Below are 114,102 nucleotides of genomic sequence, written 5' to 3'. Positions count from 1 at the left end.
GGCCGCTCGCGGTCGCGACCGATCCGCCGATATTGGGCACGCCCATGGGGATGGGCACGAAGGTCGGCAGGGCCAGCGGGCCACTGTCGCGCGAGGTGCCGAACAGTCGGCTCCACACCAGCTTCCCTGTTTTCAGGTCGACCGCGTTGATGCGGCCATAGGGGGGCTGCTGGCACGGAATGGCGAGCGGCGAGAGGAACGGCGCGATATGGGCGGCATAGGCGACGCCCATCTGGGCGACGGGGCCGCCGACATCGCTCATATGGGCGGCGGTCATCGGCCTGATGCCCTGCCGGTCCGCAACGGCGCGAGGGATCAGGCGGTTATAATTGCCGACCTGATTGTTGTTGACGATCATCAGGCCGCGCCCGGGATCGACCGATACGCCTCCCCAGTCGATGCCGCCCAGATAGCCGGGCCAGGTGAGGGTTGGATGTTCGGTCGACAGCGGGGTCATGTCCCCGTCGAAACGGGCCTGGCGGAAGCGGATGCGGCACATCGCCTGGTCGATCGGCGTCAGGCCCCACATTCCCTTTTCCGTAGGGCGCGGACCGCCGAAACTGGGCATGCCAACCGAATAGGGCTGGGTTTTGGAAAGGCGTTCGCCCGGAACGGCGCCCTGCGGGACGGGGCGTTCCTCCACCGGCAGAATGGGCTTGCCAGTCGCCCGGTCGAGGAAGAAAATTTCTCCACGCTTGGTCGGCTGGAGCAGGCCGCGCACGCCGCCGGGCAGGTCGACCAGCGTGGGCTGGGCGGGCACGTCATAGTCCCACAGGTCATGATGGGTCGTCTGGAAGGACCAGCGCACCGACCCGTTCTCCGCATCGAGCGCCAGCACGGCGCTGGAATAGCGATCGTCGTTCGCGGTCCGATGTCCGCCGAAATAATCCGGCGTAGCGTTTCCTGTCGGCACATAGACGAGGCCCAGCCTGTCGTCCGAACTCATCGGCGCCCAGCTATTGGGGGTGCCCGGCGTAAAGACGCCGCCGGGCGGCGGCAGGCCGTGATCGTCGGGCCGACCGATGTCGAAGGCCCAGGAAAATTTACCCGTGACGGCATCGAACGCCCGGATCACGCCGGAAGGCTCCCTGATTTTCTGACCGTCCATCACCCAGCCGCCCAGAACCAGGCGGCCGCGAACGAGGGTGGGGGGCGAGGTCACGAAATAATAGCCCTTGTCGACCGTGCCCAGTCCCGCTTTCAGATCGACCTGGCCGCTCTTACCGAAGCTGGGGCATAGCCCGCCGGAGGCGGCGTCGAGCGCGATCAGCCGCGCGTCGAGCGTCGCGGTGTAGATGCGTTCAGCGCAATAGCCATGGGCTTGCGGGACGCGGTAATAGGTGACGCCGCGGCAGACGAGACCATAGACGCCGGCGAGATCGGTCTTGGGTTGGTGCCGCCATAATTGCCGGCCCGTTTCGGGATCGAGCGCGATCACATCATTATTGCCCGCGCACAGGAAAAGGCGGTTGCCCACCTTCAGGGGGTTGACCTGAAAGGCAGTGCCCTGCTTGCCGTCTGTCAGCTTGCCGGTGTGGTAGGTCCATGCCCTTTCGAGATTGCCGACATTCGCGGGCGTGATCTGGGCCAATGGCGAGTAGCGCGACCCGCCCCGGTCGTTGCCATAGGCGACCCAGTCGCCGTCGGCCGGGCTTGCCGGTCCCGCTCCCCAGCGCGCGCTGGCAGCTGGGGACGAACGATCCGCCCAGAAAGCGCTGCCGATCCCACCCATGAAGAGCAGGAGAAGAGCCGGCCACAGGACGCGGCCGCCGGGCAGGGGGCGGCCAAGACCGACATGCTGCCGATAAAAGGGCGTGAGCATGTACAGGCCCATGGCGACGGGCATGGCCAAGCGAGGCGCCAGCGCCCAGCCGTCCAGTCCGACTTCCCAGAGCGACCAACCCAGATTGGCGACGAGAAAGGCCCAATAGAGGGTGATCGAGAGCGGCGAACGGCGCCAGCCGAGAAACGCGGTGACCGTCATGACGAGGCCGGACACGCAATACCAGATCGACCCGCCGAGCAGCGCGAGCTGGCCGCCCAGCCAGAGCAGCGACAGACCTGCGAGTAGCAGAAGCAGAACGAACAGCATGTTCAGAAAGCGGCGCATCGAGCTCCCCCTCGAAATCCGGAAAGGCGTGGCAGGAATTCAGGCGGGCAATTGGGCCGCCAGCCAGTCCGGCACATTCATCCGATAGCATTTCTGTTCGTAGAGGCGGCTGATCTTCCAGCCCTGCGCGGTGCGGACGAAGTCGTGATGATACCAAAGGCCGAAGACTAAAGTATCGGTCGTTTCGCCATTGCTGACCGTCATCGGATTGTAGCAGGCGGTTTTGGTCTGCGCCCGGTCGCCCGCGATTTGATATTGGGTGGTTGACACAGCATGTTGAAAGGCGAGAATTGGCGTCAGACTTGCCGAGAGAAATGCCTTGATGTCCGCAAGGCTTCCGACGACGCCCACCATTTCGGAATAGTCGATCACCGCGTCATCGGTAAAATAGCGGTCCAGCGTGTCCCAGTCGCGCGTATCCACCGCATAGCAATAGCCTACGATCAGGTCCTGAATTTCGAACCGGTCCGACATCTCCTGCAGGGTCAGTGTCATGGCCTCTCCTCCGTCTCACGTCATTCTATAGAATCGCTGCTTGCACAGGGGAGGAGGTTCGCCGCCTTCCATTAGGTAGGTGCCGAGTGCGGTGGCTAAGGGGAAGAAACCACAGCCCTCGGGATCGATCCCGCGGACCGTTTTTTGATCAAGGAGACTATTATGGGCCTCGCCCCCTTCACGGAAGCCGATTTCGTCCTGTCCAAGGAGAAGCGGGCAGACATCACAGCCGGGCTGACCGAGCGGCAGGCGTTCATGGTCAATCACTGGATGGACCTGCATGAGGTCATCAATCGCGGCGATTGGGATGGAATGGACGCATTTTTCAATACCGACACGATGACCTACGACAACCCGAACCGACCCGACCTTGGCACCTATCATGTGTGGAAGACCTCGCCGCAGGGTCTCTACAAGACCTTCCCGCCCAGCATCTATCGCACGCTGAAGGCGTGGGGACGCGGCGAGGACGAGATCTGCGTGCTGTGCCATCATCATGGCAAGCATACCGGCGGCCCCTATATGGGCGTCCAGCCCACCGGGAACGACCTCAACGTCCTGTGGTTCTCGTGGCTGCGTTTCCGGGGCGACAAGATCGATCACATCTATTCGATCTCCGACGTGCTGACGATGCTGAAGGATCTGGAAGTCATCGACGTTCCCCAGCCCGTCGACCCCTATAAGTGATCGACAGGCCGAACCGGCGCGGCGAGGGCGCGCCGGTTCGGCAAAGGAGGACGTCGGTGTTTGGCATGCAAGGATGAGCAAGGGCATGAAGCGCTCGGTCGAACTGAAGATCGATGTCAGCGAGGCGGCAGCCCTGGGCATGACCGCCCATGTGGCGATCACGGTTCATCTTCCGGATATGACGGCACTGGCCAATCCCACGACCGTCTGCTTCGCTTTCCCCGGCGGTGGCTATTGCCGGCGCTATTACAGCTTCGACATGCCGGATGGATCGGGCGGCGGGGAGGCGGGTTTCCATTGCGATCGCGGGTGGATTTTCATCGCCTGCGATCATCTGGGATTTGGCGAGTCCACTATCCCGGAAGGCAATGCCCTCAATCTCGATAATGTGGCGGCGGCCAATGACGCGATGGTGCGCCAGGTCATGGCCCGGCTGGAAGCGGGCACGCTCGTCGATGGACTGGACCCGATCGTCGACGCCACATGCCTTGGCATCGGCCAGTCGATGGGCGGATGCTTCACGGTTGTCGCGCAGGGCAATCACCAGACATTCCACGGCATCGGCGTGCTGGGCTATAGCGGCGTCCATACTGTCGTGCCGACCCGGCCGGGCCAGCCGCCGGCCTCGTGGCCGTGGATTTCGCGCCGTTCATCGCTCGATGCGCCGCATGTCCTGAACGCGGCCGCGCTGGCGCAAGCGCCGGGCGTGAAGCTGGGCGACGCCGAAGCGCTCCAGGCGGCGGCAAGGGCAGGCGAGCATCCCTTCCAATGGTCCTTCCATCATAATGATGAGCCTGCGGACATCGTCACGCTCGACATGATGGCGTCCGCCGGGCTGGTCGATCCGTTGCCCGAATGGCGTTCGGCGACCACGCCGCCTTGTGGCGTCTACATGGTCGCGCCGGGCGCGGTGGCGCTCGAAGCAGCGGTCGTACGCGTCCCCGTGCTGATCGCGATGGGCGAGCGCGACGTTGTCCCCGATCCCTTGGGCGAACCCCGGGCCTATAAGAGCGCGGAAGACATCCAGCTCTTCATATGCCCCCAAATGGCGCACATGCATAATTTCGCACCGACCCGCGTCCGCTTCTGGGAGCGCATTCACAATTGGGGCGATGGCGTCGCGGCGCAGCGGCGGCTGGGTTGAGCGCGGCCGCCGATATCAGAGGCTGAAGCCGCCATCGACGATCAGGGTCTGGCCAGTGATATATTGCGCCTTGGCCGAAGCCAGGAAGGCTACGGCCTCGGCAATATCCTCGCCGCTGCCGAAGCGTTGCAGGGCAATGCGTTTGCGCTGCGTTTCCCAGATTTCCGGCGAATAGAGCGACGTGAGGAACTCTGCGCCAAGCCCGGCGTCGATGATTCCCGGAGCGACCATGTTCGCCCTGATGCCGTAGCGGCCTTCCTCCTTGGCGATGGCGCGGCCCAGCGCTTCCATTCCGGCCTTGGGCACGGAGGACAGGGCGTCGCCGGGGGGAAGCAGTAGTTTGCGACCGACACGACGGTGACGAAATTGCCAAAGCCCTGGGCGCGGAAATAGGGCAGGGTGGCGGACACGATACGGGTGAAGCCGACCAGTTCGATCTCGATGACTTCACGCCATTGCTCCTCGCTGATCTGGCTGACGAAGGGCTGGGCTATGTCGACCCCGCTGGCGAAGACCATCGTGCCGATGGCGCCGAATTGCTCGACCGTTTCGCGGATGCCGGTCTCTATCGAGGCGCGATCGGAAAGATCGCAGGCGACGGACAGCGTCTCGCAAGAACCGTTTGGCAGGGACGCTGCGACCGCCGACGCCTTTTCACGGCTGGACCGATAGCCGATGGCGAGTTGATCCCATTCGGTCGACAGGCGTCGGCAGATCGCGCTGCCAAGGCCGCCGGTTCCGCCGACGACGAAGGCCGCGCCTTTCGTCATAGCGGCAGATGAAGTGCGAGGTGGTGGAGCAGGCGATCGGCAAAGGCGTCGTTGCGGTCGCCGGTGAACATATGGCCGACGCCGTGGGCGATCTCGACCTCCAGTTGCGGGGCGAGCGAACGAAATTGCCGGACGCTTTCATCCGACACGATCTCGCTCAGCTCTGCTTTCACAAGCACGAGAGGCGATTGCGCGCGGCGCGCTGCGGCGATGAGCGCTTCCCCTTCCGACGGGGGATGCAGAAATTCCGGCGCTGTCGTGCGGGGATCCCAGTGCCAGAACAGCCGCCCATCCGTTTTGCGCATCGATTTGGCCAGGCCCGACACGTCAGGCAGGCGTGGCTGGCCCAAGTGGGCTTGGAGCGCGTCGGCCGCTTCCTCCAGCGACGCGAAACCGCTGTCGCTGGCGCGGAAAAAGTCGCGGATGTCATCAACGCCGTCATCGACCATATAGGGCGCGACGTCGGCGAGCATGATGAGGCGCACCAGATCGGCATGGCGAGACCCACCGACCAGCGCGGATTGGCCACCGCGCGAGGCCCCCACCAGCGCGATCGGCCTGTCGAAGGCCTGGATGATGGACTCGACATCGCGGCCATAGGCTTCCAGCAGATAGTCGCCGTCGGCGGCCCATCCGCTTTCGCCATGGCCGCGCAGATCGAAGGTCAGGCCGTAATAGCCGGCCCGCGCCACCCGCTTGGCAGACCCGGCCCAGGAACGGCGGCTCTGGCCGCCGCCATGGAAGAAGCATACGGGTGGCGCGGCAGGGTCGCCATAGGCGTCCGCAACCATCTCCAGCCCGTCACCTGGCACGCCTATCCGCGTGGGAACAATCATACCGGGCTCCTGTATTACTCAGCGGCGACCGGCGGAACGATTTCCGCGAATGACGGATGCTCACCGGGGCCCTTATAGGCGAATTTGCCGGGTGCATGGTGCCACTTGCCGTCGTTGCGGCTCTCATAGGGCGAAGCGACCTCGATCAGCGCGCCGTGTGTACTCTTGTGGCCGACCCAGCTCCATTTCTGCCATGTCATGTCCGGATCGTTGAAGGTCTGACCGCCGCCGGGTAGGTGCAGCCCTTCGGCCCGCAACTTTTCCATTGCGCCCGGCACATCGTCGGTCGCATAGCAGAGGTGATGGACATGCTCGCCGACCTTTTCGAGGCGATCGCCCATGGGGGTGCCAGGGGCTGGTTGAATGAACTGGATTTCCGTGCCGCCATTGTTGACGAACGTCGCCCACCTCATGCCGGCGTCGTCGCCGCTGGAAAATTCGTCATATTTGACTAGGCGCTCTTCCAGCGACGCAGGATCGAGCACGCGCAGGATCTTGGTCCAATCCTCAATCGCCTTGTCCAGATCGCGCACAACCATGCACACATGAGCAAAAGGTCCGCTAGGCATTGATATTCTCCTCTGATCTATTTAAATTTCCACCAATGCAGTGCCGGAATTGACCGTGCCGCGGCCATCGACATCCAGCGAGAATTCGCAGGTCACGATATTGCCTTCGATCATGGTGATCCTGCCCGTCACCACCGCACGGTCCCCGCCATAGACATTGTCCAGAAAGCGCGAATCCATCGATTTGATCCGTCCGCCGGGAAAGGCGCGCATGAGCATGTTCATCATATATGCAACGTTGACTGGGCCCTGGTTGATGACCCGGTCGCCCAGCCCTTTCGCCTTCACCACCTCGACATCGAGATGGATGGGATTGGGGTCAGCCAGGAAAACCGCCCACTGCTTCATAGCTTCCGGGCTGACGCTCTCGATCGTGAAAGGCGGCAGCGCGTCTCCGACGGCATGGCTCATGCGGCGAACTCCTTGCGGGGCAATACCCACACATTGTCTGTTTCCAGCACCTGCATTCCGTCGAGCAGGTGCAGGCGCAGACGGTAGGTCAGCACGTCCATGACGCCCAGCTTACGACTGCGTTTGCGGACCAGGCTGAGTATCTCGCCCGTTACCTTGTAGCTTTCGCCGACTCTCAGCGGTGCGTCCAACCGTACGCCGCTGCTGCCCATCATCGGGCCATCCTCGACATCGAATTCACATGCTTCGCAGACGCCCGCCACCGTCTTGCCCATCGCGACCTGGGTGGCGATATAATAGTAGATGGGATGAGCGCTGCCGTCGGCGGCTGGTTCGACGCCGGTCGACCGGCACAGCGCGGCATTCTCTTCCGTCGTGATGGTAAAGACCTTGTCGCCGTCCAGCGAGGTGCCGGCGGCTGCGGGGGCAGGGGGAAGATCGTCAAGATCGCTCATGGTCGGTCCTTAGAAAGAACGCGGTAGGCCGAGGCTCTCGGCAATCGTGTTGCGCACCATTTCATTGCTGATCGGCGTCATCCGCAGGATGCGATGGTCGCGCCAGTAACGCTGCATGTCGGTTTCCGCCGAATAGCCCATGCCGCCCAATATCTGGATGCCAAGGTCTGCGGCTTTCACGGCATTTTCCGTGGCGACCATCTTGAGCATGTTGGCCTCGGTTCCGCACTTCATGCCGTTGCTCTGCATCCAGGCGACATTGTAAAGCAATAGCTCGGTCAGCTTCTGCCACGTCGCGATATCTGCGACATAATGCTGCAAAATCTGGAAGCGGCCGATAATGCCGCCGAACGCCTTGCGCTGCTGCATATATTCCAGCGCATCTTCCAGCACACCGTCGATCGCGCCCAGACATTGCGCGCCGACCATGATCCGCTCATTATTGAGTGTGGGCAACATCGCATACCAGGCCTGTCCAGGCTCACCCAGCACGTCTTCGTCGGGAACGAAGACATCCTCATAGTGAACCTCGCACGATCCCATGGCGCGCATGCCCAGCTTGGGCAGGAGCGAGGCGGTGATGCCGGGCGATTTGGCGTCGACGAAGAACATGGTGAGGCCATGATGCTTCTTTTCGGCATTTTTATCGGTGCGGGCAAGGACGAGCAGCCTGTCGGCGGCTTTGGCCCCCGTGGTCCACATCTTGGCGCCGTTCAGCTTCCAGCCGCCGTCGACCTTTTCGGCATGGGTCTTCATCGCGCCCAGAACGTCGGTGCCGCCGTCGGGTTCGGTCATCGACAGCGAGACGCGCAGCTTGCCCTGCGCCATGGGGCGCAGCCAGCGATTCTTCTGCTCCTCCGTGCCGACCGCGCCGATCGTCTTCGCCCCGCCGAAGGAGGTGAGGCCCCAAACCCACAGCAGGCCGCCGGCCGTCCGCGCGAATTCGCGGGCGAAGATCATTTGCATCATGACGTCGCCGCCCAGGCCGTCATATTCCTCGGGAATCCCGATGCCGAAAAATCCCTGCTCGGCGATCTTGTCCCACAGCGCATAGGGATAATTTTCTTCGTCGGCTTCCAGCGCGCGCATCCAGTCCTTGGGCGCTTCCGCATCGACCCAGCGGCGGACAATGTCCCTGAACGCCTGCTGTTCCTCGGTGAGTGAAAAATCCATCGTCGTTCCCGTTAGTGGTACTGCGATTAAGCGCCGGGCAGACGCATTGCGAACCTATCCAACTATAGGGCAGGCCGTCGGCAGAAGCTGAACAATTGGTCCACCATCATCCTCAACTGGTCGGGGATAGGCGCGTTTTCGATTGGATCACCTTCGCCGCCGATGGTGTTGATGGCGATGCCCAGTGGCGTCGGCCAGCCTCGCAGCGCATGGGTAATGACCCGCAGTTGCTGGAGCGTGGCGACCGCGGCCTGCCAGCCGGCCGCTGTTGCCACGCAGCCCACGGGAAGACCATCGAAATAGCAACGCTCGTCCCGGCTCATATCCTCGACATAATCGAGCGCATTCTTCACAAAGCCGGAGATCGCACCATGATAGCCTGGTGAGCCGATGATCACGGCATCCGCCGACCGCAGGATGTCGACATAGTGTCGTGCCGCATCCGGACGATCCGGATTTTCGGGCGCATAAGACGGGAAGTCGATGTCCGCTCCTGCAAGCAGCGTCGTGCGTGCGCCGCGTTCCTCCGCGATGGCGAGCGCCTTGCGAAGCGCCCGCTCGGTGGAGGAATAGGCGCGCATTGTGCCGCCAACGGCGACGAAATGAAGTTGGGTCATATCAGATCGACAATCCTCCCTCGACAGGGATGACCGATCCGGTGACATAGGCGCCCGCCCGCGAGGCGAGATAGATGGCTGCGCCCGCCAGATCCTCTGGCGTACCGACGCGGCCGCGGGGCACCATCGATTCCACCATCGTGCGCATCTCGCTGGAGGTAATGACGGTCATCTCCGATTCGAAGAATCCGGGTGCGATGACGTTGACGGTGATGTTGTCGCGGCCCAGCCGCTTGGCGAGGCCTTTCGCCATCCAGTGGATGGCGCTCTTCGAAGCCTGATAGGCGTAATTTTCCTTGGGGCCGACCTTGAGCGCGCCGACCGACCCGATGTTGATGATCGATGCAGGGCGCTCCGCCGTGCCGCCTGCGCGAAGCAGGGGCAGGAATTTTCGAAGCGTGAAGAAAGGAGCCTTCAGGTTCAGGTCGATCACCGGATCCCATTCATCCTCGCCATAATCGTCGATGGGCGCGTCGGCCATGGTCCCGGCGTTGTTCACCAGGACATGCACGGCCTGTTCTTGGGTGGACACCGCCGCGACCAGAGCCTCGATCCCAGCAAGTGTCGAAAGATCTGCGACCAGGCCGGTACAGCGGCCGCCAGTCGTAGCAGAAATTTCCGCCGCGGCCGCCGTCACCTTGGCCTGCGTCCGGGCACAGATATAGACTGTGGCGCCCGCCGCAGCCAGGCCGGTCGCGATATGGCGGCCGATGCCGGTCGACCCGCCGGTAACGACGGCGACGCGGTCCTGTACCGAGAACAGCTCGGCGGCATTCATGCCGGAGCTCCCGCGCCGGAAATCTTCAGAATGAGGTCGGTCGTTCCCTCCGGATCGCCCACCAGCAGGGCGTGATCGCCCGGATGGTCATGGATGGTCCAGCCCAGTTCGCGCGCCCGGTCGTGCATCGCCGTCATCACCGTGACGGCCGCCGCGATATAGTCGACGGGCCGGTCGATCGCCTCGGCGCCAACGGGAATGACGCAGGCGGTCGCCTTCATCGGCTGGTCCGACAAATTGTCGAGCAGCCATTTCTCCCGCGCCGGGTCCATGAGATGGGGATGCTCCTTGGCCGCCGCCCGCTGCATTTCATGCACGCCCGATCCTACCGGGCCTTCGCCTGCTTCGAGCATCGCATCCAGCGCGGCGAGCTGGTCTTCCGGGACATAGCCCATGAGGGATCCGATCCGTTCCCCCGACCGGGGCACGATGGCGTCAAGATAGATTATGGATGCGATGCGGTCGCCCACCTCCGCGATCACGCCGGGCGCGACCGTGCCCGCATAGCTGTGCGCGACCAGCACGACGTCGCGCAGATCCTCATATTTGAAGACATTCACGATATCGCGCACATGAGTCGCATTGCCCACATCGCGGCCGATCAGATGCTCGCGCTCGCCAAAGCCGGTGAAGGTCGGCGTGTAGACCTTGTGGCCCCGGCCTCCAGAATTTCACGGACATATTTCCATGTCCAGCCGCCCATGCCGCCGCCGTGAAGAAGTACGAATGTGGTCATGACGATCAGGCCTCCGCCGGTTCAGTGTTCTGGATGAATTCGGGGAATGGATCGGGTCCCCACAGGAACATGCTGTCCTCTGGCGCATGGTTGGCGGCCGGCCAGTCGACGTCATGCGGGATGAAGTCAATATCGGCCGAATATTCGCTGAAACTGCCCCAAGGATCGCGCACATAATAGAAATAATTGGCGCCCAATACATGCTGGCCCACGCCCCAGTTGGGGCCATAGCCGGCCCGGGCCATGGTCGCGCCGCCCAGGCCCACTTCCATCACCGACCCGACGTCCCAGCTATTGTGATGCATGCCCCGCCGATCGGACAGGACGAGGGCCAGCAGGTGATGATCGCTGCCATGGGGGCCGTGCAGGAAGGCGACGGCCGGCTCGCTCTTGTCGGACAGGCGCAGGCCGAGCGTCTTCTCATAGAAGTCGATCGCGGCATTCACGTCGGTCGCGAAGATGGCGAAATGCGAAAGGCGGCGGGGGTGAACCTTGGGCGCTTTGCTGTTAGGGATCGCGCCGGATTGGCCCGGCGCCGCGCTGACGAAAGTGAAATGGCTCTTTTCCGATGGCGTCGCCTTGTCTGCGACGCGGACGTTGATCGGCAGGCCATCGAAGCCTGCGAACCAGATGCCGTCGGCTTCCGCGCCTTCGGGCGGATCGATCCGTGTGACGCCGCAGCCGTCGAGATGAGCGGCAAAGGCGTCCGCTTCGTCCGGATAGATGCCGAAGCTCAGATAGCGCAGCCGCTTGGCGTCGCCGCCCTGGCTCAGCACGGCCCAGCGATGCGGATTGCCGAACGCATATAATTCCAGCGTGTCATCCCGCTCGCGGACGTCAAGTCCGAAGAGCGTGTAGAATGTCCGCGCGGCTTCCAGATCGGGCACTTCGACCGCGAAATGATCGATGGAATGGACGCCCAAACTATTGGCGCGGCGTCCCGACGGGCTGTTCTGGTTCATCCTTCGCTCCTTGGCTGGCCGGGCGCCGACAGGACGGCGCCGGCCTTTCGATCATGCTGCCTTGATGGGGTTCACCAACAGGCCGATCTTTTCGATTTCCACTTCGCACACATCGCCATCCTTCATGAACAGCGGAGGCTTGCGGGCAAGGCCGATGCCCGACGGGGTTCCCATGACCAGAACGTCGCCCGCTTCCAGCGTGAAGCAGGTGGACAGGAGGGCGACCGTGTCGACGACATCGAACACCATGTCGGATGTGTTCGCGCTCTGCACCACCTGGCCGTTGAGGCGGGTTTCGATCTTGAGCCCGGCGCCGCCCGCAGGCAGCTCGTCGGCCGTTACCAGCCAGGGACCGAAGGCGCCGGTATCGTCGAAATTCTTGCCGACCGTCCACTGCGGCGTCTTGAGCTGATAGTCGCGGATCGAACCGTCGTTGAACACCGAATAGGCGACGATATGCGACAGCGCGTCGTCCTTGCTGATATCCTTGCCGCCCTTGCCGACGACCGCGACCATTTCCGCCTCATAATCGAGTTGATCGGAACAGGGCGGTTTGATGATCGGTGCGCCATGGCCGATCAGGCTCGAATTGAAACGGCCGAATACCGTCGGGAATTCGGGCACGGTGAATCCGCCTTCGGCCGCGTGATCCTTGTAGTTGAGACCCAGGCAAAGGATCTTGGGCGCCTTGACGAGGGGCGGCAGGAAAGTGAGGTCTTCAACCTGAACTTCCTCGCCCTCTGCGCTGACTTTCGCGCCGGCATCCGTCAGGGCGCTGCCGCCGCTGGCGATCAGCGCATCCAGATCATAGAGTGCAGCGTCGCCGAACAGCGCCTTGACGCCCGCGCCCGTGTCCACTGCCAGACCGACCGCGCCGTTCTGTGTCACCTTGGCCAACCGCATATGCAAACCTCCTGAGAATCTGTCCAACCCACCGAACCGCAGGCATGGAATTGAATGAAATATATTTCAAGATATAAAATACATCCTGTCGAATTGCCATGGGTGACGAAGCTGATATAGCTCTTGCGATGACCAAAAAGCTGAGCCTGACCGAACGCGCCTACCGGCAATTGCGCGACGATCTCCTGACCTGTCGGCTGGTGCCCGGCGCCAAAATCAACATCAAGGATATCACCGAAACGCAGGGCTTCAGTCTCGGGGCGGTGCGCGAAGCCCTGTCGCGGCTCACGTCCGAGGGCTTTGTGACGCAGGACGATGCGCGGGGATTTCGGGTGACGCCGATATCGATCGGCGATCTGACGGATCTGGTCAGGGTCCGCAGCGATATTGAGGGGCAATGCCTCCGGCGCGCCATCGAGAAGGGAAGCCTGGACTGGGAAGCCTCGATCGTCAGCGCAGCCCATAGGTTGAGCAAGACCCCGACCCGCGACCCGCGAGAGGCGGCCCGTCTGAACGAGGATTATGCCGACGCCCATGCGGCCTTCCACCACGCCCTGGTCGCCGCGTGCGACAGTCCATGGTTGCTCAAGATGCGCGACTGGCTCTATGCCCAGTCGGAACGCTATCGCTATCTCACCGTGCCTTTGGCCCATGGCGACCGGGATTTGGTTCATGAACATGCGCAGATCGTCGACGCGGCGCTCGCGCGGGACGCCGACCGCGCCGAGGCGCTGCTGACGGACCATTTGATGGCGACGGCGCGGCTGCTGATCGACCCGCAGAATGCGCGGGGCGGGACCGATATCGAATGGGCGGCTGGCGCGGATCGGGCCCTCTGATCCCATATCAGCTCTGCCGGCTCTGACCGGTGCCACCGCCGCTGGCGGGCATCAGCATGTTGCTCATACCGCCATCAACCAGCAGGTCGACACCGCTGATGTGGCTTGCATGAGGGCCGATCAGAAACAGGATCGCCTGCGCGACATCCTCGGCCACGCCGAGTTTGCGCAGGGGAATATTGGCTTCCCGCTGGTCGCGCCGCGACGGATCTTCATATCCCGCAGCGGTCATCGGCGTGTAGGTGGGGCCGGGCGACACCGTATTGCATCGGATACCGTCCGGACCCCATTCGATGCTGAGCTGGCGTATCATCATCAGCAAGGCGGCCTTGCTGGAGGAATAAAAGCCAAGCGCGGGCGTAGGCTGGGTGGCCGACATGGACGCGGTCGCGACGAAGGCGCCCTTGCTCTCTTTCAGGTGAGGATGGGCCGCCTTGCCCAACAGCCAGGACGAGCGGGTGTTGATGGCGAAGATGCGATCGAAATCGCTGATCGGCAGTTCAACCAGCGCGCCGCCCATGATGATGCCGGCATTGCTGATGACGGCGTCGATCCCATCCATATGCGCGAGCGCCGCCGCGACAATCCGGTCGCCGCAATCCGGTTCGGCCAGATCAACCACGCAGGTCGCGGCGGCGGGGCCGACCGCATCGGCCACCACCTGCAGATTGGCGGCATCGCGATCCGCGAGCAGCATCCGGTGTTCACCCGGAATCATCGACCCGGCCGCCAGCAGTTCGGCGCATGCTCTGCCGATGCCGCTTGCAGCACCCGTGATGATCACCCGCATGTCACTCTCCCTACACTTTCATGGCGTCGATGCGCCGTGTTTCAGTCCTTCAGGCCCAGTTCGTCCATCAACGCGCCGCGCAGCTTGAACTTCTGGATTTTCGATGCCGACATCGGCCATTCGTCGATGAATCGGATATGCCGCGGAACCTTGAAGGAAGCGAGGCGCTGCCGGGTATAGGCGATGAGTTCCTCCGCCTCGACCTCCACATCGCCTTCGCGTTCGATGTAGGCCGCGGGGATTTCCGCCAGCCGCTCGTCAGGCAGCCCGACGACCTGCGCGAGACGAACCGCCGGATGGGTGGCCAGCACCGCTTCGACCTCGGCCGCCGCGACATTTTCCCCGCCCACTTTCAGCATATCCTTGAACCGGCCGTGGAACATGACGTGGCCATGTTCGTCGATCGAGCCGATATCGGCGCTATGATACCAGCCATCGGCATCGAGCGCCTCTGCGGTCTTCTGCGGGTCCTTGTAATAGCCGTCGAACAGATTGTAGCCGCGAATGAGGATTTCGCCGCGTTCGTCCACGCCCTTTTCCTCGCCGGTTTCGGGATCGACGATCTTCATCTCTATGCCCGCAAGGGGGAAACCGAGTTTCTTGAAGCCCATTTCCGGGTCCATCGCATAGCCGCCCGTGGTGACGATGCCGGTTGCCTCGGTCATGCCCATGGTGCCCACTTGGAGCATGTTTGGGGCTTTCTCCCGATAGGCCTGGCCTACGCGATCAGGCATGAAGGCGAAGCAGCTATTTTGCAGGCGCACCGACGACATGTCGGTCTTGGCCCAGTCGGGATGGGTGATCATGGCCTGATGGAAAGTGACGAAGGGCAGGAACATCATCGTCACCCGTTCATCCTCGATCTGCCGCAGACTCTCCCCGGCATCGAAATGCGGCTGGCCGATGAAGGTGCCGCCCACGTCGATCGCGCCCAGCATGCAGAGCATCGCAGCGATATGGAATAAAGGCAGCGGCGACCAGGCGCGCTCGTCGGGCTGGAAGGACCAGCGATAGCGAGCGAGATTCGATGCCTCCCGAGTGACGGCCTCATGGCTGAGCAGGCACCCCTTCGGGTTGGCCGACGTCCCTGACGTATACAGGATCATCGCGGTGTCGCGGACTCTGACGGTCAGACGGGATGCATGTACCTCTGCTTCCTCCACTTCCTGCACCGCCGCATCGAAGGTTGCCTGATCGACGAAACCGGGGACCGAACGGCCACCCAGCATCACGATCCGCTTGAGCAGCGGCGCGCCCGCAAGCGTGAGTGAGGAGGAGTCGGCGGCATCGGGCAGGTCGGGGAAAGCCTCAACCAGCCGCCGACCGAAATCGATATGCTCGCTGATCATATCATTGGTGATGATCGCCGCCAGATCGGCATTGTGCGCGACATAGGCCATCTCGGGCGCCTTGTACCGTGCGTTCATCAGCACTGACACGGCGCCGCACATCGCGTTGGCGAACAGGGTTTCGACAAATTCGATGCTGGACGGCAACAGGATGCCGACATGGTCGCCGCGCCGGATGCCCAGCGCCTTCAGGCCGCGTGCGCGCTTCAGGACGCTCTGCACGACATCACCATATGTCTTGCGTTCTCCCGGAAATACCAATGCTTCCTTGTCGGATGCCTTGTCCCACCCTTTGAGAAGCAGATCGCCCAGAGTGGTTGCAGAAATACGGAATGGGGCGCAATCTTCGCCTTGTGTGACCACGGATGTCCGCTCCTAAAATGCCGGTCAGCTATCGATGATGATCAGATTGCAGCCATCGCCTCTGCCTGCGCCTTTCGTTGGATAGGTGCAGCTTTGCCTTCCGGGTCCAAGAGCAAGGGCAGAGATTTTGTATCACTGTGCGGGAATTCACGATGGAAGCCTATGTCTACGATCATGTCCGGACGCCGCGCGGGAAGGGCCGCCCCGATGGCGCGCTGCACGAGATCACCTCTGTCGAAATGGCGACGCAGCTGTTGAAGGCGCTCCAGAGCCGCAATGATCTCGACACTGGACTGCTCGACGATGTGATCATCGGCATGGCCCAGCCCGTCGGTGAACAGGGCGGCGTGCTGGCGCGCGCGGCGGTGTTGCAGGCCGGCTATGCCCAGACGGTCGCGGGCCAGCAAATCCATCGCTTCTGCGCCACCGGCCTGGACGCCGTCAGCCTGATCGCGGCGCAGGTTCATTCGGGCATGATCCAGGCCGGCATCGGCGGTGGCGTCGAGTCGATGAGCCGCACGGTCATGGGGTATGACTCGGGCGCGTGGACGTCGGATCCGTCGGTCGCCTTCAGCAATTATTACGCCCCGCAGGGCATCGGCGCCGACCTGATCGCTACCCTGGACGGCTACACGCGCGAGGATGTCGACAATTTCGCCGTCGAGAGCCAGCGCAAGGCTGCCCATGCCTGGGAAAACGGCTATTTCAAAAACTCGATCGTGCCGATCAAGGATGTCCTGGGCGACGTGGTGCTCGATCATGATGAGCATATGCGGCCCGGCACCACGCTGGAAAGCCTCGCCAAGCTCAAGCCCGCTTTCGAAGGGTTCGGCAAGGCCGGGTTCGAGGCAGTGGTGAAGGCTAAATATCCCGAAATTGAAGAGCTGAACTATGTCCATCATGGCGGCAACAGCTCCGGTATCGTCGACGGCGCCGGACTGGTTCTTGTCGGGTCGAAGGAATTTGGGGAAAAGGCAGGCCTCAAGCCGCGCGGTCGCATCCGGTCCTACGCCAATATCGGGTCTGAGCCGACGATCATGTTGACGGCGCCGGCGGCGGTCTCTCGCAAGGCGCTCAAGGCGGCCGGCATGACCGAGAAGGATATTGATCTCTGGGAACTGAACGAAGCCTTCGCCAGCGTGGTGATGCGCTTCCAGCGGGAGCTGAATGTCCCCGACGACAAGATCAACGTCAATGGCGGGGCGATCGCGATGGGTCATCCGCTGGGCGCGACCGGCGCGATGATCCTGGGCACCGTGCTGGACGAGCTGGAGCGGCGCGACGCGGAGACCGGCCTTATCACCCTGTGCGCGGCCAACGGCCTGGGCACGGCTGCCATCATCGAGCGCGTTTGAGCGCGAACAGAACTTTAGAGCGGGACATCCCATGAAGACTATGCGACTGGAAAAGGCCGAGGACGGCTTTGCGATCCTGACCCTCGACGCCGAAGGCTCGATGAACGTCGTCAACGACGCTTTCATCGCCGGCATGGAAGCGGCGACGAAGCAGATTGTCGTGGACGAAAGCATCAAGGGCGTCATCCTGACGTCGGCCAAGAAGACGTTCATGGCCGGTGCGGACCTCAAGCAGCTGGTGAACGGGTTCGGCACGCTGACGCCGCAGGAAGCCTATGCCTTTTCGAAGCGCGCCACCGACATGCATCGTGCCATCGAACAATCGGGCAAGCCCTGGGTGGCGGCGATCAACGGCCTGGCGCTGGGCGGGGGTTTCGAGCTGGCGCTGGCGTGCCACCGGCGCATCCTGGCGGATGATGCCAAGGCGCAGGTCGGTTTGCCCGAAGTCAATGTCGGTCTGCTGCCCGGATCGGGCGGCACCGTGCGGTTGGGCATTATCGCAGGCATGAAGATCGCGCTGGACCTGCTGCTGTCGGGCCGCTCGGTGGGGCCGCAGGAAGCGCTCAAGCTCAAGATCGTGGACGAGGTCGTCCCGGCGGACAAGCTGATCGACGCGGCCAAGGCGTGGCTTGCGACCGGGCCGGATCCGGTCAAGCCCTGGGATGTCAAGGGTTGGACGCCGCCGCAGAAGAAGGGCATGACCGTCCCTGAGGATTCGGCCGCCTACATGATGTATACAGGTGGCCTGGCCAAGGGGGGTTACAATCAACCTGCGCCCGCCGCGATCCTGAACTCGGTGTTCCACGGCTTGCAGTTGCCCTTTGACAAGGCGCTGGCGGTGGAGGGGAAATATTTCGCCAAGCTGCTGACCGATCCGGTCGCGCGCAACATCATCCGCACCACCTTCATTTCGAAGCAGGCGGCCGAAAAGGGCGCGCGTCGTCCCGAAGGCTTCCCGAAGTTTGAAGCGAAGAAAGTGGGCGTGCTGGGCGCGGGCATGATGGGCGCGGGCATTGCGTTCGTGTCCGCCAATGCGGGTATCGACGTCGTTCTGATCGACCGCGACACCGCGACCGCGCAGAAGGGCAAGGACTATTCGGCCAAGGTGCTGGGCAAGCTGGTCGAAAAGGGCAAGCTGACGCAGGACAAGGCGGACGCCGTGCTCGCCCGCATCACCCCGACCGACGACTTCGCGCTGCTCGATGGCTGCGACATGGTGGTCGAAGCGGTGTTCGAGGATACGGCGATCAAGGCCGAAACCACGAAGAAGGCCGAAGCGGTGCTGCCGGCACAGGCCATTTTCGCGTCCAACACCTCGACCCTGCCGATCTCGCAGCTCGCCCAGGCGTCGCGGAGCCCGGACCAGTTCATCGGCCTGCACTTCTTTTCGCCGGTCGACCGCATGGGGCTGGTCGAGGTCATCATGGGCAAGCAGACCAGCAAGGAGACGCTGGCCAAGGGCCTCGACTTCATCGCGCAGTTGCGCAAGACGCCGATCGTCGTCAACGACAGCCGTGGCTTCTACACCAGCCGCGTGTTCCAGATGCTGATCCACGAAGGCGCGGCGATGCTGGCGGAGGGCGTTCCCCCCGCGGTGATCGAAAACGCGGCCAAGGCTGTCGGCATGCCGGTCGGGCCGCTGGCGCTGCTGGACGAACTGACGCTCGACCTGCCGCTCAAGATCGTCGACCAGGCGATCGCCGAGGAAGGCGATAAATATACGCCACCCGCAGGCACTGCCGTCATGCGGCGGATGAAGGACGAGATCGGCCGGTCCGGCCGGAAGACCGGCGGGGCGTTCTATGATTATCCCGAAGGCGGCAAGAAGCATCTGTGGAAGGGCCTGGCCGATCATTTCCCGGTCAAGCAGGACTGGGATGTCGAGGAACTGAAGAAGCGCTATCTCTATGCGCAGGCGATGGAAACCGCCCGCTGCCTGGAGGAAAATGTGCTGGAAACTCCGCAGGACGCCGATCTGGGTGCGATCTACGGCTGGGGTTTCCCGGCCTGGACCGGCGGGACGATCAGCTACATTGACACGATCGGCATTAAGAAGTTCGTTGAGGAATCCGATAGGCTCGCCCAGCTTTATGGCCCGCGCTTCCTGCCGTCCGCATGGCTGCGCGACAAGGCGGCAAAGGGTGAGGATTTCTACACGCCCGCGAGCGAAACCAGGGTCAAGGAGCCAATGCCGGCATGAAGCGCCTGATTTTCGAGCAGGAGCATGAGCAGTTCCGCGACTCCGTCGTCAAGTTCATGACGACGGAGGTGGGCGCTCACGCCGAACGTTTTCGCGAGCAGGGCATGGTCGACCGTGAGCTGTTCCTGAAGGCGGGCGAGCAGGGCTTGCTGTGCACCTGGGCGGACGAGAAATATGGCGGGGCGGGGATCGACGATTTCCGCTTCGAGCAGATCATCATCGAGGAGAATATGCGCCACGGCGACATAGGCTTCTACATCAACCTGCATAATGATCTGGTCGCGCCCTATATCGCCAAGCTCGGCACCGACGAACAGAAGGACCGCTGGATGCCAGGCATCGTCAGCGGCGAGAAGATTCTGGCCGTCGCGATGACGGAACCGTCCACCGGCAGCGACCTGGCGGGTATGCGCACCAGCGCGGTGGACAAGGGCGACCATTGGCTGTTGAACGGCGCCAAGACCTATATTTCCAATGGCATTTTGGCCGATCTGGTCGTCGTGGCCGCGCGGACCGACCCCAATAGCCGCCACGGTCTGGGCCTTATGGTCGTCGAACGCGGCATGGAAGGGTTTGAACGCGGGCGCAAGCTGGCGAAGATGGGGCTCAAGGCGCAGGACACGGCCGAGCTCTTCTTCAACGATGTCAGGGTGCCGAAGGGGAATGTGCTGGGCGATCCGGCCCAAGGCTTCAAATATCTCGCCCGCTTCCTGGCGCAGGAGCGGCTGGTCGCGGCCATCGGCTTCATGGCGACGGCGCAGACCGCATTCGACATCACGCTCGACTATGTGAAGGAACGCCGGGCCTTCGGAAAGCCGATTGGCGCGTTCCAGAATACGCGGTTCAAGATGGCTTCGATGCGGGCCGAACTGGACGCGCTTCAGACCTATGTCGACCAGTGCGTGATGCTGCTCAACGCGGGCGAGTTGACCGCAGAAGACGCGTCGGCGGCCAAACTGCTGACCAGCGAACTGGAAGGCCGGGTGATGGACGAATGCGTCCAGCTTCATGGCGGGGCGGGCTATATGGAAGAATATCGCATCAGCCGCATGTATACTGACGCCCGCATCAGCCGCATCTTCGCCGGAACCTCGGAAATCATGCGCGAAATCATCGGTCGCGGACTGGGCCTGGACGAGCGTAAGCTGTCCTGACCGCAAAACCGGGGGTGGGTCGAATGCTTGATGTCGAACGATTGCGCGGCTTCCGGGTGCCGGAAGCACAGGATGTTTGCGATCCGCGATCCGCTATTCTCTACGCGCTGGGTGTCGGCGCTGGGCTGGGCGCGATCGATGAACGGCATCTGGTCTTCGAACGCGATCAGGCCGTGTTGCCGACCATGGCGCTGGTTCTGGGAACACCTGGCTTCTGGCCGATGGCGCCGGAACTGGGCTGGGACTGGCCGCGCATCCTGCATGGCGAACAGACGCTGAAACTGTTCCGGCCGCTCGAACTGGGTCAACTGGTGAACGGCCGGATCGAGATTGTCGGTCTCGCCGATAAGGGGGTAGGCAAGCCCGCCCTTGTGCGGGCAAAACGCGTGATCACCACGCCGACGCACCGGCTGATCGCCGAGATGGAGGAAGTGTGGGTCTTGCGAGGAGCGGGTGGTTTTGGCGGGCCGCGTGATCTGGACGGACCGGCGCCGGTCGTCATGCCGGATGCGCCCGCGGACGCCTGTCTTGACCTTCCGACGGCTTCCAATCAGGCGATGCTCTATCGCCTGACCGGCGACCGCAACCCCCTGCATATCGATCAAGGCACGGCGCAGGCGGCGGGTTTCGATCGGCCGATACTGCATGGCCTTGCCACCATGGGTCTGGTTGGGCGCGCGTTGATCCATCTGTGCTGCGGCGGCGATCCGGGTTTGTTGACCGACATGCGGGTGCGTTTCACCGCGCCGGTCTGGCCGGGTGAAACGGTTCGGACGGAAATCTGGCGCCGGGGCGACGCCGTATCGTTTCGGGCTAGCGTGCCTGACAGGAATAGCATCGTCATCGATGGCGGCGAGGCCCGCATCGGTGGTTTCAAGGAAGAACGGGACGTATTGAAGTGAATATATTGGATGGCAAGGTCGCACTGGTGTCCGGCTCAGGACGGGGCATTGGGAAGGCTATCGCGCTGAAACTGGCAAGCGCCGGCGCCCATGTCGTGGTGAACGACCTGGACGAGGATGTGGCAAAGGCGACGGCGAGTGAAATCGAAAGCCTTGGCGTCCGCGCCGTGGTGTGCGTGGGCGACGTGACGGATGCCGATTTCGGCGACAAATTTGTAGGAGCGGCGGTCGCGCATTTCGGCACGATCGACATCATCGTGAACAATGCGGGCTATGCCTGGGACTCGGTTCTTCAAAAGACGAGCGACGAGCAGTGGATGGCCATGCTCGACGTTCATCTCAATGCCCCTTTCCGTATATTGCGCGCCGCGCAACCGGTAATCGCCGCCACGGCGAAGAAGGAGGCTGCCGAACATGGTCGTCCCACACGCCGCACGGTCATCAATATATCGTCCGTGGCGGGTCTTGGCGGCAATGCCGGTCAGTCGGGCTATGCGGCGGGCAAGGCGGGGATCGTCGGTCTCACCAAGACGGTGATGAAGGAATGGGGGCGACATAATGTCACCGTCAACGCGGTGGCTTTCGGCGCCATCATGACGCGCATGACCGCGGGCGAGGCGGGCAGCACGACCATCAGCGTCAAGGGTCGGGACATCAAGGCCGGCGTCAGCGACGAAATATTGGAAGCCATGGAAAAGGGCATTCCGCTGGGCCGTGCCGGCACGCCGGAAGAAGCCGCCGGCGCCGTCTACCTGCTCTGCCTGCCCGAAGCCGATTATATCACCGGCGAGGTGATCGTCGCGGGCGGGGGCTGGAAACTCTGACGATATGATGGGCGGGCCTTGGCGCCCGCCCTCGGTCAGGCGGGCCAGCCAGGCGTGCGGCCCTGCATCGCCTGAAAGATGGCACGCATGGGATCGGGTACGGATCCGGCGCCGATGCCAGTGCCGAAATTGATCCCCCGCCGCTCATATATCCGCCATCCCTGGGCCGTGCGCCGCAGCCTGTCCTCATAGCCGCCCACGGCCAGAAGGTCCGTCGGGCGCAGCGGATCGGCACCGGGGATATCGAACCACTGCCAGGCCATGACTCGGCTGGCTGCGCGCGCTTCGTCGCCATTCACCTCTATCACCACATTGGTGATGTTGTGCGAACAGCCCATTAGAGCGCCCTGATAACCCATGCACTGGGCATGGATGGCTTCCCGTCCCACGGAACGCGCGCTGCCAAAGTCGATCGATCCATCCTCCGTGAATACTTCCTCAGCAATACGGTGAAACTGCATCGAATCTACCAGATGGGCGTAAAGATAGAGGCATTCCTCGATCGCGAGGCGGTCCGCCAGCATGGCGAGGTCGATCATCATGGCGAATAGCTTTCTTTACCTGACGTGAGCGTGGGGGGCTTATTTCAGCCGCAGCCAACGACCCCGCCGTCGACCGGAATCTGGGCGCCGGTGACATATGCGCCCGCGCGCGAGCACAGGAAAATGACGATGCCGGCGATATCGTCCGGTGAACCCAGGCGTTGGAGCGGAATATGCGCCAGCAGGGCAGGATCGACCTGATCCTCATCCCGCATATGCGCCGTCATTTTGGTTGGGAAGAAGCCGGGAATGACCGCATTGACGGTGATGTTGCGCGCCGCCAAATCGCCGGCCAGATCGCGCGTCATCATATGGACCGCAGCCTTGCTCGCAGCATAGCTGTACGCGCTGAGCCGCTCTGTCTTCATCCCCGCGACCGAACCGATGTTGATCACCCGCGCCGGATCGCCAGCCTTTCCGGACGCGCCGAGTTCGGGCAGGAGTTCCCGGACCATGGTGAACGGCGTCTGGACGTTGACGGCCATCACGCCCGGCCAAGCCTTGTCGGGGAAGCTGTCGATCGGCCCGCCCCAGGTCTTGCCCGCATTGTTGACCAATATATGGCATTCGCCGACCGCTTCGCGATAACGGGCGACGAGGTCGACCGCCGCCTCGGGCGTTGACAGGTCGGCGGGGAGGGGGATGCACGATCCCAGCGCCGCCATTTCCCGTGCCGCCTCTTGGCAGATGTCGACCTTGCGGGATGTGATCGCCACTGTCGCGCCAGCCCGCAGCAGACCTTCGGCGATCATGCGGCCCAGACCTTGCGCGCCGCCGGTAACCAGCGCCTTTTTGCCAGTCAGGCTGAACAGATCGCTCACATCGTCACCACGACTTTGCCGAACTTGTGCTGGTCGCGCAGATGCAGAAGCGCCTCTTTGGCCTGGGCAAGCGGATAGGTCGCCTCGATCACCGGCTTGATGGCATGTTGCTCGGCAAAAGCGAGCATTTCCTTGAAGTCCTGAGGATCGCCGACCTGGCTGCCGACGATGCTGGCGCTCTTGAGGAAGATGTCGGTGGCGTTGAACTTGATCTCATTGCCGGCGGTGGACCCGTAGATGACGATCCGCGCGCCCGGATTGATCGCGCGGACATAATTGGCGAAGCTCGGCGATGGCGCGCCGTCCAGCACCACGTCGATGCCGCCGGTGAGTTTGCCGACCTGCTTGCGCCAGTCGGGATCGGTGTACAGCAGGCCGCCCTTCGCCCCCATGGCCACGGCACGATCGATCACGTCCTGGTTTTCGCCGGTGACATAGACATTGGCGCCCTTGGCCACGGCGAAGGCCAGGCCGAATGTGGCCACGCCGCCGCCTACGCCGCTGATGAGCAGCGTCTCTCCCGCTTCCAGCCGTCCCTTGAACATCAGCGCGCGCCACGAGGTCAGCGCCGTCAGCGGCATGGCCCCGGCTTCCTCGAAACTCATGAAGGCCGGCTTGGGCGCCAGATTGTCGACCGGAACGCAGATATATTCGGCGATCGTCCCAGCGAAGGGCATACCGAGCAGGCCGAAATCGGCGGCCGGCGCGTGGCGGTTCGGCCCCCAGTTGCGTGCAGGATAGAGCACAACCTCATCGCCCTCGCGGACGCCGGTGACGCCTTCGCCGATCATGTCGACCACGCCCGCACCATCACAGCCCAGCGTGATCGGAACCGTCATCCCGGGATATTGCCCGTGGGTGATGAACAGTTCACGATGGTTTACGGATGCGGCCCGCACCGCGACACGCACCTCTCCCGGACCGGGCACTGGCGTGACGACTTCCGCCACCACGACGGATTCAGGGCCGTCGATCCGTTCGAGATAAAGGGCCTTCATGGTCAACCTTTCCTAATATCCTGCTCGGCGCCGCGGTCTGTATGGCAACACCGGCTGCATAACGACCTCAGCTTCCTGGGCGGAAAGCTGGACATTTTTCCATGTCATTGGGAACCTATCTGCCGATAGGAAAAAGGGATTGCGTTATAGATTTATCGCGCAGAATATATTTCGCATAACAAACGAATCGCGCCAAGGGCGTTAGGAGAGAAGAGCATGACCGTCGTGCCCACAGCTATCTTGCCACCGCGTTCGACTCATATGCCGATCCGGCGGGCCGCATTGGTAGCGCTGACGGAGAGAGTGGGGCAGTCGCGCATGACCGCAGTGTCTGCACCAGCTGGGAGCGGAAAAACGACCGCAATGCTGTTCTGGGCGGATGAACTCAGAGCGCAGGGGCGCCCCGTTTTGTGGCTCGCGGCCAGGGCAGGCATAAAAAATAAGCGGTCCTTTCTCCAGGCGCTCAAGGCCGCAGGTATTGCGGCCGGCATGCCGTGGGACGCACTGGACAGTGACGCCTCCGACGAAAGCTGGCTATCCGCCCTCGCGACGATGGGCAGTGCAAAGCCGGTCATCATCGTGGATGACGCGCAGTTTCTGGCCAAGCCCATTCTGGAATTTTTGGCGCAACTATCGTCGAGCGCGCGCGACGCATTGACCATCATCATCGCCGCGCGCGGTACTGTCGGCCTGTCGTTGGCGCGAATGCGTGCGCTCGGATTCCTGGTCGAAGTGGGCGTCGCCGATCTGTCCTTCACCTTGGCGGAAGCGACGGAACTGGTCACGCGGTCAATCGGGTCGCCGGTGGATTCGCGCGACCTTCAGGACATTGTGGGCGATACCCAGGGCTGGGTTTCCGGCATCGTTATTGCCTGCGATCTCTATCGCCGCACCAGCGACAGCGCGGTCAAGCTCCGGCTGACTGGTCTGCGTCCCGAATTTGCCGAATATTTCCATGATGAAGTGTTAAGTTTGCAGCCCGACGACGTCCGCCGCTTCCTCGTCGACACCTCGATCCTTGATGAATTGACGCCCTCCGCTTGCGCCGCGGTCACCGGCGACGAAAATGCGCGCGCGATGCTGGACCATGTCTTTCGTGAAGGCCTGTTTCTGAACGCGATTGATCAGGAACATAGCCGCTATGCCTATCACCGGCTGTTCCGCGAAATGGTGCTGGGCCGGCTGATCGATCGGGCGCCGGACCGCGCTGCCGTCATGCATCGACGGGCGAGCGAATATTTTGCCGAAGCCGGCCAGCTTGCCCTGGCGATCGAACATGCGCGGCTGAGCGGGGACAAGGCGTTTCTGGCCGACCAGTTGGATCGCTTGGCCGAGGGGCTGACCTATTCGGGCTATCTCTACCGCATCGACGAACTGGGCGCGGAACTGCCCTGGCCGATCCTCGCCGAACGGCCTAACCTGCTCCTGGCTCTGGCCTGGAGACGCATCCGCCAACTGGCCTTTTCATCGGCCGACAGGCTGATTTCCGCTGCGCGGCTGGCCTGTGAAGCGAAGCGCGAGGCGCAGTCCCTGCCCGCGCACGAAATCGAGCAACTGGACCTGTTGATCCGCCATCGTTTCGTCATGCTTGCGGCGGCGCGAGACGACATGGTCAGGGTCGAGGCTGATTCGGAGCCGCTGCTCGCCGAACTGGCCGATAGCCATGCCTATCTCAGCTGCACCTTGCTGGCGCAGCTCATGTCGGCGCGGCGCGAACTCTATCATTTTCAGGACATGCTCAAGCTGGAGGCGGAAACCAGCCGCGCTCTGTCGCGTCCCGGCTCGGCCTTCGCATCCATCGCCCTGAAGGCCTCGGTCGCGCCGACCATGATGGCGCAGGGCAAGATTCCCTTGGCGCAACGCTTTCTGGAAGAGGCCTTTGCGTTAGCTGTCGAAATCCATGGCGCAGGTTCCGGTCTGGCCGCGCTTCCTGCGTTGCCGTTGGCCGAACTGCTCTATGATGCAGGCGACCTGGAGCAGGCGGCGGAGCTGGCGGACCAATATCTGCCAGTGGTGCGGCAATGGGGATTTTCCGATCAGATGGCGTCGGGCTATCTGGTCAGCGCGCGCCTGCGGGCGGCAAGGGGCGATCTGTCCAGCGCACTTTCGACGCTTAACGATGCCCATCTCGTGGCGATCGAATGCGGGCTTGATCGTCTGCGCTCCTTCGTCGTGGCCGAAGAGGTGCGGCTTTTGATCAAGGCGGGGCAGATCGACGAGGCGGAGCAGCATTTCCTGGCGGGCGATCCGCAACTGGACGGCGAACCCATTCCCACCCTGCACCCGACGCGGCGCAATGAAAATATCGCGATCGCCTGGCTCAGGATCGAGATGCAGCGTCATCGGCTGGGCCGAGCGCGCAAGGTCGCCTATCGGTGGCTGGAATTCGTCAAGCGCGCGGGAGCGGTCCGATCCGCCGTAATCTTCGAATTGCTGCTGGCGGAAATCGCGGTGCTTCAGGGCAACCGCTCCGAGGCGCGCAGGGCCGTTCGCGCTGCCGTAGAGATGGCCGAACCGGCCGGCTGGGTGCGGGTCTTCGTCGATGAAGGAGAAGTGATCGCGTCTCTCATCATCGAAGCCTATTCGCAGGGGCCGGAACTGGAAACGCCGGCTGATCGCTTCGCCGTCCGCCTTGTGTCGATGTTGAGGCGGGGACCGCAGATCGAAGCGGATGAAGAAGAGGAGGATGATTTCGGCCTGACCGGGCGCCTCGCCAACCGGGAAGTGGACATTTTAACGATGGTGAGCGGAGGACTGCGCAACAGGGAAATCGGCGACCGTCTCGGCCTGACCGAAGGCACCGTCAAATGGTATATGCAGCAAATCTACGACAAGCTGGGCGTGCGCCGTCGGCCACAGGCGGTTCTGCGGGCGCGGCAGCTCGGCATCCTGCCCTGAAGCGCCCGCCGCTTCCTATCGAAGGATAGATTGCGCGGTTCGCGCAACCTGCGACCGGCGCAATCTGCGCGAAAGGAAATATCATGGCAAAACGCAAGGTCATCATCAGCTGCGCGATTACTGGCGCAATCCACACGCCCTCCATGTCGCCCTATCTGCCCGTGACGGCGGAGGAGATCGCGGGATCGGCGGTCGGCGCGGCGGAGGCGGGCGCGGCCATCATCCACCTGCATGCGCGCAATCCCGTCGATGGGCGGCCGGACCAGAATCCCGAGCTGTTCGAACCCTTCCTCAAGGTCATCAAGCAGCGCAGCGACGCCGTCTTGAACCTGACCACGGGCGGGCACCCCTCCATGACGGTGCAGGAACGGATCCGTCCCGCCCAGACTTTCGCCCCGGAAGTGGCCAGCCTCAATATGGGGACCATGGGCTTTGGTCTGTTCCCGATGCTGGATCGCTACAAGTCGTTCAAGCATGACTGGGAACCCGCCGCGCTCGAAGCATCGCGCGACCTGGTGTTCAAGAACACCTATGCCGACATCGAACATCTACTGACGACCTTGTCGCCGCTGGGCACGCGCTTCGAATTCGAATGCTATGACACCAGCCATCTCTATAACCTGAAATATTTTCTCGATCGCGGCCTCGTCAAGGCGCCGCTGTTCATCCAGACCTGCTTCGGCATATTGGGCGGCATCGGCAGCCACCCCGACGATATCATGCATATGAAGCGGACCGCCGACCGGCTGTTCGGCGACCAATATGAATGGTCCGTGCTGGGGGCCGGTGCGCGTCAGATGAGCATCGTCGCCATGGCGGCATCCATGGGTGGCAATGTCCGTATCGGTCTGGAGGATTCGCTGTGGGGCGGCCCGGGCCGGCTCGCCGAGACCAATGCAGAGCAGGTGAAGACTGCGCGGCAGATCGTCGAAGGCATGGGTCTTGAAATCGCCACGCCCGATGAGGCGCGCGCCATGCTGGACCTCAAGGGCGCAGACCGGACGAATATCTGATGACGGAAAAAAGCGGGCCGCTGGCCGGTATTCGCCTGCTGGAGATCGACGCGATCGGTCCCGTACCGCTCGCGGCGATGCTGCTCGCCGATATGGGCGCCGAGATCGTCCGCATCGCCCGGCCGCCATCGGCCGCGGCGGGGGACTGGGATGACGTCGGCGGCGACATCCTGCACCGCAGCCGGGTCGTGACCCATCTCGATCTCAAGCAGGACGCCGATCGCGAACAGTTGCTCGCGTTGATCGAGCGGGCGGACGGACTGATTGAGGGATACAGGCCCGGCGTCATGGAACGCCTCGGCGTCGGTCCCGATGTCTGCCTCGCGCGCAATCCGCGGTTCGTGTTCGGCCGAATGACAGGCTGGGGCCAGTCCGGGCCGCTTGCCCTGCGAGCGGGCCATGACATCAATTATCTGTCAATCACCGGCGCGCTCCACGCGATGGGAGAGCGACAGGGTACGCCGCCAGTGCCGCTCAATCTGGTAGGCGATTATGGCGGCGGCGCCATGTTCTTGATCTTTGGTCTGTTGAGCGCACTGCTGGCGGCGCAACGGACGGGCCGGGGGCAGGTCGTCGACGCCTGTATCACGGACGGCGTCGCGTCGTTGATGAGCCTATTCTACGCATGGCAGCCCAAGGGTTTGTGGGAAGATGCGCCCGGCTCCAATCTGCTGGACGGTGCGGCGCCCTTCTACCGCTGTTACGAATGCGCCGACGGTCGGCATGTCGCGGTGGGATGTCTGGAACCGAAATTCTTTGCCCAGATGGTGGACGGATTAGGTCTCTCCGACAGATGTTATGACCAGAATGATCGTGAAGGCTGGCCTGCGATGCAGGTTGAATTGGCCGCGGCATTTCTGACCAAGAGCCGGGATGAGTGGGCCGCTCTGTTTGCTGCGAGCGATGCTTGCGTGACGCCGGTTCTGTCGATGGAGGAAGCGCCCCGGCACGCGCATAATGAAGCGCGGGCGACTTTCGTACAGCGTCATGGAGTGGTCCAGCCATCGCCGGCGCCCCGCTTGTCCCTCGATGCGGGCGCCATTGGCGAGCCGTCCGTCGCGTCGGCGGCGGACCTGATCGCGGCTTGGTCTTAAGGCGCGGATCGCGCCAGGACAGCGGCATTCACCTTCGTAGAAAACTTGCTTGGATCAGGACGGGGCGTTCGTCAGGACGCTGGCTGTATCGAACGGCAAGACCGCAGCGCGGCAGCCTGTCGCGCCGCTGCGGCGCAAATGCCACATCGAGATCAATTATTTCTGGTCGATATGAATCCTGTCCAGCGATAGGTGGTAAATCGCGACTAAAGTCGATTTTGCCACAGGCGATCAGGCCTGCGTCGCACGCAGGTCACACGGAAAAACTGATTAACTGGGAGGATATTTATGCGATTGGCCGCACTGAAACTGGCATTGGTTGCGAGCGCCGCAGCGGTGGCATTTCCCTCATGGGCGCAGTTCGTCGCTTCGGCCGCGCCGCAGGCGGATAGTGCGAATGCCGGTGACATAGTTGTCACGGCTCGCCGCCGGGAAGAACGACTGCAGGACGTTTCGGTTTCCATTTCCGCCTTTTCATCAGAGGCGTTGGAACGCAGCACCGTCCAGACGGTAAGCGATGTTAAAACGATCGCCCCCGGCTTCACCTTCTCCTCCGAAGGGGGCAAGGACAATGTCGCGCTGACCCTGCGCGGCATTGGCCAGTTGCCCCTGGGCGAGGTGACTCCCGGCGTTGTCATCTATCTCAACGACACCCCTTTGCCCTCGGTCGGATCGAACGTCCCGACTTATGACATTGGCAGCATTCAGGTGCTAAAGGGGCCGCAGGGGACGCTGTTCGGCCGCAACACTTTGGGCGGCGCGGTCGTGATCGGCAGCCAGAAGCCGAGCTACGCCTTCGAAGGCTATGTCGAGGGCACCTATGGACGCTTCGATTATCGCGAACTGGAAGGCGCGGTGAATATTCCGATTATCGAGGATAAGGTCGCTTTCCGCGCTGCAGGCCAGATCCGCCGTCAGGATCCCCGGACGATCGCCTTTGACGGCGGCCCGGGATTCGATAATATCCATCAGGACGCCTACCGTCTCTCGCTGCTGGTCGAGCCGTTCGAGGGCCTCAAGAGCACCACCATCTATGAATATTTCAAAGGCGACGAACTCGCCGGCGGCCTCTATCTGCTGCGCGAGAATTTCCCCTTTGCCGCGCTGGGCCTGGGGGTTGTCGAGCCACAGGTGCAGGCCGCTTTGCAGGCACAGAAAGCCAATCGTCGCGGGTCGTTCGACGGCGGCATCAACGGCGGCGCGGCCTATCGCAAGACCACGTCGATCACCAATGACACGTCCTTCAGCTTCGGCGATCTGACGCTACGCAACATTTTTGGCTATCGAAAGAATTACAGCTATCAGTTGATCAACACCGGCGGGCTGCCGCAACTGCAAATCCCCACGGGTCTGCCGTCTCCCGCGCCCTCGGCCGTGCCGTTTACCCTTTTCACGGCGTCTTCCGTGCTGGATCGGCAATATCTGACAAATGAAACCCAGTTGCTGGGCGATTTTGGGTCGTTCAACTTCATCGTCGGCGCCTTTTATAATAATGATAAGCCTCACGGCCCCAGTGGATCGCAGTTCACGGCATTTTCGTTGGGCGGAGTTCCGGCGCCTGCGGTGTCAGCCCATGTCCGCAACAAGAACTGGGCGGTCTACGGTCAGATCGGTTATGAATTCACCGACAAGCTGAAGCTCAATCTCGGCGCGCGCTACAGCTGGGACAAAGTGTCGGCTTGCGGCGGCACCATCGGCACGGCCTATGTCGACGAATCCACCTGCCTCAGCACGGCAGCCCTGGGTCTGGCCGACGGCGTCGGCACCGTATCCAACAAGGGCGAGGAGCCGAGCTGGACCATCGGCCTTGATTATAAGGCGACCCCGGACTGGCTGCTCTATATCGTGTCGCGACGGGGCTATCGGGGCGTCAATGTGAACACGCCGCTCTTCGAAACGCCCTTTACCACAGGCGGCACGAACCCGGCCTGCGTGGCGACCGGGGGCGTCTGCGCAGACCTTCGTCCCTTCCAGAAGACGGGGGAGGAAACAATCACGGACGTCGAGATCGGCTCCAAATATGACTATCATGTCGGGTCCGCGCGCGGGCGTCTCAATCTGGCCGCCTATTACAGCAAATATAAGAATGCGCTTCAGTTCCTGAACACGCAGACGACCGTCCCGAACGGCACGCCGGATTCGCCGACCAACGGCTCCCTGGCCGCCAACGTCGCCGATCTGCGGATCTGGGGCGTCGAACTGGAGGCGTCCATCAGCCCCGTGCGCAGCCTCACCGTCGGTTTCAATGCCGCCTATACCAATGTGAAGGTGGAAAGCCTGACCATTCCTGCGGGACTGCCATCGACCATCGTGCTGGGCGAGGGCCAGATCAACAAATATTCGCCCAGTTTCTCCGGCACGGCCAGCGTGAGCTGGACCCTGCCGGTCCGCCCGGCTGACGGCGATGTGGTGGTCAACGCCGACCTGTTCATGACCGACGATTTTGGCGGCCAGAATGGCGAAAAGCTGCCGGGTTACCAACTGGCCAACGCGCGTCTGGATTGGCGCGGGATAGGCGGCACGGGCCTTGATCTGGGCATTTATGTGAAGAACCTCTTCAACGAGAAATATTTCTCGGCTTCCAGCGTTCTTCTGCCGTCCTTCCCCACCAGTTCGGTCTATGCCGGCGATCCGCGGACGTGGGGCGTCACGGCCAAATATACGTTCTGACGCACCCGTGAGAGGGGAGGGGTGAGCGACCTGCCCGCCTCCCCCCCTCTACAAGGACAGGTTTGCAGCGGGACGGCAGGGCGTAGGTAGTTCTGGAGAGGATGACCATGAAGCTCGGCATATGCAGCATGTGGGGGGATCGGCTGGACGGATTTCGCGAAGAGGTCCGTCTTGCCGCCGATCTTGGCTTTGAGCTTATCAGCGTGGGCGATTCGCCGGCGGGTTGGCACGAACTTTACGTGTCGCTGACCCTCGCCGCGCTTGACGCGCCGAAAGCGACTTTGACGCCACTGGTCACCTCGCCTTTCATGCGACATCCGCTGGTGACGGCCTCCGCCCTCAGCACCATCGACGATCTCTCCGGCGGGCGCGTGGCGCTGGGCCTGGCGACGGGCGGGAGCACGGTCATGGCGATCGGCCGCCCGCCCGCCACGCAGCGGGAAATCCGCGCCGAGCTGGCGGTTCTGCGGGACCTGTTCGCCGGACGGCCAACGCAGATGAACGGCGCGCAGATCACACCGCTCCGTTTCGCGCGCCCGATTCCGATCTATTATTCCGCTTTCGGTCCCAAGGCGCTGGCGCTGGCGGGTGAGCAGGCCGACGGCGTCATATTGTTCGCGGGCGAACGCCATCTCGATGCACTGAAGGACCGGATCGACGCCGTCCGGGCCGCGGCGCAGGCGGCGGGCCGCGATCCCCTGTCGATTGATATCTGGGTCGTTTCCTACGCCTCGATCCGTCCCACCCGGGCCGAGGCCGTTGACGATCTCAAGGCGTTCATCGTCGTCAATGGCATGGCCTTCCGCACGCCCGAAACCTTGGCGCTTGTCCCGACGCAGTTTCGCGGCAAGATCGACGCCTTGCACGCGCGCTATGATCCGACCGAGCATGTGGTCGTGGGCGGCAGGAATGTGGCCCTGATGGAGGAATTGGGCTTGACCGAGTTTCTGGCGGACTTCGATACGCTGGCGGGACCGGTCGATGCGGCCGTGGACATGCTGCGGCGCCTGGAGGCGATGGGAGTCTCCACCTTCATCGCGGCCTTGCCTGGGCACGCCGCGCCGCTAGAAACCATTCGCGGGCTTGCCCAAGCGCGGAGTATGATGTGACACTGGATCTACTGCATCTCAGCGAAGACGAAGCAGCGGGCATCGCGACGGTGCTGCGATCCCGGTCGCTCGGCGACATGATGGAGGCGGCGGAGGCGATGACGGTGGCGGCACATGGCCGTCGCGTGACCTATTCGCGCAAGGTCTTCATTCCCCTGACCAAATTGTGCCGCGACGTGTGCCACTATTGCACTTTCGCCACCACCCCGGCCCGCGCAGGCGAAGCCTATCTTGGCAGGGAAGAGGTTCTGGCCATCGCCCGCGCCGGCGCGGCGGCCGGTTGCCGGGAAGCCCTCTTCACGCTCGGCGATCGGCCTGAGGCCCGCTATGCCGCCGCGCGAGAGGCTCTCAGCGGGCTTGGGCATGACTCGACCCTGTCCTATCTGGCCGAAATGGCAGAACTGGTGTTCCGCGAGACGGGCTTGCTGCCGCATCTCAATCCCGGTCTGATGAACGGCGAGGATTATGCGCGGTTGCGGCCTCATGCCGCCTCCATGGGCATCATGCTGGAAAGCAGCTCTGATCGCCTGTGCGCGCGCGGCGGCCCGCATTTCGGATCGCCCGACAAGACGCCCGCCCTGCGCCTGGCCGCCATTGAGGAGGCCGGACGGGCGCGCGTGCCGTTCACGACGGGCCTGCTGATCGGCATCGGCGAAACCCGCGACGAACAGGTGGAGGCGCTGGTCGCCATTCGCGATCTGCATCGCCGCTACGGGCATATTCAGGAAGTCATCATCCAGAATTTCCGGGCAAAGCCGGGGACGCGCATGGCGGATCATGCCGAACCGTCGCTCGACGATCATCTCTGGGCCATCGCCGCCGCCCGGATCATCTTGGGGCCGCAGATGACGATCCAGGCGCCACCCAATCTCCACGACCGGGTCGATCTGGCGCCGCTGATCCGGGCCGGCGTCAATGACTGGGGCGGGGTGTCGCCCGTGACGCCCGATCATGTGAATCCGGAGGCGCCCTGGCCGCATCTGGAGATATTGGAGGACGCCACCAAAGCCGCAGGCCGCATATTGATGCAGCGGCTCGCGATCGGCCCGCGTCATGCGCTTGCTGCGCGGGATTGGGCTGCGCCAGCCATCGCCGCCCAGATCCTGCGCGCCATCGACGGCCGGGGCTTGCCCAAGGTGGATGAATGGTCCGCGGGACATGGCGATCCAGCACCCGACACCATGGTGTTGGAGCCGGTTCTCGCCTCCCGATCGATCCTGTCCATCCTTGACGCTGCGGAGGAGGGTGAACGGCTGAGCGAAGCGGACATCGTAACCCTGTTCGATGCCGACCAGGATGATTTCGCCGCCATCGTCGACCGGGCCGACCGGTTGCGACGACAGGCCGTGGGCGACACGCTGACCTATGCGGTCAACCGCAACATCAACTATACCAACATCTGCCTCTATAAATGCGGCTTCTGCGCCTTTTCCAAGGGGAGCACTAAGGCCATGCGCGGCCCGGCCTACAGGCTCGACATGGAAGAGGTCGGACGCCGCGCGGCCGAAGCCTGGGATCGCGGTGCGACCGAAGTCTGCCTGCAGGGCGGGATCCATCCCGATTATGACGGGCATACCTATCTCAATGTCCTCAAGACGGTGCGCGAGGCCGCGCCGGATATCCATATCCATGCCTTTTCGCCGCTCGAAGTGACGCATGGCGCCCGCACGCTCGGCCTGCCGCTGGAGGATTATCTGGCGCGGCTGAAGGAAGCGGGGCTGTCCACGCTGCCCGGGACGGCGGCGGAGATACTGGACCCTGAGGTTCGCGATATCATCTGCCCGGACAAGGTGACCGCGGACGAATGGATCGAGGTGATGCGCGTGGCCCACGGGGTGGGCCTGCGCAGCACGGCCACGATCATGTTCGGCCATGTCGAGGAATATAAGCATTGGGCGCGCCATCTGCTGCGCATTCGCGGATTGCAGGAGGAGACGGGCGGCTTCACCGAATTCGTCCCGCTGCCCTTCGTCCATATGGAATCACCGATATGGCGCAAAGGGCTGGCGCGATCAGGCCCCAGCTATCGAGAAGCGGTGTTGATGCACGCCGTGGCGCGCATCGCGTTGCATCCGGTGATCCCCAATATCCAGGTGTCCTGGGTGAAGATGGGGCCGGAGGGAGCCGCGGCAATTCTGAAGGCAGGCGCCAATGACATGGGCGGTACGCTGATGGATGAATCGATCACCAGGGCTGCCGGCGGCGTCAACGGGCAGGAATTTGGCCCCAGGGAGATGCATGCCCTGGCGGCATCCGTCGGTCGACCTGTGCGCCAACGCACCACGCTTTACGAGCCGGCGCGCCCGCGTCGCGTCGTCTTGGTTGAACCATCGTGAACGATCTGCAACATCCATCGCCCGCTCAATTGAAGGACAATCTATGACTCTTCCCGCCATTGCCGTCGTCGGCGGCACCGGTAATCTGGGCGCTGCGATCGCCTGGCGGCTGGCGCGTGCCGGCTATCCCGTGACGATCGGATCGCGCAACGCCGAAAGTGCGGAAAAGGCCGCCGCGGAATTGGGCCATGGAATGCGTGCCGGCGCCAATGTGGATGTCGTCGCGAATGCGGACATCATCATCGTAACGGTGTCCTTTGCCGCGCAGGAGGCGACGCTTCGCGACATCGCGCCGCATGTCGTTGGCAAGTTGGTCGTGGATACGACCGTTCCCCTCGTCCCGCCCAAGGTGATGCGGGTCCAGTTGCCCGATGAAGGCTCGGCAGCCCAAAAGGCGCAGGCGGTTCTGGGAGAAGGCGTGACGCTCGTGTCCGCGTTCCACAATGTCGCCGCGCATAAACTGGCCAAGGACATCGATGTCGGCTGCGACGTGCTGGTCTTCGGCGACGACAAGGATGCGCGTGGTCGCATCGTGGCGCTGGCTGATGCCATGGGATTGCGGGGGCTTCACGGCGGCGCGCTGGTCAACTCGGCGGCCGCCGAAGCGCTCACGTCGATTCTCATTTTCATGAACAAGACCTATAAGGTTGACGGCGCGGGCATTCGTATCACAGGAGATTTGATCCCGCCCGAGGCTTGAGGTGTAGTCGATGATCGAAATCGTACCGTTGACCGGAATTGGGGAGGTCAGACCGGGCGATGATCTGGCGGACATTCTGCATGTGGCGCTTGATCGGTGCGGCATTGAACTCCGCGCCGGCGACCTTCTGGTTGTGACGCAAAAGATCGTGTCCAAGGCCGAGGGGCGTTTCGTGTCGCTGGCTGATGTGGAGCCGGGGGAAGAGGCGCGGCGGCTGGCCGATGTCACGCGCAAGGACGCGCGGCTGGTGCAACTGGTGCTGGATGAATCCAGCGCCATCCTGCGCGCCGTGCCCCACGTCCTGATCGCGCGGCACCGGCTGGGCCATGTGATGGCCAATGCCGGAATCGATCGTTCCAACATCGGGGCGGGGGAGGGCGATCGCGCCCTGCTCCTGCCGGTCGATCCCGATGCAACGGCATCGCAACTGCACGCCCGACTGGGACTGCCCGTCGTCATCTCGGACAGTTTTGGCCGACCCTGGCGGATGGGCGTGGTGGCGGTCGCCATCGGCGCTGCCGGATTGCCGGCGTTGCAGGATCGCCGGGGCGAACTGGATCGCGACGGTCGGACGCTGGAAGTCACCCAGGTCGCCTTGGCCGATATCGTCGCGACGGCCGCCTGCCTCGCCACCGGGGAAGGCGCGGAAGGCATACCAGCGGCTCTGGTGCGGGGTTGCCCGCTGACCGGCCCGGCTCGCCCAGCCGCCGATTTGGTGCGTCCCGTTCATGAAGATCTGTTCGCATGAAGCGCGTCGTTGTTCTGACCGGCGGCGTGGGCGGCGCGAAGCTGGTCCTGGGTCTGTCGCGCATCATGGCGGGCGACGGGTTGACGGCGATCGTCAATACCGGGGATGACTTCCGGCATCTGGGGCTGCATATATCGCCCGACATCGACACACTGCTCTATACGCTGTCCGGCACGGCGAACGGCGCGCAGGGATGGGGTCGGGAAGGCGAAAGCTGGAGCTTCATGGCGGCCCTTCGCGAATTGGGCGGGGAGGACTGGTTTCAGCTGGGCGACGGCGACTTGGCGCTTCATGTGGCGCGGACCCATGCCTTGGCGCAGGGGCGAAGCCTGTCGCAGATCACGGCGCGATTTGCCGACCAGTGGGGCATCGCCACCCGGATACTGCCCATGAGCGACCAGGCGGTAGCCACGATATTGGATACGGACCAGGGGCGGCTGGAATTTCAACGCTATTTCGTCGAACAGCGATGCGCGCCGGCCGTGCGACGCATCATGTTCGAAGGTGCGACGCATGCCGTCCCGGCCCCCGGCGTCGTCGAGGCGATCCAGTCGGCCGACGCGGTGTTGATCGCCCCATCCAATCCATTTCTCAGTGTCGATCCGTTGCTGGCCGTGCCCGGCATAGGCTCGGCGATCGAACAGATCAAGGCGCCCGTCATCGCCGTGTCTCCGCTCGTCGGCGGCACGGCGGTCAAGGGTCCGACCGCCAAGCTGATGCAGGAATTGGGCATGGCGGTCGATAATGACAGCATCGCCTGGCATTATGCCGGGCTGATCGACGCCATCTTGATCGATAACGGAGACCGTTGCGATGCGCCGGACGTCGTCGTTGGGCGTTGTGCGACCCTGATGACGACTCTGGATGACAAGATTCGCGTGGCGCAGGCGGCGCTGGATCTTGCGATCAGCTTTCGTTCGTGACGGACTGGGCCGCCCTTGTCCCCTTGAAACAGGGCGTCGACAGTAAGTCGCGACTTCGGGAAGCGCTGGAACCGGCCGAACGCATGGCGCTGGCGTCGGCGATGGCCGCGCGGGTTATGACCTGCCTGTCCAATGTGAATGCGATCGGTTCCCTATATCTTCTTGCGCCGACAGAAGTATCCGAATGGCCATCGCGTTGGTTGCCCGACAATGGTGGCGGCCTAAATCCAGAGTTGGCGCGCGCGCGGGCGCAATTGGGCAATCGTCCCTTGCTCGTGATCCATGCCGATTTGCCGCATCTGACGGTGCAGGACGTCCACACCCTGCTGGCTGCCGCTGACGATCGCGGCTGCGCCTTTGCGCCGGATCGGCACGGCCGCGGCACAAATGCTGTGGCGCTCCGGGACGCCAATCCGTTCCGCTTCGCTTTCGGACGGGATAGCCTTATGCTCCACAGGCAGCAGCGCCCGAGAGCGGCGATTGTGGATCGGGCCGCTCTCGGCTTCGACATCGACACGCCCGCAGATTTGGCTGAACTGCATGATATCGGCCCAGCAAGACTGAAATCTTGACTGGTGCTATCCTTCCCAAGGGAAGGTGTTGTCGAACCGATCCCGGCCATTCTGCCCGCCTATCTGGAAATCAGGGAGGATCGGTCGATGAAACTGAACGTGGGCGTGCCCAACAGCATGCATGTTGCGGCAATGACGCAAGCTTGGGAATATAGCCTGACCGGGGACGACATCGGACAGGCGATGGCGACGGCCGATCGACTGGGCTTCAACAAGTGCATGTTGGGCGAACATTTCATCATTCCGCAAGAGCATATTGGCCTGTCAGGCGACCATTATGTCCATGGCACGGTCGCCCTCTCGTTCCTGGCGGGCCGCACCAAGACGATGAAATTAAGCTCCTCGGTGTCGATCCTGCCGCTGCAGAGTCCGATCGTCCAGGCCAAGGCCTGGTCGACCCTCGATTGGCTGAGCGGCGGGCGAGCCACGGCCCTGTTCGGGGTCGGCTGGCTGAAGGAAGAGTTCGACATGCTGAATGTCGATTTCCACCAGCGCGGACGCATGGCCGATGAATATATCGCCGCGATCATCGAATTGTGGACGTCGGACAAGCCCGAATTTGAAGGCGAATTCGTTCGTTTCAACAATGTCGGTTTCGCACCCAAGCCTGTGCAGCAGCCGCGGCTGCCGATCTGGCTCGGGGGCGACGCCGAACCGGTGCTCAGGCGGGTGGCGAAATTCGGCGACGGCTGGTCGCCCTTCCGCACGCCGCCGGAAAAATTCCCCGAATGCCTCGATTTCATACGTTCACAGCCGGAATATGACGGGCGGCCGATCGATCTGTTCTTTGCACTGGAAATGCTCAACGTCGGCGCCCATCACGAAATCATGGACGACCCGCGCGCGCCCGGAACGCGGGATGCGCAAAAGGTTATCGATCAGGTGGGCTGGTTGAAGGAATTGGGGGTCAATGAAACCATCGTTCCTCTGCCGCCGGGGATATCCGGGCTGACCGAATATCTCGATCGGCTCCAGTGGGTCGCCGAGGAAATCATGCCCAAAATCTGAAACCTGCCGGGGGAAAGGCGCGGAAGGCCGTGCCTTTCCTCAGAGATATCGAAAGAAGGATCGGGAGGACTTGATGGCCCAATATGATGTTGTTGTGGTAGGATCGGGCGCGGCCGGCATGACGGCCGCGATCAGGGCCGCGTCTGCCGGGCTGTCGGTCCTCGTGCTGGAAAAGGCCGCGCATTTCGGCGGCACGACATCGGTTTCGGGCGGCGGTATCTGGATTCCCGACAGTCCGCAGGCCAGAGCGGCCGGTGTCGAGGACAGCCGCGCCGTGGCGCGCCAATATGTGCTGGACGTCATCGGACCGACGGCAGATCCCGCGCTGATCGACGCCTATCTCGATGCCGGTCCGGAAATGGTGGAATGGCTGGAACAGAATAGCCAGGTGCGTTTCCTGCTCTCGCCGCCGAGCAGCGACTGGTATCCGGAAGTCCCCGGCGCGGCTGATCATGGCCGCCTGTTGTCGCCGCAGGAATATGACGGCAAGAAGTTGGGCGATCACTTCGCCGATCTTCGTCCAGCGCGAGAGGAGTTCAACGCGCCCGGCGGCTTCATGATCGATCTGTTCGATCTCCCCTATCTGGCCGAAATGCCCTCGCCCAAGTCGCTGTTCCACTTTGGCAAGCTGGCCGCGAAGTTCGGCCTGGACAAGGTTCGTCGCTATCCGCGCGGCACGCGCCTGACCATGGGTAATGCGCTGGCGGCGCGCCTGATGCGGTCGGCGCTGGATGCCGGTGTCACGCTGCGCAAGGATGCGGCCGTCGATCGGTTGCTGGTGAAGGCCGGCCGCGTGACCGGCGTGCGCGTTAAGGGCGAGGATATCGCGGCGCGGGTCGGCGTGCTTCTGGCGTCGGGCGGCTTTTCCGCCAGCGAGCAGCTTCGCAAGGCCTACATCCCCTATGCCGAGGAGCATGTCTCGATCCTGCCCTATGAAAACACTGGCGACGGGATGAACATGGGGCTGGAAGCCGGGGCATCGCTGGACGGCGACAATCTGGTCAACGCGGTCTGGGCCGTCGTGTCCAAGATGACGCGGTCGGACGGCTATGTCGCGCGCTACGCCCATCTGATTGATATGTCGAAGCCCGGCTGCATCGCGGTCGATGCCAAGGGCGAGCGGTTCGGGAATGAGGCTTCGGTCCATTTCGTGGAGGCCATGCACAAGAGCGGCACCGTGCCCGCCCACATCATCGGCGACGCTGCCTTCATAAAGAAATATGGCATGGGCATGGTCTATCCCGGCGGTGGCGGTCTGAAGAAGCTGATCGCGGCGGGCTATGTCATAGAGGCGCCCAGTCTGCGTGAACTGGCCGCGAAGATCGGGGTCGACACCGATGGCCTGATGGCGACGGTCGCGAAGATGAACCGCTATGCCGAGACCGGCAAGGATCCGGATTTCGGCAAGGGCGACACGCAGATCGACATCGAGATCGGCGATCCCAAGCACAAGCCCAACCCGTGCCTGGGCCGGGTGGAAACCGCGCCCTTCTATGCCATCAAAATCTATCCGGGCGACGGATCGACGACCGTGGGCCTCAAGATCGACGCGCAGTGCCGCGTGATCGGAACCGATGGCGCGCCGGTGGAGGGATTGTTCGCCGCAGGACTCGACGCCAATTCCATTTGGCGCGGCAAGTCGCCGGCCCATGGCTGCAATGTCGGCCCGGCCATGGTGACCGGCTTCATCGCGGGCAAAGCCATGGCCGACACACTGGTGCCGGCCTGATCCTTTTTACGGTGGTGTGAACGGCAGAAGGCGGGATCAGGAATATCCCGATCCCGGCTTCTGCCGTTTCAATTCCTGAGAGCGCCGCAGGCTGCTACGCCGGTTCGGCAACCATGCCTGCGCCCGCCCGGGCGGTCGCCACCAGCTTGAACAGGCCCGCATTATAGTCGGTCAACTGCTCCATGGTGAGATCCCGATAGGGCGTCATCGGGCAGAGTGAATCCACCACGTCCCAGAACGGCTCGATCTTTTCGAGCACTTCGTCCACCGGCCCGCAGGTTACGAAGGCTTCGACCATCTCGTCGGATACATTGCCGATGACCTTTGCGATGTCGCCATGCTCGCCCAGGCTGAGCTGGCAAGCGCGGGCCTGATCGCCAAAGCCGATCGCCTCGAAGAAGGGTTCATATTCCTTGTAGCCGGAATAAGCCGCAACGGTGGCGCGACTATCGTCGATCGCCTTCTGCTTGTCGTCGTTGACCGCGATCCACGGCCACGCGTTGATTTCGATATCCTCGCGCTTGCGGCCATATTTCGCTAGCGTATCGGTGATGAAGGGCAGTCGGCTCCTGGTATAGGCGGCCGACCAGAGCGCGTGGACCATCAGGCCATCGCCAACCTCCAGCGCAAGCGCGGTCATCTTTTCCTGCAGCGCTGCGATCCAGATCGGGATTTCCTCCCGCACCGGCGGGGCGGTCAGCATCATCTCTTCGAAATCGGCGGAGAAATATTCCCCCGCGATCGGATCGAGACCCTTATGCGCATTGGCGATGACATAGCGGATCACCTTGATGCTTTCGCGCAGGTGCGACAGCAGCTTGCGTTCCGGCTCCCCATACATGCCCGTGACGCAGCTCTTGATGCTGGAGCCCAGGCCCAGCACGAAACGGCCATTGGAAATGCGATCGACATCCATCGCCGCATAAGCGGTCTCCACCGGACTGCGCGTTCCCGCGATGGCGACGCCCGTGCCAACCTTCAGGCTGTTCGTCAGTGCGGCGGTGGCGGCCATCGGCACGAAGGGCGGCCCGTAAATCTGGAGCGAGAAGCAGCCCTCGAAACCCGCCTGTTCCATCTGCTGGCCGATCCCCGCCATGGCGGAGGCGGGCAGGGTAGGCATGACGGCCCACCAGCGGCGTTCGCCGCCGACGGCATTGACGAGCGTGGACATGGCGTCTCCAAAAAAGAAAAAAGAGCGGACGCTGCCGTCCGCCCATGGGGGAGATCAGATCAGAACTGGAACAGTTCCTTGCGCAGGCCGATGATGTCGCTGCAATCAGCGCTGACATTGTCACGATAGTCGAAATCGCCCTTCGCCTGCCGGTCCGCCAACTCCATCATCGCCATGCGATAGCGCTGCCCGGCCTGGTCGAACTTGCTGTGCAAATCCTTGCGGTCGGTGTGGCGCATGTAGCGCGGGCTTTGCGGGGACGTCATATAGCTGTCCTGCCGCGACACCTTGTAGCCCGCCTTGGGCATGACATGGCGGAACATCAACCCCGCATTGGACGTGTTCATGACCATTTCCATCCGCGTACGATCCCGCGTTTCGGGCGTGCAGGGGTGGAACAGAGGCACATCGTCGCCGGGGCTGAACCGGCCATAGGCGATGGCGCAGTGCGAACGCAGATAGATGCGGATCACCTGCCGCACATTCTGGGTCGGCTGCTTGATGCCGCTGAAGAACTTCATCACCGGCGCGACCGACTTGTTGACGCAGGTGCGGACCATCGTGACGGTCTCGCTGTCGTAGAAGGTTTCCACCGTCTCGCTGTCCGACCGTTCGTCCCCAACGACGTCGGCGTGCAGGAAATCGGCATGGGTCAGGTCGATCAGGTTTTCCAAGCTGATTGGCGCTGAGCTTTCAAAGCGGACGGTCGCGGTCATGTGGCGCGGCAGGCCGCCCTTGGGCGGGAGGAAGGGCAGGCTGGGCAAATGGCGGGGATCGGCGGCCAGCGGATTGCCGAACCATACCCAGACGACGCCATAATGCTCCATCACCGGATAGCGGCCCTGGGCGTTGGTGAATTCGCTCTTGTCGCGGGTGATCCGCTCATTGGGATGGAACTCGCTCGCCACGGCGACGCCATTGTCGCGCCACAGGAAGATGGGGTGCGAATAGACGGCGCGACGGACGGGCTTGCCAGTCACGGAATAATCATGCGCTACCGGAAACCAGCTGTCGCGCATCACCAGATTATGCGGCACCCAGCGGTTGATGGCGTTCAGCGCGATCGGGCTGCCACCCGATGGCGCGGCGGAATTATCGTCGTGCGAAACGGGACGATCGGCGGTTTCGAGCATCTTCAATTCCTCCTTCAGGCCGCTACGGTCTGATCATGGGTCGCTGGCTTGGTTTCCAGCATCGCCTTGCGCAAATCCTCGCCGTGCAGCGAAACGGTGGGCTTGGTGGCGCGCAATTTCGATCCGTCGATCGACGCGTGCACCGACAGCGGGTTGATCCCGCGCAGCACGGCGCCGCGCACGCCCGGATGGCGCACGCCCAGTTCGGCCCGCCAGCGGACGGCGGTCACCCCCCGCGCCGAAGGCACGGGCGAGAGGACGGCGTGGAGCAGATCGTTGAACTGGTCGTCTCGCAACGTCAGTTGCGTTTCGCCGGTCAGCGGATGGGTTCGCGTCAGCAGGGTGAGCGGAAATTCAGCCACGAAATGCGACGGCCAATGCAGCGGATGCCACTGACAGTTGCGCTCCATCACCAGCAGGCCGTTTTCCTCGTGCAGTTCCGACATCAGATAGGGGCTGAAGCGGACACCGCGGACCGACAGGATCAGGCTGGGGTCATCATAGAGAGCGTTCAAATATTCCTGATGGCTGCAACTGACGTTGACCGTGCCGACATAGGTATATTTCGGGTCGGCGCTGAGCGGCGCCTGCGCCTTGGGATTGAGGCAGACCCGCACGAAGCCGGCCTGTTCGGTTACCGCAAAGGCATTGGCCTTGTAGATCGGCGGAAATTTCTGCTGATCCTTCATGTTCGGAATTTCTTTGAGCCGTCCGGTTTCACCGTCATAGCTCCAGCCATGATAGCCGCACTGGATCTGGCCGTTGTCGCGGATGCAGCCGAGCGACAGAGGCGCGCGACGATGCGGGCAGCGATCCTCCAGCGCGCGGGCGATACCCTGATTGTCGCGCCACAGCACCACCGGCTGATCGCCGATATCGACGGAAAGCGGCTTTTGGGAGGTCACTTCCTCGGACCGGGCGACAGCCCACCAAAGATCAGAATCGAGACTCATAGCGCTATCCACTCTCCTTTCTATTAAATTGACGGATGACAATTTATATGTCAACGTCTTTTCACTATGGACATGCTGATGCTCGACCGTCCCCAGCGCACTCGTGGCCGTCCCGCCCTCAATGCCGCCCATGCCTTAGACGAGGACAAGCTGCTGGCCCTTGCATTCGCGACCTTCGCTGAGCGCGGCTACGAAGCTACGACATTGCGCGACCTGTCCAAGCGGCTCGGGGTTAGCCACAATCTGCTGAATGTCCGGTTTGGCCGGAAGGAGGATCTGTGGATACGCGCGGTCGACTGGCGTATGGCGCAGGCCTCGCCCTTCGTCGAAGCCGCCTTTGACGAACCGGCCGATCCCGAGGTTCGGCTGCGCCACCTGATCCAGCGTTTCTGCCTGTGGGCGACGGACAACGGCGACATCGTGGCGCTGACCAATGTGGAAGGTTGCCGTTCGACCTGGCGGCTGGACCATATCGTCGAACAATTCGTGCTGCCGTTCCAGCGACGGCTCGACGGCCTGCTCGACGCGGTGCGGCTCCAGCGGCCGGTTCATGGGTTATCGACGGCCGCGTTGATGGCGCTGCTGGTGCAGGGGGTCGGCTATTATTTCTGCGCCGTGCCGATGCAGGAAAGGCTGGGGGCCGGGCGGGAAGTGGATGATGTCCATGCCGCCGAACATGCGGACAGGCTGGCCGCCTTCCTGCTCGCTGCCCTCCTTCCGCCGGTCGCCTGACCGGAGCGGAAGAAGAACAGTAGAGTATCTGCTTATTTGTAGGGATCGACCGGCTGGGGGACTTCCACCACGCCGATGTCCTTCAGCATGGTCAGCACGTCGGAAATGCTGAAGATGCTGACGATCTTGTCGTCCTTGAACTTGACGATCGAGAACCAGTTGACCTGAAACTCGTTGCCGGTCGGCTGCACGCCCATATAGGGGCCGCCGACATGCTTGCAGTAGTGGGTGGCGTAGATCCAGATTTCGTCGTCGCCCTTGCCGACCGCGTCGATGGTCTTGTAGGCCGCGGGGAAGAAGGTCTTGTAGAGCGCGACCGGCGACGTCTTCCACTGTTCATAGGTGCCCAGATCCGGCCGGTTGGGGTTGCCGTACCGGAAATCGGGATGGAAAAACCGATCCATGCCGTCAAAATCGCCGGCGTTCAGGGTTTCCTGAAGGTCGGTCCAATGCTTGACCATCTGCTTCTGCTTGTCGGTCAGTACGGTCGAATCCGACACGTCGAGCTGTTCACGAATATCTTCTTTCCAGGCCACGATAGTCCTCTCTCATGCATTCAGGATGGGCATTATGCTCAGTCTTCAGGAGCGATGGTGACCGTGAGGCCCGAGAGGGCTTCCGTCATCATGACCTGACAGGACAGGCGCGAATAGTCGTTGCGGTGCGGCGATCCATCCAGCAGATCGCTTTCGTCGTCCGTTACCGGGGGCAGGGACTGAGCGAAGGCCGGGTCGACATAGACATGGCATGTCGCGCAGGAACAGCAGCCGCCGCACAGCGCCAGCAACTCGTCGAAACCGGAATCTCGTATGGCCTCCATTACCGAGGTTTCGGCGGATGCATTGATCGTCTGCTGTGCGCCGTCACGGGTAATGACATTCAATTCGGGCATGGCGTTCCTCTGGTGGAATCGAAAGCAATGCCCCCTTCTAATCAGGGGTCGTTGATTTCCATCCTGTCGAAAGGCAGGTCGTGAACTCTCCTATTTTACCTCAACCTGCACCGGGAAACGCTCGAAATAAAAAGCGAACGGGCGGCGTAATTCCTCGCCGGTCACATGGAAATCGCGTTCCAGATCATAGACGATCTTGCCCTTGGACTGCTCGCCATGCTCGGCCAGATAGTCGTGCAGATCGGCCAGAGCCTCATCGGTCAGCGGGATGTCGGCAATGCGATAAATCTCTTTCAGGATCGGATCGGGATTTCTGATCCAGTCATGAAAATAGACGTCGATCGTCTGGTCCGGGGGCAGGATGTCGCGATCCCGCACGCAGGCGCGGAGCAGCTTTTCATAGCGGTCGGGCCAGTAGCCGAGCGGCTCCTGAATATCGATTGTCTTGCGGAACATGCGCGCCGCATAGCTATACATGGTGAGCTGGGACCGGATCGACCCGACCGGATCGCGATGGGTCAGGACGAAGGTGGCGTCGGGAAAGGTCTTATAGAGAGCGGGCAACTGCTCCATATGCTGCGGGCACTTGATCACCCAGCGGTTCGGACCCTTCAGGAAGGTCAGAACCTGGAGACCCTTCTTCAGATAGGCATAGGTGCCCGACTGGTCGTGGCTCAGATAATAGTCGCGCCAGCGCGGCACATGCGCCAGCCATTCGATCAGATAGGAGGAGAAATCGACGGCCTGAAGCTCGATATCCTCGCTGATATGATCGGGCGAAAACTCGTGCATGATCGCCATATAGGGCAGGATGGATTCCATCATCCGCCAGCCCTGTTCCGCTTTGGTCCAGCGCGGATTGCTGTCCTCGTCCGTCGGGGTTTCGTCCGGGGCGGGAACCGGCGCGATCGCTTCCCACCAGGGCAGCGAGCGGAAGCGGCGATCGGCCGACAGCAGGCCGAGCAGATGCGTCGTGCCCGAGCGGGGAAGGCCCGCGACGATGATCGGGCGGTCGATCTGAATGTCCAATATCTCCGGGTGGCGCTTCACCATGTCCTCGATCCGCAGGCGCGTTGCGGCAAAGCGGATCATCATCTGGAACAGATTGGCGCGCGTGACCGCAGAGGCGTTGGCATCCTCGTCCACCGCCTGGCACCAGACGGCCAGCCGTTCGCGAAAATCATCTGCCCCAAAATTCGACAGCCCGGTCTGCGCCTGCGCGGCGGCCAGAATGACCTCCGGCTTCAGGACGATCTGGTCCGCCGCCGCCTCGGCCCCGGCGATCACCTGCTTCTGGACATCGGTCAGCACGGGGTGATGCAGGTCGGTGATGTCGATGATGTTACGGCGCGCGGCCTCTTCCTGCACGGCACTGCCCATGGTTCTCTCCTCTTTTCGATGCGCCATCTAAAAGCGTGGACCCTTTCTTCGGCAAGGTGCGCAGCCATCGCCGCTGCGCCAAATGCTCCGCAAAAGCGCCATGCCATGCAGCCATGGCGCCGCGGCAGGCGAAACTGTTCGGAGAGGTCGGATGAACGCTGTTTCCCAGGTCTATGATCTGCCCGTCACACCGACGATGGAATGCACGGTCCAGGGACGGATCGCGCTGCCCGGCGTCGTGATGGAATTGCATCATTATCGCTTCCGCGGCCAGCAGGGTGGGGTCTTTTCGTCGCCACGCAGCTTTCTCGATCTAGCGCTGTCTCCTCGCCCGGGGCGTCCCTGCGGCGGTTATGGCGGGATGGAGAAGGGCGGGTCCAGCGCCCTGGGCGACGTGCTGTTCGTTCCGGCGCGAAGCGAACTGCATACACAATGGGGCGAGGGCGAGCAGACATCCATATGTTGCGGCTTCGACGGAATGGGCTTCGATCTTGACGGGCCGGACCTGTCGAGCGACGCGTTGCAGGCTTCGCTCGACGTGCGCAGTCCGACTGTGCGCGAGGCGCTGCGGCGCATCGCCTGGGAGATTGCGCAACCCGGCTTTTGCAGCGAGATGCTGACGCAGGCGATATGGCTTCAGGCCGCGATCGAATTGCAGCGCTATCTGCGCGGTTCGGCGCGTGCTGGCGGCAGGGGGGAGGGGGCATGTCCCGTACCCAGCTTCAACGCATCGACGATCGCGTCCAACAGCCGGGCAAACCCCCGTCCGTCGCCGAGCTGGCGGCGGAATGCGGCCTTTCCACCCGCCATTTCTTCCGACAGTTCAAGATAGCCACGGGACAGACGCTCACCCGCTACGTCGCCGACCGCAAGATCGACCGGGCGAAGCAGTTGCTGCGTCAGGCCAGTCCGGCGATCAAGGTCATCGCCTGGGATTGCGGTTTCGACAGCGCGGCCGCCTTTTCGGCCGCCTTCCGCAAGGCGACCGGACTGACCCCGCGGCAATTCCGAGAGGGCGTGATGCATTGAAGCCGGGGCCGTTTCGCGATGGCATTGGCACGATCGCGAAACTTGTGCCGCTTGTTCATCGGTCCGGTCGCCAGCAATGTCGGGCCAAAGCGCCGCCGCCGTTCGAGCGGCCATCGGGAGAATGGAGATGCCGGAAAATCTGTTCGATCTGAGCGGCAAGGTGGCGCTGGTCACGGGCGCCAACTCGGGGCTGGGTTTCGGCTTTGCTCGCGGTCTCGCCCGTGCCGGCAGCGACGTCATTCTCTGGGGGCGGCGCGCCGACAAGAATGAAGAGGCGGCCGCCGCATTGCGCGCGCATGGGGTGCGGGTCTTCGCCGATGTCGTCGATGTGTCCAGCGAGCCCGCGATCGTCGCCGGCTTCGCCCGCGCGCTCGATGCCATGGGCCGGGTCGACACGGTGGTCGCCAATGCCGGCATTGCCAGCCGGGTGCCGTTCACCGACATGGACGTCGCCACCTATCGCAAGCTGATCGACGTGAATCTCGACGGCGCCGTCTTCACACTGCGGGAGGGCGCGCGGCACATGAAGGCGCGCGCGGAAGCCGGCGACCCTGGCGGTTCGCTGATCATCTGCGGCAGCGGCTCGATCTTCCAGGGCGTGCCGACCATGGCCCATTACGGCATCGCCAAGGGCGCGCTGAATGCGCTGGCCAAGGCGCTGGCGGCCGAACTTGGTCCGATCGGGGTGCGCTGCAACGTCATCGCGCCGGGCTTCATCGAAACCGAAATGACGTTCGCCGATCCGGAGGTCGGCAGGATGATCGCGGATGTCGTGGCCGCCAAGGCCCCGCTCGGGCGGGCGGGCAAGCCGGCCGATCTGGAAGGCGCGGTCGTCTATCTGGCGAGCGACATGGCGGCTTACCACACCGGCGACACGCTGGTTGTGGACGGCGGCAAGATGTCCGCCAACTGACCGAGCGGCAGGTGCCGCGCCGGGCCTTTACGGCCTGACTGTCGATATTACAGGAGATATGCATGTTCGCCCGGCCCAACAGCCAGCACTGCCAGGTGGCCTATGTCACCAACAATCTTGACGCGGCGATGGCCACGCTCAAGGATGCTTATGGCACGCCGGCCTTCTTCGAATTTTCGAACGTTCAGCCGGGTGAAGACCCCGTCGGCAAGCCAGTGCTGAATATCGCGCTGGCGAACGTCAATGGCGTGGAGATCGAACTGATCGAGCCGGTGGGCGACACGGCCCCCCTGTTCAGCGATTTTCTGCCGGAGGGAGACGATCTGGCCATCCGCTTCCATCATGTCGCGACCCGGATCGACGGACCGCTGGAGCATTGGGACGCCCATGTCGCTTCCCTCGACCTGACGCGGCACCCGGTCGTGTTCGAAGGCGCGCTGGGCGACTCGCTGCGCTATATCTACACCGACGAGCGCGCGACGCTGGGCCATTATGTCGAGCATGTCTGGATGGCGCCCGACCTGCTGGCGCAGATGCGTGCCGTCGTCCCTGCCTATCCGCCCGTGAAGGACTGACTGCATGACCATCGCCCTGTCCCGCCTCAATTTCCGCGACATAGGCGGCCTGCCGACCGCGGGGGGAGGGCAGGTCCGGTCCGGCATCCTGTTCCGCTCCGAAGGGCCGGCGAGTTTCTTCGAGGATCATCATGCAGAGCTGTCGGATCTGGGCTTTCGCTCGGTGGCGGACCTCCGATCCACGATCGAGAGGGACGCCGCGCCCCATGGCTGGTGCGGCCCGGATTGCCATATGCTCGACCTCGACATGAATACCGACCTGCGCGCGCAGGGCGAGGACATGTGGCTGTCGCTCGGTCGCGAGCCGACCGCCGCGCGCGCCGTCGAGGTGATGACGCACAATTACGGCCTCATGCCGCAGGCCTTTCTGCCGCATCTGTCGCGGATGGTCGATGCGTTGCTGGCGCAGGACACGCCGATGCTGGTGCATTGCACGGCAGGCAAGGATCGGACCGGCGTCGTCATCGCCTTGTTCCTCGACCTGCTCGCCGTGCCGCGTCCCGTGATCATGGAGGATTATCGCAAGTCCGACATATTCGGCCAGAATCTGCGCGTGTCGGGTCATCTCAAGCGCGATCTGGAAAAGACCTTCGGTTTCGTGCCGCCCGACGACATGGTGGCCATCCTGATCGGCGTGCAGGATGATTTCCTCCTGAGCGCACTCGATATGGTCGCGACGCGATGGGGCGGTATTGAAGGCTATTTCGAGGCGGCCGGCGTCGACGCGCAGCGGCGTGCTGCGCTGAGGCAATTGCTTGCCACAGACTAGGCGGGAAATCTGCACGGGACTGCCAGCCGTCCTCGCCGGGCTTTTGCTGTCGGGCGGGATCGCCGGGGCGTCCGCCGTCAACCGGAAGAATAGGGTGGAGAATGAGATGAGCAACAACGGCATTTTCGAATGGGAAGATCTGCTCGACCAGCTTCGTCCGCTGGGCCAGTTGATGCGTGATCGTATCCCGGAAAGGCTGCGCAGCGATCCCCGCGTCATGCAGGAATCGATGCGGCTGCTGCTGTCGGGCGTGTTGCGCACGACCAACGACGCGATCATGCATGATCGCAGTCACCCGATCTTCGTGCCCGAACTCAACATCTGCCAAAATATCTTTCAGCCCAATGCGGACACCATCTACAAGGCGGCGCTGATCGAAAAGGGCGGCACCTATCGCATCCGGGGGGATCGCGGCACGACGCGGATGGTGATCCTGGCGCAGCTCGGCCCGGACACGCTGCGCACCGGGCAGCATCATCCCGCGCAGGATGCGAATGATTTCAACGACCTGCATATCGGTGCCGACGGAAGTTTCGATGTCATCCTCTCGCCGACCCGGCCTACCGGCTATGAGGGCGACTGGTGGGAGCTGAAACCCGCGACCGAGAAGCTGATGGTCCGGATCGTCGCCTGCGACTGGGGCGTCGAGCGCGAGCCGCGCTTCGGCATCGTGCGCCTGGACGCCGATCATGCCGCCAAGGGACGCCCCACGCTGGCGCAACTGTCGCACCGTTTCGCCGAGATCCCGGCCACTGCGGCGGTCTGCGCGCTGGCCTTTCCCGACAAGGTGCAGAAACTGCGCGACGAAGGACTGATCAATACGCTGAAAGTTGTCGACTTTTCGCAGATGACCGGTCTTGCCCGGCAGTCCTATTATGAGGGCGCCTACGAACTGGCCGATGACGAGGCGCTGATTACCGAGGTGCAGATTCCCAAGGAGGTCGACTACTGGTCGCTGATCCTGACAAACGAACTTTATGAGACGACCGACTGGTATCATAACCAGTCCAGTCTCAACGCGGCGCAGGCCGTGCTCGATGGCGACGGCTATTTCCGCGCCGTGATTTCCGCGCGCGACCCGGGCGTCCACAACTGGCTCGACACGTCGGGCTATGCCAGCGGCGCGGTGCAGGGGCGCTGGTTCAACACCGACGAGCGGCCCACGCCGACGATGAAGAAGGTCAAGCTGGCCGACGTGCGCAGCCATCTGCCCGCCGATACCGTGCTGGTGACGCCGGACGCACGCGCGGAAGCGATCCGCGAACGCACCCTGCGCGCGCACACGCGCATCATCTGGTGATGGAGGACTAAATGAGCGACGATCTGGCCCGGCTGCTCGATTATGAGGCGATCCGCAATGTGAAGGCGCGCTATTGCCGCTTTCTCGACACGAAGGACTGGGACGGCTTTCTTTCCCTGTTCACGCCCGATGCGGTGCTGGACGTCGAGGAGGATACCGGCAATCCGCCGATGAGTGGGCATGCTGCCATATTGGAGCAGGTGCGCTCCGCGGTCATCGATGCGCGGTCGGCGCATCAGATCCATTCGTCGGAGATCGACCTGCGCGGCGACGAGGCGGACATGATCACGGCGGTGCAGGATCGGGTGGTCTGGGCGCCGGGCAAATGCCCCATTCCGGGCGGCCAGTCGATCACGGGTTTCGGCCATTATAGGGAACGCTATGTGCGTCGGGACGGACAGTGGAAAATCGCTGCGCTCAAGCTCACCCGCCTCTATGTCGAGGTGCACCCCGGACCTGTCGTTTGACAGGTTCCCAATGCTCCTCCCGACGGCATTGCAGCGGCATATATTTGAGAGGACATGGGAATGACGGAAGCGGTGGAACCGGGCGCACGGGCGCTTTTCGACAAGTTCGGCACCTATATCCTGCCCGGCCGCGTGAACGATCCGCGTCGCGGCATTGATGAAGCGAAGGAGGCGGAGCGCATCGGCCTTGGCTGCGTGTGGATTTCCGAACGCTATGCGCTCAAGGAACCGGCGGTGCTGGCGGGCGCGGTGGCCGAGGCTACGTCGAAGATCCGCATCACCGGCACCATGTATGCGACGATGCGCCATCCGCTCGTCACCGCCAGCGTCGCCGACATGATGCAGGCGATGAGCGGCGAGCGCTTTCGTATGATGTTCGCGCGTGCTGTCCCCGCCTATATGAAGATGCTCGGTTCGCCGCCCATCACCATGGAGCGGCTGGCCGATCTGATCTCGATCTGTCGGCGTCTCTGGGCGGGCGAAAAGGTTGATTATGAAGGCGTGTTGGGAAAGTTTCCCGCGATCAGCCTCACCGATCGTCATGGCGGCACGCCGCCGCCGATCATCTTTACCGCGATTGGTCCGAAGAGCCTGGAATTTGCCGGCGAACATTGCGACGGTGTGCTGCTCCATCCCTTCGTATCGGCGCAGGGGGTGAAAAACAGCGCCAAGATCGTGCGTGACGCGGCTGAAAAGGCCGGGCGCGATCCCATGTCCGTGCGTATCTATCACAATATCATCGTCGCCCCGGACCTGCCCAAGGATGAAGAGGAGGCCGTCGTCGGCGGCCGCGCGATCACCTATTTCGAATTGCCCGGCTTCGGCGACCTGATCGTCGACATCAATGGTTGGGACAAGAAGGTGCTGGAAGATATCCGCGCCCATCCCAAGATCGCAAGCCTCAACGGCAAGCCTGCGGATCAGGCCTATACCCGGCAGGAATTGGTGGATGTCAGCCGCCTCATTCCGCAGGAGTGGCTGGATCAAGGCGCTGCAGTAGGGACTGCCGCCCAATGTGCCGACCAACTGATGGACTTCCTGGACGCCGGCGCTGATGAAATCCTGCTCCATGGTTCGTCGCCTAAGGATATGGGGCCGCTCGTCACTGAGTTGAAGCGCGCTCTGGCGGCGAAGGGGTTGTAATCATGGAATTGCTGACCCCGAAACGCATCACCGGGCCGCTGCAGGGCTGGCTGGCGGGCGAGAAGCCCGAATGGCGCGACATTCGCGTGCGTCCGCTCAACGTGACGCTGGGTGCGGGATTTTCGGCCGACATCTTTTTCGTCGACGTCGATTATGTCGATCCGGCTGGCCCGCAGAGCCAGACGCTCGTGGTTCGCCGTCAGCCGATGGACCTGGAAGTAGTGTTCGGCAGCAGCCTCGCTCTGCAGGGCAAGATGATGGCGGCGCTCGATGCGCGCGGCGACCTGCCCGTCCCGCCGTGGATCGGCATGCATCTCGACCCCGATATTCTGGGGCTGCCCTTCCTGGTGATGGGCAAGGTGGAAGGGGAATGCGCCAAGCAGAAGCCGAACTATAATGTCGAAGGCTGGCTGGTAGAGATGACGCCGGCGCAGCGTCGGCAAAGCTTCACCAACGCAATCAACGCCTTTGCCAGCCTGGCGACGATCGACTGGCGCGATGGCTTTGAATTTCTCGCCCAGCCGGAAAATGGGCCGCCCGGGCTTGATCAATATGTCGGCGCCCTCGAAGCGTGGCACAAGGCGGCCGGACGGGGGCGCGCCATGCCCATCGTGGATGCAGCCATGGCCTATGTGCGCGCCAACATGCCAAACGATGCGGGGGTGAATGTGCTGTGGGGCGATCCCACGCCGTCGAACGTGATGTTTTCCGCCGACGGCCAAGTCAACGCGCTGATCGACTGGGAGCTTGCGGCGCTGGGACCGGCCGAGCTTGACCTCGCCTGGTGGCTCTATTTCGACGATCTGTTCGGCCGCCGCTTCGGCATTACCCGGCTGGAGGGACTGCCGACCAAGGACGAGACGATCGCCATCTGGGAAGCGGCGAGCGGCCGCAAGGCGCGGCATCTGGATTATTATGACATTGTTGCGGCGCTTCGCATGGCGCTGGTCGCGGTGGGCGCGTTCGACCGGCAGGTCGGCATCGGCAACATCCCCGCCACCAACAAGTCGCTCAACGATAATTTCATGACCCTTTATCTGGCGGAAAAGCTGGGATTGCCTCTCCCGGAACTCGGACCGGATTTCGTGGCCTTCATGAAGAATCTGACGCCGGTGGAAGACAAGGCGGCCTGAAAACGGCTCGCTGCTTATAAACGCGATTTGCCCGCTTGACCGACCCCTCGTCCAATAAATATACAGTGTGGAATAATCATATGGAGAGGTGAGTCATGCGGCAGCAACCGGTCGAAGGGCATTCATGAGCAGCGCTGTCGCAGAGCGCGCGCCGCTTTCCGCAGAGGCGCTGATCGCGGAAGCGCGCGCCGCGACCGGCCTGTCGGACTTCGGACCTGACCAGTCCTTCATGACCGGCTTTCGCCGGCTGGTCGATGCCGTCGAGGCGATGGACCCGCCGGCCCAGTTACGCGAGACCGCGCATCGCAAAATCGTCGGCCTGCTCGCGACCCGGCTGCGCTTCGCCGAAGACGAACGGCTGCATCCTGACATCGTGGCGCAGGATGTGGGCGACCCGCTGATCGTCTGCGGCCTGCCGCGCACCGGGACGACGATCACCTACGACCTGCTTTGCCTCGATCCGGCGGCCCGGGCGCCGCGCGAATGGGAATGGTATATCCCCTGGCCGACGCCGGAAATATCCAGTTTCGACAGCGATCCGCGCATCGCGCAGGTGCAGGCCATCTATGAAAACTGGCTGAAGCACGCGCCGCAACTGGCCGACATCCAGCGGATGGACTGCACCCAGCCGGGCGAGTGCAACCATGGCATGATGCTGCATTTCGCCAGCACCAATTTCCCGGCCGAACTGGGCGTGCCCGCCTTTGCCCGATGGCTGCAGGACGTCGTGCCAGAAGGGCAATATCGCACCCATAAGCGGATGCTCCAGCACTTCCAGTGGAAAGGGCCAAGGGGCCGTTGGACGCTGAAATCGCCGCAGCATCTCATGGACCTGCCGGGCTTGGTGGAAACCTATCCGGGCGCGATGCTGGTGTGGACGCATCGCGATCCGGTGCTGACCCTTTCTTCGCTGTCGAGCATGATCGCCGGCTTCCTGGCGGCGGTGGGCGGCGCCAATGATCTTCAGGCGATCGGCCGCTCGGTCGTCGATACCTGGTGCGCGGGGTTGGCGCGAGCGACGCAGGCCCGTGCCAACGATACGGCGATCGAGGGCCGCATCCTGGACCTCGCCCATCGCGATATCGTCGCTGACCCGATGACGACGATTGAGCGCATCTATGACCGGTTCGGCCTGCCCTTCACCGACCCCCATCGTGACCGCATCGTGGAGTTCCTGACGAACAATCCCGCCGCCAGCCGCCTCGGCAAGCACAGGCACAGCCCCGACCAGTTCGGCATCGATCCGGGCGAGGTGCATGAACGGCTCGCCGACTATTATGCGCGCTACGGCCATCTGTTCGACCGCGCCTGACCCCCGATCTTCTGGAGTATCCAGCATGAGTGTTCTCGACCGTTTCCGCCTCGACGGGCGCACCGCCATTCTGACCGGGGTCGGGCCGGGCGTCGGCGAACATGTCGCCAAGGCCTATGCCGAATTGGGCGCCAACGTGGTTCTCTCGGCCCGCTCGCAGGACCGGCTCGACCGGATCGCGGCAGAGATCAACGCTCGCGACGGCGGCCGGGCGATCGCCATCGCCGCCGACGCGGGCGAGAAGGGCGATCTTGAACGGCTGGTGGCGGGGGCGCGCGCCGCCTTCGGTCCCATCCACATCGTGTTCAACAATGCGGCGGCGGGCGTCGTCTATGCCGCAGATGGCGGGCTCTGGGCGAACACGGATGAAGTCTGGAAGACGGCGATGGACGTCAACGTCATGGCGACCTGGCGTCTGACCGAACTGACGGAGGCCGATATGAAGGCGCATGGCAAGGGCAGCATCATTTCGGTCCAGAGCTGCGGCGGCTTCACGCCGATCCCGCCCGCCGTCGCCTATGGCGTGTCGAAGGCGGCGCTTCTTTTCCTGGTGCGCGAGTTGGCCAAGACGCAGGCGCCGCACACCAGGATCAACTGCCTGTGCGTCGGATCGATGAGCCCGGACGGGCAGGAGGCCGCGATCCACAAAGGGCTGGGCCTTGCCGAGCGCAACGCGATCAAGCGTTTCGGCGCGGCGGACGAGGCGGTCGGCGCAGCGATCTTGCTGGCGGGGGATGGTTCCAGCTACACGACCGGCAGCACCATCTTCACCGAAGGCGGCCGGGTGGGGACCATTTCATGACCGCGAACCCCCTCTGGACCGACGATCAGGCAGCGGCGGAAAAGCTGGCGCTGCGCCTCATCGAACGGCCTGACATCCGTGCCGCGCGCGAAGAAGCGCGTCTCATGCTGCTCGCGGACCCGCTCGCAGGCGCGCTCGACGGACGGTTGGGGCTGGATCGGGCGCTTGATCAGTGGGTGCTGGGACTGGCCATGCGCGAAGCCAATGGCGATCCCGCCGATCCCCGGGTCGTGTGGAATATCAGCAACGCCCCGCGGCGCTGGTTCGGCCATATCTATCCGGGCGCGGCGGTGGCGATCGACAATCCCGACAATTTCAACCGCGAAATTCCAATCGACGGCGACGGGCGCTATGCCGTCGACATCCGCTTTTCCGCCGATCCGCCGCAGTTCAGCATCGTGGCCGAGGTCGAGCCCGCGCATCATGCGGGACTGGGACGCAATCTGGGCGCGCTGACGCTCCAGCAACTGAAGCCCTTTTGCGACGCCGAAAGTAGGGTGACGGTGACGGTCAGCCAGCAGGAGGGCGGCGCAACCCATTTACGGACCGAGCCGGGCGCACGGATTCAGGTCTATACCCGCGACAGTCAGCGCGACTGGCGGCAGGTGCCGGCGCAGGTCAGCGTCCGTCGCCTGGATCCGCCCTCCGGCCACCGCCCGCGCGACGAGGAGGAGATCGCCCGGACCATCGTCGCCGACCTGCCAGCCTGGGTCGCCTTCTGGTCGGGGTTCAAGAATGATTTTCTCGGTCATCCCGAACCCAACCGGCTGATCGGACCCAATGGCCGCGACGGGGGCTGGGGCTATCTGGCTGGCGGGCGTTTCGCCCTGGGGGAAGGGCAGGGGTTGCTGGTGACGATCGATCCGGCGGGCAGCTATTATACCGGTATCCAGATCGCCGATCCGTGGACCATCTCGCCCGATCCGATGCTGCGCCTTGTCAGCCTCAACAGCGCTCAGGTTACGCCGGGGGCCGATGGCACGATCAGCTATGTGTTGGCCGGCGTTGATCCGGGCATCGCCAACTGGGTCGATACGGCAGGCCTTGAACAAGGGTGGATGCTGCTGCGCTGGCAGGGCGTACCCGACGGCGCCGATCCCGCCTGCTTCATCCGCGACGTGCGCGTCATCGATCTTGCGGCCATTGATCGCGACTTGGACGCAAGGGTGCTCCGGGTCGACATCGCCGCGCGGGGGCGGCAATTGCGGGACCGCGCGCGCCAGCATGGCCTGCGGACTCACGCCGAGACCTGGGGAGACGCATGATGCAGCCCAAGGGCTCTATACTGGAACTGTGCCAGGTGGTGCGCGACATGGAGCGTGCCTTGGATCACTGGACGCGGGTCATGGGCGCGGGGCCGTTTTTCGTGTTCGACGTGCCCGTGCTGCCGGGCCAGATCTATCGCGGCGCGCCAACGCAGGTGGCGATGAAGGTGGCGTTCGGCTTTTCCGGCGGATTGCTGATCGAACTGCTCCAGCAGACCAATGACGGACCTTCGGTCTTCACCGAAATGCTCGACCGTCATGGCGAGGGGTATCACCATGTCATGCTGCGCATTCCCTATGACGACGGCGTTGAGCGATTGACGGGCGAAGGCTATGCCATGGCCTTCAGCGGCCAGATGCCGTCGGGCGAGCGTTTCGCGTTGTTCGATACCCGCGGAGGCAATGGCGGCTATGTCGAACTGATGGAAATTTCTACCGCAATGGAGGCATCGCTCGACCGGATGCACGCCGCTCATTGCGCGTGGGACGGGATCGATCGCCCCGTCCGGTCCATCGCCGACCTCGGCTGAATCTGGGGCTGAATCTGAGGCTGGAGCTCAGGCTGCTCCCGCGACGGCACGGATTGCGGTGAGCAGCATGTCGGTCGCGCGGGTGAGGGCGGCTTCCACGACATTGCGCTGCATCGCCAGCCGGTTGTCATTGTCGTCCAGGCTTTCCGACACGACGACGTTCCCCAGCACGATGACGGAGAAGATCACCAGCATCTCGTCGCTTTGCTGTTGCGTCAGCCCGGCCTCGGCCAGCGCCTCGAATATGGCGCGGCGGATCGTCAGCGCATTGGGCTGCTCCAGCCGGTTCGCGCTGCGCGACAGGATGAAGGCGGCGGAGCCCGGAAAATCCCGATAGGCCATGTGCACCGCACGGGCGATGCTGCGCAGGCGGCTTTCCCAGTCGGGCGCCGACAGGTCAGGCATCCGGCCGCGCAATATCTCGTCCGTCAGCAGGGCGAGCATCGCCTCCTTGTCGCGGACATGATGGTAGAGCAGGCGCGGGGACACACCCAGCCGCTGCGCGACAGGTCGGATGTTGAGCGCCTCGATCCCGTCGGATCGCGCCATATCCAGCAGCGTTGCGATCAGCCGCGCGCGGTCGAGCGCGGGGCCTTCGGACCGTGGCGGCCGACCCCGCCGTGAAGTCCGTGCGGGCTGTTGCTGGTCTGCGCTCATGCCTCCGCTTTAAGCGGAGGCGCGTCTTGGGTCCATGCCCCGCGGCCCGTCAAAACGCGGGGAAAGGAGTCACAGCTTCTTCAGCTCGGCATTCGACAGGCTGGTCGTCACGCCCTTCTCGCCTGCGGTCAGTGTGGTGGCGGGGATCGAGATGAACTTGCCACGATAGATGACGCGAATGGCGGATACGGCGCCGTCGGCAGCCGTCAGCACGCGATCGACCTTGCCGATCTTGGTGCCGTCTGCGGAGTAGATCGTCTCGTTGCGATCCACCGCAGGCGCCTGGGCAAAAGCAGGTGCGGTCAGGCCCAGAGCGGCGAGCGCAATGATGATCGTCTTCATATGCTGAGATTCCTTTGTCGAAAGATGACGATCTGTTGGCGCAGTCCCAGGATGGTTTCAAGAGAAAACCAATACACATAGAAAAGAATCTGTTCTATCTGTCCCACCCACAATGAATGCCGCCGGACGGCAGGAGAGAAGGAATGAAGGACGCGGGCAGGTTTCGGCCACAGGACAGATGGTTCCTGCTGCTGCTGGGTGCGATCTACATGTTCAATTTCATCGATCGCACGATCATCGCCGTGGTCGGCGAATCGATTCGCCACGACCTGCGCCTGAGCGATCTTCAGCTTGGCATGCTGGGTGGACTGGCCTTCTCCATCTTCTATGCCGTGCTCGGCATCCCGCTGGCGCGGCTGGCCGAACGCTACAGCCGGGTTCGGATCATCGCCGTGGTGACCATGCTCTGGTCGCTGATGACCGCGTTGTCCGGCGCGGCGGGGAGTTACGTTCAGCTGCTGCTTTGCCGCATGGGTGTCGGCATCGGCGAAGCGGGCTTCACGCCAGCGCTCGTGTCGATGATTTCCGACCGGTTCGATGCCGGGCGGCGCGCGGTCGTCTTTTCGCTGATCGCGATAGGCGTACCGCTGGGCGGCGCCATCGCCGCAATTGCAGGCGGCGCTGTGGCGCAGGCGTTCGGCTGGCGGCTTGCGCTCGTGGCTGTTGGCGCGCCCGGCCTGTTGCTGGCGCTGCTGCTGGTTACGACCATTCCCGAACCTGAACGGAAGGATGCCGGGCAGAGTGCGGATACGCCCCCCTTCGCCATGGTGCTTCGGCGGCTCGCCCGTTCGCCTGCCTTCCTGCACCTGACCTTTGGCAGCGGCTTCGTCGGGCTGGTGGGGTTCGGCACCAACCTGTTCCTCATTCCCTTGCTGGTTCGCCGGTTCGATCTCCCGCTGGCGCATGCGGGCCTTGTGTTCGCGCTGTCGTTCAGTTTGGCGACGATGGTCGGACAGGTCAGCGGCGGCTATCTGATCGCGCGGCTGATCCGGCGGGACATACGCTGGGGCGGCTGGGCGCCCGCGACCGCGGTGGGGCTGGCTCTGCCCTTCTATCTGTTGGCGATCCATCAATCGGACTGGCGGTGGCTGGTCGCCTTTCTCTTTGTCGCCACCACCCTGCTTTATGCCTTCACGCCTGCGATCATGACCATCACCCAATCGCTGGTCGAACCGCGCATGCGGGCGTCGGCCGCGGCGCTTCATGCTTTCGGCCAGACCGTCGCCGGGCTGGGGCTGGGATCGGTGGTGTTGGGCTATCTCAGCGATCGCCTCGCTGTCTTTCTCTATAAGGGCAATTATGCCGCCGACTGCCTGGTCTCGGCCAAGGCATCGCTGCCAGCCGCCTGTCTCTCGGCATCGGCAAGCGGCCTGCAACTGAGCATGCAATTGTCGGCATCCGTGCTCCTGATCGCGGTTCTCCATTATTGCCTTGCTGCGAAAAATCTGCCGCTGGAAACAAATGCGTCGTGAAATACGGTAAATCTGTCGAGGTTCGGCCACGCGGTAGCTGACGGGATGACGGCGCATCCCCGGCTATGCCACCCTTGCGGCCTGGATATGACAGGACCGCGAACCAAGCGGCGGAAAGGATCATGAGGATGGAAAGAGCAGGCGTTATCGGCTTGGGGCAGATCGGCGCGGGCGTCGCCATATGTCTCGCGCGGACACAGCAATTGGCTGCGGTCTATGACATTCGCGCCGATGCTGCCGACGCGCTGGAGGGCGTGCCGCCCGTCGTCGCCAGCCCGGCGGAGCTGGCCGCGCAGTCCGACGTCGTCATCATCGCCGTCGTCAACGCGAAGCAGACGATCGATGTGCTGTCAGGCTCCGAAGGCGTGCTGGCGCGAGCGCGGCCGGGCATGACCGTGGTGCTGGTCGCGACCGTCTCCATGGAGGATCTGGACGCCATTCGCGCCCTGACCGACGCGGCGGGCGTGGAGCTGGTCGATTGCGGCGTGACGGGTGGCCCCAAATCCCGCGAACATGGCCTCGTCTGCCTCGTCGGCGGTACGGATGAAACCATTGCGAAGGTGCGTCCGGTGCTGGACGGCTTTGCCAAGCTGGTGGCGCACATGGGCGGCCCCGGCGCGGGCATGGCCGCGAAGATCGCCCGCAACGTCATCGTCTTCGGCTGCCTTCGCGCCGGTTATGAAGCGTCCGTCCTGTGTCGCAATGCCGGTGTGGATATCCGCCAGCTCGCAGAAGTGATCGACGCCAGTTCGGACAGCGTCGGCGGACCGTTGATGTTGGCGGTGCGCGACGATCCGTCGTCCAGCGAGCAGGAAGCGGCAGTGCGCGAATATACCCGCGGCCTGATGGTCAAGGATCTGGATGCGGCCATCGATCTGGGGCGCAGCTACGGCATCGCGCTGCCCTTGGTCGAATTGACGCGCCGAACCGATCGGACGGTCGTCGGGCTGGAGAATGCGATGGGAGAAAAATCATGAGTATCGGTGAAGAACAGTGGCAGAAGGGACTGGAAGTCTTCGATAAGGTCTACGGGCCGGGATCGTCGGAAATGACGCTCCCCTATCGGGAATCGTCCTTCAACCAGGAAATCGTCGGTAACCAGTTCGCCAATCTGTGGGCGAGCGACATCTTCTCGATGCGGGAGAAGCGCTTGCTGGTGCTGGGCGCGACGGCCATGCTGGGCCGCGCCGATCTGGTCGAGATCCAGATGAACGGCGCCCTCATCAACGAAGAATTCACCGATGAGGAGCTGGATTTCCTGCCGCTGTTCCTGCTGTTCTATGCCGGGGCGGGCAATACGACCACCGTATTCCGGGGAATCGAGGCCGCCAAGGCACGGCGCAAGGAACGCAACGCCGCGAAGTGAGGGGACGTGCAGGATGAAGGGCGGCCTGGTGGAAACACCGGGCCGCCCTTTTCTTATGCTTCGCCGCTCGCCTTGGCGCGGCGGATCGCGCGCGCCGCCAGCAGCAGCAATATGCCCCCGGCGAATGTGAACAGCATGGCGGTGCCAATTCCCCAGGCGACACCGGCCGTTCCCCCGACAAAGTCGCTGACCGCGCCGATCAGATAGGTGCCCGCGCCCACGCCGATCAGGTTCGCGCCCAACTGCACCAGCGATACCGCAAGACCCCGCAGGCGCGGCCCGGCGATCGTCACGATGACGGCGTAGATCGGGCCATTATAGGACGCGCTGAGGAAGCCGCAGGCCATCAGCAGCGCCAGCATCAAATCGACGTCGTGGAACAGGACCGTCCCGACGCCGGTCACCGCCGTGAGCAACGGGATCACCGCGCCGAACAGGGATGTCCTAGCCGGATCGAAGCCACCTCGCCGGCGATTGACGAGGTCGATCACCCAGCCCGCGAGGAATCCGCCCAGCGAGCCGAGGCCGCCATAGGCGATGGCGATCAGGATGCCCGCCTTCGCAATGGGCATGCCGTGGACCCGGATCAGGAAGGTGGTGAGCCATGTGCTCATGCCGTAAATGCCCGCCGCGATCAGGACGATGGCGAAGATGCAATATAGTAGTCCGGGCCGCGCCGCGAGCAGACGGATACGTTGCCCCAGCCTTAACGTTTCTTCCTGCTGCGGCGCCGGCCCGTCATGCGCGCCACGCACGGGTTCCCTGACCGTGAACAGCAGCAGCGGCGCCAGCACCAGTCCCGGCACGCCGGCGGCCACGAACGCCCAGCGCCATCCGGCGCTCTGCACGATCGCGCCGCCCACTATGAACGCGATGGCGAGGCCGATTCCCGAACTCAGATACCAGATGCCGATGGCTGTCGCGCGCCGGTCTTCGCCGAAATAATCGCTCAGCAGCGACATGCCCGTAGGTGATCCGCCCGCTTCGGCGGTCCCTACGGCGGCGCGGCCTATGAGCAATGTCCAAAAACCCGTTGCGAGGCTGCACAGGGCCGTCGCACCGCTCCACAGCGTCAACGCGGCCGCCATCAGGTTGCGTCGGTTCCAGCTATCTACGGCCACGCCGAAGGGCAGGGCGGCGAGCGCGAAGAATATGCCATAGGCAAAGCCCGCCAATATCCCCAACTGTCCGTCGGAAAGGCCAAATTCATGCCCGACCGGCGCCAGCACCAGCCCGATGATGGCGCGATCAATGCCATGGCAGGTCTGCGCCAGCGTCAATATGCCTAGCACATACCAGGGATAATGGCCGATGGCCGCCGGTTGGTCCGATAGCGCTCTCATGGCGTCCGCAGTTGCAAGAACGGTGCGATGGACATTGAGCGCCTCCTGTTTTTGTATCGAACTGGGTGCATGGCGAAACCTGTCGCCGATGCCGCGCCTCGATCGGGCACAGGGAGGGATGTGCCCGCACATGGAGCCTTGACCACCTATCCGAAGATAGAAGTAAAAGCGCATGGCGCGCCTATGCAGGTTTATCAACAGAATATAACCTGGCAGAGGTAGAGATGTTTCGTCCGGAAAGCGATTGGACCGGTCAGGCTAGGGCTGGCGTCCAGAATTTCTACATCGAAGCAGCGGCGCGCGTTCGCGACGCGCATGTGGATGTGCGTCATTTCGATTGGGTCCAGCCCAGCAGCGGCATCTTTAGTCCAGAGAAGCATTATCTGGACTATTCGCTCGATGGGCAGCCGCGGCGCAGCATGGTCAGCATGGGCCGCCCCGACCGGCGCGCAGCGTCGGGGGACATCCTCTACATGCCGCCGCATCGCCAATATTTCGGAGAGCCAGCGCTTCAGGAGCGCCATCTCGTCTGCGTCGCGCTGGGAGAAGAATTTCTGGACGAACTGTTCGACGGCGAGCAGCCGCTGAACAAGGTTGAGCCTTGCGCCGACGTCCAGAATATTTCCATGCGTCGGCTCTTTGCTGGGCTGGCTGCGGAATTGCGGACGCCCGGCTTTGCCAGCCAGACGCTTGTCGAATCAATGCTGATGGGCCTGGCGGTCGAACTGGCTCGGCACATGGGCAGGCCCGAACGGGGCGGGCTGCATTCGCGCAGCACGCGACAGGTCCAGAACGTCATCGACTATGTGATGGAAAATCTCTCCGCGCCTCTTGGCGTCGCCGACATTGCGCGCGACTGCAACATGAGCGTGCGTCATGTCGCCCGCATTTTCAAGGAAGGGACGGGCGTCAGCCTGGGTGAATTTGTCGCCCGCAGCCGGATTGCTTTGGCGAAGGAGCTGCTGCGAAGCGATGGCGCCCGCATCAAGGAAATCAGCTGGCGATGCGGCTTCAACAGCACGTCCGCCTTTTCTGCCGCTTTCCGATCCGCGACGGGTCAAACGCCCAAGGCTTTTCGGTCGGCATCAGCGCAGGTCCACTGATCGGGCGAGCAGGAAAATATCGATGAGCGGCCAAATTCTATCGCCGCACAGTCAACCGTGGACCGGCCACTATGGAGCAGATCGGCTCCAAGTTAGACGGCTCCACATTGGAATTCGAGGCAACATACAATGATGGGGAGGAAGATATGAGCAGGAAGGCCGTCACTCTGGGCGCGATCGGCATGGGCGCGCTCGTCGCCGCCATGGCGCAGCCCGTTTATGCGCAGCAGCCGCAATCGGGCGCTAGCGAAGGCATTCAGGATATCGTCGTCACGGCGCGCCGCACTGAAGAAAGCCTCCAGACGACCCCGATCGCCGTCACGGCGCTAACCCCCGAAGCCTTGACGACGGCCAAGGTGGAAAATGTCGTCGACCTTCAGCGCACCGCGCCGGGCTTGGTCATCGGCCGCGGTTCCGCCGGCGGCGACGGCATCGTCTTCGTTGCCATCCGCGGTCAGGGCAATCTCCAGCCTATTCTCGCCAACGATCCGGCGGTCGCCACTTATATTGACGGGATCTACATCCCTCGGCCCTCGACGGGCATGACCGACATTCAGGACGTGCAACGGCTGGAAGTTCTGCGCGGGCCGCAGGGCACGCTCTTTGGCCGCAATACGACCGGCGGCGCGATCAACATCGTTACCAATGATCCCAACGACCAGCTCAGCGGCGCCTTCAAGGCGGAGTTTGGCAATTACAGCACGCTGGGTGCGCAGGCCAATATCAATGTGCCGCTGGCAGAGGGGCTCGCAATTCGCCTGAGCGGCGCAATCAGTGACCGGGACGGCTATGGCGACAACTTCGCCACCCACCGCGACTTTTCCGATAACAACAGCAAGTTCTTGCGCGGCAAGCTGAAATATGAAGGCAATGGCTGGGATTTGACCCTTTCGGGCGACTGGAACCGTCAGTACAACCATGGTCAGCAGATCGCACTTTGGGCCTTCAATCCGGCGATCGTCCCCGCCGCCTTCCAGCCGGGCCTGACGGCGGGCCTGCTGACCAAGGACCATTGGTGGGGCAACACCGCGACCGGGACATCGGTCCCGGCCACTATCGGCACGCTCACCCCTGAAGCGCGGGCTCTCTATGGCGTGCAGCCATTCAATACGCTGGAAGTATATGGCTTTTCCGGCACGCTCAACATCGAACTGGGCGGCCTGAACTTCAAGTCGATCACCGGCTATCGCCATTCGATGAACTATGGCCAGAATGATACGGACGGTACGGCCGTGCCGTTGCTGGCGACCTTTGCGGGGTCTGGATCCTATTATGTTTCTCAGGAATTCCAGCTTTCCGGCAATATCACCGACAGCCTTAGCTTCATCACGGGCGCCTATGCCGGCAAGGAAAGCGGCTATGAATTCAGTCGCTCGCAGATTTTCGGCGGACTCATCCGCGATTCCAATGCCGACGTCACCAACAAGACCTTCGGTCTGTTCGCGCAGGCCTATTATGAACTGACGCCGAAGCTGCGTGCGGTCGGCGGCTTCCGTTATACCTGGGACACCCGCGACAGCGTGCTGCACAATGCACAGGTATATGGTCTGCCGTATAACGTCGCCGTGGCGGGCACGCCGACCGGCATCAACTGCACCGTGACGCCAACGAGCCCCGTGACGGCCACCAGCTGCAATCAGGAGCAGAATGCCAAGTTCGACTATCCAGCCTGGAACCTGGGTATTGACTGGCAGGCGAGCAACAATCTCTTCCTTTATGCCGCGACCCGCGGCGCGGCCAAGGCTGGCGGCTGGAACCTGCGCGCCGGTGGTCTGCCCGCCTTTTCTCCTGAAAAGGTCAAGGACGTCGAGGCCGGCCTGAAGGTCGATCTCTTCGACCGCCGCCTGCGGTTCAACACGGCGGTCTTCCATACCTGGAAGGATGACAATCAGGCGATCGTCAACAGCTTCGTGACCGGCATCGGCGTTACCCAATATATCCAGAATAATGGCAAGGTCCGCATCTGGGGCATGGAAAATGAAATCACGGCCGTGCCGTGGGAAGGTATGACGCTCAGCCTCAATGGCTCGCTGCAAGACGGCAAATATGTGAAGGGCAGCTTCAGCGAAATCCAGGTGGTGGCCGGCAGCGGATGCACCAACAGCGCCGGGGTCGCCAACGGCTGCGTCGTCGACCTGAGCGGCCTGCCGCTGCTGCAATTGCCCAAGAAGCAGCTGAACGTCAGCGCCACGCAGAAAATTCCGCTGGGTGGCGGCACGCTCGCCGTCACTGGCGCCTATTCCTATGTCGGGGGTCAGCATTTCGATGCGGTCCGGGCGGCAGATCAAGCGTCGGCGGCGACCAAGTCCGCTTACGACACGGAAAACCGCCTCGGTTTCGTACCTGGCTATGGCATCTTCAACGGGCGTATCGCGTTCCAGCTTGAAAATCCCAATGTCGAAGTGGCGGTCTATGGCCGCAACATCACGAACAAGAAATATCTGCTGCGCCGCTTCCCCGATCTCTATCGGACATTGGGCATTGCAGCCGCCTATGTTGGCCAGCCGGTCACCTATGGCGTTGAAACAACGTTTAAATTCTAATCGGATAAGCGGCTGGCGGGACAAGCTGCGATCGATGCAGCCTTCTCTCGCCAGCCCACCACCGGGGATGCGCGCATGATGACGAGGTTGGTAGACAGGGTGGCGATCGTCACAGGCGGCGGCGGCGGTATCGGCGCCGCGGTCGCGCGACGCCTGGTCGCGGAGGGCGCGCGCGTTGTGATCGCCGACCTGTTCGAGGCCGCCGCCGTTCGCGCGGCGGAACCGCTGGGCGACAAGGCGCTGCCGGTCCAGTTCGATGCCGCCGACCCGCAGTCGGTGAAGGCGATGGTGGATCGCGCCGTCGAACATTTCGGCAGGCTGGACATATTGCACAACAATGCGGCGATGACCGATCCGGACAAGAGCCCGCAGGACACCACCGCCGTCGATATTCCGATCGGCATCTGGCGCGAAATTCTCGACGTCAATCTCACCGGCTATCTGCTCGGATGCAAATATGCCATCCCGCATATGGTCGCGGGCGGGGGCGGTTCGATCATCAACACCGCATCCAATTCGGGCAGTGCGGGCGATCTGGCGCGCATCGCTTATGGTTCCTCGAAGGCCGCGATCATCGGGCTCACCAAATATGTAGCGACCCAGCATGGGCGGCAGAATATCCGCTGCAACAGCATCGCGCCGGGTGTGGTGCTGACCGAAGCCCTGGAAAAGACCGTGCCAGGGCTGAAGGAAATCATCCAGCGGCACATATTGACGCCGGAATTCGGAACGCCGGATGATATCGCGGCGTTGGTCGCCTTCCTCGCTTCGGACGAAGCGCGCTACATCACGGGTGAGAACATCTCGATTTCGGGCGGCGGTCTCGTCCACCAACCCCATTATGCCGACCTGCTGGCCTTCATGCAGGCGAAGGACTGAGCCGTGTCCAGCGCCTGCACGTCGGAGCATGGGAGGTTAGTGAGCGGTCCGATGAAAATAGCGGATCGTCAGCCGGCCATCGGCGACCTTGTAGGTTTCGAGGCTTGGCAGCGTAACGACGCCATCCTTGGTTTGCAGGTGGTTGGCGACATAGGCGGCGCCTTCAGCGCCGTTGACGATCACCTCCAGCGGTTCGGTCGTGCATTTTCCTCCATATTCCGCCCACATCTCCGTCATCGCGGCGTTGCCGTCCACGGCGGGCGAACCGACATATTCGATCGTGAACCCCTCTGGCCCCAACGCCCGGAAAAGACGATCGAGTTCTTCGCGCTTCCCTTCGTTCCACAGCCGGTAATTGTCCCGGATCGCCTGTTCCAGATCCAGCACGTCTGCCTCACTCATGTGCATCGCCTCCTGTCATTGCGGCTCGTCCGCATGCTCACCAGTCTCAGACGGACGGCCACGATCGCACCTGTCTTTGGCAGGGGTGGAATTTATCTCTTTTTGCTTCGGAGACTATGATGACCCAAGTCGCACAACAGCCCCTGCCGGATCACGTGCCGCCCGAACTGGCGATGGCGCTGCCGCTCTTTTCGCGGACGGTGATCTATGACAATCCACAGGAAGTGCTGATCCCCGCGATGCATGCGGAGCTGCCGCCGATCACCTATGTCACCAACATCTTCCCGGGCGATCAACCTGGCTGGCTGCTCAAAAATGCCGAGGATGTACAGGCAATGCTGCGCGATGCCGACAATTTCACCAAGAACGGCATGGGCAAATGGGCGCAGAATATCGGCGAAAACTGGCTGGTCATTCCGACCGAGGCCGATCCGCCAGTCCACACCGGCTATCGCAAGGCGCTGAACAGTCATTTCTCACCGCAGAAGATGTTCGCGATGAAGGAGCAGGTGCGCGAGCGAGCGCAGGCCTTGATCGACGCCTTCAAGGATCGCGGGCAATGCGATTTCATCGATGAATTTTCGGAAAAATTCCCGATCTACATCGTCCTCGATCTGCTGGGCCTGCCGCAGGAAAGAATGACGCAATTCCTTAAATGGGAAAAGGAAATGCTCCATTCCAACGACTGGCAAGTGCGCGGTAACGCTGTACGCTGCGTAAAGGACTATCTGCTGGAAGAGATTGAGGCACGCCGCCAGCAGCCGCGCGACGACTATATCAGCAAGGTGCTGACCTTCGAGGTCGATGGCCGTTTGTGGAATGATGACGAGGTGTTCGGCCATTGCTTCAATCTGTACATTGGCGGCCTCGACACGGTTACGTCCCTGCTCGGCAACATCTTCAACTATCTGGCGTCGCATCCGGACAAACAGAACGCGCTGCGCGTTGATCCATCGCTGATCGTCCTGGCAGTCGAAGAATTCCTGCGCGCTTTCGCGCCGGTTACGGCCTTCCGTATCGCAACCAAGGTCATCGAGATTCATGGGCAGAAAATAATGCCCGGCGATTATGTGGCGTTTAGTTCCCCCGTGGTGGGACGCGATCCGGCTTTCTATGAAGATCCCCAGGCGATCCGCTTCGATCGCAAGGCGCCGCACATGTCGCTGGGCAGTGGCATCCACAAATGCCTGGGGATGCACCTGGCACGGCTGGAACTGCAGATCGCGGTCGAGGAATTCGTCAAGGCCATACCGGAATTCCGGATCAAGGACGGTTTCCGGGTGCCATATTATGTGGGCAATATCCTGCATGTGCCAGACCTCCATTTGCAATGGAGCTGAACAGGATCGGCGGCTGAATTGCCGCGACATCGGGGCTGACGCCTGAAACTCGGATCTGGAGCGGGTGTCTGATGACGCCGGCCATCTGCTCTGGCGCCACATTCGCTTCGGATGAAAAGCTACGGGTCGAGCCGTTAGCCATGGCACTCCTGCAATAGTTTGGCAGTCAGGCAGACCCAGTTGGGGATTTACGAAGGACGTTCACAGTGATTAGCTCGCTTGCGAACTTGGAAAAGGCCAGGGATATTTCATGACGGATAATATCAGGAAAATTGGCTTCATCGGCCTTGGCAGCATGGGTGGCGATCAGGCGCGGGAATTGGCCAAATTGCCGCTCGAACTTACTGTGTACGACCTGTTTCCCGAGGCATTGGCGAAGTTCGAGGGCCGCGCCACGCTCGCCGCATCCATCGCGGATGTCGGCGTCGATGCCGACGCTGTCGGCATTTGCGTGCGGGACGATACGCAGGTACTGGAATGCGTCGATGCGCTGTTGCCCGTAATGAAGCGGGGCGCGACCCTGCTCATCCACAGCACGATCAAGCCTAAGACCGCGCAGCAGATTGCCAAGCGCGCCGCTTCTGTGGGCGTCGACGTCCTCGACGCGCCGGTTACACGCACCGAAATGACCAAGGATGGTCCGTTCGTCTTCTGCATGACCGGCGGCGATGAATCCGTCGCCGAGCGCGTCCGGATTATCCTCGACGCCTTTTCGACGAACAGGATGCACATCGGCCCGCTCGGATCGGCCATGGCGCTCAAGATTTGCAACAATCTCGTATCCTGGTGCGGCATCATGCTGGGTGTCGAGGTCGCCAATGTGGCGGAGGCGTCCGGCGTGCCGATGGATAAGCTGCTGAACGTGATGAAGCGCAACGGCAATCTCACCCCGCCGATGGCGGGTTTCATCGATTTCCGCAACAATCCGGGAGACGCCGCCCGACGCGCCTTCTTTGCCAGCCAAGCGGGCATCGGCGAAAAGGACCTTGCACTGGCCGAGGAGCTGGCGGCTAATGCCGATGCCCCGTCGCCGATCACCAGCCATACCAAGACGCTGCTCAAGAAAACGCTGCTTGCGATCTGTGAAAGCTAGATTGTCACAATCCGCAGGAATCAGGTTTCGCGGACAAAGCTCGACGTGCTCGATTTTGTATCGATTCCCGCTACTTGCGACCTATCCTTTCTAATTCCTCGGCGAACTTATAATTGTGGTTATTTCGTCCAAGATTAAGGGGCGCTTTCTCGAAGGGAAGAGCGTCAATTCGATCAACGGCAGTTCATCATTGCCGTAGCTCGACGATCTTTTTTGCAGGATGGCTATCCCCAGACAACCATGTGAGGAATAGCTGCAACGGTTGGTGGCTCGAAGAGCCCCTGGGGGCGTTATTTTCCTTCGAAAGGTGAGATGTTTACGGCCGTCCTTGAGCACGTAAACTCGGAGTGCCACAGACGGCTTTGCTCGATACTTGATTCCTTTGAATATTTCGCCACGGCGGTCGAACGCTTCGGTCTTAATTTTCTGAAAACGGTGACCTGCTCCCCTGATTGTTACCATTCAGAGGTAGGGTCCCGCTCCTTTGATCCGACACCATTCTCTGGTCCACCCCGGGTTAGAGTTTCGCGGCCGGTCTCACGCAGAATGTAACTGACACAATCGCACTCATTGGGCCACCGACCATAAAAATTAACATAATACGTATTCACAATCTGTTGAACCGCCGAGGTGCTCCCCGTGGGTATCTGGCTGGCACAATTTTGAATTTTTAGCACGTCGGATGGGGCCGCAAAAGCGGAGGCTTTACCCGCTCCGGAGAACGGATTTTGATGATTATCATCGACAAGGCGCGAAGATGTTCGTGCCGCAGGGATCCTATTCAAAATTCAAAATCAATCCTCGTGGGTCTGTGCGGCCATCAAATTGACAATGGAACTACAAAGGTTTATATTGTCTCAAGAAGTTCAATATTGTTGTTGATTAAATTGTTGAATTTCTAAAATCGAACAGAAATTTGTCGCTATATAAATCAATTCCGTGCGTGTTTATTTGTAATCCTACTCCCGCAACCAAACACACACACACAACATACGCCGCCCAGGGAAATCCGCGGGCGGCGTTCCTCGTTCAGCAACACAGGCCGCGTGACGTACTCCCCTGAAATGTGATCGATTTTGAGTATAGTCCGACGTGAAAGAGTGATCTGCCTCCCGCTGAGTGGCCCAGAGACTATGATAGTCTGGACCACGAAAGGGACGACAGACGCCAAGCAAGAAGCACAAGTCGGAAGAGATCATCGGCAAGCTGCGTGAAGTTGAGATCGTGCTGGCGCAGGGGGCCTCGACTGCCGAGGCATGCCGGCGGATCGCAGTCAGCGAGCAAACATATTATCGTTGGCGCAAGGAGTATGGCGGCCTCAAGACCGATCAGGCTCAGCGAATGAAAGATCTGGAGAAGGAGAACCAGCGGCTGCGCCGGGCGATCTCGGACCTGACACTGGATAAACTGATCCTTCAGGAAGCCGCACGGGGAGCCGAAGGCCAGCTCAGCTAAACTTCTAAGCCCCTCGCGACGACGACGCTGCATCGATCATGTGCGACGAGAGCTTCCGGTGCCGGTGTCCGAACGACGGATCTGCCGGGTGCTGGGCCAGCATCGATCGACACAGGGCAAATGGAAAGTGAACCATAAACGAGTTGAGCGGATCTGGCGGCGTGAGGGGCTAAAGGTTCCGCTGCGCCAGCCAAAACGTGGACGCATGTGGCTTAACGACGGGTCCTGCATCCGCCTGCAGCCCCAATATCCGGGGCATTATGGGCTTACGACTTCTTCGCAGGGCGCACGCATGAGGGTGGCAAGTTCCGTATCTTGACCATCATCGACGAGGCCAGCAGGGAATGCCTCGCGCCCATCGTTGCACGGCAGCTCCGCCATGAAGACGTGCTGGCGGCCCTGGCCGACTTGTTCATCTCCCGCGACCCGCGCGCACATATACGGTCGGACAACGTCCTGGGTCACGAAGGAAAGCGAGATTTGGTCAACAGATCTCTATGCGCCGACATTGAGCGGCGAGGCATGCATTCTGAGCCAGATGGCTTCCACCGTCAACGGGATCGCTCCCTGCCATAGCAAACACAGGATCCAGCGGCGCCGAAGCGGCCGTGGTCCTCACCGTCCTTAGAACGAGATACGCACCCAGGTGGAAGGCCCGAACATTATCTACAGGGTCGCTTTCGCGCCCTCACGGCACTTGCAGAGAGGGGTCCTTCCACCTGGCATCCGACCGTTCAAGGAACGGTCGGTACTCTGTCCCCGTCTTGATGACGGCATGGGCAACGCGCGCCATCTTGGCGGTGAGCGCCGTCATCGCCTTGCGGCGACGATCGGCATCATCCGCGTGCCCGGCAGTGTATCGTCCGAGCTTGTCGCGGAAACTGTTGTTGCGCTGACGTGCGGCGACCTGGGCAGCCATCCAAAAGGTCCGCCGCAATCGCGCATTACCGTACTTGGACAGCATCGTGCGGCCTCGGAATGTACCGGACTGCCGGGTCGCAAGATCAAGACCGCAGAACTTCAGGAACTGACGGTGATGGCTGAAGCGGCGTAGATCGCCTGCCTCGGCGAGAATGGTCAACGCATTGATGGGCCCAATGCCGGGGATCATGCGCAGAAGCTGATAATCGCGGTTTTCGGCCAGCATGGCATGCGCCGTTCGCTCGATCTCGTCGCGCTGCCGGATCAGGTTGCGTGCTTGGGCGATCACCATGCGGAACATAGCGATCGAGACGGAATCCTCGTTGACAGGTAGCGCCACGGAGGCGCAGGCGGTCTCGTAGATATCGTTGATCAGCCGGGCTTTGGACACTTTGCGGCCGACCAAGTCCCATGCTTCGCGGGAGAAAGTCTCCTGGCCGAGCACAGTCATGCTGGCTGGAGTCGGGAATCGTTCGAGCAGAGCAAGGAACCAGTCGGATCGGCTGTTGCCAGCGAAGCGTTCAATCTCCGGGAAATAGAGCGGCAGGTAGTGGGTCAGGATGCGATGCCATGTCTGCGTCTTAGCCTTGGAGATCGCCTCGTGCGTTTTCGACATCTCCTGCAGGTCGTTGATCCCGGCGGCGAGCGGATCGACGTATCGCTGGGTGGCGCCGATCCGCAGCATGTGCAGGATCACTTGCGCATCCTTGGAATCGTTCTTGTCCCAGCCATTGTGCAGAGCCTCGCGCGTTCGAGCCAAGGCAACGGACGAGATCAAGCGCAACTCGAAGCCGGCGGACAGCAGGCGATGCGCCAGCGTGCGATGGTAGTTACCAGTAGCCTCGAAGCCGACGATGATCGGACGCCCGATGTCGCTAAGATCCGTGGCTAGGCGATCATAATCTGCCTTTGTCGCCATCACCGTCATGCGACGTCGGCGTCCGCCTTCTGGACGTTCGATCAGGACCTCCTGGCGGTGTTTGGACATATCGATGGCTACCAGCACGGCGTCGGTGGGATTAGAGCTACGCTTGGTCATGGTCGGTCTGTCTCCAAAGGGTTGAGTCGACAACTTCACTTTAGAGACCTGCGGGCCGATCATGACTGCCTTGATGAAGCCTGCGGGCGCTACGCGCCCTTGCCTTCATCAAGGCAATGCGCCCCTTCGAGGGGCCGCTTCCCAATGTGCTACGGCAGCGAATTTATCGCAACTGCCGTCCAGAAATGGCTGGGGCAGATCGGCGTGAAGACGCTCTACATCGCACCGGGATCACCATGGGAGAATGGATATAACGAAAGCTTCGATGGGTCGCTTCGCAACGAACTGCTTAATGGCAAGATCTTCTATAGTCTCGCCGAGGCCAAAGTGCTGATCGAATCATGGCGGCGGCATTACAACACTGTCCGCCCGCACGGCAGCCTGGGCTACCGACCACCGGCCCGGAAACGGCGACACCGCCATATCTCGGCCTCCGGTTCCGCTTCGCTCCACCTCCGTCTGGATATGGCGGCAATAACCTTAATTCACTAACAAACCAATCGGTCCATTCGGCGGGGGCAGATCAGGAGCAATTTGCAGTTTCCCAACGAAAAGGTTCCGCTTGCTCACTCCACGCGCGTGCCTCGTTGGGTGAATGACGACGTGCGGCGCACCTTCGTGAACCACAAGCCGAGACTGCGGGATCAGTTCGGCATAGCGCCCGCCGGTGGGATAGATCGGGACCGACGCATCGCGATCACCGTAAATGATCGTCATCCGCAACCGAAGCGCCTCCGCTTTCGCCCGGAAATCCGTGTGCATGAAGGCACGTTGGAGATCGATGGAGGTCCATCGTGAGCAGTCGAGGATCATGCTACCGAGCCATTCGCTGACTGCTGGATTGGTCCCCGGCGCAAACGCATCCTTGGTGGCCTCGATTCAGCCCCCAGAATCGCTCCCATCTGTGTCATGAGCATATCGAGCATTTCTGCCGACGCGCCGGGCGGGGCTTCTCTTCCGAGGCGACCAGAAGCGGCCCCATCGCTCCAACGATGACCATCCTCGCTTTCGACAAAAGGCACTGTCATGCCGCACCTCCATCTAGAAAGCCTACGACCTCTGCGATGCGCCCTTGCGCGTCGACCCGCACGAAATCGGTTCCTCGCACCACAGGCTCCCCGCTATCGATCGAAAGCGCCCAAGAGAAACGGATATTGCCGCCATGCTCGTCGACCGGGCCGGTGAGTGCGAAGTCATGTCCAGGAAATTGCGATCGCGCCGCGGCGATCATGGCCGAAATGCCTTCTCGTCCTTCTCCCTGCATCAAAGGATCTACGTAAAGGGCATCGACCAGCTGCTTGCGGCCCATGCCGATGGCGGCGGCGACATGCCCGAGGCCGTCGACCGTGCCCTGATCGCAGCCGACGATATGCAATGGCGCCCGGAGGCCGCCAAGGCGGTGCTGCTGATCTCGGACGCACCACCCCATCGCGACGCGTTCGGCGCGACGCTCGATGCGGTCGCGCATTTGCGCGAGCAGGGCGTCAGAATTGTCCCGATCGCGGCGAGCGGCGTCGAGGATAGCGCCCAATATGTCATGCGGGCGATGGCAGCGCTCACCGGAGGGCGCTATATCTTCCTTACCGACGATAGTGGTATCGGCAACGGACATGCCGAGCCGAATATCGACTGCTATGTCGTGACCCGGCTCAACCAACTGATTGCGCGGGTGCTCGCGGGAATTGTGGGAGGCCATCGCGTCGAACCGGAGCAGGGCGAGATTATCCGGACAGTCGGCAGCTATGATCGAGGTCGATGTAAGACAACGCAAATACAGCGTACTGATGCACAGGTCGAGCATGAGGGCTAATATTCTGTCGCCTGGGATCGCTAGCGGACCGTCTGATCCCGATATGAAAGGAATTTGCCGCTGAACGCCTCCAGAGGGTCGGGTCCGCACGGCCCGCAGCCGCTGCTGACCCTACGCCGCTTTCACCGATCCGGGCCAGATGCCAGGCAGGGCACATTGTCACCAGTCCAATCGATCTCGGTCGTTGTAGGCACTCTACTGCGTGCCTGAGCATCCGTGTTTTTGCCGCTCGGATTGTAGGTTATCCATGCCATGCTGTTATCAAACGCAGCGATGCGACCATTGTCATGCTGCGCTTTGGAAGCATCGACTTCCGTTTGTTCGGTTCTCGATCCACGGATCATGCGCAACGAGCCGTCATATATGTCGAATGCACGGTAATATGCGCGCCCAAACATCCGGTTATTAATATCATCCTTGTGCGACCACTGCTCCGCCCTTGTCGTGGATGGCAGGCGGACCGTGGTGACGTGACAGCTAAAATCCGGCTTGTTGTAGAATGGCAGCGCCTGATCCTGCTCTTTCGCGCGTATTCGCTTTTCTGGCGGGTTGAAGCCACCACCCGGCAGCGCCAGCGATTTTACTCCATCGCCGTCATCGTCCCAGTCGACGGCGCCTGTGCCGACGACGGTCAATATGCTGGCCTGCGCCTTCGCATCATAGCGCCACTGAACATCCTCGATGGTCTGCCATGTATTTCCGATCGCATTCTGACGAAACGCGCTGAGCAGTTGCGTGGGCGTCGCTACAGAAAATTGCACCTCCTGCTGCAAGCCTTCGATTCCGCGCTTGATGGTTGTATTGGTAATGCGTGCGGGCTTGTCGAAGCCAGCACGCGCATCGATTTCGAATAGCGTGATCTCATTCGGTCGCGAAGCAGGTGCCCAGCCAAGCCGCTCAAGACCGCCTCCCTGCCTGGTCAACGGCAAAACCCATCGATAGGAAATGACCGGCTCTTGTGTAGGTGGGACAACGGCAGGCATCGTGCCATCAAGCCAATAGATCTTTCCATCGATGCTCGCCCGTACCAGCACGTGATCGAACATGCGTGGGCTGGGCAGCCGCTGATCCATGCCATCATCAGTACCACTATTATTGACGAGGACCGGCTCGGCTTCGACGCCTAGCTCACGCAGCAATGCCAACAGCAGAGCGGTCTTGGCCTTGCAATCGCCGTAACGGCGTTGCCATGTCTCATCGGCTCCTGCCGGTGTCAGATTGCCGCCATTCAGCCCGACATAAATATAGCGGACATCCTGCTGCACCATTTTCAGGGCGGCGGCAGCGCGGTCGAGCGGCTTCGCATGGGCCGCGGCGATGCGGGCGGCCTCCTGCTTGAGTGAGGAGTTGGCGTTCAGACTCGACGCATTGGCAAATAGCGGCGCAAAAAGGCGCGATATGCCCTGCCAGTCGCTGAAACTGCTATACTCGACGACCCGCTGCCATTGATAACGAGGGGGCGCATCCTTGGGCGGCGCCAGGACGCCAGGGTTGTCGAACCGATAGTCGATGGCATTCGGGCTCTGTTCAGCCACCGTCATCATATCGTTGGTCATCTTGATGGCGGGCTTGTTTTTTTCCTCCCAACTTAGACGAAGATGGTATCGGCCCGGCGCCGGATCGGCGGCAAGGAGAAGCAGGCCGGCATCGTCCTTCCCCAACGTGGGATCACTCGCAGGGAGCGTTGCGCCAAACTCGATTTCATCCCCGACCCTGAGATCGGGCACACGCAAAACGGCGGTCAGATTGCCATCCAGCCTTGCCGCTTCAAGCTGGTCTTCTCGACGCAGAATCTCGAACGAAGCCGTCTTCAATAAGTCGATGACCTGACCTTCGCGATGGATCTTCATTGCGTGGACGACAGGCGAACCAGCCGCTGGATTCCATGCCAGCGACAGATTGCCAAGCTGAAGCGCGTTGGGATGTAGGATCTTTATGCGATAGCCGTTGTAGAGCAGTTGCCCTTTGTCATCGAGATGAACCTCAGTGTCCTGACGGCGGATGAAAACCGCGCCTGCAGCGTCGGCAGGAACAGGCATAGGCTCCGACTGGACGGCCCATTTGGGCGCAGGCCCAGTTTGAATCTTACTGTTCGCTGCATAAGCGGTGGATCCGGCAAGCAGGCTCGCCAAGCAAGCAGAAATCGTGAACCGCACAACATCCCCCTGAGATTTGCGCCATAATGTCTGCGGCTGCGGTTTAAGCAAGTGTTTGATGGCTCTTGCAATCGCGGGTGAATATCCAAGGCTCTTCGGCAACGGGGGCATCGACCTCTCGTCCGCCGTTGAGAGCAGGACGTAAGGCGTCAAACGGCGCCAAAGGGGTTGCAAGCGGAACCGGATCGCGACCTCGGACAAGATCAGAAAAGGGTCATAAGTCTCGCATGCTGCAATTTCGCTTGTCCCGTGGGCCTGCTATTCTAAGCTGGCGACCAGCGTGGGGGAGCGACATGGGTATATTGGATTTTCTGTCGAAACAGTTTGTGGATGTCATCGACTGGGTGGAAGAGCCGGGTCAGCTCGGCTGGCGCGTTCCGCTCGCCGACCGGGAAATCCAGAATGGCGCGCAACTGACGGTGCGGGAGGGGCAGATCGCCGCCTTCTTCAACGAAGGGCGGATCGCGGATATGTTCGGTCCCGGCCTTTACACGCTCGACACATCTACCCTGCCACTGATGACGGCCATCATGAACTGGGACAAGGGTTTCAAGTCGCCCTTCAAGTCGGACGTCTATTTCTTCTCCGAAAAGGAGCAGATCGGCCTGAAATGGGGCACGGCGCAGCCGGTGACGCTACGCGATCCCGAACTGGGGCCGCTGCGCGTCCGCGCCTTTGGCAGTTACAGCTTCCGTATCAAAGAGGTAGCACCCTTTGCCTCGCGCATCATGGGCACGCTGGGCGAGGTGAAGGTGGCGGATATCGAGCCGCAACTGCGTGCCGCGATCCAGACTGCGCTTGCGACGGGGGTGGCCGGCGGCGGCACCGCTTTCCTGGATCTGGCAGCCAGCCAGACCGCTTTGTCCGAAGCGCTCAAGGCCGCGGTCACGCCGACCTTCGCCCAATGGGGGCTGTCGGTCGAAAGCTTCTTTGTAGAGAGCCTGTCCCTTCCCGAAGAGGTACAGAAACATCTCGACAAGGCCAGTTCGATGCGCGTGCTGGGCGATCTTGACCGCTACGCCAAATTCCAGGCAGCCGAAGCAATCGAGACGGCCGCCGCTCAGTCTGGTGGCGTTGCCGGGGTCGGTGCCGGCGCTGCGGCCGGGCTGGCCATCGGCCAGGCGATGACCGGCGCCTTGGGCGGCACAGCGAGCGCGCCCTCCGCCCCGGCCGAAGACCCGTTCGCGCTGATCGAAAAGCTGCACAAGCTGCTGGATATGGGCGCGCTGACCCAAGCCGAATTCGATACGAAGAAGGCGGAACTGCTGGGCCGTATTCGATAGCACCGTATGCAGTTGGTCACCTGTCCCACTTGCGGCGCGGAGGTTGCCTTCCGCTCGTCGGCGCTGCCCGTTCGGGTGTGCGACTATTGTCGCACGCTCGTGGTGCGTTACAATCAGGGCGCGCAGGGGATGGGGGAGGCTGGCGTCCTGCCGTTCGATATCAGCCCGATCCAGATCGGGACGGAAGGGCGCTGTTTCGATCAGAATTTCCAGATCATCGGTCGGGTGCGCTGGGCCTGGGACGATGGCGCCTGGAACGAATGGCTGATGCTTCTGGCTGACGGCAGTCACGCCTGGCTTGGGGAGGCTATGGGCCAATTTATGGCGCTGCGCGAGGTAGAACTGACGGGATCGCTGGCGCAGGTCATCCGCCGCCTGATGAACGATACCCCTGTCAAACCGGGCGAAAGCGGCAATATCGCCGGACAATCCTATGAGGTCGCCGATATCCGCACCGTATGCTGCATCGGCTGCGAAGGCGAACTGCCCTTCACCGCGCCCATCGGCTGGGAAGCGCTAAGCGTCGATTTTCGCAATCGCGACGGGCGCTGCGCCTCCTTCCAGAAAGATCGGCATGGACCGTCCCTCTATGTCGGCCATCATGTGAACCTGGCCTCGCTGCAACCGCGTAACCTGCGTCCGCTTCCCGGCTGGAGCCTGCCCGCTTATGGCTGAGGAGGACAGCGTCCGCGCCCTGTCATGCCCGGCCTGCGGCGGGACGATCGCCCTTCGCGCGGCCGGCTATACGGTCACGCTGGCCTGCGAATATTGCGGCACGCTGATCGACGCGACCGATCCGGCGGCGCGGATCATCACCCGCTACAATGAAATGCAGGCTTCGCTTGCGATCCCGCTCGGCACGCGCGGCACGTTGCGCGGCGTGGAATGGGAAGCGATCGGCTGGCTGCAACGGTCGGACGGCTGGGCGATCTGGGACGAATATCTGCTGTTCAATCCCTATGTCGGCTATCGTTGGCTGATCGCGCAGAATGGCCAGTGGAGTCTGGGCACGATGCTGACCGCCGCGCCGCAGCGCGACGGGCCGGACCGGGTCGTCGCTGGTCGACGCTTCACCCCCTTTTACAGCGTCACAACTGCGCGCGTGACGCGGGTGGCGGGCGAATTCTACTGGCGGGTGAAGCCGGGCGAGGAAGTGCGCGCGAGCGACTATGTACGCCCCGGCTTCATGCTCAGCCTGGAACAGGATGATCGGGAGAATAGCTGGACGATCAGCGAACTGTTGACCGGGCGGGAGATACGGGCGGCATTCGATGTCGATCCGCCGCCCGTCTGGATACCCGGTATGACGCCGCTGGCGCACCAGCCTTCGCCCTATGCCCGGCGGATCAAGGGCTGGTGGCCGATCGCTGCCCTGTCCTTCGTGGCGCTGCTGGTTTTGCTGACCCTGTTCGGCAGGACCATGCAACCGCAAATGTTCAGCCTGTCGGTGACGCCCGACGGCCCCACAGTGTCGCAGACATTCGGCCCAATCGTGCTGCCGCTCGGCAAACAGGCGATGACGGTCGAGGCGATGACACCCGGTGTGGAGCAAGGCTGGGTCGATATCGACGTCGCCTTCGTCAATCGTAAGACGCAGGACAGCTATGACGCCTATGCCCTGAACGAACATTATTCGGGCCGGGACTCGGACGGCTATTGGTCCGAAGGGGCGCGGTCGCAGACCTTGAAGGTTGCGAGTCTGCCTGCCGGAACTTACGATCTCGTCGTCGATGCGCAGGCGCATCATTGGGGCAGTTCTGGCAATTGGACCTTTGACGCGTCGAGCAGTACCTACAAGACCGAAGGCCAGCCCCCGATCGAGGTCAACCTGACGGTGGCGCGCGGCGCTCGCTTCACGTCCAATTTCTGGCTGGCGGTGCTGATGATCCTGTTACCACCATTGTTCATGCTGGTCCTTCACATCTTGTTCGAAAATGCCCGGCTGGCGCAGAAGGACGGTTCACCCGCCGATGCCGACGACTGGTTGCGGGGGATGGAAGCGCCATGAGCCGCAGCAGCTTCCTCTACGCCCTTTGGTGCCTGGGCGTATTGGGTCTTTATCTGACTGCCGCGGCGCAGGGCTATTCGCCCTTCGCCGACGGCGGACGCACTGCCGGCGCCGCCCGCGCCTACGGCCCCACCCATAAATAGGAGACGTCGATGATCATCGCTCTGCCGACCTTGCTCAATTCGTTGGTCTATGCCGGGATCGGCATGCTCGTTTTCGTCGCCGGCTTCGTTCTTTTGGACCTGCTGACGCCGGGCAAGCTGTGGGAGGAGATAAGGGACAAGCAGAATGTCGCCGTTGCCCAGTTCGCTGGCGCCATCGCCATTGCCCTGGGTATCATCGTAGCTGCCGCTATTCATGGCTGACGCATCGGCGCCGACCGAGCGCAGGCGCACCGCGCTGGTCGGGTTGCTGCTGGCCAGCGTGTTCGCTGTCGCGACCTGCGGCCTCATCTACGAACTGCTTGCCGGGACGATCGCCAGCTATCTGCTGGGCGACAGCGTCACGCAATTTTCGATCATCATAGGCACCTATCTGTTCGCCATGGGAGTGGGCAGTTGGTGCTCACGCTATGTCAAGCGCGACGAGCTGCGCCTGTTCATCCGGGTCGAGATATTGGTGGCGCTGGTGGGTGGCTGGTCGGCAGCGGGGTTGTTCCTGCTTTTCCCGCTGGTGGAGCAGTTTCGCCCGATCCTCTATGGCCTTGTCTTTGTCATCGGCTTTCTGGTGGGTCTGGAGATTCCGCTGCTGATGCGCATCCTGCGCGACCGGTTCGATTTCAGCGAGACGGTGTCGAACGTGCTGACCTTCGACTATGTCGGCGCACTGGCTGCTTCATTGCTGTTTCCGCTCCTGCTGGTGCCACATCTGGGACTGATCCGAACCGGGCTCATGTTCGGCCTGCTCAATGTCGGTGTCGCGCTGCTCCTGTTGCTTCTAGTACCATCACGCGCCAGCCTGATGCGGGAACGCATTCTGGCGTTGGTCGTGATGATGAGCCTGATCGCAGGCTTGCTGACGGCCGAGCGAATCCAGCGCTGGTCGGAAATCGCCGCTTATGGGGAGCGCGTGATTTACGCGACGTCCAGCCCCTATCAGCGGCTGGTGCTGACCCGACACGACGATGACATCCGCCTATACCTCAACGGCAACCTCCAATTTTCCTCACGCGACGAATATCGCTATCATGAAGCGCTGGTGCATCCGGCAATGGGCCGTGTAGCACGCCCGGCCAATGTACTGATCCTGGGCGGGGGCGACGGGCTGGCCGCGCGCGAGGTGTTCCGCCATCCCGGCGTGCGGCATGTCACATTGGTCGACCTTGATCCCGCCATGACCCGCCTGTTCAGTCAGACCGGCCTGCTGCGCGCGCTGAACGGCGATGCGCTGACCGACAAGCGTATGCATGTCGTCAACGCTGATGCTTTCCGGTGGGTACGCGAGACGAAGGCGCGCTTCGATGTCATCATCGTCGACTTTCCCGATCCGGTCGATTTCTCGGTGGGCAAGCTCTATACCGAAACCTTCTACCGCATGTTGCGCCCGCATCTGGCGCCCGGCGGCATGGCAGTGGTCCAGAGCACGTCGCCGCTGGTCGCGCCCGCCGCTTTCTGGACGGTGGCGCAGACGCTGGAGACGGCCGGTTTTCAGACCAGACCCTATCATGTCTATGTGCCGAGCTTCGGCGAATGGGGCTTCATCCTGGCCGGGCTGGTCGATCCTGGCACGACGACGCGCCTGCTGCCTGGCAATCGATTTTTGTCGGATGCGACCGCCCGGCAGGCATTGGTCTTTCCGCTCGACATGGCACGCCGCCGGGTGCCGGTAAACCGTCTGGACAATCAGGCGCTGGTGCGCAGCTTCGCCGAGGAATGGGCGCGCTATGAAGGCTGACGCGGGCGGCCCAAGCAGGCGCGCCATCCTCAAGGGCGGGATGGCGGCTGCCACTGTGCTTGCGCTGCCAGCCTGTGAAACGCCGACTTCGGGCAGCAGCGGGGGAGCGGACATGGCGCTTGGCCACCGCCTGCGCGATGGCGCCTTCCCCGAACCGGTGCGCGAAGAGCGCGTGCCGCTCCTGATCGCTGGCGGTGGCGTGGCGGGGCTGTCGGCGGGCTGGCGATTGCGTGAGGCCGGCTTCGACGATTTCCGCCTGATCGAACTCGAAGACCAGCCTGGCGGCAATGCCCGTGGCGGTCGCAATGCCGTGTCAGCCTATCCCTTGGGCGCGCATTACCTACCCATTCCCAACGAGGAAGCGCGCGGGCTGCGCCATATGCTGCGACAAATGGGGGTGATCGTGGGCGAGCGGGATGGCAAGCCGGTCTATGACCCGCTGCAACTCTGCGCCGATTTGCAGGAGCGGCTGCTCTGGCAGGGGAAATGGCAGGAGGGGCTGGTACCCCGAACCGGCCTGTCTTCCAAGGACGAAGCCGACCTTGCCGCCTTCAACCGCACCATGGCCGACTTTTCCCGTCGCCGCGATACGGAAGGGCGGCCTGCCTTCGCCATTCCCATCGCCTATAGCGCAAGGGATGCCGATCTGCTTGCGCTCGATCGGATGAGCTTCGCGCAGTGGCTCGACCAGCAGGGCTGGACCTCCTCTGTGCTGCGCGCGCATGTTCGTTACGCCTGCCGTGACGATTACGGCACTGAACCAGCCGACGTCTCCGCCTGGGCCGGCATTCATTATTTTGCGAGCCGGCGTGGCTTCACTGCGGATGGTTCGGGCGACAATGAACTGACCTGGCCTGAAGGCAATAGCCGCCTGACGAGCTTGATCGCTGATCGATTGGGGGATCGCATCACGACGGGGCAGGTCGCCTTTCGTGCCCGGCCTGACGAGAAGGGAGCGATGGTTGATGTGTTCGATGCGCAGCAGGGCAGCAGCATCCGTTATCGTGCTGACGCCGTGATCCTTGCCATGCCGCATTTCATCGCCACCCGCCTGCTGGGCGAGAAGCCCGATGCAGCCTACAGCTATGCCCCCTGGCTGATTGCCAACGTCACCGTCGATCGCGCGCCGGAGGGGAAGGGCAGCGCGCTTGCCTGGGATAATGTATCGGCCAGCAGCGCTTCGCTCGGCTATGTCGTCGCCACCCACCAGAGCGACTCGCACACGGGGCCTACGGTGCTGACTTGGTATATGGCCCTGTCCGACATGCCGCCCGCGTCCGCCCGCCGCTTGCTGGTCGACCGGTCCGATGTGGATTGGCGGCGGCTGGTGCGTGACGATTTGCTTGGGATGAATCCGGACCTGAACGGCGCGATCCGGTCGATCGACCTCTGGAAGTGGGGTCACGCCATGGTCCGGCCGACGCCAGGTTTCCTGTGGGATGTCGCGCCGCGGCAACGCGCGGCTATCCTGCCGCCCTTCTTCCGTGCCCATTCGGACCTGAGCGGGCTGTCGCTGTTCGAGGAAGCCCATTATCGTGGCATGGCCGCGGCGGAAGCGGCGCTATCCTCGATCGGCCATCCGCATGAGACGCTACTATGATTCCGCCCATTACCTATGATGGCCGACACCTGTTGGCGGACCTTTACGGATGTCCCGTGCTGGACGATGTCGCTCTGATCGACGCCGCCCTGCGCGGCGCGGCGGACAGCGCCGGGGCGACAGTGATCGGCCTTCACCTCCATCATTTCGGTGAAGGACAGGGCGTCACCGGCGTCGCCCTGCTCGCAGAATCCCACATGTCGATCCACACCTGGCCGGAACATGGCTATGCAGCCGTCGACATTTTCCTGTGCGGCGCGCGCCATGATCCGGCAGCGGCACTTCATGTGCTATGTCGATATCTGTCGCCTGCCCGCATAAGCCAGAATCTAGTACGCCGGGGTGATGTTTCCGAGTTGGCGCGAGAAGCGGACGGTCAGAAACTGGAACGCTGAAGTTGATTTTCGAGCGGCCACTATATCTGGTCCATGCTTGTTCAGCGCGGTTGCGATTTGGCTGCGATCCAGGGCCAGCGACGTGAGCCCGGTCGTGCCGCAGCACGAAGGCGGCATTGGCGGAGCATAGCACGCACATGGCGTCGAAGGCGATGATCGGGCCGTGCTCGCTGGCAGGATTGGTACTCACGCGGCCACCGATTCTGGCGCGGGCCTATGAAGCGCACTTTCCAGCCCCAGCGGCCCAAGCGGATCGGCGACCAGTCCACTCACCATCGCCGCCTGTATGCTGGTAGCGGGCCAAAATTTGGACAGCGGGCCGACAAAACGATCGCGGATCAAGGGCAGCAAACGACTGTCCGATTGATAGACCGGCGTGAACAAGGCGGTGAGCCACTGGTAGGTCAGGACATGGCGTCGCCGCAGCTTGATGCCGAGACGAACCCCCTCATCCACCCCGTTCGCGTCCGCCAGACCTTTGGCTAGCGCCCAGGCATCGAGCAGGGCCATGTTGGCGCCCTGGCCCAGTTGGGGACTGGCGGAATGCCAGGCGTCGCCGATATGGACCAATGCCCGCTCAGCCGGTGACCGCAGGGTACGGTGCGCGTAGCGGGCGAAGGTCAACTGGTCGGGATCATCAATCTGGTCGAGCAACGGCGCACATGCGGGCCAGAGCGCGGTAACGCGAGCCTTCCACGGCCCCAATCCGGCCCGATGCCAGTCGCCCAGCCGATCGGCGCGCAACGACCAGAAGAAGGCGGCCTTTGGCGTCATAGCGCCAGGCGGGATGCCGATCGGCAAGACGCCCGCCATGATGCTGGCGCGGTCATAGCGCTGTGCAAGGGCATGAGGATCGAAGCGCGCGTCCTGCGGCAGGTCGAGGCTGGCCCAGAGTGCGCCATAGGCGAGTTCCCGGCCGGTCGGCGGCGCCAGTGGCGTGCGCGTGCCCAGCGCATCGACCACAAGATCATAGGGGATGCTGGTTTCGCCATCGGCAAAGCGCAACGTACGTTGCGCACCGACCGGTTCGCTGTCCACGAGCGTGCGCCCGGTATGGACGGTGATCCCCGCTCGCAGGACCGCCTCATGCAATATCGCAAACAGGCTGGCGCGATGGATGCCGATGCCAAACATAGCGCGGTGGCGCAGCGCGGCATAATGAACGTCAAGGACGACCCGGTCCCCCGCCTTGCCGAACAGCCGGTCGATGCGCGATCCGCGCCGCAACACGTCGTCCAGCAACCCCAATCGGCCAAGGACCGCCATGCCTGTGGGCTGGATCATCAGGCCCGAACCGATCGGGCGAGGCGTATCGAAACGCTCGAAAAGGGTGACCTGATGGCCCGCCCGATGCAGCAGCAGCGCCGCCGCCAGTCCACACGGCCCGCAGCCTGCGATCGCGATGTTCAGACCCCGCATGACCAACGTCTAGACGAGCAGGCAGGCCGTTCCAAGAGGATGGCCGGGAATCTATATTGGGGAGCGAGGGAGCGCGCTCGGAATATTCGGCGAAACTGAACCGGCATCCAGCGATACATGCCGAATTTCACCACCTGCCAACGAGCAAGATGACGCGCGTCATGCCGCTGCCAATCCCCCCATCGTTACATAATCCAGCTTGCCTGTGCCGAGCACCGGGAGCGCGTCCACTTCGCGAATGTCACGGGGAATGGCCAGTTCGGTGATGCCATTTGAGCGCCCCCATGACTGAAGATCGCTCGCCTTCGCGCCCTTGCGCGTCGTGAACAACACCAGTTGTTCGCCTTTGAATCACGCCCGCTCGTTAGCGCGTTCGACTTTGCTCCAACGCACCATCGCCATTTCTGGTAGAATAGCGGGCGGTTTACCGTAAGGAATAGGGGATATGGATGGTCCAACAAGCATGTCTGCGCCGTTTGGCGAACCGCAACGATTGATTGCCGGAGGCGAGAGTGCGCAACTGCTCGACCTTGGAAATGGCCATGTACTCAAATTGTTTCGTGAAGGCGTATCGGATGAGATGATTGCGCGGGAATCCGGTGCATCCTCCTATGCAGAGGGTTGCGGCGTGCCTACTGCGGCAGCGATCGGGCAGTGGGTTTGGGACGGGCGGCGCGGCATCGTTTATCCACGGCTTGAAGGCGGGACATTGATGGACTGGATTCGCCGCAAGCCATTTCGGGCAGGGTGGGCACTGGATCGGATGGGGGCCATGCATGCCGCCATGCATCAGAAGAGTGGAGGGGCGTTGCGCCCACTCAAACAAGTATTGGCTACAGACATCTCGCATGGCCCTGCGCCCGTCGCGCTGCAACGGGCTGCCATTGCCTATCTGAATACTCTACCTGAAGGACACGCGCTAATCCATGGCGACTTTCACCTTAGTAATGTCATGATGACGCCACAGGGCATGAGGGTGATTGACTGGTCGAAGGCAGCGTCGGGCCATCCGGCGGCCGATGCGGTGCGATCCGAGATGCTGATGCGGTTCGGCATCGGGCCTACCGATTGGGTGACTAATCTGTGGCGGGACTGGGCAGCGAGGCGATTGCGCAAAAGTTACATGGCAATGGGGGCTGTTTCACCCCCTGACTTGGCGCTTTGGCGACCCGTCGTGGCGCTGGCGTGGTTGCGGTCCCGCGACGCGGGAAGAACGCCAGCATTTCATCACTATCTGGATGTCGCGCTGCGAAATAATGGAATTGGCCGACTGCACCAATTGTGACTATGAAATCAAACGCCGTTCTTTGGGCTCAATCCGAACGGGACGGTCAGAAATATCCTGTGCAGCGAGGCATAATGGGCAACAAGGGGAGGCCGGTATGTCACGACGCAAAGTGCCTTGGATACCGAGCGACATTCTCGATCACGAGGCCCTTACCGTCACTGGCGGTCTATCCTACGATATGCCGCTATCGGGAGGCTTGAAGATCGAAGCGCCCGGTGATCCCTCTATGCCAGACGGATCAGCGGCGCACGTAGGCGGCAATCTGAGCCAGCACGTTGTTGGCCTGCTTGAGATGGGGGATGTCGAGCATCTTGCCATCCAGGCCGACCGTCCCCGCGCCATCGGCCGCCTCAAAGGCCGCGACGACCCGGCGGGCATGCTCAACCTCGGCAACCGTTGGCATGAAGCTTTCGTTGATCGGCGCGACCTGTGCGGGATGAATGGCGATACGGCCGCTCCATCCTTCCGCGCGGGCTGCGCGGCATGATGCGCGCAAGCCTTCCTCGTCGCGGAAATCGACGAACAAGGTATCGATCGCCGCCACGCCTGCTGCATGTGCACCGAGCAATGTCAGCGAACGGACCAGCTTATATGTCAGTGTCCATTCGCCGCTTGCGTCCAGATTGGTGCTTGCGCCCACGGCGGCGCTCAGATCTTCAGCCCCCCAAGTGAGACCGGCCAGCCGCGCCAGATTGGCTGCAGCATAGTCGCCAAGACGGAACGGTGCGATCGCGGTCTCGGTGGCGACCGGCAAAATCTTGATGCTGGTAGCGTCGATGCCCGCCTGGACTTCCAGCGCATCAAGGAAAAGCGAAACCGTGCGCACATCGTCCGGCCCATTAGCCTTTGGCAGCATGATCCCGTCCGGCGCGCCAGCGACGACTGCCGCCAGATCACCCAGCAGCAGGTCGGTGTCGAGCGGGTTGACCCGGACCCACAATTGCGACGTTCGCTGCTCGCGCGGGCGTGCCATGAGAAAGGCAGTCACCATCTCTCTCGCGCGCGCTTTGTTGGGCGGAGCAACGGAATCCTCCAGATCAAGGATCAGCGCATCGGCGCCTGTGCTATCGGCCTTTCCCAGCTTCTTTTCGCTGTCGCCGGGAATGAACAGAAAGGAACGGATCGGTGCGGTCATCCCTGTGGCCTTTTCAACTGGAGGCCGGAGCGCTTGCAACTCGCGACCAACTCACCATGCTGATTGAAGGCCTGATGCAGGAAGGTGACGATGCCTGCATTGGGCCGCGACTTGCTTTCACGCAGTTCGATGACTTCGCTGACGACATGGATGGTATCGCCGTGAAACAGCGGCTTGGGAAAGCGAACCTCGTCCCAGCCCAGATTGGCGACCGCTGTGCCCAGCGTCGTGTCGCCGACGGAAATGCCGACCATCAAGCCCAGCGTGAACGCACTGTTGACGATGCGCTGACCAAAATCGGTCCCGCGCATATATTCTTCGTCCAGATGGAGCAGGGCCGGGTTGTGCGTCATCGCGGTGAACAGCACATTGTCCGTTTCCGTCACGGTGCGCCGGATGGGATGCTCGAATATTTGCCCAACCGTCATTTCGTCAAACCACACGCCAGCCATCAGCTACACTCTCCGCTATCTCAGTCTGAACTACCCGCCCAACGCCTGGCTGTCATGCCCCGATGACCGGAGTTCGCGACATTTTGCCCCCCGCCCGGCGTTGATTGGCCACAAGGGGGCGCATTGTTGACTATGAGTGAGCGGGTCCAGTCGGCTACCGTTGGCAGCGACCTTTGGCTCGGTGGACATTTGCGATCGTCAGATTCGGAAATACAAATCGAAGCAAGTTGACGCTGAAGCGCACAAATCCGAGTCCCCTCGCTGTCATGTTGCGCCGATAGACTGGCGCGGCAACATGATCCGCGCCACGCCTGCGCACATGTTGCTGTCCCTCTCTGTCAGGGCGAAACGGGCTGCAACATTCGCGCATGCTCAATTTCGACGTCGCTTGGTTGACGAAGCACATGAATTCCGTGCCCGGACCGTAAAATCAAACCGGCTGTCTCGAAGGCGTCGAGCCATCCTTCCATCGGCCATATATTCCAGCGCTTCCGAAAGAGGTTCGCGTTGCGGACAATGTCGTTCAGATGCTGAAGCGGGGGTTCGAAAACGTCGTGATATTGGTGAAAGGCACCAGCACCGCCCATGAACAGCAGGGGCAGGCCTGCCTCCCGCGCGCGGAAGCCGAAGTCGGTATCCTCGCCGCCATAGCCGGTAAACGCTTCATCAAACCCGCCCAGATCAAAAAATCTCTGGCGATGCAGGCCGAATGCCAACGACCAGAAAAGACCGGCATTGTCCTCCTGACGCAGACCGTTTGCAGGAAAGTGTCGAACAGGATGTCCATGCGCCCGCGAAAGAAGATCCGCTTCCTCCCATTCGCCACGGGCATCGTCAGGGCCAAGATAGCGTATGTCGGCGCAGATCAGCGCGTCATGGTCTTTCAGGCATTGCGTGATGGCCCCTGTTAGTGCGCGCATCGGGATGCAGTCGACGTCCAGGAACAACAGCTTGTCCCCTTTGGCCGCCCGCGCGGCCGCGTTCCGCGCTGCCGCGAGTGGCAGTCCTGGGCCATCAAGACGTAGGACATGAATTGGAAATCGCGCTTGTTGGGCATGGATCGGCCGATTGCTGGCCATGTCGACGATGATGAGTTCGTCGGGACAATGCGTGCTGCGGCGCAGACCTTCGATCAGTTGCGCCAGATGCGCCGATCGGTTCTTGACGATCGTGAGTACGCTCAAGGTCATGCGCAGACGCGCCATAGATCAAGGCGATACTTGGCCGTCCGCTGCGCCGTGATCTCGGTGATGGCTGGGGCAAGTGCGGCCTGCATTTTATGCACCGCATCATCGCCGCTCTGGGGGTAATCGGTGTCTCCAGTCCAGTGGACCAGCAATATGTCGCCGCCGGGCGCCATATGGCCGGTGATCCACTGGGCGGCGCGGCCGATGTCGTGATCATCCCAATAATAGGCGACTTCGGACAGGATGATGAGGTCGAAGATGCCGCCCACCGGTGCCTGTCCCGGAAAAGCCATTTGGCCAAAGGAGACATGGTCAAACGCGGCACAGCGCTCGCGGGCGGCCTTGAGCGCGGTTTCGCTGATGTCGATCGCCAACAATGCGTGGCAATGGGGCGCCAATGACTGCGTCAGTACGCCCTTTGCGCAGCCAATCTCGAAACCCAATCCATAGGTGCGCCCGCCCAGCGAACGGATGCTGTGGGCATATTTATCCCGCTCATAAGCGCTGCTTTCCAGATCCCAGGGATCGTCGGTCGAACGAAACATCGTCTCGAAATAAGCCCGATCCAGGCTGGCCTTGCGCCGCGTCATGAGGCTCTCCGCAGGTAGAGGATGTCGCTGGCGGGCATCGCACGACGCGTAGCAGGCAGCCGAAATCCGGGACCGTGGGACACGGTAAGCTGGCTGCGGTGCGCGGCCAGGGCAAGGCGGCGCTGTCCGCGCAGCATGGGCGCGGTGCGCAATTCGCGATGGCTGGAGGAGGTCGGCGGCAGAGCCCAGACGACATATTCGGCAATTACCAGCCTGCCCTTGCTCCGCTTTCCCACTGCATAGGCCAGTTGTGCAGCGGCTTCATGGTCGCAATGGGGTTCGTGACGGGCAGTGACGGCCAGAGCATCGACCTGCCAGCGTCGGCACAGTGCGGTCAGCCGTCGCGCGGCGCGATCGAAAGCAGGATGTCCCGGCGGGACGGGGGAGGCGTCCTGCCAGTCAAGATGCACCGGCGGTTGATTGCGGTTGCCCGTCAGGCGGTGAAAGGCGGTGGCGGCTTCGCGCTTTCGGCTGCTTACCAATGTCCCCGACCTGCCCGGCATTGTCTCATGCGAACCAGACCCGTCGGTGAGATAGACAAGGCCCGCCAGCCGCCCCGACTTCGCCGTCTGAGCAATAAGCGCGCCAGCCCCCAGCGTCTCATCATCGGGATGGGGCGCAAGAACCAGCCAACGCAGCGTTCGCCACGGCTTCGCAGATAGAGAGAGACCTACCACAAGGCGTCCTCCGCGCCCCATGCGTCATGGTCCAGCCAGGCGAGCGCGGCCTGATCGCGGGCATAGTCAGGTCCGCCCTGTCGCAGATAGAGGCTGAGGTCGCGGATGATTTTATCGATCCTTTCGCCGTCCATCGCGCTGCGCGTGCCGATGATGCGCGTCGCCAACTCCATCACGTCCAGACCTGCACGCTCAACAATGCCGCGCGTCATGCGGGCGAAAGCGGGACCATCGGGATCGTCGTGCGCAGCGCGGAGTGCGCATTCGCGGATCCAAAGATAGGCGGTGCGGGCCGCAGCAACAGCGTCGGCGAATTTGGCGCGTTGCAGCGGATCGGCGCGCGCTGCATCAGACATGGCGAGCCGCGTTTGCGTCAGCAGCGCCTCGATTCCACCCAGTTGCACGGCAGTAAAGCGCCAGGCGCCGGTGGTGAAGCGCGGTTCGCGGTCATAGTCGCCGGGCCGGCCCAGCAGGTGAGATGGATCGATCGCCATGCCCGTCAGGTCATAGAGGCCGCTGCCCGTTGCCCGCATACCCCTGACCCGCCATTGCGACAGGTCTGTCCGGGCGGGTTCGTCGGCACGAACGACGACCAGTTGCCGCTCGCCCTGTTCGGGCTGCGCGGTGATGATGGCATAGGCAAGTCCCCCTGCGCCTGTCGCGAAAGACTTGCCGCTCCGCAGTATGGATTGGCATAGCTGCACGCCCGGCGGCGGCTCGGTGGCCCACACACCGTAAATGTCAAACGGCGTTCAAAAGGGACCCCCGATCGGCGTCGAAGAGGGACCCCCTTTTCAGATAATATGATGCTGGTTTGTTGAAGATGGCCTTGCGCTGCGTGCGGCGGAGGGCGGGCGTAGCCCGACCGGAGGCGCGCGCAGCGCAAGATAGATTTTTGAAGGCGCCGAAGGTGGCTGTCAGCTGCGGTTTTTGAAGCGCCAGCTGTCGTTGCCCGTCTCGACGATATCGCAGTGGTGGGTGACGCGGTCGAGCAGCGCCGTGGTCATCTTGGGATCGCCGAACACGGTCGGCCATTCGCCGAAGGCGAGGTTCGTGGTGATGATGACGCTGGTCCGCTCATAAAGCTTGCTGATGAGGTGGAACAGCAACTGCCCTCCCGAGCGGGCGAACGGCAGATAACCGAGCTCGTCGAGAACGATCAGGTCGAGCCGCGACAGCTGCGCCGCCAGGGTCCCGCCTTTGCCGATCCGGGTCTCCTCTTCGAGGCGTGTCACCAGATCGACGGTGTTGAAGTAGCGGGCGCGAGCGCCCCTTCGCACGACATTGGCGGTGATCGCGATGGCGAGGTGGGTCTTGCCTGTCCCCGTGCCGCCGACCAGCACGATATTGCGGCGAGGCGGGAGGAAGGAGCCATCGTGAAGGGAGCGGATCATCTCCTCATTGATCGGTGTGCCCTCGAAGCTGAACCGCTCCAGGTCCTTCACCACGGGCAGCCTCGCAGCCGTCATCCGATAGCGGATGGAGGCTGCATCCCGGTGGGTCGCCTCAGCACGGAGCAGGTCGGTCAGTATCTCCATGGTGGTGCGCTTGCGCTGGAGGCCGGTGGTGACCGCCTCGTCGAACGCCGCCGCCATGCCCTTGAGTCCGAGGCCGCGCATCGTGTCGATCATATCATGCCGCTGCATCATAGCCTCGCAGCAGATCATAGCGGGCACAGTCGGCGAGCGGAGGATGCTGCAGCATCCGGTCTTCCGAAGTGACGATGCTGTGGGGTGTCGCCGGCTCGCGGCGCCGGGAGAGGATGTTGAGGATCAGCTCGTCGCTGGCCGTTCCGTTCGCCAACGCTTCGCGCACGGCAGCCTCTACCGGCTCCAGGCCATCGGTGAGCACCGCCGAGAGGACCCGCACGAACCTGCGATCGGCCTCGTCCCCGGTGCCGAGCCTTCGCCGTAATCGGTGCAGGGCGGGCGGCAGATCCCAGTCCTGGAACGGTGCGCCGTTACGCAGCGCGCCGGGCTTGTGCGCGAGGACCGGCAGATAATGCCAGGGATCGTATATCGTGCGGTTCCGACCGAAGTGGCGCTCATGCTCCCCGACGATCGCATCGCCGCAGCGTATGACGATGCGATCGGCATAGGAGCGCACCTGAACGGTCCGGCGTGCGGCCGTCGACATGACCGAGTAGCGGTTGCGATCGAAGCTGATGAGGCAGGTGCCGGTGACGGCATGCTCGCTCTCATGGAAGCCGTCGAACGGTGCCAGGATCGGCTGCAGGGCCGGTCGCTCCATATCCAGCGCCTCGGCGACGGTAATATCCCCGCGTTCGGGATGGGCATGATGCTCGGCCCAGCGCCGGCACTCGGCCTCCAGCCACCCGTTGAGCTCGGCCAGGCTGGCGAACCGGAGCCGCGGCTGGAAGAAGCGGCCTCGGATTGTCTGGACCTGCTGCTCGACCTGGCCCTTCTCCCATCCCGCCGCCGGCGAGCAGGCGGTCGGCTCGACCATGTAATGATCGGTCATGATCAGGAAGCGGCGGTTGAACACACGCTCCTTGCCGGTGAACACGGCCGTCACCGCCGTCTTCATATTATCGTAGATACCGCGTCGCGGCACACCGCCGAAGAACGCGAACGCCCGGGCATGGGCATCGAACAGCATCTCCTGGCCCTCGCGCGGATAGGCCCGGACATAGGGTGCGCGCGAGTCGCAGAGACGCATATGCGCCACCTTCACCCGCATCGGCTTGCCGGCGATCTCCACATCCTCGTGGCTCCAGTCGAACTGGTAGGCCTCACCCGGCTGGAAGGTCATCGGGATGAACGCCGGTGCGCCTTCGCCAGCATCCTTCCGCCGCGCAGCACGCCAGCGCGCCGCATAGCGGCGCACCGCATCATAGGATCCATCGAACCCCTCGCGCACCAGCAGGTCATGGATACGCGTCATCCGTAGCCGATCGCGGCGGCCGCGACCTTCGTTCTCCTCAAGCAGCGCATCGAGACGATCCTGATAAGGACCGATCCGCGGCAGCGGCTGGACTTTGCGCTGATAGTTGAACGCCGCCTCCGGCGACCGGATCGCTTTGCGGACGACCTTCCGCGACAAACGAAGGTCACGAGCGATCGCCTTGATCGCCTTACCCGCTGCATGCTCACGCCGAATCCGAACCACTGTCTCCACGATCAACATCCCGTTCTCGCCAACTGATCAAAACCAGTCGGCCGACTAAATCCCCGGGATGAAGGGGTCCTTTTTGCACGCCGATCACCCCACGAAGGGGGTGCCTATTGCACGCTGATCCTCAAGAAGGTCATCGCGCAGGGTGCAGCAGATGCAGCCATTGGTCATCTCGACCAGGCTTTCCTCGCTGCGCGCAAGCGCCGCGTCGCCGCCGCGCACGAGATCGGCGTCGATATTCACTTCCGACATGTCATTGACGATCACCGCGACGCGCCGTCCCTCGCGATTGGCGAGGATGTGATTGAGGGTGGTGGTCTTGCCCGCGCCAAGGAAGCCCGAAAGCACGGTGACCGGAAGCCGATTGTCAGTGGAAGCCATATTCTGCCCTTGACCTTTATGTGACGGTATATCATCTCTGATACGGATATGCGCGACGTCTGTCCAGCGTCGGTCGGAGAATGTCATGAAACTATTGTCCTCCAGGCAGCCGCTCCTCGACGGGCTGGCGATCGGAGCATCCTTCGCCTGCCTCATTCATTGTCTGGCCCTGCCGCTGCTGATCATGCTGCTGCCCGCGCTGGGGGCATTTCTGGTCGTGCCGGAAGCCTTTCATGTCTGGGCGCTCGTCTTTGCTGCGCCGGTCAGCCTGGTGGCGCTGTCTGCTGGCTATCGACATCACAGGGCTGCCGCCCCCCTGTTCATCGCCCTGCCGGGCCTTGCACAGATGGCAATCGGCGCACTTGCGACATCATCGGAATGGATGGAAACAGCATTTACCGTCCCTGGCGTGCTTTTGCTGGCGATCGGTCATGCGCTGAACTGGCAAGGGCTGCGGCTCGCAAGCCAAAGCCGGAAAGCCGGCGCATGAGCGGGGTCTAAAAGGGCGGCAATCTACATTTCCCGGTAACGCCCCCCGTGCTGCGGACCGCTCAGCCTGCCTCCGCCGCGATCACATAGTCAAAGCCATGCCGCAGCCCGCCTTCGCGCGCGATGATGGCCAAGGCGTCCTGTCGCAAGGCTTCGCCCCGCGCGTGCAGCGCCGCCGCCAGCGACCGATCCCCAAGCCTTGAAAGCCGCGGCGCGCACATGTCGATCTGACTGTTCACGAACCGGCGCTGGTAGCGGATGGGGAAGCGATGCGCGTTCACGATGCGAAAACCCAATGCCGTCATCTGTTCCAGCACCCATTCCATCGGGAACTCACGATAGGGCCGCTCGCCCGCATGGAGCAGGACGGCGTCGCGCCATCGCCCGATGTCGCCCAGGATTTGGCCATCGCGCGTCCCGGCACGCTCAGTGATATAGGGTTCCAGCCCGATCAGATAGAGCCGCCCGCGCGCCAATGCCCGCAGGCGGGCGAACATGCGTTCCTGAAAATAGGGTGCGAAGCCTTCGATCGCCCCGATCAGATAATCGGCGAGAATGGTATCGAAACGCTCACCTGCCAGCAGCGTCGGATCCGCCCAGTTGCCAACGATGATCCTGTCCTGCGGTCGACGAACGCGATCCGATGCGTCACGCACCTGAACGGCATGGCCCGCCACGCCGGTGACGGCGACCCAGCGATCGGTCGCAAGCCCCGACACCCAGCCGATCGAATTGGTGCCCGTTCCCGCGTCCAGAAAGGTGCCCCAGAGCCGATCGCCCTGGAGCGCCTGGATATGGCGGAACAGCGCGGACGGTCGCCGCGCTGTTCCTTCCGTCTTGCTCAGAATGCCCCCCGCAGGCCGAACACGAAGTTGCGACCGCGCAACGGAGAGAAGGTCTTGATGAACGAGCTATGGTTATATGCCAATTCGTTGGTCAGGTTGGTGCCGCGCACGAACAGTTCCGCGCTGCGCTTGTCCCCCAGTTCGAGGCGATAGGCGAGCGTCGCATTGACCATGTCATAGCCCGGCGTGCGCGTTTCAAAGGCTGCGATCCGGTCCTGTTCGAACACATGATAATATTCCGCATCCGCCGTGAACGGCCCGACATGCGCATCGCCGCGTGCGCCAAGGCGCCCGGCCGGAATACGCGGCAGGTCACCGCCGCCATTTTTCAGCTTGGCGCGAACATAGTCGCCGAACACCGACAGGGCGAACTGATCGTTGAAGGCATGACGCACTTCCCCATCGATGCCGGTGAAGGTCGCCTCTGCCCCGGCATAGCGGATCAGACGGAAATCTTCGAACTGGTCGAGCGTCTGGGCGTAGATATAATTGTCGAAGTCCTGATGATAGGCGCCGATGGTGAAGGTCGTCGGCCCTGCCGTCTTGCGCAGCGTCAGGTTGACCGAATTCGCCTTTTCAACGCCTTGCGATACTTTTTCGGCAAGGCGGCTGTTGCCGCTGACGATCCCGATCTCATAGGTGTTGGTCGCAAGGTGCAGGCCATAGGCATAAAGTTCCTGCACCGAAGGCGCGCGTTCGGTATGCGCCAGCGACAGCGCGAGCGAGTAATCGCTGCCTACATTCCAGATCGCGGCGGCCGATGCCGAAAAGGGCTTGTGCCTGATCGACGGATAGCGCGTGATCAGCGACTTTACCGTCTGCCATTCCTGCCGGGCGGCTGCCTCCAGCCGGACAGGACCAAGCGAATAGGTCTCCATCAGGAAAATCGCGGTATTGCTGCTGTCGGTATTCAGCGTGTGAGTCTCGCCGCCGCTGATCGCCTGGAACCGGCTGCCGCTCTGTTGGATGCCGAACGTGCCGCGCAAGCCCCCCAGCGGCGCATGGGTCAGTTCCACACGCAGGTCGTGGGCCTTGTTGAGGAAGGTGTTTTCCGCTTCCCCATCCTCGATCTCATCATGGGCATAGTCGGTGAAGGACAGGCGGAAGCGTACCTTCTCCAGCGCGGGCACCGGATTGTCATAATCGCTGCGAATGTCGAAGCGATTGCTCCGCAGCTTCACGAACGGCACTTCCTCCTCATGGTCGTGTTCATGATCATGGTCGTGATCATGCTCCTCTTCTTCTCCATGACTGCCGCAATGCAGGCCGATGCCATGGGGATGGCAGCTTTCATAATCATGATTGTGGCCCGGCACGCCATATTCATTGCGCTGGCGGGTATAGGCAACGCCCAGATAGCCGTCCGGGCCGATCCAGCTTCCCCCGACACTGAAGGTCGATGTGTCATTGTAGGAGCCATGCACTCTGTCCTCCCCAAAGGCGCGAGGCACCCGATAATCGTCGGAGCGGCGGTGGACGCCTTCAACACGCAGCGCCAGCGGCCCGACGCCCACGGTCGCACCGCCTACGAGACTGCGCTCGTCATCGCCCGTGCCCAAGCGGCCTTCGGCTGCGCCGGCGATGCCCCCTTCCGGAACGTAGGTCGGCACCTTTTCATCCAGCAGGTTGACCGCACCGCCGATCGCACCGCTACCATAGAGCAGGGTCGCCGGACCGCGCAGCACCTCGATCCCGCGCAGCAATAGCGGTTCGCCCGTGATATTGTGGTCGGGCGAGATTGCCGAGGCGTCCTGCACATTGGCGCTGTCGCTCAGCACCTGCACGCGGGGCGAGGATTGGCCGCGAATGATCGGACGGCTGGCGCCGCCGCCGAAATTCTCGAAATTGATACCAGGCTGGCCGGCCAGCGTTTCACCCAGAGTCGCCGCGCGTCGGTGGATCAGTTCTTCCCCTGTGAGCGTGACAACCGGTGTAACGGTTTCATCGGCCGTCTGGCCCAATGGCGCCGCCGTCACGACAATGTCGTTCTTGCCATGACCGCCCGCTTGGGCAACTGCCGTACCGGGTGCGATCGCGATGAGCGATACGGCACATAGATAATGAAGGTGATTTCTCACAAAATGCCCCTGCCAATGATTTGAGTAGGGCGCAGTTACGTAATATCATATCATGAAACAACCCCGGATCGGCAAAAATTTTGCAGAACAAATCAATGTTTCCAGTTAGTTACAAAATGTTTCTGGCATTTGGGGCGTGACAGGAGTGGAAGCTTGCACAGTTGATCGTTATGATACACCGTGACATTCAGCCAAGGTTTCACGGCCATCTTCTTGGGAGACAATATGCAATCCCCCGCTACGCCGGTTCTGGATATCGCCGGATTGACCCATGGTTACGGCCCGACGCCGGTCCTGAATGACCTGGCAATCCGGCTGGACCGTGGGGTGCATCATTTGCTCCTGGGACCGTCAGGATCGGGCAAGACGACATTGGTTCACGCCATTTCCGGACTGCTGGCACCTGACAAGGGCCAGATCATGGTTGATGGCGAGGCCATGACAGGGCGCAGCCAGACGGCGCGCGATGCCCTTCGGCGGAACAAGATCGGCCTGATCTTCCAGTCGCTGCGCCTTGTTTCGGCTTTGACCGTGCGGCAGAATCTGCATCTGGCCGGACGGCTGAGCGGTCATCCCACGACGAACGATGCGATTGACGGGCTGCTTGCCCAGTTGGGGATCGCCCACCGCGCCGCCGCCAAGCCCCGTCGCCTGAGCCAGGGCGAGGCCCAGCGAGCGGCGATCGCGCGCGCGCTCATAGGCAGGCCCAGCCTGCTGATCGCGGACGAACCGACATCGGCACTGGACGATGACAATGCTGCGCGGGTGGCTTCGCTGCTGATCGAAGCGGCGGATCGCAACGGTTCGACCCTGCTGATCGCAACCCATGATCAGCGCCTTAGAAAGCTGATCCCGCATACCATCACTCTGGGCGCCCAAGGGGGCACGATCCAATGATCCGCGTTGCCCTGGCCTATCTGCGCGATCGTCCGCTGATGAGCGCGCTCAACATCCTGCTGCTGTCATTGGCCGTTGCCATGCTCGTCATGCTGCTGTCGGTATCCACCCAATTGGGCGATCGCTTCGAGCGCGACGCACGCGGCGTCGATCTGGTCGTGGGGGCCAAGGGGTCGCCGCTGCAATTGATCCTGTCCAGCATCTACCAGATGGATACGCCCACGGGAAACATTCCCCTGGACAGCATTGCCTTGCTCCGTCGCGATCCATCCGTGCGGCAGGTTATCCCGCTTGCCCTGGGGGACAATTTCCGGGGTTTCCGGATCGTCGGGACCGAGCCGGCCTATCTTGGCCTTCAGGATGCGAAGCTGGCGCAGGGGCGGATGTTCGCCAAGGCGCAGGAGGTCGTCATCGGCGCGCGGGTGGCCGAAGAACTCGGCATGACGCTTGGACAGCGCTTCGTCGGGTCGCATGGGCTGACCGAAGACGAAAATGCCGGCCATCATGACCATACTCCTTTTACCACCGTCGGCATCCTCGCGCCTACCGGATCTGTGATGGATCGCCTCATCCTTTCCAATGTGGAAAGCGCCTGGGAGGTGCATGGCATCGAGCATGATCATCATGACGAGGAGGAATTGCACGAGGGCCAGCACGCACATGAGCATGGAGCGATGGGTGCAGATCAGCATGAAGCGGCCGAGCATCATGATGCGGATCATGACGCGCATGATCGGCCTGCCAATCTGACCGAGCGGGAACAGTTGAAGCCGGAAATTACGGCGCTTCTGGTATCGTACAGGTCCGCGTTCGGCGCCGTACGCATACCATCGATGATCAACCGCCAAACCAACATGCAGGCTGCGGTGCCCGCCGTCGAGACAGCCCGGCTCCTGTCGCTTCTGGGTGTCGGCATTGATGGTGCGCGCGCGTTTGCCTGGCTGCTCGCGGCGACCGGCGGTCTTTCCATCTTTGTCGCCTTGCTTGCGGCGGCGTCGGCGCGGGAAGGCGATCTGGCGTTGCTCCGTGTCATGGGCGCCAGCCGCGCGCAGATTTTCGGAACGATCATGGCGGAAGGTCTCGTCATTTCGGCCATTGGCGGGCTTGCGGGGCTGCTGCTGGGCCATGGCGCGCTGGCGTTGGCGCGCAAAAGCTTCGAGCAACTCAGGGATTTCGGATTCGATCCCTTCACGCTTTTGCCTGGTGAAGCAGCGATCCTGCTTGCGGTCCTGACCATTGGCCTTGTGGCATCCCTGATCCCCGCATTGCGCGTCTTCCGCCTCGATCTGGCCGACAGCCTGACGCGATCCAGTTAAGGAGTCCATGATGCGCCTTTTGATTTTACCTGCCCTGCTGGCGCTGACCGCGATTCCGGTTGGCGCCGCGATGCAACTGGGCAAGCCAGCCCCGACCAAAGATGTGTGGCAACCGGCAAAGACGCCTGCGGGCGGCACGCCTTGGTCTTTGCTCCAGCAAACGAAGCTGAACGACCGCACGGACGAGGCGACGATGATGATCTACACCAAGCCGAGCTTTCCGCCGGCGGTGAAGGCTCTCAATGGCAAGCAGATCAAGATTGCGGGCTGGATGATGCCGCTCGACAATGGGTTAAAGCAGAAACATTGGGTTCTGCTTGGCTATCCACCCGGCTGCCCCTTCCACATGCATGCGCTGCCCAATCAGTTCATCGAGATCAATGCGGCGGTTCCTTTCCCGACCGACGAAAGCAAGGTGCATGTCGTAACCGGGACATTGCAACTGACCGGCTATGATGAAAGCGGTATCTTCTATCGCCTGTTGAACGCGCGCCCGGCCTGAATCCCGGAGGGGGGGCTTGGTCATGAAGCCCGCTGGCAAGGCATAATCCGGCTGCGGGTTTCTGCCCCTCATGGGGTCGGTTCCGGCTGAGGGCGAAATGACACCCTAAGAGCCCGATCCGAAATTAAGTTGAGTGGTATCAGCGGGTTAGCTTGACGCTTGCCGCAGTCGTTGATTCAGGGGTTTTGCAACAAACTTCCGGAGATCAACGATGTGGACCGATACCACTCGGGCGCAATATGCCCGCGCGGGACTGACTTTGCCAAGCGATTTGACCGATGCCGAATGGTCGGTGCTCGAACCTTTCTTGCCGCCACCCTCCCACGTAGGCCGTCCGCGCAAATGGCCGCTGCGACGGATCGTCGAGGCGATCCTGTATCTGCTGCGTGGGGGGCTGCCGTGGCGAATGCTGCCGCCCTGCTTTCCGCCGGTCTCGACGGTTCGGCGCTGGTTTTACCTGTGGCGCGATAACAAACTGTGGCTCTCGCTCAATCATACCCTGCTGTTGATGGCGCGTGAAGCGACAGGCCGCGAGGCTTCGCCCAGTGCTGGCGTGATCGATAGTCAGAGCGTGAAAACAACGGAAAGTGGCGGCCCTCGCGGCTTTGACGCGGGCAAAAAAATCAAGGGGCGCAAGCGCCACATCCTCACCGACACCGAGGGCCATTTGGTTCATGCGGTGATCCATACCGCCGACATTCAGGACCGCGACGGCGCGCCGCTGGTCCTGCGTGAAATCATCCACCGCTTTCCATGGCTGCGCCATGTCTTTGCCGATGGCGGCTATGCTGGCGACAAGCTCAGGGAAGCCCTCCGGCGTACCGGCAAATGGACTGTCGAGATCGTCAAGCGATCCGATGTTGCAAAAGGCTTCGTGGTTCTTCCGCGCCGCTGGGTCGTCGAGCGAACACTGGCTTGGCTGAACCGCAACCGTCGGCTCGCCAAGGACTTTGAACAGACCATCGCATCGGCAACTGCGTGGCTGTTCATAGCTTCCATCCAGCTATTCGCGCGTCGCATCGCAAGACTATGAAATTTCATCGGATAATTATGAATCAGGCTCTAAGGGAATAGCTGTCCTTGCCGTCGCCGCGGCTGCCATTGATCACAAACTGCGTCACTCTCGATGGATAGAACATTCCGTCAGCCACCTTGCAGGCATGACGTTGACCGCTGCCCTCAAAGGTATGCGATAGAAGTTCATCGTTCGATAGCTCCATGCATATGGCACGCAGTGCTTCATGACGGCGGTATGCAGGAAGAACTGAAATTCTTCCGGGGCATGCCGGACCGATTCTAAAAACGAGTGTTGGGTTTGCCGGTCAGCACCGAACTCGTTCAACGCCTTCAATCTCAGATTATCCGCATAAGCTCCGACTGAGAGTAGAGAGCCCGCCAGCGCCACCGCTACAAAAATGGGGCCTCGAACGATCGAAAACCGAGCCGGTATCAAAAAGCTGGTCGCTCCGACCGCGAAGCAAGCGGATACGATCCAGAGCCAGTGAGGCGCGCCCAGTCTATCTGACCAGATCGTCGCGAGGAATACTGGCTTCAGCAAGCTACCGAAGACGAAGCCTGCAATCGCCAGGTACGTAATGCATCCAAGCGCGGCGGTCTTCATCCTGTGCTTTCGTCCGACATCCGGCGCGACGCTCATGCCGCCACCTCGACCTTGTGATCCATGTCCGCCCTGGAGCGTCCGACGATTGCGGCGACAGTATTCTTGCTGAGGCCGAGGTCCCGGGCTATCCAGCGATAGCTGCGCCCCTCGGCAACAAGGGCTAGCACCTTGGGGGCAAGCCGATCCGACTTCGGGCGGACGCCGGTCTGCCGCCCGAGTTTCCGACCCCGCGCCCGTGCCGCGGCGAGGCCGGAGCGAACCCGCTCGCTGAGCATGTCGCGCTCGAACTGCGCAATGCCTGCGAGCATCGTCGCCATCATACGACCGTGCGGCGTATCGACCTCGAAGGTCATGCCGCTCATCGCGACCACCGACACGCGCCAGCCCGACAGCCGGTTGAGCGTATCGAGCAGGTCCTGCGTCGAGCGCCCCCAACGACTGAGTTCGGTGACAAGGATCGCATCAATGTGGCGCGCCTGGGCCAGCTTCATCACTTCGGCACGTGCCGATCGGTTGGCCTTCATCCCCGAGGCGGTTTCTCGAAAGACCTCGACCACCTCATAGCCGCCACGCTCGGCAAAACCGGCGAGGTCGCGAAGCTGCCGCTCGCACGACTGGTCGGCTGTCGAGACCCTGGCGTAGATGGCGGCGCGCTGTCCCAATTGAACCCTTCTGGAATTAGGCCTCGAAAAGCCTTGATCTGCGTGGGGTCAGTGTTGTCCAAAACAGACTTCTGTTCAATAGGGACAAGCCGTGCATGCCGAGACGCCATATCCTCAGCGCCCGACAGCGTTCGGCCCTACTCGACCTGCCGACTGACGAAGCGGCGCTGCTGCGGCATTATATTCTGGCAGCCGATGACCTGATCCATATCGACCGGCGGCGCCGACCGGAGAACCGCATCGGGTTCGCCCTGCAGTTGTGTGCGCTGCGATATCCAGGTCGGACGCTTGCTCCCGGCGAACTGATCCCCCACGCCGTGTCCGCCTTTCTAGGTGCCCAGCTTGGCATCGCTGGCGACACGCTCGCGTCCTATGCCGTTCGACGCCAAACCCGGCACCAGCACATGGAGGCGCTGCGCCGCATCTACGGATACAGGATGTTCCCCGGACAGGGACCGCATGCCAGGGCGTTCCGGGATTGGCTTCTCGCCGAAGCCGAGCAGGCACGCTCAAACGACGACCTTGCCCGGCGCTTCATTGCCCGCTGCCGTGAAACCATGACCATCCTGCCAGCGATCACGACAATCGAGCGGTTGTGCGCGGACGCGCTCGTCGCCGCCGAACGCCAGATCGAGAAGCGGATCGCAGCCCGTCTCGATCCCGTCGCCTGTGATGGGCTCGACCGACTGACTACCGAGATGCTGCCGGGGGCGATCAGCCGCTTCATCTGGCTGCGCCGGATTGAGCCGGGCAACAACTCCGCCGCGGCGAACCGGCTGCTCGACCGGCTCGAGTTCCTGCGCGCGATGAACCTCAATGATGGTTTACTTGCCGGTGTTCCACCGCATCGCGTCGCCCGGCTACGCCGGCAGGGCGAGCGCTACTTCGCCGATGGCCTGCGCGATCTCGGCGCCGATCGGCGCCGCGCTATCATGGCGGTTTGCGTCATTGAATGGGCCACTGCGACGGCGGATGCGGTGATCGAAACACATGACCGGATCGTTGGCCGCACCTGGCGCGACGCGAAGCAACTGCATGACGCGCGGGTCGTAGAAACCAGAGGCGCTACCACTGCGACTTTGAACGGCTTCACTGCACTCGGTCAATCATTGCTCGAAGCGCATGGCGACGGCGCGTCGCTGGAAGATGCGGTCGCGCGCGGGGCGGGATGGGAACGGCTCACCAGTCTCGTCGCTACGGCCAAGACGTTGACGGACACCTTGGGCGACGATCCGCTGGCCTATGTTGATCAGGGGTATCACCGCTTCCGTCGGTATGCCCCGCGCATGCTGCGATGCCTCGACCTCAAAGCTGCGGCGGTTGCACGGCCTTTGCTGGACGCGGCTACCGCCATCGCTACCAGGGGCGCAGTTCCGGCGGCCGACGATTTCTTGCGCCCGCATTCCAAATGGCGGCGACAGTTGCGGGCGAAGGGCGATGATGATGCCCGCCTCCGGGAAGTCGCGGTCATGTTCCACCTGCGCGACGCGCTGCGCTCGGGCGACATCTGGTTCGACCGCTCGCATCGGTATGGTGACCTGCGCCACGTCCTCGTGCCGATGGCGGTCGCGCATGCCGCGAAGCTAGCGGTCCCGTCCGACCCGCATGTCTGGCTGGCTGACCGCAAGGTGCGTCTCGCCGATGGCCTTGCCCGGCTCGGTCGCGCCGCGCGCAGCGGTACAATTCCGAAAGGCAGCATCGAAGACGGCACGCTGCGCATTGATCGCCTCACCGCCGACGCGCCGGATGGGATCGAGGATCTGATGCTCGATCTGTATCGCCGCCTGCCGCCCGTCCGCATCACCGATCTGCTGCTCGAAGTCGATACCGCGCTGGGTTTCACCGATGCCTTCACGCATCTGCGCACCGGCGTGCCGTGCGGCGACCGAATTGGTCTGCTCAACGTCCTGCTCGCCGAGGGCCTGAATTTGGGCCTGCGTAAGATGGCAGAGGCTTCCAACACCCACGACTATTGGCAACTCTCCCGTCTCGCGCGCTGGCACGTCGAAAGCGAGGCGATCGACCAGGCGCTGGCCAACGTGGTCGCGGCGCAAGGGGCGCTGCCGATGGCCCAGGTGTGGGGTATGGGTAGAGCCGCATCGGCCGATGGCCAGTTCTTCCCCGCAGCACGGCAGGGCGAGGCGATGAACACGATCAACGCCCGCTACGGCAACGATCCCGGAATCAAGGCCTATACTCACGTCAACGACCGCTTCGCGCCGTTTGCATCGCGGACTATTCCAGCCACAGTCAGCGAAGCACCTTACCTGCTCGACGGGCTGACGATGAATGAGGCAGGGCGACGGATCGAAGAGCAATACGCCGACACTGGCGGGTTCACCGATCATCTGTTCGGGATCAGCGCCATGCTCGGCTACCGCCTTGTGCTGCGCATCCGCGACCTCCCATCCAAACGACTGTACGTATTCGACCCTGCCACCACGCCGAGCGAGCTGCGCCCGCTGGTGGGCGGCAAGGTTCGTGAGGCGCTGATCGTTTCCAACTGGCCCGACCTGTTCCGCTGCGCCGCCACCATGAGCGCGGGGCAGGTCGCGCCGAGCAGCATCTTGCGCAAGCTCGCCGCCTATCCGCGCCAGAACGATCTTGCAGCCGCGCTGCGCGAGGTGGGCCGGATCGAGCGGACGCTATTCATCGTCGAATGGATTCTCGACGCCGGTATGCAGCGCCGTGCACAGGTGGGCCTCAACAAAGGTGAGGCACATCATGCGTTGAAAAATGCCCTGCGCATTGGCCGTCAGGGCGAAATCCGCGACCGCACGACGGAGGGTCAGCATTACCGGATCGCTGGCCTCAACCTACTGACCGCCATCATCGTCTACTGGAACACCCTGCATCTCGGCCATGCCGTCGAAGCTCGCCGCCGCGAAGGGCTCGATACCCCCGACCATCTTCTCGCCCATATCTCGCCGCTCGGGTGGGCCCACATCCTTCTCACTGGTGAGTACCTTTGGCCCAAGGACTCCGCCGCTTAGGGTGTCATTCCGCCCTCAGCCAGAACTGACCCCTCATCACCCTTTGCGCCGATCCAGCAATATTTTGACACGATTTGTTTATGATATATTGTATCTAAAAACAAAGCCGCATAAGAGAGCCGCGACAGGGGAACGCGCCAAGAGCGCATTCAGGAGAGGATCCGAGGTTCGGATCATAAAAAGGGTACCCCATGCGCATCAGTTTTCTACTATCTACTTGTTCGGCCATCGCGGTCCTGACGCTAAGCCATCCCGCTCTGGCGGAGGATGACGGGTCAGCCACAGCGGGATCGCACGAACAAACCCCTGCCAACATCATCGTGACTGCGCCTTTCCAGCGTGATCGGTCCGACATCCTCTCTGGCACGTCGGTGCTTCAGGGCAGCGAGCTGACCCAGGCCATCCGGCCTTCGATTGGCGAAACGCTCCAGCATACGCCCGGCGTGTCCGCGACCTCCTTTGGTCCCAGCGCGTCCCGCCCGGTTTTGCGCGGGCTTCAGGGGGAGCGCGTCCGTGTCCTGGTCGATGGCATCGGCTCGATCGACGTGTCCAACACCAGCGTCGATCATGCTCCCGTGGTCAACCCTTTGCTGGCCGAACGCATCGAGGTGCTGCGCGGTCCCCAGTCGCTGCTGTTCGGCGCGTCGGCGATCGGCGGCGTGGTCAACGTCATTGACAAGCGCATTCCCCGCAGCGTGCCCGAAGAGCCTGTTCATGTCGACGCGATCGCCACCTATGGCAGCGCGGCCGACGAGCGCAGCGGCGCGGGTTCGGTCGACGTACCGCTGGGTGACAAGTTCGTCGTTCACGCCGACGGCAGCTATCTGAAATCCGACAATATGCGTATTGGTGGCTACGCCCTGTCGCCCAGTGCCCGTGCGGAAGCGCTGGCATCCAGCCAGCTTCCCGCAGAAGAGCCGGCAGAGGGCGAGGAAGCCATCGATTTTGCCGGCAACGCCGCTATCCGGGGCAAGCTGCCCAACAGCCAGGCCAAGACCTGGACTGCAGGCGTCGGTGCTGCCCTGATTACCGAGACCGGCAATCTGGGCGTTTCCTACAGCCACTATGATAGCCTCTATGGCGTGCCCGTTCGTTACGCGACCCGACCCGGCCAGGAACAGGAGGCGCCGCGCCTCGATCTCGCGCAGGATCGACTGGATTTGCGGGCGGAGGTCGAGACGGGCGGCGGTTTCCTCAAGACCATTCGCGCGCGCGCGAGCTATGCCGCCTATCGCCATTTCGAACTGGAGGAGGACGGCGCAGTCGGCACTGCTTTCTACAACAAGGGCATGGAAGGGCGCATCGAACTGGTGCAGGCCGATCGTGGCCCGTGGCAGGGCGCAAGTGGCGTTCAATATTATTCGCGAAACTTCAACGTGGTTGGCGACGAAGCCTTCCTGCCCAAGAATGACACGCAGCAGTTCGGCGCGTTCACCCTGCAGACCCTCAATTATGGCCCGGTGAAGCTGGAAGCGGGCGCGCGCTATGAGCATAGCGAGTTGCAGGCGCTGCCGCTCGAAGAACAGGACCAGTTCTTTTCGGGCAAGCGGACCTTCGACACTTTCTCCTTCTCCGGCGGCGCGTCCTATGGCTTGAATGACAATTGGCGTCTGGGCGCCAACATCTCCCGGTCCGAACGTGCGCCTTCGGCAGAAGAATTGTTTGCGAATGGTCCGCATGCCGGGACGCAGGCGTTCGAAGTCGGCAATCCCGATTTCAAGACCGAACGCGCATTGGGGGTGGAAGCTGTGTTGCGCGGGAAGGGCGACAATTACAGTTTCGAAGCCTCGGCCTATCATAACTGGTTTTCCAACTTCATCTATGAAGGGCTGACCGGCGAGGAAGAGGATGGCCTGCCCGTCTATCAGTTCAATCAGGCGAAGGCGCGATATTACGGGTTTGAAGCGCAGGGTTCGGTTACCCTCGCCACATTCGGCGAGATGAAACTCGTCGCCGATGCGCTGGGCGACTATGTCCATGCCCGGATCGTCGGCGAGGGCCCCGCGCCGCGCATTCCGCCGCTGCGTGTGCTCGGCGGCCTGGGCGTCACCAGTCCCATATGTGGACGGCTCCCTCTTGCAAGGGCTGAACGGAAAATTTGATCGGATCGCTTGCTTCCATATGTCCGGCCTTTCGGTGCGGTCGCACGTGACCGCTGGCCAAGATGGTTTCCGCGGTGTGTGTTCCCAACAAGGCAGCGGCCTGTGATGGCCATTGGAACTGACGGAGTGTCACACGCCTCGGATCGATCGATCGCACCATCTGCTCTCTTCATGCAAGATCACGGATCAGCTCAGTACGATAGCATTGATATTTTGCTCATCGTCCCTGGCTAATTCTTATGCTGCTACCGCAGTTAGCGCGGGCGGCGCGACGCACTGGTATCGCTCGCCGCTCACCATGAGTTTCCACGCGACACGTGCGGCTTTGTTAGCAACGGCAACCGCAACGAGCTTAGGCGATTTTCGTGCAATCAAGCCGATAAGCCACGGTGTTAGATTCCTGCCTCGCCCATTGCGGGCGTGCTGAACGACTGCGGTGGCTCCGACCACGAGCGTGCTTCTGAGAAGCTCATCACCAGCGCGAGTGATAACGCCGTGTCTTGTCTTGCCGGCGGTCGAGTGATCTTTGGGGGTCAGGCCCATCCATGCCGCAAAATCCCGACCGGATTTGAATAGATGCGGATCGGGCGTTTTCATCATGAGCAAGGTCGCGCCGATAGGCCCAACGCCGGGAATTTTGGCCAGTCGCTGACTACATTCGTCGTTGCGATGCCATTCCATCAGCTTCGCGTCGATCCGTTCGATCTCGCACTGGAGCTGCGCATATTCCTTTCCCTGCAGCGCAAAAAGTTCGCGCGCCAATTCGGGTATCGTTTCATCTTCCGCGATGCACTCGAGAAGCGGTACGACGCGACATGCACCCGTCGCCGCGGTGATGCCGAACTCCGCGCCATACCCTCGTATAGCGTTGACGAGCTGGGTGCGCTTCTGAATAAGCCTTTCGCGCACCCCGACCAACATGAGCGCGGCCTGTTGTTCTGCAGTCTTTACCGGAACGAAGCGCATTGTTGGGCGGCTCACCGCTTCGCAGAGAGCTTCGGCATCCGCAGCGTCGTTCTTGCCGCGCTTGACGTAGGGCTTCGCTAATTGCGGCGCGATCAACCTTACATCATGCCCGAGCGATCCGAGAAGACGAGCCCAATGATGTGAACTGCCGCATGCCTCGATAGCGACGAGGGTGGGTGGCAGCTTTTCGAAAAACCGAATCATCTCTCGGCGCGTCAACTTCTTGCGCAGCACTGGCTTCTCCGCTGCATCGACGCCATGCAGTTGAAAAACGTTCTTTGACGTATCCATGCCTATGCGGGTAATTTGCTCCACGGGCGGCTCCCTTGATTGAGTCTTGCAACGCACTCACTCTGGCACATTGCGATGCCGTTGGGAGCCGTCCACCCCAACAAGGTGGATGTGCGCGGCGAGGTCGAGTGGACGGACGACCAGAAGCGCATATCCGACTTCGAGACGGAAACGAAGGGCTTCACGCTCGTCAATGCCGAGGTCAACTACCGCCCCTGGGGTATGGAGCGTCCCCTGAGCTTTGCGCTGTCGGCGAACAACATCTTCGACGTTGTTGCCCGCCGCCATGCCTCCTTCCTGAAGGACTTTGCGCCATTGTCGGGACGCGACATCCGCGTCACGGCCCGCGTCACCTTCTGAAGGCCGGATGTCCCGCCGCGGCTGCCGCGGCGGGACATTATATCAGGCAGCGGCGCTCCTTGGCCGATTTAATGAGCGGCGGAACCGTTCCCGTCGGGATCGCGCCCATGCCAGCGATCAAGCATTCGCATGGCGGGGGTGACGGTCAGGCCATGCAGCAGGATTGACAGCAAAGCCACCAAACCGACGATGGCCCACAGGCGAGGCCCCTCATCAATCTTCAGGTGATTGAGGCCATATGCAAGATAATAGAATGATCCGACGCCCCGGATGCCGAAGAAGGCGATAGTTCTCTTTTCCGCCCGGCTCGCGCGGAACCCGGCAAGGGCTACCAGCCCGGTAAAGGGCCGGACCACCAGCAGGATGACGATGGCCGCCGCTACATCGACCCACCGCAGCGGCCAGAGCATGCCACTCAACAGCGCGCCGCCAAATAGCAGAAGCAGCACCATCATGGCCAACCGCTCAACTTGTTCGGTCAGATCGTGCATTTGCCGGTTGAAGGCATGATCCCGATGCGATCGCCGTAGCGTTAGCGCGGTCACGAATACGGCCAGGAACCCGTAGCAATGCAGGATTTCGGTGACGCCATAGGATATGAATGTCGCGGAAATCGCGATCAGTCCGTCGCCGGTCTTAGACAATCGGGTGTCGGCGGGAATATGGAAGGTCAGCCACCCAAACAGACGGCCGATCAGCCAGCCAACCAGAACGCCCGCGCAAATTTCCCACAGGACATTGTGCAACAGCCATTGCGCAGCCCAGGGCTCGCCCGTCGTTGACGCCAATCCCATGGCGATGGCGAGATGCACGAATGGAAATGCCAGGCCGTCATTCAGTCCCGCCTCCGAGGTCAGTCCGAACCGCACCTCGTCCTCTTCCCCGGACTTGGGTGGGCCTACCTGAACGTCGGCAGCAAGCACGGGATCGGTCGGCGCAAGGCTGGCCGCCAGCAGCAGCGCCGCTACCCAGGAGAGGCCAAGCCACCACTGACCGATGAGCGTTATGGCCAGGATACCCAACGGCATCGTGACGGCGAGCAGCCGCCAGGTGATGTTCCATTTGCCCCAGCTGAAAGGTCGGTCGAGTTTCAGCCCGGCCCCCATCAGGGCGATGATTACGACGAATTCGGTAAAGCGCTCGGTCACTTCGGGATAGGTGAGCGGCAGGGGGCGCAGCGTAACCGCAGGCAAGGAAAATATGGCTACGCCGATGGCGATGCAGACGACGGGCAAGGACAGCGGAAGGCGCTTGAGCGCCAATGGAAGCCATGCCACGAGCGCGATCAGTAGTCCGGCGCCGGTGAGGATCAGGATATAGGGGTCAGGTGCTGAAATGATTTGCTGCATCGCCTGATAACGACGCAATCGTCGGATTGGCTACATCACCCATGGCAAGACAGCGATTTTACCGGCCCAGCCAATCGGAGGTGATCTCGCCGCTATGCCCCTCCGGCGCCAGCGCAGCGCGCAGAGCCTTTTGCAACGGCGGCAGGGCCTGCGTGAAGGCGTAGGGCGGGTTGACGATAAACAGACCTGCACCATTATAGATGCCGGACTGGTCGTCATCGTACAGCCAATGTTCCACGCACAGAAACTTCGGGATGCCGAGCCTGCGCAACTGGTCCTTCCACCGTGAATGCGTGGCGCGGTCTTTCAGCGGATACCAGATCACCGTGACGCCGTGCGCCCATTTGCGGGAAGCGGCGGCCAGAGTGGCTGTGATACGGGCGCGTTCGTCTGTCTGCTCGTACGGCGGATCGACCACCACCACGCCGCGCGGTGTTTGGGTCGGCAGCAATGCCAGCCATAGCTCGTAGGCGTCGCGCTGATGCACGGCGGCGGACGTGCCGCGCATCGCGCTGCGCAAGGCATGAACGTCCTCGGGATGTTTTTCGTTCAGGATCAGGAAATCCTGCGGGCGCAGAAGCTGCGCCAGAATATGCGGCGAGCCGGGGTAGAGGCGTGGTTCGGGCCCGTCATTCACTGCCCGCACGGCGGCGCGATAGTCGTCCAGTAACGGGTTGGTGTCGGCGAACGCCCGCAGCACGCCGTTAATGGCCTCGCCGGTGCGCTGGGCCTCCTCGCTGCCAAGGTCGTACAGCCCACAGCCGGCATGGGTGTCGATCAGGGTCAGGGCGCCTTCTTTCTGCTGCAACGCCCGGACAAGGGCGATCAGCAGGCTGTGTTTCACGACATCGGCGCTATTGCCAGCATGGAAGGAATGGCGATAATTCATTGAGATTCAAAATCCTGACGATCTGCCTTCATACGAGCCGCCGGGTGGGGAAGCGGCGCGCGAGGCGATTGAAGCAACACATCGGATGCTCGTATAGAGTCGCGCGGAAACCTTCAAATCCGTAGCCGCCATCTTCAGCAGTATGTTGGCCATCTGCGTGAGAGCGCCCAGACCGACGACGAGGAGGAATAGACGAAAGATTGTCGTTCATGAAACTTGCGTGCTTCTGGAGGCTTGTAGCGGTGCAGCCTTGTCGTGGATGGGGGACGAAGGGCTCAACTCGTTTGAGAGGACGC

General features: G+C 62.3%; 106 protein-coding genes and 6 pseudogenes (1 of these 112 cut by a window edge). 62 read left to right on the top strand and 50 right to left on the bottom strand.

Going from position 1 to position 114,102, the window contains the following annotated elements; translation table 11 throughout:
* Both CJD35_RS15650 and CJD35_RS15645 read right to left on the bottom strand, forming a co-directional pair.
* On the bottom strand, positions 1-2,110 hold the 5' portion of the coding sequence (locus CJD35_RS15650) for a membrane-bound PQQ-dependent dehydrogenase, glucose/quinate/shikimate family (protein WP_017180906.1). The gene continues 227 nt to the left of window position 1, outside the view; the window shows 2,110 of its 2,337 coding nt (coding positions 1-2,110); the start codon lies at positions 2,108-2,110; its stop codon lies beyond the left edge, outside the window.
* Positions 2,111-2,149: 39 nt separating this feature from the next.
* The gene (locus CJD35_RS15645; RefSeq protein ID WP_017180907.1) at positions 2,150-2,605 is read right to left on the bottom strand and encodes a nuclear transport factor 2 family protein; all 456 of its coding nucleotides are present in this window, start codon (positions 2,603-2,605) and stop codon (positions 2,150-2,152) included.
* A gap of 162 nt (positions 2,606-2,767) precedes the next feature.
* Between CJD35_RS15645 and CJD35_RS15640 the strand changes: the two genes are divergently transcribed.
* Both CJD35_RS15640 and CJD35_RS15635 read left to right on the top strand, forming a co-directional pair.
* Positions 2,768-3,292, top strand: a complete 525-nt coding sequence (locus tag CJD35_RS15640) for an ester cyclase (protein WP_017180908.1) — start codon at positions 2,768-2,770, stop codon at positions 3,290-3,292.
* Between the two features lie 73 nt (positions 3,293-3,365).
* Positions 3,366-4,436: an alpha/beta fold hydrolase gene (locus CJD35_RS15635; protein ID WP_017180909.1), complete on the top strand. Its 1,071-nt coding sequence runs from the start codon at positions 3,366-3,368 to the stop codon at positions 4,434-4,436.
* A 15-nt stretch (positions 4,437-4,451) separates the two neighbouring features.
* Here CJD35_RS15635 and CJD35_RS23445 read toward each other — a convergent pair whose 3' ends face one another.
* The 12 genes and pseudogenes from CJD35_RS23445 to CJD35_RS15580 form a co-directional block, all read right to left on the bottom strand.
* Positions 4,452-4,742 (bottom strand): SDR family NAD(P)-dependent oxidoreductase, encoded by a 291-nt coding sequence (locus CJD35_RS23445; protein ID WP_276327789.1) that lies wholly within the window; start codon positions 4,740-4,742, stop codon positions 4,452-4,454.
* 95 nt (positions 4,743-4,837) lie between these two features.
* Positions 4,838-5,206, bottom strand: a pseudogene (locus tag CJD35_RS23440) (SDR family NAD(P)-dependent oxidoreductase); the annotation flags it as partial.
* Positions 5,203-6,042, bottom strand: coding sequence for an alpha/beta fold hydrolase (locus tag CJD35_RS15625; RefSeq protein ID WP_017180911.1), 840 nt, complete (start codon positions 6,040-6,042; stop codon positions 5,203-5,205). The gene CJD35_RS15625 and the pseudogene CJD35_RS23440, both read right to left, overlap by 4 nt.
* Before the next feature lie 14 nt (positions 6,043-6,056).
* Positions 6,057-6,581 (bottom strand): VOC family protein, encoded by a 525-nt coding sequence (locus tag CJD35_RS15620; RefSeq protein ID WP_017180912.1) that lies wholly within the window; start codon positions 6,579-6,581, stop codon positions 6,057-6,059.
* 51 nt (positions 6,582-6,632) lie between these two features.
* A complete protein-coding gene (locus CJD35_RS15615; RefSeq protein ID WP_017180913.1) occupies positions 6,633-7,022 on the bottom strand; it encodes a MaoC family dehydratase in 390 nt (129 codons plus the stop codon).
* On the bottom strand, positions 7,019-7,477 hold the full coding sequence (locus CJD35_RS15610; RefSeq protein WP_017180914.1) for a hypothetical protein: 459 nt from the start codon (positions 7,475-7,477) through the stop codon (positions 7,019-7,021). The genes CJD35_RS15615 and CJD35_RS15610 overlap by 4 nt, the downstream gene beginning before the upstream one ends.
* A gap of 9 nt (positions 7,478-7,486) precedes the next feature.
* A complete protein-coding gene (locus tag CJD35_RS15605) occupies positions 7,487-8,650 on the bottom strand; it encodes an acyl-CoA dehydrogenase family protein (protein WP_017180915.1) in 1,164 nt (387 codons plus the stop codon).
* Positions 8,651-8,712: 62 nt separating this feature from the next.
* The gene (locus CJD35_RS15600; RefSeq protein WP_017180916.1) at positions 8,713-9,267 is read right to left on the bottom strand and encodes an NADPH-dependent FMN reductase; all 555 of its coding nucleotides are present in this window, start codon (positions 9,265-9,267) and stop codon (positions 8,713-8,715) included.
* Position 9,268: 1 nt separating this feature from the next.
* A complete protein-coding gene (locus CJD35_RS15595) occupies positions 9,269-10,045 on the bottom strand; it encodes an SDR family oxidoreductase (protein WP_017180917.1) in 777 nt (258 codons plus the stop codon).
* Positions 10,042-10,647 (bottom strand): alpha/beta fold hydrolase, encoded by a 606-nt coding sequence (locus tag CJD35_RS15590; protein WP_244917313.1) that lies wholly within the window; start codon positions 10,645-10,647, stop codon positions 10,042-10,044. The genes CJD35_RS15595 and CJD35_RS15590 overlap by 4 nt, the downstream gene beginning before the upstream one ends.
* Before the next feature lie 139 nt (positions 10,648-10,786).
* Complete coding sequence (locus CJD35_RS15585) at positions 10,787-11,743, bottom strand: VOC family protein (RefSeq protein WP_017180919.1); 957 nt, start codon at positions 11,741-11,743, stop codon at positions 10,787-10,789.
* A gap of 51 nt (positions 11,744-11,794) precedes the next feature.
* The gene (locus tag CJD35_RS15580; protein WP_017180920.1) at positions 11,795-12,646 is read right to left on the bottom strand and encodes a fumarylacetoacetate hydrolase family protein; all 852 of its coding nucleotides are present in this window, start codon (positions 12,644-12,646) and stop codon (positions 11,795-11,797) included.
* A gap of 128 nt (positions 12,647-12,774) precedes the next feature.
* On the opposite strand from CJD35_RS15580, the gene CJD35_RS15575 reads away from it, so the two are divergent.
* Positions 12,775-13,485 carry a GntR family transcriptional regulator gene (locus tag CJD35_RS15575; protein ID WP_241763553.1) on the top strand — a complete coding sequence of 237 codons (711 nt, stop codon included), beginning with the start codon at positions 12,775-12,777 and terminating at the stop codon, positions 13,483-13,485.
* Between the two features lie 7 nt (positions 13,486-13,492).
* Here CJD35_RS15575 and CJD35_RS15570 read toward each other — a convergent pair whose 3' ends face one another.
* Together CJD35_RS15570 and CJD35_RS15565 are read right to left on the bottom strand one after the other, a co-directional pair.
* Complete coding sequence (locus CJD35_RS15570) at positions 13,493-14,275, bottom strand: SDR family NAD(P)-dependent oxidoreductase (RefSeq protein ID WP_017180922.1); 783 nt, start codon at positions 14,273-14,275, stop codon at positions 13,493-13,495.
* A gap of 41 nt (positions 14,276-14,316) precedes the next feature.
* Entirely contained in the window at positions 14,317-15,987 is a 1,671-nt protein-coding gene (locus CJD35_RS15565) for a class I adenylate-forming enzyme family protein (protein WP_017180923.1), read from the bottom strand.
* A gap of 152 nt (positions 15,988-16,139) precedes the next feature.
* Here CJD35_RS15565 and CJD35_RS15560 point away from each other — a divergent pair, with 152 nt between their 5' ends.
* The 5 genes from CJD35_RS15560 to CJD35_RS15540 are packed head-to-tail and all read left to right on the top strand — an operon-like array spanning position 16,140 to position 22,422.
* Positions 16,140-17,342, top strand: coding sequence for an acetyl-CoA C-acetyltransferase (locus CJD35_RS15560; RefSeq protein ID WP_017180924.1), 1,203 nt, complete (start codon positions 16,140-16,142; stop codon positions 17,340-17,342).
* A 31-nt stretch (positions 17,343-17,373) separates the two neighbouring features.
* Positions 17,374-19,542 (top strand): 3-hydroxyacyl-CoA dehydrogenase NAD-binding domain-containing protein, encoded by a 2,169-nt coding sequence (locus tag CJD35_RS15555; protein ID WP_174703663.1) that lies wholly within the window; start codon positions 17,374-17,376, stop codon positions 19,540-19,542.
* The gene (locus CJD35_RS15550) at positions 19,539-20,696 is read left to right on the top strand and encodes an acyl-CoA dehydrogenase family protein (RefSeq protein WP_009823744.1); all 1,158 of its coding nucleotides are present in this window, start codon (positions 19,539-19,541) and stop codon (positions 20,694-20,696) included. Before CJD35_RS15555 ends, CJD35_RS15550 begins: the two co-directional genes overlap by 4 nt.
* A gap of 23 nt (positions 20,697-20,719) precedes the next feature.
* Positions 20,720-21,598: a MaoC/PaaZ C-terminal domain-containing protein gene (locus CJD35_RS15545; RefSeq protein ID WP_095687228.1), complete on the top strand. Its 879-nt coding sequence runs from the start codon at positions 20,720-20,722 to the stop codon at positions 21,596-21,598.
* The gene (locus CJD35_RS15540) at positions 21,595-22,422 is read left to right on the top strand and encodes an SDR family NAD(P)-dependent oxidoreductase (protein ID WP_017180927.1); all 828 of its coding nucleotides are present in this window, start codon (positions 21,595-21,597) and stop codon (positions 22,420-22,422) included. Before CJD35_RS15545 ends, CJD35_RS15540 begins: the two co-directional genes overlap by 4 nt.
* Before the next feature lie 35 nt (positions 22,423-22,457).
* Here the strand turns inward: CJD35_RS15540 and CJD35_RS15535 are convergent, their stop codons facing one another.
* Genes CJD35_RS15535 through CJD35_RS15525 form a run of 3 tightly spaced genes read right to left on the bottom strand, consistent with a single transcriptional unit; the run spans position 22,458 to position 24,783 of the window.
* Complete coding sequence (locus CJD35_RS15535; RefSeq protein ID WP_017180928.1) at positions 22,458-22,964, bottom strand: nuclear transport factor 2 family protein; 507 nt, start codon at positions 22,962-22,964, stop codon at positions 22,458-22,460.
* A 44-nt stretch (positions 22,965-23,008) separates the two neighbouring features.
* Positions 23,009-23,785, bottom strand: a complete 777-nt coding sequence (locus CJD35_RS15530) for an SDR family oxidoreductase (protein ID WP_017180929.1) — start codon at positions 23,783-23,785, stop codon at positions 23,009-23,011.
* Positions 23,782-24,783, bottom strand: coding sequence for a quinone oxidoreductase family protein (locus CJD35_RS15525; protein WP_017180930.1), 1,002 nt, complete (start codon positions 24,781-24,783; stop codon positions 23,782-23,784). The genes CJD35_RS15530 and CJD35_RS15525 overlap by 4 nt, the downstream gene beginning before the upstream one ends.
* A gap of 216 nt (positions 24,784-24,999) precedes the next feature.
* Between CJD35_RS15525 and CJD35_RS15520 the strand changes: the two genes are divergently transcribed.
* The 12 genes from CJD35_RS15520 to CJD35_RS15465 all read left to right on the top strand — a co-directional run bounded on the left by CJD35_RS15520 (position 25,000) and on the right by CJD35_RS15465 (position 41,583).
* Positions 25,000-27,681, top strand: a complete 2,682-nt coding sequence (locus CJD35_RS15520; RefSeq protein WP_026002033.1) for a winged helix-turn-helix domain-containing protein — start codon at positions 25,000-25,002, stop codon at positions 27,679-27,681.
* 83 nt (positions 27,682-27,764) lie between these two features.
* Complete coding sequence (kce, locus tag CJD35_RS15515) at positions 27,765-28,694, top strand: 3,5-dioxohexanoate:acetyl-CoA acetone transferase (protein ID WP_017180932.1); 930 nt, start codon at positions 27,765-27,767, stop codon at positions 28,692-28,694.
* Complete coding sequence (locus CJD35_RS15510; RefSeq protein ID WP_017180933.1) at positions 28,694-29,788, top strand: CaiB/BaiF CoA transferase family protein; 1,095 nt, start codon at positions 28,694-28,696, stop codon at positions 29,786-29,788. The genes kce and CJD35_RS15510 overlap by 1 nt, the downstream gene beginning before the upstream one ends.
* A gap of 288 nt (positions 29,789-30,076) precedes the next feature.
* Positions 30,077-32,458, top strand: coding sequence for a TonB-dependent receptor (locus CJD35_RS15505; RefSeq protein WP_026002034.1), 2,382 nt, complete (start codon positions 30,077-30,079; stop codon positions 32,456-32,458).
* A 101-nt stretch (positions 32,459-32,559) separates the two neighbouring features.
* Positions 32,560-33,567 (top strand): LLM class flavin-dependent oxidoreductase, encoded by a 1,008-nt coding sequence (locus tag CJD35_RS15500; protein ID WP_019052430.1) that lies wholly within the window; start codon positions 32,560-32,562, stop codon positions 33,565-33,567.
* Complete coding sequence (gene cofH / locus CJD35_RS15495) at positions 33,564-35,903, top strand: 5-amino-6-(D-ribitylamino)uracil--L-tyrosine 4-hydroxyphenyl transferase CofH (protein WP_017180937.1); 2,340 nt, start codon at positions 33,564-33,566, stop codon at positions 35,901-35,903. The genes CJD35_RS15500 and cofH overlap by 4 nt, the downstream gene beginning before the upstream one ends.
* 43 nt (positions 35,904-35,946) lie before the next feature.
* The gene (npdG, locus tag CJD35_RS15490) at positions 35,947-36,603 is read left to right on the top strand and encodes an NADPH-dependent F420 reductase (RefSeq protein ID WP_095687227.1); all 657 of its coding nucleotides are present in this window, start codon (positions 35,947-35,949) and stop codon (positions 36,601-36,603) included.
* 10 nt (positions 36,604-36,613) lie between these two features.
* The gene (gene cofE / locus CJD35_RS15485; protein WP_017180939.1) at positions 36,614-37,351 is read left to right on the top strand and encodes a coenzyme F420-0:L-glutamate ligase; all 738 of its coding nucleotides are present in this window, start codon (positions 36,614-36,616) and stop codon (positions 37,349-37,351) included.
* Positions 37,348-38,274, top strand: coding sequence for a 2-phospho-L-lactate transferase (gene cofD / locus CJD35_RS15480; RefSeq protein WP_017180940.1), 927 nt, complete (start codon positions 37,348-37,350; stop codon positions 38,272-38,274). The genes cofE and cofD overlap by 4 nt, the downstream gene beginning before the upstream one ends.
* Positions 38,271-38,846, top strand: coding sequence for a 2-phospho-L-lactate guanylyltransferase (gene cofC, locus CJD35_RS15475; protein WP_017180941.1), 576 nt, complete (start codon positions 38,271-38,273; stop codon positions 38,844-38,846). Before cofD ends, cofC begins: the two co-directional genes overlap by 4 nt.
* A gap of 3 nt (positions 38,847-38,849) precedes the next feature.
* A complete protein-coding gene (locus tag CJD35_RS15470; protein ID WP_017180942.1) occupies positions 38,850-39,854 on the top strand; it encodes a TIGR03619 family F420-dependent LLM class oxidoreductase in 1,005 nt (334 codons plus the stop codon).
* A 73-nt stretch (positions 39,855-39,927) separates the two neighbouring features.
* Positions 39,928-41,583, top strand: coding sequence for an FAD-dependent oxidoreductase (locus CJD35_RS15465; protein WP_017180943.1), 1,656 nt, complete (start codon positions 39,928-39,930; stop codon positions 41,581-41,583).
* Between the two features lie 94 nt (positions 41,584-41,677).
* On the opposite strand, the gene CJD35_RS15460 is transcribed toward CJD35_RS15465, so the two are convergent.
* From CJD35_RS15460 to CJD35_RS15450, 3 genes are read right to left on the bottom strand one after another with little or no spacing between them, the layout of a single operon-like run.
* Entirely contained in the window at positions 41,678-42,754 is a 1,077-nt protein-coding gene (locus CJD35_RS15460; protein ID WP_017180944.1) for an LLM class flavin-dependent oxidoreductase, read from the bottom strand.
* Between the two features lie 59 nt (positions 42,755-42,813).
* Positions 42,814-43,887, bottom strand: a complete 1,074-nt coding sequence (locus CJD35_RS15455; RefSeq protein WP_017180945.1) for an aromatic ring-hydroxylating dioxygenase subunit alpha — start codon at positions 43,885-43,887, stop codon at positions 42,814-42,816.
* A 14-nt stretch (positions 43,888-43,901) separates the two neighbouring features.
* Positions 43,902-44,840 (bottom strand): Rieske (2Fe-2S) protein, encoded by a 939-nt coding sequence (locus tag CJD35_RS15450; protein WP_017180946.1) that lies wholly within the window; start codon positions 44,838-44,840, stop codon positions 43,902-43,904.
* A 78-nt stretch (positions 44,841-44,918) separates the two neighbouring features.
* On the opposite strand from CJD35_RS15450, the gene CJD35_RS15445 reads away from it, so the two are divergent.
* The gene (locus CJD35_RS15445) at positions 44,919-45,572 is read left to right on the top strand and encodes a TetR/AcrR family transcriptional regulator (protein WP_241763555.1); all 654 of its coding nucleotides are present in this window, start codon (positions 44,919-44,921) and stop codon (positions 45,570-45,572) included.
* A gap of 32 nt (positions 45,573-45,604) precedes the next feature.
* On the opposite strand, the gene CJD35_RS15440 is transcribed toward CJD35_RS15445, so the two are convergent.
* The 3 genes from CJD35_RS15440 to CJD35_RS15430 all read right to left on the bottom strand — a co-directional run bounded on the left by CJD35_RS15440 (position 45,605) and on the right by CJD35_RS15430 (position 47,844).
* A complete protein-coding gene (locus CJD35_RS15440) occupies positions 45,605-46,108 on the bottom strand; it encodes an ester cyclase (protein ID WP_017180948.1) in 504 nt (167 codons plus the stop codon).
* 38 nt (positions 46,109-46,146) lie between these two features.
* A complete protein-coding gene (locus CJD35_RS15435) occupies positions 46,147-46,464 on the bottom strand; it encodes a 2Fe-2S iron-sulfur cluster-binding protein (RefSeq protein ID WP_017180949.1) in 318 nt (105 codons plus the stop codon).
* Between the two features lie 90 nt (positions 46,465-46,554).
* Complete coding sequence (locus tag CJD35_RS15430) at positions 46,555-47,844, bottom strand: sulfotransferase family protein (protein ID WP_017180950.1); 1,290 nt, start codon at positions 47,842-47,844, stop codon at positions 46,555-46,557.
* 151 nt (positions 47,845-47,995) lie between these two features.
* Here CJD35_RS15430 and CJD35_RS15425 point away from each other — a divergent pair, with 151 nt between their 5' ends.
* From CJD35_RS15425 to CJD35_RS15370, 13 genes are all read left to right on the top strand, one after another.
* Positions 47,996-48,676 carry a hypothetical protein gene (locus CJD35_RS15425; protein ID WP_244917289.1) on the top strand — a complete coding sequence of 227 codons (681 nt, stop codon included), beginning with the start codon at positions 47,996-47,998 and terminating at the stop codon, positions 48,674-48,676.
* On the top strand, positions 48,574-48,873 hold the full coding sequence (locus CJD35_RS23090; RefSeq protein WP_244917312.1) for a helix-turn-helix transcriptional regulator: 300 nt from the start codon (positions 48,574-48,576) through the stop codon (positions 48,871-48,873). Before CJD35_RS15425 ends, CJD35_RS23090 begins: the two co-directional genes overlap by 103 nt.
* Positions 48,874-48,994: 121 nt before the next feature.
* The gene (locus CJD35_RS15420) at positions 48,995-49,786 is read left to right on the top strand and encodes an SDR family NAD(P)-dependent oxidoreductase (RefSeq protein ID WP_017180952.1); all 792 of its coding nucleotides are present in this window, start codon (positions 48,995-48,997) and stop codon (positions 49,784-49,786) included.
* A 62-nt stretch (positions 49,787-49,848) separates the two neighbouring features.
* Positions 49,849-50,361, top strand: a complete 513-nt coding sequence (locus tag CJD35_RS15415; protein WP_017180953.1) for a VOC family protein — start codon at positions 49,849-49,851, stop codon at positions 50,359-50,361.
* A gap of 4 nt (positions 50,362-50,365) precedes the next feature.
* A complete protein-coding gene (locus CJD35_RS15410) occupies positions 50,366-51,130 on the top strand; it encodes a tyrosine-protein phosphatase (protein WP_017180954.1) in 765 nt (254 codons plus the stop codon).
* Positions 51,117-52,430, top strand: coding sequence for a DUF1214 domain-containing protein (locus tag CJD35_RS15405; RefSeq protein WP_241763556.1), 1,314 nt, complete (start codon positions 51,117-51,119; stop codon positions 52,428-52,430). Before CJD35_RS15410 ends, CJD35_RS15405 begins: the two co-directional genes overlap by 14 nt.
* Positions 52,431-52,441: 11 nt before the next feature.
* Entirely contained in the window at positions 52,442-52,897 is a 456-nt protein-coding gene (locus CJD35_RS15400) for a nuclear transport factor 2 family protein (RefSeq protein WP_017180956.1), read from the top strand.
* 54 nt (positions 52,898-52,951) lie between these two features.
* Positions 52,952-54,040 (top strand): TIGR03857 family LLM class F420-dependent oxidoreductase, encoded by a 1,089-nt coding sequence (locus CJD35_RS15395; RefSeq protein WP_244917288.1) that lies wholly within the window; start codon positions 52,952-52,954, stop codon positions 54,038-54,040.
* A gap of 2 nt (positions 54,041-54,042) precedes the next feature.
* A complete protein-coding gene (locus CJD35_RS15390; protein ID WP_017180958.1) occupies positions 54,043-55,173 on the top strand; it encodes a phosphotransferase family protein in 1,131 nt (376 codons plus the stop codon).
* A 124-nt stretch (positions 55,174-55,297) separates the two neighbouring features.
* A complete protein-coding gene (locus CJD35_RS15385; protein ID WP_017180959.1) occupies positions 55,298-56,485 on the top strand; it encodes a sulfotransferase family protein in 1,188 nt (395 codons plus the stop codon).
* Positions 56,486-56,510: 25 nt separating this feature from the next.
* On the top strand, positions 56,511-57,287 hold the full coding sequence (locus CJD35_RS15380; protein ID WP_009823710.1) for an SDR family NAD(P)-dependent oxidoreductase: 777 nt from the start codon (positions 56,511-56,513) through the stop codon (positions 57,285-57,287).
* On the top strand, positions 57,284-58,552 hold the full coding sequence (locus CJD35_RS15375) for a hypothetical protein (protein WP_017180960.1): 1,269 nt from the start codon (positions 57,284-57,286) through the stop codon (positions 58,550-58,552). The genes CJD35_RS15380 and CJD35_RS15375 overlap by 4 nt, the downstream gene beginning before the upstream one ends.
* Positions 58,549-59,082 (top strand): VOC family protein, encoded by a 534-nt coding sequence (locus tag CJD35_RS15370; protein ID WP_017180961.1) that lies wholly within the window; start codon positions 58,549-58,551, stop codon positions 59,080-59,082. The genes CJD35_RS15375 and CJD35_RS15370 overlap by 4 nt, the downstream gene beginning before the upstream one ends.
* Before the next feature lie 27 nt (positions 59,083-59,109).
* On the opposite strand, the gene CJD35_RS15365 is transcribed toward CJD35_RS15370, so the two are convergent.
* Together CJD35_RS15365 and CJD35_RS15360 are read right to left on the bottom strand one after the other, a co-directional pair.
* On the bottom strand, positions 59,110-59,739 hold the full coding sequence (locus CJD35_RS15365; protein WP_017180962.1) for a TetR/AcrR family transcriptional regulator: 630 nt from the start codon (positions 59,737-59,739) through the stop codon (positions 59,110-59,112).
* A 69-nt stretch (positions 59,740-59,808) separates the two neighbouring features.
* Positions 59,809-60,081: a PRC-barrel domain-containing protein gene (locus CJD35_RS15360; protein ID WP_017180963.1), complete on the bottom strand. Its 273-nt coding sequence runs from the start codon at positions 60,079-60,081 to the stop codon at positions 59,809-59,811.
* Between the two features lie 143 nt (positions 60,082-60,224).
* Here CJD35_RS15360 and CJD35_RS15355 point away from each other — a divergent pair, with 143 nt between their 5' ends.
* The 3 genes from CJD35_RS15355 to CJD35_RS15345 all read left to right on the top strand — a co-directional run bounded on the left by CJD35_RS15355 (position 60,225) and on the right by CJD35_RS15345 (position 62,919).
* On the top strand, positions 60,225-61,553 hold the full coding sequence (locus CJD35_RS15355) for a spinster family MFS transporter (protein WP_017180964.1): 1,329 nt from the start codon (positions 60,225-60,227) through the stop codon (positions 61,551-61,553).
* Between the two features lie 122 nt (positions 61,554-61,675).
* On the top strand, positions 61,676-62,530 hold the full coding sequence (locus tag CJD35_RS15350; protein ID WP_241763557.1) for an NAD(P)-dependent oxidoreductase: 855 nt from the start codon (positions 61,676-61,678) through the stop codon (positions 62,528-62,530).
* Complete coding sequence (locus CJD35_RS15345; RefSeq protein ID WP_026002038.1) at positions 62,527-62,919, top strand: carboxymuconolactone decarboxylase family protein; 393 nt, start codon at positions 62,527-62,529, stop codon at positions 62,917-62,919. Before CJD35_RS15350 ends, CJD35_RS15345 begins: the two co-directional genes overlap by 4 nt.
* Before the next feature lie 53 nt (positions 62,920-62,972).
* On the opposite strand, the gene CJD35_RS15340 is transcribed toward CJD35_RS15345, so the two are convergent.
* Positions 62,973-64,262 (bottom strand): spinster family MFS transporter, encoded by a 1,290-nt coding sequence (locus tag CJD35_RS15340; RefSeq protein WP_017180965.1) that lies wholly within the window; start codon positions 64,260-64,262, stop codon positions 62,973-62,975.
* 224 nt (positions 64,263-64,486) lie between these two features.
* On the opposite strand from CJD35_RS15340, the gene CJD35_RS15335 reads away from it, so the two are divergent.
* The 3 genes from CJD35_RS15335 to CJD35_RS15325 all read left to right on the top strand — a co-directional run bounded on the left by CJD35_RS15335 (position 64,487) and on the right by CJD35_RS15325 (position 68,787).
* The gene (locus CJD35_RS15335) at positions 64,487-65,365 is read left to right on the top strand and encodes an AraC family transcriptional regulator (RefSeq protein WP_017180966.1); all 879 of its coding nucleotides are present in this window, start codon (positions 64,487-64,489) and stop codon (positions 65,363-65,365) included.
* A 146-nt stretch (positions 65,366-65,511) separates the two neighbouring features.
* Entirely contained in the window at positions 65,512-67,908 is a 2,397-nt protein-coding gene (locus tag CJD35_RS15330) for a TonB-dependent receptor (protein WP_017180967.1), read from the top strand.
* 75 nt (positions 67,909-67,983) lie between these two features.
* Positions 67,984-68,787 carry an SDR family NAD(P)-dependent oxidoreductase gene (locus CJD35_RS15325; protein WP_081490866.1) on the top strand — a complete coding sequence of 268 codons (804 nt, stop codon included), beginning with the start codon at positions 67,984-67,986 and terminating at the stop codon, positions 68,785-68,787.
* A gap of 36 nt (positions 68,788-68,823) precedes the next feature.
* Here CJD35_RS15325 and CJD35_RS15320 read toward each other — a convergent pair whose 3' ends face one another.
* On the bottom strand, positions 68,824-69,189 hold the full coding sequence (locus CJD35_RS15320; RefSeq protein WP_017180969.1) for a nuclear transport factor 2 family protein: 366 nt from the start codon (positions 69,187-69,189) through the stop codon (positions 68,824-68,826).
* Between the two features lie 119 nt (positions 69,190-69,308).
* Here CJD35_RS15320 and CJD35_RS15315 point away from each other — a divergent pair, with 119 nt between their 5' ends.
* The 3 genes and pseudogenes from CJD35_RS15315 to CJD35_RS15305 form a co-directional block, all read left to right on the top strand.
* Complete coding sequence (locus CJD35_RS15315) at positions 69,309-70,529, top strand: cytochrome P450 (protein WP_241763558.1); 1,221 nt, start codon at positions 69,309-69,311, stop codon at positions 70,527-70,529.
* A 250-nt stretch (positions 70,530-70,779) separates the two neighbouring features.
* Positions 70,780-71,622 (top strand): NAD(P)-dependent oxidoreductase, encoded by an 843-nt coding sequence (locus tag CJD35_RS15310; protein ID WP_017180971.1) that lies wholly within the window; start codon positions 70,780-70,782, stop codon positions 71,620-71,622.
* 1,194 nt (positions 71,623-72,816) lie between these two features.
* Positions 72,817-73,530: pseudogene (locus tag CJD35_RS15305) on the top strand (transposase); the annotation flags it as partial.
* 213 nt (positions 73,531-73,743) lie between these two features.
* Here the strand turns inward: CJD35_RS15305 and CJD35_RS15300 are convergent.
* Positions 73,744-75,037: pseudogene (locus tag CJD35_RS15300) on the bottom strand (IS110 family RNA-guided transposase).
* 153 nt (positions 75,038-75,190) lie between these two features.
* Here CJD35_RS15300 and CJD35_RS15295 point away from each other — a divergent pair.
* Positions 75,191-75,529, top strand: a pseudogene (locus CJD35_RS15295) (integrase core domain-containing protein); the annotation flags it as partial.
* Here CJD35_RS15295 and CJD35_RS15290 read toward each other — a convergent pair.
* Positions 75,518-75,850: an alpha/beta fold hydrolase gene (locus tag CJD35_RS15290; RefSeq protein WP_017180974.1), complete on the bottom strand. Its 333-nt coding sequence runs from the start codon at positions 75,848-75,850 to the stop codon at positions 75,518-75,520. The pseudogene CJD35_RS15295 and the gene CJD35_RS15290 sit on opposite strands and share 12 nt — an antisense overlap.
* 259 nt (positions 75,851-76,109) lie before the next feature.
* Between CJD35_RS15290 and CJD35_RS23085 the strand changes: the two genes are divergently transcribed.
* Entirely contained in the window at positions 76,110-76,847 is a 738-nt protein-coding gene (locus CJD35_RS23085) for a vWA domain-containing protein (RefSeq protein ID WP_241763559.1), read from the top strand.
* A gap of 122 nt (positions 76,848-76,969) precedes the next feature.
* Here the strand turns inward: CJD35_RS23085 and CJD35_RS15280 are convergent, their stop codons facing one another.
* The gene (locus tag CJD35_RS15280) at positions 76,970-79,204 is read right to left on the bottom strand and encodes a DUF3857 domain-containing protein (protein ID WP_244917287.1); all 2,235 of its coding nucleotides are present in this window, start codon (positions 79,202-79,204) and stop codon (positions 76,970-76,972) included.
* A 92-nt stretch (positions 79,205-79,296) separates the two neighbouring features.
* On the opposite strand from CJD35_RS15280, the gene CJD35_RS15275 reads away from it, so the two are divergent.
* From CJD35_RS15275 to speD, 8 genes are read left to right on the top strand one after another with little or no spacing between them, the layout of a single operon-like run.
* A complete protein-coding gene (locus CJD35_RS15275; protein ID WP_017180977.1) occupies positions 79,297-80,286 on the top strand; it encodes an SPFH domain-containing protein in 990 nt (329 codons plus the stop codon).
* A gap of 6 nt (positions 80,287-80,292) precedes the next feature.
* Entirely contained in the window at positions 80,293-80,961 is a 669-nt protein-coding gene (locus tag CJD35_RS15270) for a DUF4178 domain-containing protein (RefSeq protein WP_017180978.1), read from the top strand.
* On the top strand, positions 80,954-82,294 hold the full coding sequence (locus tag CJD35_RS15265; protein WP_017180979.1) for a DUF4178 domain-containing protein: 1,341 nt from the start codon (positions 80,954-80,956) through the stop codon (positions 82,292-82,294). Before CJD35_RS15270 ends, CJD35_RS15265 begins: the two co-directional genes overlap by 8 nt.
* The gene (locus CJD35_RS22750) at positions 82,291-82,437 is read left to right on the top strand and encodes a hypothetical protein (RefSeq protein WP_017180980.1); all 147 of its coding nucleotides are present in this window, start codon (positions 82,291-82,293) and stop codon (positions 82,435-82,437) included. Before CJD35_RS15265 ends, CJD35_RS22750 begins: the two co-directional genes overlap by 4 nt.
* A gap of 9 nt (positions 82,438-82,446) precedes the next feature.
* On the top strand, positions 82,447-82,659 hold the full coding sequence (locus CJD35_RS15260; RefSeq protein WP_017180981.1) for a DUF350 domain-containing protein: 213 nt from the start codon (positions 82,447-82,449) through the stop codon (positions 82,657-82,659).
* Positions 82,652-84,187: a polyamine aminopropyltransferase gene (locus CJD35_RS15255; protein WP_017180982.1), complete on the top strand. Its 1,536-nt coding sequence runs from the start codon at positions 82,652-82,654 to the stop codon at positions 84,185-84,187. Before CJD35_RS15260 ends, CJD35_RS15255 begins: the two co-directional genes overlap by 8 nt.
* A complete protein-coding gene (locus CJD35_RS15250; RefSeq protein ID WP_017180983.1) occupies positions 84,177-85,787 on the top strand; it encodes an NAD(P)-binding protein in 1,611 nt (536 codons plus the stop codon). Before CJD35_RS15255 ends, CJD35_RS15250 begins: the two co-directional genes overlap by 11 nt.
* Complete coding sequence (speD, locus tag CJD35_RS15245) at positions 85,784-86,182, top strand: adenosylmethionine decarboxylase (protein WP_019052409.1); 399 nt, start codon at positions 85,784-85,786, stop codon at positions 86,180-86,182. Before CJD35_RS15250 ends, speD begins: the two co-directional genes overlap by 4 nt.
* Before the next feature lie 186 nt (positions 86,183-86,368).
* Here speD and CJD35_RS15235 read toward each other — a convergent pair whose 3' ends face one another.
* Complete coding sequence (locus CJD35_RS15235) at positions 86,369-87,601, bottom strand: FAD-dependent oxidoreductase (protein ID WP_017183446.1); 1,233 nt, start codon at positions 87,599-87,601, stop codon at positions 86,369-86,371.
* A gap of 159 nt (positions 87,602-87,760) precedes the next feature.
* On the bottom strand, positions 87,761-87,934 hold the full coding sequence (locus CJD35_RS22490) for a hypothetical protein (RefSeq protein ID WP_017183445.1): 174 nt from the start codon (positions 87,932-87,934) through the stop codon (positions 87,761-87,763).
* A gap of 112 nt (positions 87,935-88,046) precedes the next feature.
* Between CJD35_RS22490 and CJD35_RS15230 the strand changes: the two genes are divergently transcribed.
* Positions 88,047-88,886: a phosphotransferase family protein gene (locus CJD35_RS15230; protein ID WP_100215222.1), complete on the top strand. Its 840-nt coding sequence runs from the start codon at positions 88,047-88,049 to the stop codon at positions 88,884-88,886.
* A gap of 241 nt (positions 88,887-89,127) precedes the next feature.
* Here the strand turns inward: CJD35_RS15230 and CJD35_RS15225 are convergent, their stop codons facing one another.
* The 9 genes and pseudogenes from CJD35_RS15225 to CJD35_RS15185 all read right to left on the bottom strand — a co-directional run bounded on the left by CJD35_RS15225 (position 89,128) and on the right by CJD35_RS15185 (position 96,446).
* Entirely contained in the window at positions 89,128-90,024 is an 897-nt protein-coding gene (locus tag CJD35_RS15225; RefSeq protein ID WP_017183443.1) for an HpcH/HpaI aldolase/citrate lyase family protein, read from the bottom strand.
* Complete coding sequence (locus CJD35_RS15220) at positions 90,021-90,476, bottom strand: MaoC family dehydratase (RefSeq protein ID WP_017183442.1); 456 nt, start codon at positions 90,474-90,476, stop codon at positions 90,021-90,023. The genes CJD35_RS15225 and CJD35_RS15220 overlap by 4 nt, the downstream gene beginning before the upstream one ends.
* A 338-nt stretch (positions 90,477-90,814) precedes the next feature.
* Positions 90,815-91,681 (bottom strand): glycosyltransferase family 2 protein, encoded by an 867-nt coding sequence (locus CJD35_RS15215; RefSeq protein ID WP_017183441.1) that lies wholly within the window; start codon positions 91,679-91,681, stop codon positions 90,815-90,817.
* Positions 91,663-92,253, bottom strand: a complete 591-nt coding sequence (locus tag CJD35_RS15210) for an SAM-dependent methyltransferase (protein ID WP_017183440.1) — start codon at positions 92,251-92,253, stop codon at positions 91,663-91,665. The genes CJD35_RS15215 and CJD35_RS15210 overlap by 19 nt, the downstream gene beginning before the upstream one ends.
* Positions 92,250-92,930, bottom strand: a complete 681-nt coding sequence (locus tag CJD35_RS15205) for a PIG-L deacetylase family protein (RefSeq protein WP_174703662.1) — start codon at positions 92,928-92,930, stop codon at positions 92,250-92,252. The genes CJD35_RS15210 and CJD35_RS15205 overlap by 4 nt, the downstream gene beginning before the upstream one ends.
* A pseudogene (locus CJD35_RS15200) lies at positions 92,924-93,667 on the bottom strand (acyl-CoA dehydrogenase family protein); the annotation flags it as partial. The gene CJD35_RS15205 and the pseudogene CJD35_RS15200, both read right to left, overlap by 7 nt.
* 180 nt (positions 93,668-93,847) lie before the next feature.
* The gene (gene istB, locus CJD35_RS15195) at positions 93,848-94,576 is read right to left on the bottom strand and encodes an IS21-like element helper ATPase IstB (RefSeq protein ID WP_031304487.1); all 729 of its coding nucleotides are present in this window, start codon (positions 94,574-94,576) and stop codon (positions 93,848-93,850) included.
* Positions 94,563-96,077 (bottom strand): IS21 family transposase, encoded by a 1,515-nt coding sequence (gene istA, locus CJD35_RS15190; protein WP_021238707.1) that lies wholly within the window; start codon positions 96,075-96,077, stop codon positions 94,563-94,565. Before istA ends, istB begins: the two co-directional genes overlap by 14 nt.
* Before the next feature lie 75 nt (positions 96,078-96,152).
* The gene (locus CJD35_RS15185) at positions 96,153-96,446 is read right to left on the bottom strand and encodes a GTP-binding protein (protein ID WP_276327788.1); all 294 of its coding nucleotides are present in this window, start codon (positions 96,444-96,446) and stop codon (positions 96,153-96,155) included.
* A gap of 85 nt (positions 96,447-96,531) precedes the next feature.
* Between CJD35_RS15185 and CJD35_RS15180 the strand changes: the two genes are divergently transcribed.
* The gene (locus tag CJD35_RS15180) at positions 96,532-96,936 is read left to right on the top strand and encodes a MerC domain-containing protein (RefSeq protein WP_019052312.1); all 405 of its coding nucleotides are present in this window, start codon (positions 96,532-96,534) and stop codon (positions 96,934-96,936) included.
* Positions 96,937-96,997: 61 nt separating this feature from the next.
* On the opposite strand, the gene CJD35_RS15175 is transcribed toward CJD35_RS15180, so the two are convergent.
* Both CJD35_RS15175 and CJD35_RS15170 read right to left on the bottom strand, forming a co-directional pair.
* Positions 96,998-97,654 carry a hypothetical protein gene (locus CJD35_RS15175; RefSeq protein ID WP_095687225.1) on the bottom strand — a complete coding sequence of 219 codons (657 nt, stop codon included), beginning with the start codon at positions 97,652-97,654 and terminating at the stop codon, positions 96,998-97,000.
* A 122-nt stretch (positions 97,655-97,776) separates the two neighbouring features.
* Complete coding sequence (locus tag CJD35_RS15170; protein WP_095687224.1) at positions 97,777-99,858, bottom strand: TonB-dependent receptor domain-containing protein; 2,082 nt, start codon at positions 99,856-99,858, stop codon at positions 97,777-97,779.
* Positions 99,859-100,083: 225 nt separating this feature from the next.
* Here CJD35_RS15170 and CJD35_RS15165 point away from each other — a divergent pair, with 225 nt between their 5' ends.
* The 4 genes from CJD35_RS15165 (at position 100,084) to CJD35_RS15150 (ending at position 103,606) form a co-directional block, all read left to right on the top strand.
* Complete coding sequence (locus CJD35_RS15165) at positions 100,084-100,755, top strand: ABC transporter ATP-binding protein (protein ID WP_017181309.1); 672 nt, start codon at positions 100,084-100,086, stop codon at positions 100,753-100,755.
* Positions 100,752-102,071: an ABC transporter permease gene (locus tag CJD35_RS15160; RefSeq protein WP_017181308.1), complete on the top strand. Its 1,320-nt coding sequence runs from the start codon at positions 100,752-100,754 to the stop codon at positions 102,069-102,071. Before CJD35_RS15165 ends, CJD35_RS15160 begins: the two co-directional genes overlap by 4 nt.
* 7 nt (positions 102,072-102,078) lie before the next feature.
* Positions 102,079-102,573, top strand: coding sequence for a DUF3299 domain-containing protein (locus CJD35_RS15155; protein WP_017181307.1), 495 nt, complete (start codon positions 102,079-102,081; stop codon positions 102,571-102,573).
* A 211-nt stretch (positions 102,574-102,784) separates the two neighbouring features.
* Positions 102,785-103,606 (top strand): IS5 family transposase, encoded by an 822-nt coding sequence (locus CJD35_RS15150; RefSeq protein ID WP_043153120.1) that lies wholly within the window; start codon positions 102,785-102,787, stop codon positions 103,604-103,606.
* 84 nt (positions 103,607-103,690) lie between these two features.
* Here CJD35_RS15150 and CJD35_RS15145 read toward each other — a convergent pair whose 3' ends face one another.
* Both CJD35_RS15145 and CJD35_RS15140 read right to left on the bottom strand, forming a co-directional pair.
* Complete coding sequence (locus tag CJD35_RS15145) at positions 103,691-104,230, bottom strand: hypothetical protein (RefSeq protein ID WP_053556452.1); 540 nt, start codon at positions 104,228-104,230, stop codon at positions 103,691-103,693.
* Positions 104,227-104,856 carry a recombinase family protein gene (locus tag CJD35_RS15140; RefSeq protein WP_053556453.1) on the bottom strand — a complete coding sequence of 210 codons (630 nt, stop codon included), beginning with the start codon at positions 104,854-104,856 and terminating at the stop codon, positions 104,227-104,229. Before CJD35_RS15140 ends, CJD35_RS15145 begins: the two co-directional genes overlap by 4 nt.
* Before the next feature lie 95 nt (positions 104,857-104,951).
* On the opposite strand from CJD35_RS15140, the gene CJD35_RS15135 reads away from it, so the two are divergent.
* Both CJD35_RS15135 and CJD35_RS15130 read left to right on the top strand, forming a co-directional pair.
* Positions 104,952-107,849 carry a Tn3 family transposase gene (locus CJD35_RS15135; RefSeq protein ID WP_053556454.1) on the top strand — a complete coding sequence of 966 codons (2,898 nt, stop codon included), beginning with the start codon at positions 104,952-104,954 and terminating at the stop codon, positions 107,847-107,849.
* A 191-nt stretch (positions 107,850-108,040) separates the two neighbouring features.
* Positions 108,041-109,951: a TonB-dependent receptor gene (locus tag CJD35_RS15130; protein ID WP_244917285.1), complete on the top strand. Its 1,911-nt coding sequence runs from the start codon at positions 108,041-108,043 to the stop codon at positions 109,949-109,951.
* A 237-nt stretch (positions 109,952-110,188) separates the two neighbouring features.
* On the opposite strand, the gene CJD35_RS15125 is transcribed toward CJD35_RS15130, so the two are convergent.
* Positions 110,189-111,232, bottom strand: a complete 1,044-nt coding sequence (locus CJD35_RS15125) for an IS110-like element ISShsp1 family transposase (protein WP_026150064.1) — start codon at positions 111,230-111,232, stop codon at positions 110,189-110,191.
* Positions 111,233-111,295: 63 nt separating this feature from the next.
* Between CJD35_RS15125 and CJD35_RS15120 the strand changes: the two are divergent.
* Positions 111,296-111,568 (top strand): annotated as a pseudogene (locus CJD35_RS15120) (TonB-dependent receptor); the annotation flags it as partial.
* A gap of 68 nt (positions 111,569-111,636) precedes the next feature.
* Here CJD35_RS15120 and CJD35_RS15115 read toward each other — a convergent pair.
* Both CJD35_RS15115 and CJD35_RS15110 read right to left on the bottom strand, forming a co-directional pair.
* On the bottom strand, positions 111,637-112,917 hold the full coding sequence (locus tag CJD35_RS15115) for a cation:proton antiporter (RefSeq protein WP_017181305.1): 1,281 nt from the start codon (positions 112,915-112,917) through the stop codon (positions 111,637-111,639).
* A 58-nt stretch (positions 112,918-112,975) separates the two neighbouring features.
* Complete coding sequence (locus CJD35_RS15110; protein WP_017181304.1) at positions 112,976-113,806, bottom strand: 23S rRNA (adenine(2030)-N(6))-methyltransferase RlmJ; 831 nt, start codon at positions 113,804-113,806, stop codon at positions 112,976-112,978.
* Positions 113,807-114,102 lie beyond the last annotated feature (296 nt).

The sequence above is a fragment of the Sphingobium xenophagum genome (assembly GCF_002288285.1).
GTDB classification, from domain to species: Bacteria; Pseudomonadota; Alphaproteobacteria; order Sphingomonadales; family Sphingomonadaceae; genus Sphingobium; species Sphingobium xenophagum.
This window is presented reverse-complemented; position numbering and strand designations above follow the sequence as displayed.

Excerpts from the sequence above, each read along its gene's own strand:
- CJD35_RS15345 (WP_026002038.1), top strand. The coding sequence starts at position 62,527 with ATGAGTATCGGTGAAGAACAGTGGCAGAAGGGACTGGAAGTCTTCGAT.
- CJD35_RS15520 (WP_026002033.1), top strand. The coding sequence starts at position 25,000 with ATGACCGTCGTGCCCACAGCTATCTTGCCACCGCGTTCGACTCATATG.
- CJD35_RS15145 (WP_053556452.1), bottom strand. The coding sequence starts at position 104,230 with ATGAGCGTCGCGCCGGATGTCGGACGAAAGCACAGGATGAAGACCGCC.
- CJD35_RS15550 (WP_009823744.1), top strand. The coding sequence starts at position 19,539 with ATGAAGCGCCTGATTTTCGAGCAGGAGCATGAGCAGTTCCGCGACTCC.
- CJD35_RS15615 (WP_017180913.1), bottom strand. The coding sequence starts at position 7,022 with ATGAGCCATGCCGTCGGAGACGCGCTGCCGCCTTTCACGATCGAGAGC.
- CJD35_RS15450 (WP_017180946.1), bottom strand. The coding sequence starts at position 44,840 with ATGAGTCTCGATTCTGATCTTTGGTGGGCTGTCGCCCGGTCCGAGGAA.
- CJD35_RS15355 (WP_017180964.1), top strand. The coding sequence starts at position 60,225 with ATGAAGGACGCGGGCAGGTTTCGGCCACAGGACAGATGGTTCCTGCTG.
- CJD35_RS15455 (WP_017180945.1), bottom strand. The coding sequence starts at position 43,887 with ATGCTCGAAACCGCCGATCGTCCCGTTTCGCACGACGATAATTCCGCC.
- CJD35_RS15610 (WP_017180914.1), bottom strand. The coding sequence starts at position 7,477 with ATGAGCGATCTTGACGATCTTCCCCCTGCCCCCGCAGCCGCCGGCACC.
- CJD35_RS15625 (WP_017180911.1), bottom strand. The coding sequence starts at position 6,042 with ATGATTGTTCCCACGCGGATAGGCGTGCCAGGTGACGGGCTGGAGATG.
- CJD35_RS15260 (WP_017180981.1), top strand. The coding sequence starts at position 82,447 with ATGATCATCGCTCTGCCGACCTTGCTCAATTCGTTGGTCTATGCCGGG.
- CJD35_RS15180 (WP_019052312.1), top strand. The coding sequence starts at position 96,532 with ATGAAACTATTGTCCTCCAGGCAGCCGCTCCTCGACGGGCTGGCGATC.
- CJD35_RS15265 (WP_017180979.1), top strand. The coding sequence starts at position 80,954 with ATGGCTGAGGAGGACAGCGTCCGCGCCCTGTCATGCCCGGCCTGCGGC.
- CJD35_RS15415 (WP_017180953.1), top strand. The coding sequence starts at position 49,849 with ATGTTCGCCCGGCCCAACAGCCAGCACTGCCAGGTGGCCTATGTCACC.
- CJD35_RS15220 (WP_017183442.1), bottom strand. The coding sequence starts at position 90,476 with ATGGCTGGCGTGTGGTTTGACGAAATGACGGTTGGGCAAATATTCGAG.
- CJD35_RS15620 (WP_017180912.1), bottom strand. The coding sequence starts at position 6,581 with ATGGTTGTGCGCGATCTGGACAAGGCGATTGAGGATTGGACCAAGATC.
- CJD35_RS15420 (WP_017180952.1), top strand. The coding sequence starts at position 48,995 with ATGGAGATGCCGGAAAATCTGTTCGATCTGAGCGGCAAGGTGGCGCTG.
- CJD35_RS15335 (WP_017180966.1), top strand. The coding sequence starts at position 64,487 with ATGTTTCGTCCGGAAAGCGATTGGACCGGTCAGGCTAGGGCTGGCGTC.
- CJD35_RS15330 (WP_017180967.1), top strand. The coding sequence starts at position 65,512 with ATGAGCAGGAAGGCCGTCACTCTGGGCGCGATCGGCATGGGCGCGCTC.
- CJD35_RS15400 (WP_017180956.1), top strand. The coding sequence starts at position 52,442 with ATGAGCGACGATCTGGCCCGGCTGCTCGATTATGAGGCGATCCGCAAT.
- CJD35_RS15225 (WP_017183443.1), bottom strand. The coding sequence starts at position 90,024 with ATGACCGCACCGATCCGTTCCTTTCTGTTCATTCCCGGCGACAGCGAA.
- CJD35_RS15370 (WP_017180961.1), top strand. The coding sequence starts at position 58,549 with ATGATGCAGCCCAAGGGCTCTATACTGGAACTGTGCCAGGTGGTGCGC.
- CJD35_RS15410 (WP_017180954.1), top strand. The coding sequence starts at position 50,366 with ATGACCATCGCCCTGTCCCGCCTCAATTTCCGCGACATAGGCGGCCTG.
- CJD35_RS15645 (WP_017180907.1), bottom strand. The coding sequence starts at position 2,605 with ATGACACTGACCCTGCAGGAGATGTCGGACCGGTTCGAAATTCAGGAC.
- CJD35_RS15605 (WP_017180915.1), bottom strand. The coding sequence starts at position 8,650 with ATGGATTTTTCACTCACCGAGGAACAGCAGGCGTTCAGGGACATTGTC.
- cofE (WP_017180939.1), top strand. The coding sequence starts at position 36,614 with ATGATCGAAATCGTACCGTTGACCGGAATTGGGGAGGTCAGACCGGGC.
- npdG (WP_095687227.1), top strand. The coding sequence starts at position 35,947 with ATGACTCTTCCCGCCATTGCCGTCGTCGGCGGCACCGGTAATCTGGGC.
- CJD35_RS22750 (WP_017180980.1), top strand. The coding sequence starts at position 82,291 with ATGAGCCGCAGCAGCTTCCTCTACGCCCTTTGGTGCCTGGGCGTATTG.
- CJD35_RS15535 (WP_017180928.1), bottom strand. The coding sequence starts at position 22,964 with ATGATGATCGACCTCGCCATGCTGGCGGACCGCCTCGCGATCGAGGAA.
- CJD35_RS15325 (WP_081490866.1), top strand. The coding sequence starts at position 67,984 with ATGATGACGAGGTTGGTAGACAGGGTGGCGATCGTCACAGGCGGCGGC.
- CJD35_RS15230 (WP_100215222.1), top strand. The coding sequence starts at position 88,047 with ATGGATGGTCCAACAAGCATGTCTGCGCCGTTTGGCGAACCGCAACGA.
- CJD35_RS15390 (WP_017180958.1), top strand. The coding sequence starts at position 54,043 with ATGGAATTGCTGACCCCGAAACGCATCACCGGGCCGCTGCAGGGCTGG.
- CJD35_RS15465 (WP_017180943.1), top strand. The coding sequence starts at position 39,928 with ATGGCCCAATATGATGTTGTTGTGGTAGGATCGGGCGCGGCCGGCATG.
- CJD35_RS15320 (WP_017180969.1), bottom strand. The coding sequence starts at position 69,189 with ATGAGTGAGGCAGACGTGCTGGATCTGGAACAGGCGATCCGGGACAAT.
- CJD35_RS15235 (WP_017183446.1), bottom strand. The coding sequence starts at position 87,601 with ATGCGGGGTCTGAACATCGCGATCGCAGGCTGCGGGCCGTGTGGACTG.
- CJD35_RS15445 (WP_241763555.1), top strand. The coding sequence starts at position 44,919 with ATGCTCGACCGTCCCCAGCGCACTCGTGGCCGTCCCGCCCTCAATGCC.
- CJD35_RS15290 (WP_017180974.1), bottom strand. The coding sequence starts at position 75,850 with ATGATCCTCGACTGCTCACGATGGACCTCCATCGATCTCCAACGTGCC.
- CJD35_RS15600 (WP_017180916.1), bottom strand. The coding sequence starts at position 9,267 with ATGACCCAACTTCATTTCGTCGCCGTTGGCGGCACAATGCGCGCCTAT.
- CJD35_RS15365 (WP_017180962.1), bottom strand. The coding sequence starts at position 59,739 with ATGAGCGCAGACCAGCAACAGCCCGCACGGACTTCACGGCGGGGTCGG.
- CJD35_RS15385 (WP_017180959.1), top strand. The coding sequence starts at position 55,298 with ATGAGCAGCGCTGTCGCAGAGCGCGCGCCGCTTTCCGCAGAGGCGCTG.
- CJD35_RS15215 (WP_017183441.1), bottom strand. The coding sequence starts at position 91,681 with ATGGCGCGTCTGCGCATGACCTTGAGCGTACTCACGATCGTCAAGAAC.
- CJD35_RS15555 (WP_174703663.1), top strand. The coding sequence starts at position 17,374 with ATGAAGACTATGCGACTGGAAAAGGCCGAGGACGGCTTTGCGATCCTG.
- CJD35_RS15165 (WP_017181309.1), top strand. The coding sequence starts at position 100,084 with ATGCAATCCCCCGCTACGCCGGTTCTGGATATCGCCGGATTGACCCAT.
- CJD35_RS15340 (WP_017180965.1), bottom strand. The coding sequence starts at position 64,262 with ATGAGAGCGCTATCGGACCAACCGGCGGCCATCGGCCATTATCCCTGG.
- CJD35_RS15640 (WP_017180908.1), top strand. The coding sequence starts at position 2,768 with ATGGGCCTCGCCCCCTTCACGGAAGCCGATTTCGTCCTGTCCAAGGAG.
- CJD35_RS15210 (WP_017183440.1), bottom strand. The coding sequence starts at position 92,253 with ATGACGCGGCGCAAGGCCAGCCTGGATCGGGCTTATTTCGAGACGATG.
- CJD35_RS15380 (WP_009823710.1), top strand. The coding sequence starts at position 56,511 with ATGAGTGTTCTCGACCGTTTCCGCCTCGACGGGCGCACCGCCATTCTG.
- CJD35_RS15115 (WP_017181305.1), bottom strand. The coding sequence starts at position 112,917 with ATGCAGCAAATCATTTCAGCACCTGACCCCTATATCCTGATCCTCACC.
- CJD35_RS15315 (WP_241763558.1), top strand. The coding sequence starts at position 69,309 with ATGACCCAAGTCGCACAACAGCCCCTGCCGGATCACGTGCCGCCCGAA.
- CJD35_RS15460 (WP_017180944.1), bottom strand. The coding sequence starts at position 42,754 with ATGTCCACGCTCGTCAATGCCGTCGGCGGCGAACGCCGCTGGTGGGCC.
- speD (WP_019052409.1), top strand. The coding sequence starts at position 85,784 with ATGATTCCGCCCATTACCTATGATGGCCGACACCTGTTGGCGGACCTT.
- CJD35_RS15185 (WP_276327788.1), bottom strand. The coding sequence starts at position 96,446 with ATGGCTTCCACTGACAATCGGCTTCCGGTCACCGTGCTTTCGGGCTTC.
- CJD35_RS15435 (WP_017180949.1), bottom strand. The coding sequence starts at position 46,464 with ATGCCCGAATTGAATGTCATTACCCGTGACGGCGCACAGCAGACGATC.
- CJD35_RS15425 (WP_244917289.1), top strand. The coding sequence starts at position 47,996 with ATGAACGCTGTTTCCCAGGTCTATGATCTGCCCGTCACACCGACGATG.
- CJD35_RS15155 (WP_017181307.1), top strand. The coding sequence starts at position 102,079 with ATGATGCGCCTTTTGATTTTACCTGCCCTGCTGGCGCTGACCGCGATT.
- CJD35_RS15585 (WP_017180919.1), bottom strand. The coding sequence starts at position 11,743 with ATGAACCAGAACAGCCCGTCGGGACGCCGCGCCAATAGTTTGGGCGTC.
- CJD35_RS15570 (WP_017180922.1), bottom strand. The coding sequence starts at position 14,275 with ATGCGGGTGATCATCACGGGTGCTGCAAGCGGCATCGGCAGAGCATGC.
- CJD35_RS15130 (WP_244917285.1), top strand. The coding sequence starts at position 108,041 with ATGCGCATCAGTTTTCTACTATCTACTTGTTCGGCCATCGCGGTCCTG.
- CJD35_RS15350 (WP_241763557.1), top strand. The coding sequence starts at position 61,676 with ATGAGGATGGAAAGAGCAGGCGTTATCGGCTTGGGGCAGATCGGCGCG.
- CJD35_RS15525 (WP_017180930.1), bottom strand. The coding sequence starts at position 24,783 with ATGAAGGCCCTTTATCTCGAACGGATCGACGGCCCTGAATCCGTCGTG.
- istA (WP_021238707.1), bottom strand. The coding sequence starts at position 96,077 with ATGTTGATCGTGGAGACAGTGGTTCGGATTCGGCGTGAGCATGCAGCG.
- CJD35_RS15500 (WP_019052430.1), top strand. The coding sequence starts at position 32,560 with ATGACCATGAAGCTCGGCATATGCAGCATGTGGGGGGATCGGCTGGAC.
- CJD35_RS15510 (WP_017180933.1), top strand. The coding sequence starts at position 28,694 with ATGACGGAAAAAAGCGGGCCGCTGGCCGGTATTCGCCTGCTGGAGATC.
- CJD35_RS15395 (WP_244917288.1), top strand. The coding sequence starts at position 52,952 with ATGGGAATGACGGAAGCGGTGGAACCGGGCGCACGGGCGCTTTTCGAC.
- cofD (WP_017180940.1), top strand. The coding sequence starts at position 37,348 with ATGAAGCGCGTCGTTGTTCTGACCGGCGGCGTGGGCGGCGCGAAGCTG.
- CJD35_RS15575 (WP_241763553.1), top strand. The coding sequence starts at position 12,775 with ATGACCAAAAAGCTGAGCCTGACCGAACGCGCCTACCGGCAATTGCGC.
- CJD35_RS15360 (WP_017180963.1), bottom strand. The coding sequence starts at position 60,081 with ATGAAGACGATCATCATTGCGCTCGCCGCTCTGGGCCTGACCGCACCT.
- CJD35_RS15430 (WP_017180950.1), bottom strand. The coding sequence starts at position 47,844 with ATGGGCAGTGCCGTGCAGGAAGAGGCCGCGCGCCGTAACATCATCGAC.
- CJD35_RS15160 (WP_017181308.1), top strand. The coding sequence starts at position 100,752 with ATGATCCGCGTTGCCCTGGCCTATCTGCGCGATCGTCCGCTGATGAGC.
- CJD35_RS15310 (WP_017180971.1), top strand. The coding sequence starts at position 70,780 with ATGACGGATAATATCAGGAAAATTGGCTTCATCGGCCTTGGCAGCATG.
- CJD35_RS15505 (WP_026002034.1), top strand. The coding sequence starts at position 30,077 with ATGCGATTGGCCGCACTGAAACTGGCATTGGTTGCGAGCGCCGCAGCG.
- CJD35_RS15250 (WP_017180983.1), top strand. The coding sequence starts at position 84,177 with ATGAAGGCTGACGCGGGCGGCCCAAGCAGGCGCGCCATCCTCAAGGGC.
- CJD35_RS15635 (WP_017180909.1), top strand. The coding sequence starts at position 3,366 with ATGAGCAAGGGCATGAAGCGCTCGGTCGAACTGAAGATCGATGTCAGC.
- CJD35_RS15255 (WP_017180982.1), top strand. The coding sequence starts at position 82,652 with ATGGCTGACGCATCGGCGCCGACCGAGCGCAGGCGCACCGCGCTGGTC.
- CJD35_RS15580 (WP_017180920.1), bottom strand. The coding sequence starts at position 12,646 with ATGCGGTTGGCCAAGGTGACACAGAACGGCGCGGTCGGTCTGGCAGTG.
- CJD35_RS15560 (WP_017180924.1), top strand. The coding sequence starts at position 16,140 with ATGGAAGCCTATGTCTACGATCATGTCCGGACGCCGCGCGGGAAGGGC.
- CJD35_RS15135 (WP_053556454.1), top strand. The coding sequence starts at position 104,952 with ATGCCGAGACGCCATATCCTCAGCGCCCGACAGCGTTCGGCCCTACTC.
- CJD35_RS15375 (WP_017180960.1), top strand. The coding sequence starts at position 57,284 with ATGACCGCGAACCCCCTCTGGACCGACGATCAGGCAGCGGCGGAAAAG.
- CJD35_RS15545 (WP_095687228.1), top strand. The coding sequence starts at position 20,720 with ATGCTTGATGTCGAACGATTGCGCGGCTTCCGGGTGCCGGAAGCACAG.
- kce (WP_017180932.1), top strand. The coding sequence starts at position 27,765 with ATGGCAAAACGCAAGGTCATCATCAGCTGCGCGATTACTGGCGCAATC.
- CJD35_RS15595 (WP_017180917.1), bottom strand. The coding sequence starts at position 10,045 with ATGAATGCCGCCGAGCTGTTCTCGGTACAGGACCGCGTCGCCGTCGTT.
- CJD35_RS15275 (WP_017180977.1), top strand. The coding sequence starts at position 79,297 with ATGGGTATATTGGATTTTCTGTCGAAACAGTTTGTGGATGTCATCGAC.
- CJD35_RS15150 (WP_043153120.1), top strand. The coding sequence starts at position 102,785 with ATGTGGACCGATACCACTCGGGCGCAATATGCCCGCGCGGGACTGACT.
- CJD35_RS15270 (WP_017180978.1), top strand. The coding sequence starts at position 80,293 with ATGCAGTTGGTCACCTGTCCCACTTGCGGCGCGGAGGTTGCCTTCCGC.
- CJD35_RS15110 (WP_017181304.1), bottom strand. The coding sequence starts at position 113,806 with ATGAATTATCGCCATTCCTTCCATGCTGGCAATAGCGCCGATGTCGTG.
- istB (WP_031304487.1), bottom strand. The coding sequence starts at position 94,576 with ATGCAGCGGCATGATATGATCGACACGATGCGCGGCCTCGGACTCAAG.